This window comes from Mucilaginibacter sp. P2_D11 (assembly GCF_056404435.1).
In genome coordinates this window covers 113,238-228,580 of the sequence record NZ_JBFUEA010000005.1, presented here as the reverse complement: position 1 = coordinate 228,580, position 115,343 = coordinate 113,238, and the positions used below count along the sequence as shown (strand labels likewise).

Sequence of the window (115,343 nt, the reverse complement as noted above, 5' to 3'; positions counted from 1 at the left end):
GTACGTGCCGAAGTTGTAATCAATCCCCAGCTTAAAGCGGTAGCCACCAAGCGGTGCGGCTATACCGAAGTAAGAATCGTCGCCCGTAAGCGATGTGCCTATCGTGTAGGTGCTAAAAGGGCGATAATCATAACCTGTTTCTGCCAGGTATTGTTCGCGGGATATTTTGTGCTTTTTAAAGTCGATGGCGTTGTACACGTTACCCGCTGTATCGATAGGGTAGTAGGTGCTGTAACGATCTATCCTGAAACTACTGCGCGATGCACTTGCGCCAATTTCGTATCGCAGTTGTTTGGATATAGGGTACTGCAAAAAGCCTTGTATCGCATCCTGAAAGATACGAATAATATCGGTGTGCTGGTCTAAAACGTTAACCTGTTGCCCCTGGTAATCTATAGTGGTTGCGGTGAGGCCATAATTGCCGAACTGGTAGGGTATATGCGATAAGCCGAACCCCCAGTTCCAGCGGCCCTCCTGATTAATGTAGACACCCTGTGCGCCAAAATCATAAACCTCGCCGTTTACCGATGCGCTGGCGTAGATTTGGTTACGGCCCAATATATCGCTGAAAACACCCATTATACCGCTGGATAAGCCGGTACCGTAAGTGCCTATCTGCGCGCCAACGCCGTTGCTGGCCAATGCATCCAGCTTGAATTTGGGCTTATATGCTATGCTGTGGATAGAATCGGCAGATAATTTAGGGTAGGCCAGGTAGTTATTTAAGTTGGAGTTTATCAAATCAACGCCCACGGCGCGGGTAGGGGGCAGCATGGCCACATCGAAATTGGTAGTGCCGCCATCAACTACCAACGGTTTAAACTCCGAAGCCTTGGCATTGTACACGGTGTATTTTTGCGCGCGGTAATAAGAGTACACGATATCGTCGCTGGCGGAGATGCTCAAAGCCGGTGAATATTCGGTAATGCCGCAGATGCCGGTGAAAAGATCTGTCATTTGCTCAACCTTACCGCTGGCAAGCGTGTAGCGGTACAAGTTACGGAAACCGTCGCGGTTGCTCAGGAAGTAAACCTGGGTACCGTCGGCAGAGTATAGCGGGTTAAGGTTATTGGCCTGGTTGAAGATTTTGATATCCGTAACCTTGCCGGTTGCGATATCCAATTCGGCCAGGTTAAAGGTAATCTCCTGCGATACCACCTGATCGTAAGTGCTGCGATCGCTGGAGAAGACAATCTTCTTGCCATCTCGCGAGAAACTGGGCTGATAATCTGAGTACTTATCGTTGGTAAGTTGCGTAACTTTTTTGGTATCGAAGTTATACATGTAAATATCGCCCTGACCTTCTGATAATGCCTGGAAAGCCACGTTCTTGCCATCCGGCGACCAGGTTAAGTTGCTGAACTGCTCGGCCTTGCCCATCGAAATATCGTTCAATACCTTACCATCCGGCACGGCAACTACCAGCATGCGGTTTCGCCCCTTACTAAATACGCTAAAAGCGAATTTCTTGCTATCGGGCGACCATGCGCCTGCCGATTCGATAAAGTTGAACTCATCCACATGCGAATTGGCCGTTTTGCTCGTCAACCGCTTAACGACTCGCCCCGTGTGGGCATCGGCAAGATAAAGGTCTATGCTGAAAAGGTTTTTTGAAGACAGGAAAGCGATGTATTGCCCATCGGGACTAACGGATGGTGCCACAGTCATGTCGCCGCCGTTTTTATCGTCGATAACTTTTAAGCCTACCGGTTTTTGCACGGTATCTTTTAAAAAGGGCTTATACGTAGTTTCGATAGAGTTTTTCCACAGGCGCGAGAGGGTTTTATCATCGTAGCCAAAGGTGCGCCGTATGCCGTATTGCAGGCCAAAACGGGCCGTGTTCTTAAAGAAAGGCACAATGATGGTATCGCCGTAAGTAGAACCCAGGAACGACCAAAATGCCTCGCCATAACGATATGGGAAGTATTTGTTGCCAGTGGTAAGTTCTTCTACCGTTGGGATATCATGGTTAAGGTAAGCATCGCGCATCCACATGGCGGTGTAAGCATCTTTTTTTCCCAGCGAGAGGTACTCGGCCATACCCTCCACCATCCACAGCGGTATATTGCCGATATTCTCGAAGTTGGACGAATCGCGCCCAAGCAGCATATGATACTGAAAGGCATGCACCAATTCGTGCCCCAGTACGTGGCGTGTTGTTTGGTTGGTTTCCATTACCGGCATCACCACGCGGTTTTTGAGGCCCTCGGTAATACCGCCCGTACCTACGCTTATCTCGCCATCGATGGCGGTAGTCTGCTGGAAATCGGGGTGGTTAGCATATAGTATGATGGGGTTGGGCTTGCTGAAGGTATCGCGGAAAACCTGCTGGTGCAGCGTGTACCAAAGCTCAGCTTCCTGTGCAAAACGCTTCATCATACTATCGTTTTTGATGTAATAGTATATCTCGAAGTGCGGGGTTTTATATACCTTAAAGTCGAGTTTTTTATAGCGCACTTTGTTTTGCCCAAAGTACTGCGCGTTTGCATGCTGGCTAAATAATAGCGCAAACGAAAGGCAAAATAGTACAAGCGGAAGTTTTACGTAGGAAGCGTAACGTTTATTCATAAGGCTGTGTTAAGAATATGGCGTAATTTAATTAAAAGCACGCTTATAGCCAAACGCTCAAATAGGCAATTTATTTAGGCGTAGGCGGATTATTTTCGGGGTTTTCTTCTTTAACAGGAGGCGTTATTACACCTGATGTATCCATTGGCGTCTCCATCAAGCTATCTACTGTCGTGGTATCAGATTCTATTATCCTTGGCGAAGGGCAGTTATATTCCTTGGTTATCTTTACCCATGGCTTAGGGAATTGCCCGTAGGTATAGCCTGATTTCGGGTCGGCGTACACCTTTTCCATAAACTCGCCGAAGATGGGGAGCGCCGTATGCGAGCCTTCGCCGGTTTCTGATGTGGTAAAATGCACGCTGCGATCATCCGCGCCCACCCAAATACCGGTTACCAAATCTTTGGTAATCCCCATGTACCAACCGTCGACATAGTCGCTGCTGGTGCCGGTTTTGCCGCCTATTTGGTTGTCTTTTTTCCATAGGCCGGGGTATTCCCAAAGCGCCTGGGAGGTGCCGCCCGGTTCTTCCATACCGCCGCGGAACATATAGAGCATCAGCCACGCTGTTTCTTCGCTTAGCACCTGCTCGGTTTTAAGCGTAAACTCCTGTATAATGTCGCCTTTTTGGTCGGTTATTTTTGTTACCAGCAAGGGGTCTACCTTTTGGCCCTTATTAAGGAACGTACTGTATGCTCGTACCATTTCGAATACAGAAACATCATTTGAGCCCAACGATACCGATGGCACCGATTTTAACGGGCTTTCTATACCTATCTTGTGCGCATAATCAACAATTTTATCCCAACCTACGTGCTCGGTAACCTGCGCGGTAATGGAATTTACCGATTTGCCCATGGCCCAGCGTAACGACATTTCGCGGCCCGAGAAGTTGAAATCGGCATTGTTGGGTTCCCAAACATCGTCTTTGCCGTTATCCTTGAATTTGATGCTTACGCGTTTATCCGTAAACTTATCGCAAGGGGTGAAGCCGTTATCTAAGGCGGTAACATAAGCAAAAGGCTTGAAGGTAGAACCAGCCTGGCGTTTGGACTGGTTTACGTGGTCATAATTGAAGTATTTATGGTCAATACCGCCCACCCAAACTTTTATCTTGCCGGTAGATGGCTCCATGGTCATCATCCCGGTGTTCAGGATTTTTGTATAATATTTGATAGAATCCACGCTGCTGAAGGTGGTATCCTGGTCGCCTTTCCAGGTGAACACGCTCATGCGCTTCTTCTTTTCGAAATATGCGTTTATCTGCGTGGTATCCCCATTATATTTTTTGGAAAGCAATTTGTAAATAGGCAGCCTCTGCTCGGCTTTCAGCAGGAAATCCTTTATCTCTACGCCTTTGCTGTCGCGCCAGGGGTTTTTATCGCCCCATAAGTTATTGAAGCGTTTCTGCAGCATCTTCATCTTATCATTCACGGCTTCTTCGGCGTATTGTTGCAAGCGGCTATCTATGGTAGTGTATATCTTCAGTCCGTCTTCATAAAGGTCGTAGTTGTTGTCTTTGCACCATTTATCCAACCATTTTTCTACAGCGTGGCGTATGTACGAATCGCCCTGGCCGGTTTGATCGACGTGATTCAAATTTAGCCCGATGGGAAGCGGTGTATAGCTGTCGTATTCGGCCTTGCTCAGGTAGTTGTATTTAAGCATCTGGCCAAGCACAACGTTACGGCGTTCAACGGCACGTTGCGGGTAAACACGTGGGTTGTAAGTAGATGTTGCCTTCAGCATGCCTATCAGGGTAGCAGCCTCGGTAGGGCTAACCTGGTTAGGCATTTTGTTGAAGTACTTTAGTGTAGCCGTTTTTATACCAAACGAGTTATTGCCGAAAGGCACCGTATTCAAATACATGGTAAGTATCTGCTGCTTGGTGTACAGGTGCTCTATTTTGTAAGCGGTAATCCACTCTTTACATTTAAAAACCACCGTGCGCAGCACAGGTATGTACTTTACCAGGCCCTGCGAACCGCGCTTGCGGGTGCTGAACTGGTTTTTGGCCAACTGCTGGGTAATGGTGCTTGCGCCGCGCCTGTCGCCCTTGGCGGTAGATACCAGGCCGCTTACGAAGCCTATGAAATCTACGCCGCCGTGTTTGTAAAAGCGCGTATCTTCGGTAGCTACCAGTGCGTTGATCAGGTAGGGAGAAATGGCCTTATACTCCACCGGCGAACGGTCTTGTTTGTAAAAGCGGCCGATGAGCTTACCATCTGCCGTGTACACCTCAGAGGGAAGCCAAACGACAGGGGTTTTGATTTCACTCATATTAGGCGAATGCCCAAACAGCCAAAGAAAATTCAGTTCGATGGCGCAGAAAAAGAGGACAACAAAGTAAACAAAGATGGCAAGATATCTCAGGTATCGGTTTCTTATACTTCTGAACATTGGGTAAAGATGGAAATTTATGCAACTATTACCATAGCCGCAGCATAAAAAATTAAAAACGCAATTTTATTAACTAAATTTTAAACTAGGCGCTACTGATAGAAATTATTTCCTGAAAAATTGTACTGCCGTCTTAAACCGTACTGTTTTTAGGGTTTGGGTGGCAAATGATCTCTAATTGTTTTAATTGCGCTATCTGCCCGGCGCGAGGGTCTATGAAGGGGCGCACGCTCTTTACGAGGTTAAAAGCGTGCTGAAAAGTAGCCCCGGCTTTAATAAGGTAAGCTATGGCCATGGTAGGCCCGCGGCCCAGGCCCTGCCGGCAATGCACATATACGGTGCCTCCGCTGTTGATCTCATTCTCAATAAAAGTTGCGCCTTTTAATAAAATATCCATAGTAGGGGGGGTATTGTCCACCGTTGGCAAATGCAGGTATTTAATATGCGCATATTTTGCTTTTGAATAAACCCGATGTTCGCGAATGTTTACGATTGCGGTTACGCCAAGCGCTTTCAGTTTTTTTAAGCCGATGAGATTGTACTGGCTGCCCAGGTAAAGGTGGGCCGTTATCTGGCTCTTTTTAATATTTGGTAAACCGTAAATGTAACGGTGCAAAATATCCAGCATCTTTTGCACGAAAATGTATATTACCAGCCACCAGCTTTTTATTTTATGGTACATATATTAAGATTTTATTGCTGCAACCAACACGTTTAAGGCCTGCGGTATTATTTTGATATGAATGTTGTTTGCCTGCTGCCCGCTATCATCGCATATATAATGGGTGCTTTCATCCATCGTTATCACAACCTCTTTGCAACGCCAGTGTTTCAACACTTCAGATTCTTTGTGGAAGACAGTGCTCCCCGCAACTTGCAATACAGAGAGTGGGTCGGTATCGTGCATCAATATTACATCCAGGAAACCGTCGCTAATACTAATGCCGGGGAAAAGTGCCATGTCGCCAATGCCCATGCTGCCGGCATTGGTAACGGTTAGCAGCACGCCACTTTCGATGAACGTTTTGCCATCTATCATTAAATTGTAGGTTTGAGGCTTTGCCACCGCCGCTGTTTTTAAAGCGGAAATGCCGTAAGCTACCTGCCCTAGTTTCTCTTTCAGTTGATTATCTACCTCCAGTATCATATCGGCCATAACCCCCATATTTACTCTAAGCACAAAAAGGCAACCGTTGGCTATGCCCATATCTATTTGCATCATCCTAATTTCTCCGCCGATGATGAGCTCCAAAGCATCCTGCGAATGCTGTGGGATGTTCAATTCTTTGGATAATATATTTGCTGTACCCCCGGGGATAATAGCCATCGGTGTGTTGCTCCCACAAAGGGCCTGTGCTACCTGGCTGATACTGCCATCGCCGCCGTAAATTACCACCAAATCAGTTTGGCCCACTAAACCAGACGCTACGCTATAGCAATCATCCTCTTTAATGGCAACGGTTACCGCCCAGTTGATGGTGGTTTTACAAAGGGCATGCTGTATATAACTCAGAATAGCTTCCGTTTTACCCGATGCAGGGTTGATAATAAAATGAATGTTTTGGAACAGCATAGTTATCATGATTGCTCAAATATCATTCCGCATACTGCAGAGGTGCAATCTTAGTGATGATTGTGTAGATATTTATAAAATAAACTTTCAATATATTTTGAAAGTTCGATACAATTGTTTTACATTTGTTCCATGCAATAAGCACAACAATTTAAAACAATAGAAATCATGAACTACTTTATTTTAACCTATGCAGTTTACCTCATCGTTAGCATTTTATTGACTATTTGGGTAGCCAGAGTTTTATTCAACAACGGGCGCATTTTTTTGGTGGATATTTTTCATGGCAATACACCGCTGGCCGATAGCGTGAACAAGCTATTGGTAGTAGGCTTTTACCTCGTTAATATCGGTTATATGTGCCTTGTTCTTAAAGAGACCGGCGCCATCAAAAACAGCCGGGAAGTTATAGAAGTATTGAGCTATAAAATAGGAACCATCATACTCATACTTGGTGGTATGCATTTTTTTAACGTGTTGGTTTTCTTTAAGCTACGCAACAAAGCACAAGCGCAAAAAAGCGAAAATACCAACATAGTATTTGTACAGCCTGAATAATAACTGCCATGAAAACCCTGCAAAACCACCTGATACTTTACGATGCCGATTGCCCAATGTGCAAGGCATACACCAAAGCATTTACGCATACCGGCATGCTCGATGATAGGGGCAGGGCAAGTTATCAGGATATGCCCGAAGCCGCTTGTCCGCTGGTCGACAGGCAACGCGCCGTAAACGAAATCGCTTTGGTCGATACCCAAACAGGCGAAGTAAGATATGGCGTAGAAAGCCTGTTTAAAGTTATCGGTAATAGCTTCCCGCTGTTTAAGCCGCTGTTTGGGTTTGCGCCTTTCGTGTGGCTGATGAAGAAGGCGTATGCCTTTATATCCTACAATCGGAGGGTAATTATCCCTGCGCCGCATGATGTAAGCGGTGTACAGCCAAGTTTCCGGTTGGGTTACCGGCTTATCTACCTTGCCTTTACCTGGTTGGTTGTGGGCAGCATATTAACAGTTTATGCGCATCATTTAGCACCGATGGTACCTATTGGCCATCCGCTACGCGAATACTTTATCTGCGGCGGGCAGGTTATCTTTCAGGGTGTTGTTATCAGCTTTTACGCCCCGGCAAAACGCTGGGAGTACCTGGGCAATATGATGACTATCTCTTTGGCAGGCGCATTGCTACTGTTGCCTGTGGTGCTGCTGGCGAAATTTATTGCGCTAACACCTTTAATTTGTACGCTTTGCTTTATGGGTGTAGCGGGGCTGATGTTCTTAGAGCACATCCGCCGTACTAAACTGATGCATCTCGGCTGGTTGCTTACTATCAGTTGGGTAGTGTACAGGGTGCTGTTGTTGGCCGTAATCTTAAACTGAATTTATCATGAAATACCATAAAATAGTGCTCGCCGGTGGTAATGGTTACCTCGGGGGCGTATTAGCAAGATATTATAAAGACCTGGCGGAAGAGATTATCCTGCTGAGCCGCAAAGCTGTGCCCGCCGATGGCAATATCAAAACCTTGGTTTGGGATGGTGAAACCGAGGATACATGGGCCGATGCCCTCAATGGCGCCGATATGCTGATAAACCTTTGCGGCAAAAACGTAAACTGTCGCTACACCAAAAAAAACCAAAAGGAGATCATACGCTCAAGGGTAGTGCCAACCACTTTGTTGGGCGATGTGATAAATAAATTGGCCGAACCGCCCCATTTGTGGATAAACCTGGCATCTGCCACCATCTACCGCCATGCAGAAGATCACGCGCAGGACGAAGCCACCGGCGAAATTGGCTACGGCTTTTCTATAGATGTTTGCAACCAGTGGGAGCGAAGCTTTTTTGATGCCGACACGCCTAAAACGCGCAAAGTTGCCCTTCGCCACGGTATCGCCCTTGGCCGCAGCGATAGCGTTTTTCCGCGGCTGCTCAATCTGGTGAGATTTGGTCTGGGCGGCAAACAAGGCGATGGCGAACAATACGTTGCCTGGATACACGAACATGATACCGCCCGCATAACCGAATTCCTGCTGGAGCACACCGAAATAGATGGCATCATCAATGCTGCCGCGCCGGAAGCTGCGAAGAATAAGGACCTGATGCGCATCATCCGTAAAGCTTATGGCATGCCAATTGGCTTGCCTGCACCCCAATGGCTTTTAGAGGTAGGGATGTGGCTCATCGGCAGCGAAACAGAGTTGGTGCTGAAAAGCCGTTGGGTTGCGCCCAAGCGCCTGTTGGATGCCGGTTTTGTATTTCAATTTGCTAAGGCAGAGCATGCCATACACGATATTTTAAGCTTGAGGATGTAAGTAATGGCTATTATTAAATTAACCACCAAGATAAAAGCGCCCGTTGCGGCATGTTTCGATTTATCGCGCAGTATAGATCTGCACGTCAACTCTATGCACCACACCAAAGAAAAGGCCGTCGCCGGCAAAACCTCGGGACTTATCGGCTTAAATGATTGGGTAACCTGGCAGGCGAAGCATTTCGGCCTGAAGCTGAACATGACCATCCGCATCAGCGAATTCGCCGCCAACGATTACTTTATCGACGAAATAGTAAAAGGCCCGTTTAAAATATTACGCCACCTGCACCAATTTAAACAGGCCGGCAGCTATACTATCATGACGGATGAGTTTATCTTCAAATCACCCTTTGGTGTTTTGGGGAGGCTGGTGGATAAGCTAATTATGGAAAGATATATGACCCGCCTACTGCAAAAACGCAACCGGGTAATAAAGCAGGCTGCGGAGCGGCAGGTGCTTAAGCCCGCTCCTGCTTCCCTATAAAAAATCTTTCCTCATCGTGCAGTTCCAGAACGTTTAGTTCATCGCCCACGTTTAATATACCGGTACCTGTGTGTACCAAATTCTGCCCGAAGTATATCTTGTTATTCTTTAGCCGGTATTTGGCCAGCGTTTTTAGCGGCTCTTTACCTTTGGTAGCATTATCCTGATCAACGGTGGTCATTACGCAACGGGCGCAGAGTTTTACGCCATACATGTTTATCCTGTTTATCACGATGTGCTTCATAGTATCCTCACTATAGGGCTCGCCACCTGTAAAAACGATATTCGGGCGGAAACGGTCCATCGGCAGCGCGGCGGGCATACGACTGTTCAAATCATCCAGCGAAGCCTGGCCGATAATGAGCATAGGGTACCCGTCAGAAAAAGACGTAACCATTCCCTCGTTGGCGTATCTCGGGTCGGTTGGGCGTAGGCTGTTGTCTGGCATATAAACCAGCCTTACAGACATCCCTAACTTAGCAGTAAACCATGCATCTATTTCGGCACTTACCAACTGAGCGGTACAGGTATCGTCCCAAATGGTAACTTCCAACAATTCTTCGGTTTGTGGGATGAAAGGGATGTTGATGGACGTGCCGTCGGGTGTATAGCTTACCCGTAATCCATCGGCCTCCAATGAAGTCTTTAGTAAGGCCATCTGTATATTCTCGCGTTGGGAGAGGAAGCGGCTGTTCTCGTCAATGAGCATCCAACGGCGGTCGTGCTGCAGGCCTCGGTCGGTAAGGTGCGCACTATGCAGCGGAATGCCGCCTAAGGATTTGATAGGATAGATATATAGTGCGCTTACCTGTAGCATACTGCAAAAATAAGGCTTTGGTTGTGGAAAGCGCTTGCCATAGGGTAATTTTAACACGATTAAAGGATTGATGGATTCGACAGGATTTTTTTTCTGAACCCTGATTTTCCTGATTTAAAGATTGCTTGATGAAATATCGAAGACGAGTCATGGTAATCCTAAAATCCAACTAATCATGGTTCAGAAATGCGATAGGGATGGGCGCGGATACCGGCCTCGTGCGTAAGGCCTGTGTAGTATGAGCAGATAGCCCTGGCCGAAGGCATCGCCATAAGAATTTGTCTGAACTCGAATTTTAAGGAATTAAAGAATTGACAGAATCTAAAACAAAGCATCACAAACAGCATTGCCCTCCAACCTCCAACCTCCAACCTCCAACCCTGCAATCGTTTGTATTTTCAATTATTAATCTATAAACTTGTTTTCCCAATATATAGCCGCCGGCATTTTTACCGGCCAAAACCTAAAAAACATGTTAGTAGACGCACCGAACTTAAATCTTAAGGCCAATGCCGGCAATACCTATGATGCAATTGTGATTGGCTCGGGTATTAGCGGTGGCTGGGCCGCCAAAGAACTTACCGAACGTGGCCTTAAAACCATTATGCTGGAGCGGGGGCGCAACTTCGAACATATCAAAGACTATAAAACAGCGAATAACAATCCCTGGGATTTTGAACACCGGGGTAACGTAACACAGGCACAACGCAACCGCCGGCCCGTGATTTCGCGTAACTGGGGCGCCCAGGAAGCGGTGATGGATTACTGGGTTGATGAGCAGGAAGCACCCTTTACCGAAATAAAACCCTTTAACTGGTGGCGAAGTTACCAGCTGGGAGGGCGGTCTATACTTTGGGGCAGGCAAAGCTACCGCTGGAGCGATTTCGACTTCGAAGCCAACGCTAAAGATGGTTGGGCTATCGACTGGCCCATCCGTTATAAGGATATAGCCCCCTGGTACACTCATGCCGAAAAATTTGCAGGCATCAGCGGGTCCATGGAGGGTCTTCCGCAGCTACCCGATGGGCACTTCCTGCCGCCCATGGATATGAACTGGATAGAAAAAGACGTTGCCGCCAGCATCAAAAAGAAATTCGGCCGGCATATGATTATTGGCCGTGTTGCCAATTTAACGGCGGCTATACCCGGGCGTAATAAATGCGAATTCCGTAACCGATGCTGGGAGGGATGTCCCTTCGGCGGGTATTTTAGCACGCAGTCGTCAACCCTGCCTGCGGCCTTGGCTACGGGGAAATTAACCGTGCGTCCACAATCTATCGTTACACAAATACTGTACGATAAAGACAGCAAACGCGCCAAAGGCGTGGAAATTGTGGATGCCGAAACCAACAAAACCTATCAGTTTTTTGCCAAAGTTGTTTTTGTGAATGCTTCGGCTTTGAATAGTGCCTGGGTGCTGATGAATTCGGCTACAGATATATGGCCCGATGGCCTGGGCAGCAGCAGCGGCGAACTGGGCCATAATATTATGGATCACCACTACAACCTGGGCGCAAGCGGCATTATGGAAGGCTACGAGGATAAATATTACTATGGCCGCCGTGCCAACGGGATCTACTTAAGCCGTTTTGCCAACCTGTTTGGCGACAAACGCGAATACCTGCGTGGCTTCGGCTACCAGGGTGGGGCAAGCAGGCAGGGTTGGAGCCGCGAAATTGCTGAGCTGAACATTGGCGCCAAGTATAAGGACGCACTATCGGAACCAGGGCAATGGCAAATGGGCCTGGCCGGTTTTGGCGAATTGCTGCCTTACCACGAGAACAAAATAACCCTGGATAAAGAAAACAAAGATAAATGGGGCCTGCCAACCCTCGCGATGGATGCCGAGATAAAGGAAAACGAAAAGAAAATGCGGGTGGACATCGTGAGCGAAGCCAAAGCCATGCTGGAAATGGCAGGCGTAAAAAACATAGAAACGCATGACCATGGCCACAACGTTGGCGATGGCATCCACGAGATGGGCACCGCCCGCATGGGCCACGACCCCAAAACATCGGTACTTAACAAAAACAACCAGGTATGGGATGCCATGAACGTTTTTGTAACCGACGGTGCCTGCATGACTTCCGCCGCCTGCCAAAACCCGTCGCTTACCTATATGGCCCTAACTGCCCGCGCAGCAAACTTTGCCGCAGATGAGTTGAAGAAAGGGAATATTTAGTGGTTGGAGATTAGAGGTTGAAAGCTTTTGATCTCTGAAGAAGCGGAATTTGGCTGGTGCCCAAACAAAAAATCCCTCCGGGTTAGGGGAGGGATTTCAGAGCGAAAGACGAGATTCGAACTCGCGACCCCGACCTTGGCAAGGTCGTGCTCTACCAACTGAGCTACTTTCGCATTGGTATTCATTTTAACAAAAAACCCGATACGGGCATGTATCAGGCTTTTGTACTCAGAGCGGGAATCGAACCCGCACTCCGTTTACGGGAACAGGATTTTAAGTCCTGCGTGTCTACCAGTTCCACCATCTGAGCAGGCGTATTTGCCGGTTTTATCCGGACTAACCTCCTAACAATAAATCCCTTCGGGCGGGAAGGGATTTGAGCGAAAGACGAGATTCGAACTCGCGACCCCGACCTTGGCAAGGTCGTGCTCTACCAACTGAGCTACTTTCGCATTGGTATTTCCCCTTAAACTTATGCTTTGATTTTTCGTCGCTGCCTATCTCGTTTGCGGGAGTGCAAATATAGACAGAATTGCACGTTCTGCAAGGAAAAAATCAACTTTTTTAAAAGTTTTTCATAACTCGCTGTTTTTCAAAACCTCTGCCGCAAGCTCGGTTTCAAAACCGCGACTAAAGGCGTACTGCTGCAATTTATAAAGCTTTTTTTGCGCGTTTGGCTCGGCAACGGTGCCTGCTTTCTTTTCCAACAGGCGGGTAAGCGTGTCTATATAATCATTAAGGTTGATGCCTTGCAACGCCTTTTTGATAAGTACCGGCGATACATTTTTTTGTTTGAGCCCCTGTTTTATCTTAATGCGGCCCCAGCCTTTCTGGCTAAATTTGCCGCGCGTGTAAGCATGCGCAAATCGCTCCTCGTTCAGGTAATTCTCTTCAATCAACCGGCTGATGATGTTTTCTACGGCAGTGGTATAAAGGCCCCATTCGTACAGTTTATCGCGTACTTCTTGTTGTGAGCGTTCCTGGTAGGCGCAGTAATGCTCGGCCTTTTTTAGTCCTGCGGTTTCGCCGGTTATCTTTGCTTTTTTTGGGGCATCCATCGAAACCAAAATTCGTTAAAATTCTTCTATTCATAGAAATATAAGCAAATTCGTATCATGCAAAATAGTTATCCTATCAGCCAGGTTAAGGCAATCATCGGGGCAGCGGGCGAAATAATTGAGGATAACCAAATCAGCGTTTTGCTTACCGATAGCCGACGCATTACTAACCCGTCCTCATCATTGTTTTTTGCTTTGAGCGACAGGCGCAATGGCCACGAATTCATTGCCGATGCCTATACCGCCGGCGTGCGCAATTTTGTGGTGCAGCAGCAAATGGATGTAATGATGCCCGATGCTAACTTCCTGCTGGTAGCCAACGCTCTTACGGCTTTGCAAACACTGGCGGCGCATCATCGTAACGAGTTCGATTTACCGGTAATAGGCATTACGGGCAGCAATGGCAAAACCATCGTAAAAGAATGGTTGTACCAGTTGCTCTGTCCCGAAAAGAATATCGTTCGCAACCCTAAAAGCTATAACTCGCAAATAGGCGTGCCGCTTTCGGTATGGCAGATAAGCGAGGCGCACACCCTTGGCATATTCGAGGCGGGCATATCTACCACCGGCGAAATGGGGCAGCTCGAAGCGGTAATAAAGCCCACTGTTGGGGTATTGACGCACATGGGGACCGCGCACGATGAAGGCTTTGCCTCGCCTGCCGAAAAGCTGAAGGAAAAGCTTAAACTCTTCAAAGCTTGTGGCTTACTGATATACAACTACGAAATACTGCTCGACTACCAAAGCGAACTGGAAGCGCCAGAACGTTTCACCTGGAGTCGGAAATTCAAACAGGCTGATTTGTACGTTTTCAGTGAGACCGCCATATCCGGCAAATATTATTTGCGGGCTACCTATAAGGAAAAGGAGATAGAATGCCTGATACCCTTCAGGGATGAGGCTTCTATCGAAAACGCTATTACTTGCTGGGCCACTATGCTAGCCATGGGCTACAGCCCCGCCGATGCCGACGACCGCATAGAGCGCCTTAATGCCGTTAGTATGCGGCTGGAATTGAAGCAGGGCCTGAACGATTGCTCCATCATCGATGATTCGTACAACTCGGATATCCAGTCGCTGGAGATCGCCTTGAATTTTTTAGGCCAGCAAAATCAGCATTATAAAAAAACGGTCATCCTGTCTGATATCTACCAATCGGGCCTGCAAAAAGACGATCTGTACAAACAGGTGGCCCAGCTGATAAAAGATAAAAGGATAGAGCGCTTCATCGGCGTAGGGGCTGACTTAACGGCTTACAAAAAGTACTTCAATCTGTATGAAGCGCATTTTTATGCCGATACTGTCGCCTTGCTGCAGGATTTAGGCAGCCTCCATTTCCGCGAGGAAACCATCCTGATAAAAGGCTCGCGCAGCTTCGAGTTCGAGCGAATAAGCCGTGCTTTGGGCCAAAAGGCGCACGAAACCGTGCTGGAGATAAACCTGAACACGCTGTTAGGCAACCTGAATTATTACAAGGCAAAGCTAAAACCCGGGGTAAAGGTAATGGCCATGGTAAAAGCCTTTTCGTATGGTAGTGGTACTTTCGAGGTGGCCAATATGCTGCAATACAACAAGGTAGATTACCTTGCTGTGGCCTACACCGACGAGGGGATAGCCCTGCGCGAGGGCGGCATATCGCTCCCCATAGTGGTGCTTAACCCCGAGCCGCTGGCCTATGATAAACTCACCGCCTACAAACTGGAACCCGAAATATACAGTTTTACCCTGCTGGACGAATTTGTGAAGTACGCGCAGGAAAACGACACCGTAAACTATCCCATCCATATCAAAATAGATACGGGCATGCACCGACTGGGTTTTGAAGATTACGAGATAGAAACCCTTTGCGAGTTGCTGGAGGTAAACAAATACGTAAAGGTAGAATCTATATTCTCGCACCTGGCTGCGAGCGATAACGAACAACACGACCTGTTTACGCTGAAACAGATAGGCGCTTTCGAGAAAGCCTTTAAACAGATAGAGGAAGCGATAGGCTACACAACACTCAAGCATATCAGCAATACGTCGGGCATTACCCGCTGGCCAACGGCGCAGTATGATATGGTGCGCCTGGGCATCGGCCTATACGGCGTTGATGCCGCTGTACCTGCCGACGATGCCGGCCTAAGGCCTGTCGCTACGCTGAAAACAACGGTATCGCAGGTGAAAAAGGTGCCTGCTAATGATACCATAGGCTACAACCGTAACGGCAGCCTTAAAAAGGACGGCACCATAGCTACCGTGCGCATCGGCTATGCCGACGGCTACCTGCGGGCGTTCGGCAATGGGGTAGGGCGCATGCTGGTTAACGGCGTGCTGGTGCCCACTGTGGGCAATGTATCTATGGATATGTGCATGCTGGATATCAGCGAGGTTGCCGGCGACGTGCGCGAGGGCGACGAAGTAATCGTTTTCGACGCGCAGCAGCGCATAGAACAGCTTGCCAGCCAAATAGGCACCATCCCCTATGAAATTTTAACAAATATTTCACAACGCGTAAAACGGGTGTACTTTTACGAATAGCGTATATTTGTGGCATGAAAAGGTTATTCGGTGCCCTATTGAACTATTTCGTGAAAGGTTTATTGATCGTTGTGCCACTGGGCGCGGCGTTCTTCCTGGTTTTTTGGGCGGTATCTAAAGTAGATAACTTACTAAACCTCAGCGCCGAACTTTGGGTAGATAAGGCTGGCAAACCCATTTATATCCCAGGGTTGGGCATCCTGAACGTACTGGTTATTATCCTGGTGGCTGGTATCCTGGTTACCAACGTCATAACCGACCCGATAAAGAACTGGTTCCGCCGATGGCTGAACCGCCTGCCCATATTCAAATTCCTGTATTCCTCAATCAAAGACCTTACCGAGGCTTTCGTAGGGGAGGAGAAAAAGTTCAACGAGCCTGTTTTGGTGGAAGTGAACGAGTTCGGCCTTAAGAAGATTGGTTTTTTGGTGCAAAAGGATATGGCTACTATAGGTTTGCCGGGCGAGGTGGCTGTTTATTTCCCCTGGTCATACTCCTTTGCGGGACAGGTTGTTATCATATCTGCCGAAAAGGTGAAACCTATTGACAAGAGCGCTGGCGATATCATGAAATTCGTTATCTCCGGCGGCGTTAGCGGGTTGGAGTAGAGGCTTGCTGTGTTAGCAGTTTGGGGTCTTTCTTCTTGAAACTCCTGATGGTTAATATGATGGCCAATCCCATCATTATAGCACCCAATAAAAATGGCGCTCCCGGAAAATAAACCTTCGATTCGTTGGTTGTGAAACGATGGAAGATGCTTGTCATCATCAAAGGGCCTATGATGGTAGTCAGACTAACTAAACTTGTTAATGCTCCTTGCAATTCCCCTTGTTCTTTTGGCGAAACATGTTCGGATATAAAGCCTTGCATGGCCGTACCGCCAATGCCACCTATGCAATAGGGTATCATAAAAGCGTACATCAGCCAGGGAGTATTGTTAAAAGATATGAGTATCAATCCGATACCGTAGCAGGCAATTCCGGCCAGTATATTTTTTCTTAATCCGAACTTTGGTATGGTCCATCTTACCAGCCCGCCCTGTACGCCAACAATAAGCAAGCCCAAGAAAATCCCGAGTGCGCCGATGCTGGTTTCCGTCCATTTGAATTTTTCTACTACATAAAATGGGAGCACGCTTTCTACTGCCTTTTGCCCGATGTACACAATTGTATAGGCAGTAATCAAAGTACTTACAGCCATTGAATGATTCTTTAAACTTAATAGGGAACCAATAGGATTAGCGCGTTTGATATGGAACCTGCGGCGATTTCTGAGGTCGAGCGATTCGGGCAATACAAAGAAACCATATACAGCATTGATAAAAGCAAGCCCGGCTGCAACAAAAAATGGCAGCCTGATAAATATACCGCCTAAGAAGCCGCCGAGCCCTATCCCCAAAATAAAGCCCAGGCCTGTAGCCGCACCTATCAGGCCAAAATTGGCCGCACGTTTATGGCCGGTGCTTACATCAGAAATGTAGGCTGTTGCCGTAGTTGTGCTTGCACCCGCTACCCCGGCTATAAAACGCCCGATGAACAGCCAGAATATGGATGGTGCAAAGCCCATGAAAAGATAATCGATACCGAAACCCAGGAGGCTGAATAATAATACCGGGCGGCGGCCGTAATGGTCGCTTAGGTTGCCAAGGATAGGCGCGCACACAAACTGCATGGTGGCATAAGTGAACGTTAGCCACCCGCTGTATTGGCTGGCCATGCTCACGCCTACATGCCCAAGTTGCTCTAAAAGGGTAGGGAGGATTGGGATAATGATACCAAGACCCATGGTATCAATAAGTACGGTAACAAATATGAACCCCAATGCGCCGCGTCCTTTGTTCGGTTTTTCCTGTATATCTGCCATGTGTGTGTTGCTTAAAACAGATAAACTGCGAAAAGTTTTATCGGCATATGATAATTAATGGGCGGCAACGTCAATAGGTGCGGCATTTTTGCTTTCGCGGGCTCTTCTAAAGCTCAAAACAGCCAACATAGTGCTTAAAAACATGAGCACACCGCCCGCAAAGAATGCTGCACCCGGGAAATGGATAGGTGCATTTTTGCTTGTGAAAAATGAGAATAAGTTAGTCATCATAAGCGGGCCCACTATCGAGGTTACGCTCATCAGGCTAGTTAAGCCGCCTTGTAATTCGCCCTGTTCGTTAGGCGGTATTTGTCCGCTGATGAGACCCTGCAATGCAGGGCCTGCAATACCGCCGAGGCAGTAAATCGCCAAAATGGCAAACATCATCCAGCTTTGGCCGGCAAAAGCAAAAAGTAACAAGCCTAAGGTGTAAAGCAATAAGCCGTAAATAATACTTTTCTTTTGACCCAATTTCGGTATTGTGAAACGGATAACAAATACTTGCACCACAGCCGTTAGTGCCCCAACGAGACCCAGCGATATACCTACCAATAATTTACTCCAGCCAAATCGCTGCATGGTAAAATAAGTCCAGGTGCTTTGTACCGCATGCGCGGCCAGGTATATTAATATCAAGGAAGCTATAAGCCCACTCACAGTAGGATATTTTTTAAGTTGTTTAAGTGAGCCCCAGGGGTTGGCTCTTTTCCACTCAAATGGCCGCCTATGTACCTGGGCCAACGATTCCGGTAACACAAAATAACCATAAGCCGCATTAATTAGTGCAAGGCCGGCCGCGGTAAGAAACGGTAATTTTAAACCATATTGGCCAAGTAAACCACCAAGTGTTGGGCCGATGATGAAACCGATACCGAATGCCGCACCGATTATTCCAAAATTTTGCGCCCGCTTTTCCGGCGGACTGATATCAGCAATGTAAGCCGACGCGGTAGTGAAACTTGCGCCTGTAATACCCGCAATTATACGGCCTATAAACAGCCACCAAATATTAGGTGCAAAAGCAAGAAACAAGTAATCAATCCCAAAACCGAGCAATGAACCCAATAATATTGGCCTACGGCCATAACGGTCGCTTAGGTTACCCAAAACAGGGGAGAACAGGAACTGCATCAATGAATAGGCTCCTAAAAGCCAACCGCCCCATTGTGCCGCATGGCTAAAATCACTGTGAGTTAAATTTTTGATAAGATCCGGCAATACCGGTATAATGATACCTAATCCAGTGATATCGATAAGCAGGGTAACGAAAATAAAGCCTAAGGCTGCAGGTCTCTTGGTTTGGGCTGAAGCGTCCATACCGTAAAGATGTGAAATTAACACGAATTGCACGAATTAATTCGAATTTCACAAATTGAGGATGAACTAATTAACACCGATTTTACCACAAAGAATTGCATATTGGTTTGCGCAAAGGGCACAAAGCTATGCGCACTTAATTTTAAAAATCTTTGTGCTCTTTGTGTTTTTTACTTTGTGCCCTTGTGGTTAAATAGCCACGAAACCAATTTTAAAAGTTCGGTTTCAACACATACTTATCATAGAACCTGAAGATATGTTCGGCTGCTTCTTCAGCGGTATCCACTACGCGGTACAGGTTAAGGTCGTCTTTGCTGATGTTGTGCTCTTCTTCCAGCATGCGTTCTTCTACCCATTTGAACAGGCCGCCCCAGTAATCCTTGCCTACAAAAACGATAGGGAAACGGGCAATCTTGCCGGTTTGTATCAGCGTGATGGCCTCGAAGGATTCATCCATAGTGCCGAAGCCGCCGGGCAGGATGATGAAACCCTGCGAATATTTCATGAACATTACTTTTCGGATAAAGAAGTAGTCGAACTCCAGTATCTTATCCCTGTCGATGTAACGGTTGTGGAACTGCTCGAAGGGTAGCTCGATATTCAAGCCTACCGATTTACCGCCTGCTTCATAAGCGCCTTTGTTGGCCGCTTCCATAATACCAGGGCCGCCGCCGGATATTACGCCATAGCCACGCTCGGTAAGCAGGCGGGCGGTATCTTCGGCCAGTTTGTAGAACTTGTTTTCGTTTTTAGTACGTGCCGACCCGAAGATGGATACGCAGGGGCCTATCTTAGCCAGTTTCTCGAAGCCATCTACGAATTCGGCCATAATTTTGAATATCTGCCAGGAATCGGTAACCTTTATTTCCTGCCAGTTCTTGTTCTCGAATGCTTGTCTTATTTTATCCTCACTTGTCATAACTATATTTTAATACGGAAAGCAGCATTTATTAACAATCAAACCTGCCCTCCAAAAATTTTGGAAAGTTCGAAAGTTAGCAAATGGTTTTGATAGTACAATACATAGGCGCATTAGTTTTGATTGACCTATACTTCGGCAAGCTTAGCCGATGGCGATACCGCTTTCCTGCTCGAACTCAACCATAACCCCAGGAAGGTAATCAGCCCGTTCACGATGATGAGCTCGTTATCGAAAACGTAACCACCCAAAAGTTTTTTGCTCTCGGTACTCAAAAAGAAGCATATCGCCGGGGATATCAAACAAATAAAAGGCACAAGCTTATCTTTCACCTGCCGGCTGCTTACGAATAAGCCGAAGGAATACAGGCCAAGCAAAGGCCCGTAGGTGTAGGATGCTACCTTAAATATCGCTCCAACCACGGCATCGTTGTTGATGGCGTTAAAGACGATGATGGTCAGGAACATCAAACCCGAGAAGGCGATGTGCACCCAATGGCGGGCGGCTATGTTCTTCTTGCTGTTCACATCGGCCTTTTTGTTGAAATCCAGAAAATCTACGCAAAAGGAAGTGGTTAATGCCGTTAAGGCCGAATCTGTTGTGGCAAAAGTTGCCGCCGTAAGGCCCAGCATAAACACCATTCCGGGTACTATGCCCAAATGTTTAAGGGCGATGGTGGGGTAGAGGTAGTCTGTTTTTTCTACGGTGATGCCGTAGCGTTGCGCGTAGATGTACAGCAATGCGCCAACGCTTAAAAAGAAGATATTAATGACCACGAATACAGCCGTAAAGCTGAACATGTTCTTTTGCGCCTCTTTGATGTTTTTGAGGCTTAGGTTCTTCTGCATCAGGTCCTGATCCAGCCCCGTCATGCTAATGGTGATGAACACGCCGCCCAGGAATTGCTTGGTAAGGTGGAATTTGCTGCCCACGAAATCGGTAAGAAAGAATATTTTGGAGTAACTGCTGTTTTTGATGGCTTCTGCGGCTTCGAACAGGTTATAGTTGAGGCTGCGGCAGATAAAGAATATGGATAGGAAAACCGACGATACCAGGAAAAAGGTTTGCAGACTATCGGTGATGATGATGGTCTTTAAACCTCCTTTAAAGGTATAGCTCCAGATTAGCAGCAGGGATATGAGTACCGTAACCGCAAACGGAATATTGTAATGATCGAAGATGAATTTCTGCAGCACGATAACCACCAGGTACAGGCGAAACGATGAGCCGATGGTACGGCTAAGTAGGAAAATTCCCGCCGCAGTTTTATAGCTCCAGGTGCCCAGGGCATGCTCTATATAGCTGTAAATGGAGGTAAGCTTCATGCGGTAATACAGGGGAAGCAGCACGGTAGCGATAATAATGAAGCCCACTGCATTGCCCAGCACGAACTGGAAATAGGCGAACTGGTCGCCACTAACTGCGCCTACCTTGCCGGGTACCGAGATAAAGGTAACCCCGCTAAGCGCGGTCCCAATCATACCGAAGGCTACCAGGTACCATTTAGAGTTGCGGTTGGCCACAAAGAAGGCATCGTTGCTGGACGCGTTTTTTGAGGTGAGGTGCGATATCACCAGCAGCACCAAAAAGTAACCTATGATAAATGTGAGCAATATTGCAGGAGCCATGGCTTTTTCTGTTTTTTTCGAATGTAGGTGTTTTAAGGCATATCAAGCAAATTATTGATTTAGGTTTGTATTCGGTGTTGGACTTACGACACAGCCGGGTGTCCCACTTTGCGAGAGCGGAACACCCGGAACGCTTTTTTATTGATAATCAAATAGTTATAAAAATAAGCGGAACAGTACAATTTGTTTAGATAAACAACACAACATTCTTATTATTAAATAATTATGGTAAATTATCGAATAGTAAATGAAACCCTTTGCAGTACAAAGTGGAACACCAAAATGATTGATTTCGGTTGCAATTTGCATGCTTGCAAGGCTGCGGTCACCAGCGGATCCTTCCGCGTTTTTCCGTGAAAACTCAACTATAATCCGAATATTTCAATTTAATTCGTGTGATTCCTGTCCATCTTTTTACTATAATTGACTGATGATTTACCAAAACACAGCAGCATACGCGGCGCAAATGGATGAGGAAGATGGGCTGAAGCAGTTCCGCCAACAGTTCCTCATTCCCAAACATCATGGAAGCGATGCAGTGTACTTCTGCGGCAATTCATTGGGCCTGCAGCCACGGGCGGCAAGGCAGTATATCCAAACGCAGCTTGATGCCTGGGAAGATAATGCCGTGGAAGGCTGGTTTATGGGTAACGCCCCCTGGCTAAGCTATCATAAGCAACTCATCCCCACGCTCGCTGGTATTTTAGGCGCGAACCCGGCGGAGGTTACAGTAATGAACTCGCTTACAGTAAACCTTCATTTATTGCTGGTAAGTTTCTATAAACCAACAACTAAACGCTACAAAATATTGATGGAGGCGGGGGCATTTCCCTCAGACCAGTATGCCATAGAAAGCCAGGTAAAGTTCCATGGTTTTACGCAGGCCGATGCGGTAATAGAAGTTGCACCCCGGGAGGGAGAGCTCACTTTGCGTACCGAAGATATCCTCCAACAAATAAGAGATAACGCCGCTGAACTGGCGTTGGTGATGTTCAGCGGCATAAATTACTATACGGGCCAATTCTTCGATATTGAAGCCATTACCAAAGCCGCTCAGGAGGCGGGGGCCTACGCCGGGTTCGACCTGGCGCATGCTGCGGGCAACGTGCCGCTGCACTTGCATCAATGGGGTGCCGATTTTGCCTGCTGGTGCTCGTACAAGTACATGAACTCGGGGCCGGGCGGTATCAGTGGTGCTTTCGTGCACCAAAAGCATCATACCGATACCACGCTTAACCGCTTTGCCGGCTGGTGGGGCTACCGGCAGGATAAACGCTTCCTGATGGCCCCTGGCTTTCAGCCTGAAGTGGGTGCAGAGGGCTGGAACGTAAGTACAGCGCCTATTATGCTGATGGCTTTACACAAGGCCTCGCTGGATATATTTGAGCAAGCAGGTGGGCTGCAAATGCTCCGCGCGAAGAGCGAACTGCTTACCGGCTACCTCGAATTCTTAATAAATGATCTCAATCAACGGGTAGGTTATGATGCTTACAGTATTATCACCCCTAAAAATAAAAATGAACGCGGCTGCCAGTTATCGGTGGTGTGCACCAACCATGCCAGGGCCACTTTTAATTACCTGGCGGACAGGGGCGTGATAGGCGATTGGCGCGAGCCCGACGTAATACGCCTGAGTCCCGTGCCACTTTATAATACCTTTAACGATGTTTACCGGGCTGTAGAATGCCTTTTTGAAGCCCTTACAGCTATAAAATAATACCAAATGATATACTACAACCCCAAGCAATGGTTCTCGCTGATATTCCGTTTCAACAAAGCCGATACGCTGCGTGAGCTTTTCCCGCTGATGCTGTGCGTAAGTTTGTATGCCGGTGCAGTTACTTTTTTGCTGATAGATTTTTGGCACCTGCCCGAAACCAGCATCCTGCACAAGGTTATCTACATCCATCAAACCATCGGCTTTGTGTTTTCGTTGCTGCTGGCCTTCCGCATTAACTCCGCTTACGACCGCTGGTGGGAGGGCCGCAAAATATGGGGCAGCATGGTAAACAACAGCCGCAACCTGGCCATTAAGCTGAGGCACCTGGTTAACGAGCAGGACTTTGCCTTTTTCAGGTTCGCTATACCGTTCTACTCCCGCAGCCTGCGCGACCATCTGCGCGATATTTACCAGGCCGAGGAGCAGGGCCATATCCGCGTCGACCCCAGCAAACATGTACCCAACCAGGTAGCATCGGCCATCATTGCCGAAGTTTACCGGCTTAACAAAGCCGGGCGGATAAACCCGGAGCAATTAATGAGCATAACTGCCGAAATAACCTCATTTACAGATAATTGTGGAGCCTGTGAACGCATCAGGAAAACGCCCATACCGTTCTCCTATAGCGTGTTTATCAAAAAATTCATCTTCACCTATATCATGACGCTGCCCTTTGCCTGGGCGTTCGACCTCAAGTACTTCATCATGCCCATCATCGGGTTTATCCTGTTTGTATTCGCCAGCATCGAACTCATCGCCGAAGAAATTGAAGACCCGTTCGGGTTCGATGCCAACGATTTGCCGATAGACAGCATCTGCGAAAATATCGATAAACATGTGGGCGAAATATTTTCCTGATCGCGATTATGCTCAGGATAGCTTATAGTCCCTTATACGCGCATCCTTTGCCGCCTGGGCACAGGTTCCCCATGCTGAAGTATGAACTGATACCCGAACAGCTTTTGCATGAGGGCCTGATAGGCGGGGAGAGCCTCTTCACGCCCGCTATTTTGGATGAGGCCACCATCCTCCTTACCCACGATAAAATCTATTGGGAACAGCTTCGCGATTTAAGCCTTCCGCCTAAAGAACAACGCCGCATCGGCTTCCCGTTAACCACTCAATTAGTTGAACGCGAGCTACGGATAGCACAGGGCACTATCGACGGATGCCATTATGCTTTTGAGCATGGTATAGCCTTTAACGTAGCTGGCGGCACGCACCATGCAGGCAGCAATTGGGGCGAAGGATTTTGCCTGCTGAACGACCAGGCCATCGCTGCTAATTATTTATTATCCAATAACTTATGCAAATCCATCTTAATCATCGATTTAGATGTGCACCAGGGCAATGGCACCGCGCAAGTATTTGAGCATGAGCCGCGCGTATTTACATTTTCGATGCACGGCGACAAGAACTTTCCCTTCAGAAAAGAACATTCGGACCTGGATATCCCGCTTGATGATGGCATTGGCGATGCAGAGTATCTTTCAATACTAAAAAACACCCTACCAGACTTAATAGAGCAGCAGCGACCTGATTTTATCTTCTACCTCTCAGGCGTAGATGTTTTAGCATCTGATAAGCTGGGCAAGCTGTCTTTAACCAAAGAAGGCTGCAAAGCGCGCGACCGTATGGTATTAACCGAGTGCAAAAAACGTGGCATCCCGGTACAGGTAAGTATGGGCGGCGGCTACTCGCCGGATATAAAAGATATCATAGATGCGCATTGCAATACGTTTAGGGTGGCAGATGAATTGTATTGTTAATCAATCACCACCGTCAACTTATTCCTTTTGCTTATCCGCTGAAAACGCAGGAACAGCATTACCGAGGCCGACATTAAACCGCAAACCAGCCCGTACCAAACGCCGGTAACGCCCAAGCCAAGGTGTATGCCCAACAGATAACCGATAGGCAGGCCAATAACCCAATACGATACGAATGTAATAACCGTGGGGATATTTACATCGCCTATGCCACGCAGCACGCCAAGGCCAACTACCTGCGTACCATCAAATAACTGGAAGAATGCCGCAACGATAAGTAACTGTTCTGCAATGGCTATAACGTTGTTATCTGTAGTATAAATATATGGTAAAACATGGTTGAACAACGTAAATATAATGGCTGTGCAACTCATGAAAACGATAACGATGTGGTAATTAGAGATAGCCGAAAGGCGAAGGTTATGATGATCGCCGGAGCCGAAGTAATTGCCCGACCGGACGGCCGCCGCCGCAGAAATGCCGCTGGCCATCATATACGTAATCGCCGCCAAACTGATAGCTACCTGGTGCGCTGCCTGTGGTATGGGGCCTATCATGCCGATTAATATCGCCGCAGCGCCGAAAGCGCTCACCTCAAAGGTGTATTGCAATGCTACCGGCGCGCCGATTTTTAGTATTTGCAGCCCGCGTATGCGGTCGACGTTTCGGATAGCAAAATCCTGCAGGTATTTGCGGAAGATAGGGGAGCGCAGTACGTAAAAGGCCATCACAATCGCCATAACCGAGCGATCGATAAGCGTGCTAAGCCCAACGCCACGTATGCCCATAGGAGGGATGCCAAACAAACCTTTTACAAAGGTAATGCCAAGGCAAATATTGAGCACGTTGCCCCAAATGGAAACCATCATGGCCTGTTTAGTGAAACCAAGCCCTTCGGCAAATTGCTTAAAGGTGCTGAAAATCATGAGGGGGATAAGCGAGAGGCTCAGCAAGAACAGGAAAGGCTTGGCTTGCGCCACCACCGCGGGAGATTGGTGCAGCTTATCAATAAAAGCCACAACGCCGAAATAAATCGCGCAAAATAAAATCACGGCGGCAATTACATTTAACAACAAACTATTGGATAGCAGCTTGCTGCATTCTTTATAATTGCCACGGCCATTGTTTTGCGCTATGAGCGGGGTTACGCCATAGCTAATGCCGATACCTATTACCAGCGGTACCAAAAACAGGCTACTCACCAACGATACAGCCGCAAGAGCTGTAGTGCCCGCAAAATGCCCTACGATAACAGAATCAGATACCTGCACCAGCGTATGGCCGAGTTGCGATATAACAACCGGGATAGCCAGCCTGAGGCTGTCCTTATAATAGTGCTTGTATTTGAGGTAAGTGGCTTTCATTACTAATGGGCTGCAAAAGTAATGAGTTTAATGATGCGGAGCGATAGTTTCGGATAGAAGTTGGCATAGGGTAAGTTTGAGCAATTGGTGTTACGCGATATCGCTAAAATCAAGGTGGGTAAATACACCCTCGTGATGGAGAAATACAACAATTTGTTGATTTAGCAGTAAGAAAACGAAGTCCATTGGTTCTACGAAATCTATGAAGACCCCGGAGTATTTGTCATAGTCTTTTTTAGCAAATTCAAGGTAATTGGGGTAATCAAGCAAGAACACCCTATCCATTATCCAGCTTTCGCGGGTTATGATTATAAGTTTCTCGTTTTGATATTGCAGTCCCTCAAAGCAACTATCAACAAACTGTTGTGGACTGAAATCTATCTCCATTTTCTCAAACTTATGCCAATCGCGCATATGTCGAAATTTATAATCCTTTCCGTATTTTCTAGCTAAGGCAAGAATATCGTTTTCATGCAACCTATTGTGAGGCAATGTCTCATTGCCAAAAAACTTCGAATCCATTAAGAATTCTCTTAACTCTGCAAAAGACATTACCCGGCATATATCGTCTGAAACCATCTCAGCTTGCCGTATAAAACTCTTCCTTCTCCGTGGTATGTACGCGGATAACGCCCGTAAGTACCAGGTTTACCAGTATGCGCTGGGCACGGCGGCGGCCGATGTTGAGCAGTTCGCAAAATTGTTTGATGTTGATGCGTTCGGTTTTATCCAGGTGTTGCAACAGGGCTTTTTCTTTGGAGGTATATTCTAAAAGCACGCCTTTATCGCTGGCGGATTGTTTCAGCACATCAACTACTATTTTGCTCGCCAGTACGCTTTTATCTTTCACGCGGATGTACACCCACCATTTGCCATCTTCGGCAAGGGAGTAATGTGGCTTATCTTTGCTTTCAGGGATATCTACCACCAGTACCAGTTTATCGTCCCAATAAATCTCTTCAAATACCGGTTCCAGGGCTGGGCGGCTGTAAAAATGAGCAGCTTTGGTTATCATATAACGTTCCTCATCTTCGGCTTTAACACCTTTGATGGTGCCATCATCCAACACGCCGATGAGCAGCCTGCCGCCCACGTTATTGGCGAACGATACCATGGTTTTGGCAATTTTTTCGCAACTGGTGATGGTTTTCTTAAAATCGAGCGATACGCCTTCCCCCTCAAAAATCTGTCGTTTTAAATTCATGTCCCGGTATGTTAGTCCGCTTTATAAGGCGTATGTATCTGCATCCAATTTTCGGGGTTGTTTATCCGCGTGAAACCAAACTGGCTGTAAAGGCCCTGTGCATCGGCCGTGGCCAGGCTCCATCTACGCAGGCCCTGCAATTCGGGGTGCGCCAGCAAGGTTTGTACCATCCATTTAGATAAACCTATGCCGCGGTGCGCCTCCAGCACATAAACGTCGCACAGGTAAGCAAATGTGGCCCTATCGGTTACCACACGCGCAAGGCCAACCTGCGTGCCGTTATGGTACAAACCAAAACACATAGAGTTTTCCAGCGCAATCTTAAGCTTTTCTACGGGCATCCCTTTTGCCCAGTACGATGTGTTAAGATAGCCATATATCGCGTCAAAATTAAGTTTTTCCTTGTCTGTGGAGATTTCATATCCCTTTTGCAGGAAAGCGGCATCGTTCATAAAAACAGGCATAACTATATCAGGGTTTTAGGCAGGTCAAGGTCGCGTATGTAAACTTCGTTCATTAGCGTGGCGCAAACCTCGCCGGCTTTGTTAAATATCTCCACGAGGAAAACCTTTTCGAATTTCCCCGTTACTATCAACGTTTCATAAGCTTCGGCAATATCTGCTTCGCTTAATTTTATCTCGAAAAACAAGCTGGTAAGGCCCGGTTTCAGGAAATCAATTTTAGATGATTTAGACCAGATTGCCAAACGTTTTTTGCCATCCTTATTCAATATTTGATGGAACAACACGGGGTAAAACGGATCGGCGGCGGCGAATATCGTCCCGCCGAAGATAGAGCCGTTGTAGTTTTTATTGAGCAGGCTTTTGGCAATTTTCACCCTTACGCCGGTGAAGCCTTTATCGAAACCGATGACCCATATCCGCTGAAAAAGGAGGGGAGGGTAGAAGCGCATTACCCATTTCAACGTATTTTCTGATACTAACATCTGCGTTAAATATCAGAAAAATATCGTGCAATAGGGTAGGCTCGTACCAAGAATTTTATTGCGTGTAATTTTAGATTTGTTTCCTTTTACGAAATTTTATAAAACAATTGATACATTGACGAGTTATAACATGCAAGAAACATTTAGTTGAACACACAAAAATGATATCTAGCATGAAAAAGAAAATCTTAAGTTTCGCGTTAGTCGCGACGATGATAGGCGCAATTGCAACGGGCTGCGGTTCTGCCAAAGAAGCCAGTGGCTCGGACACCTCGGGCACCAAATCAGATACATCTGCTACCATGAGCACACCGACAAGGGATACCACGATGAAAAGCGACACCGGCAAATCTGACACTACCAAACGTACTCCGCAGTAAGCTTAGTGGTTAAACATAAAATAAAGAATGCCCGACAGGATTTGCCGGGCATTCTTTATTTTATTTGAATTATGTTCTTAGAAAGCCGTTTTGATAACGCCACCATCGGCGCGTAGTGTTGCGCCATTGGTTGCCGCAGATAATGGGCTGGCTATATAAACCACCATATTGGCAATTTCTTCGGTAGTGATAAAGCGCTTAAGCAGCGATGTGCCACGCATATTGGCGAAGAATTCTTTCTCCATCTCGGCATCGGTAAAACCTTGCTCGCGAGCTACGGCTTTGATAAATTCACTTACGCCTTCGGATGCGGTTGGGCCGGGCAACACGGTATTTACAGTTACGCCGGTGTTCACAGTAAGTTCGGCCAGGCCACGTGCTACCGAGATTTGGGCCGTTTTGGTCATGCCATAGTGTATCATTTCTGCAGGTATCTGCACGCCCGATTCGCTGGATATAAAAATAATTCGCCCCCAATTCTTAGCCAGCATTTTATCGAAGTAAGCCCTGGATAAACGCACGCCGCTCAGCACGTTCACTTCGAAGAATTTGAACCATTCTTCATCCGGGATATCCTTAAATGATTTCGGGTCGAAGATACCTACGTTATTGACCAGGATATCTACTTCGGGCAATTGGCTTATCAGGTTATCAACCTGCTTTACGTCGGCAAAATCTGCCGCAATGCCCGTGATGTTGCTGTTGCCGGTTTCTGCGATTAGTTTCTCTATCGTTGCCTTAACGCGGTCGTAGCTACGGCCGTTTACAATTACCTGTGCGCCTTCAGCTGCAAATAATTTTGCTATGGCGTAACCAATGCCTGCCGTAGAACCCGTAACCAGGGCAATCTTGTCTTTTAATTTCAAATCCATAGTGGTGATGTTTTATGGAAGCAAGTGTAGAAAATTACCCAGATAAAATCCTTAAAATCATTACAATATGGTGCTTTACTGACATAATTGGTACTGCCGCAATATCTGCCTGGTTTTTAGGTATAATACCATATAACTTATCAACAACTGATTTCCCCAAATTATTCCAATAATTAATATTATGTTAAGTAAAGGGTTTTTTAAGCCTGCCAATAACAATTCCCTCTAACGCAAAAAGCCACCCCTTTCGAGATGGCTTTCTATATGAGTTGATAATGGATTACTCTTTAATGGCATCCATTATTTTAGAGTACTTATCTACGTTAGGTTGATCTTTTTTGCCACGGTAGTAAGTTATCAGGTTTGCTAAAGCATCCCGTGACTTTGGCCTCAAGTCTACTGCCTTTTGCAGGAAAGGTTTAGCAGCATCGAACTGCGTGCTTGCTTTTGCCATTAACACATCGTATTGTTTTTGTGCGGCAGCTGTTCCGGGCAGGTTATTTGCAGTGTTGAATGAATCGATAGCCGGTGTCAATAAAATGTACCCCAGGTTAAGGTTAGCTTCAAAATAGTTCGGATCTATCTCCAGGGCTTTTTTGTACATATCGGCAGCCTTGCCGTAATCTTCGGTTGCTTTTGCTTTTAAGGCATTTTTGCCTGCTACATCTTTGGTGCCTTTTACTTTACCGGACGCAAGGTCGCCGGATTGTGAATAAACCAGGCCCGCGTAGTAATACAAATCTTTGTTTTTAGGGTCGTTGGTGATAGCAGAATTAATCTTATCCAACACTTGCTGAGATTTGCCGCTTTGCAGGGCTATCTCTATCTCCTTTTTGCGCAAAGTAGAGCTATTTGGATATTTAACAAGCCCTTCTGAAATAGCTTTCAAAGCACCTGTGGTATCTTTGCTAACCAGGTACATGCCCGATAGCTCATCGTATATACGCTCGCCGTTAGAATATTTGGTGGTAACCAGTTTGCTGTAATTAGCAATAGCGGCCGGGTAGTTTTTTGAGTTGTACGCGGCAAGGCCGGTGTAATAAATGGCGGTAGTATCTTCGGGTAATATGCTGCGATAGTAATCAAAGGCCTTGTAAGCTACGTCATATTGCGCAGCCTGGTACGCATTAACCCCTGCTGTTAGCTGGTATTGGGCCAATGCCAGGTTGCCTTCGCTTATAATCTTAGAATATTCATTCTTCGTATCAAGTTCCTTGGCTTTCTTCAGGGCCTCTTCGGCGGTGCCGAACAATGTTGTGGCTGTAGCCGGAGTTTTTTCCTGGATGGCAAGGTTGGCGTAGATGGCGCCTTTCAATGCATAAGCTTGAGGCCAGGTTGCTGTTTTAGGGTTGGCGATGGCTTTGTCTATAGACGCCTGCGCGTTGGCAAGAGCAGTTGTTGCAAGCGTGCCCTGTTTGATAAGCTGGAACTTCTCAAATTCGCTTTGTGCGTTGTTCACGTCGCCTTTTTGGGCAAACGCAGTTACCGAAATAAGGCCCAATAGGCCCGCTATCAAAAATTTAATTTTCATTTTAAATAGTTTTTGTATTTAAGTTGATGGATAGCGGCCACGAAATGCGCCACAACCCAAGTTTAGTTGGTTACTTGCTTTAATTGGTTAGTTACCCTCCCCAACTGGGTGTCGTTGCCGGTTTTTTTGTAGGCCAATTGCAAAAGGGTTAAACAGTTCTTATCTCGTGGTGCCATTTCGTTAGCTTTTTCGAGCCATAATATAGCACTGGTGATATTCTTATCGTCGGTGTTATTTCCTTTCGTACTTTTTTTGAAGTACAGCAAGCCGAGGTTAAACACTGGCTCATAAGCCGTACCGTTCAATTCTATGGCCCTAAGATATAAAGATTCTGCCTTATCGTACAGATTTAATTGATCGTAGCAATTTGCCGCCACGAATGCGATATCGGCACTGGTGGGGTTATTGTCTATCAAAGCGCCCAACAATGGTTCTAACGATTTATAGTCTTTTTTGTTGTTGTAGATGTTGGCCTCGTCCTGCAGCAGCTGCTTATCTGCCGGCTGTTGCCTGCGGCCTTTCTTCAACACCTGCAGAGCCTTAGCCGTATCCCCCATCGATTTATAGATAGACGATGCAATGGCGATATACTCTATGCGGCTACTATCGGCATTGATAAGGTTGCTGTAATTTTTAGCGGCTTCTGCCAGGTTGCCCTGCTTGCTGTTGGCGTAAGCAATATAGGTATTTACCGGCCTGAATGCCGGCGCATATGCCTTGGCTTTCTGGAAAGCTACGGATGCCTTTACAAAGTCGTTATTGTTGCTGGCCTGGAAACCGCGGCGTATATAGGCATCGGCCAGGCAGCGCCTGGCGTAATCAAGCTCGGGCACGAATTTAAACGCTTTCTGTTTTGCCGATAGTTTATCGAACAAGGCGGCGGTCTGATCCAGGAATGGCTCGGGCTGGTTAAGCTTGTTGAGCGAATCGGTATTCAAAATGCTCGCGTTTACGATAAGGCGGTACATGTTCTTTTCCAGATCGCTGGAATCTGAGCGTGTTACAACGAGGCTATCTGCCGATTTCTTGGCTCTCGCCAAATAAGCCAGGTCGTTTTTTTGCTTGTAAAAAGCAAGGTTGTTTACCACTGCCTTTAACGCTTCTGATTGCCCAAAAGCCAAAGATGTGGTAAACAACCCTAAAACCAGTAATATGAGCTTACGGTTATGCTGCATAAGTATTATTCTGTTTTGTCGTCTGCTTCAGGCTCCTCTCCTGCTGCATCGGTATTGTCAGTTGGTTCAGTACTTGTTGTTTCGGCAGCCGGTGCATCAGTTGATGGAACTGCATCGGCACCAGCCTCAGCAACAATTGCCGAATTATCCAGCTCCTCGTCCTCATCATGATCTACTTTTGCTACCGAAGCAATCTCATCATTGCCTTTCAGCGTAATAAGCTTCACCCCTTGCGTTGCGCGCCCCATGGTACGCAGTTCGCCAATAGCAATGCGGATAATTACGCCCGATTTATTGATGATCATCAGATCTTCTTTATCAGTAACACCTTTTATGGCAACAAGTTTTCCGGTTTTTTCGGTAATGTTAAGCGTTTTTACACCCTTACCGCCACGGTTGGTAACACGGTAGTCGTCGATATCGGTACGTTTGCCGTAGCCTCTTTCTGATACCACCAATACGGTAGTTTCTTTATCGTCGATAGCTATCATGCCTACTACTTCGTCGTTATCGCTGTCTAAGCTGATACCGCGTACACCTGTTGCGGTACGGCCCATCGGCCTAACGGTAGATTCGTTGAAGCGTATGGCACGACCCGATTGCAGCGCCATTACGATCTCGCTGCTGCCGGTGGTCAAAGTTGCCTCTAATAACGAATCGCCTTCGTTGATGTTGATGGCGTTGATGCCATTTGCACGCGGACGCGAGTATGCCTCTAAAGATGTTTTTTTGATAACACCCTTTTTGGTACACATAATAATGAAGTTGTTCTCCAGGTAATCTTTATCCTTAAGTGTTTTAAGCTTGATGTAAGCCTTGATGTTCTCTTCCTTAGGGATATTGATGATATTTTGGATGGCGCGACCCTTAGAGGTGCGCGTACCTTCAGGAATTTCGAATACGCGTAACCAGAAACATTGTCCGCTCTCAGTAAAGAACAGCATGTAGTTGTGGTTAGATGCGATGAACAGGTGCTCGATAAAGTCGGCATCGCGGCTGTTACTGCCTATGCTGCCTTTACCACCCCTGCCCTGCCTGCGGTACTCGGTAAGTGAAGTACGTTTGATATAACCTTCGCGCGAGATGGTGATAACCACATCCTCATCTTCGATGAAGTCTTCGGTTTGCATTTCTGCCGACGAGTGTACCATTTCGGTTTTACGCTCGTCGCCGTATTTGGCTTTAATATCTAAAAGCTCGTCTTTGATGATCTGCATGCGCAGGCTTTCATCGGCCAGGATAGATTTCAGGTAATCGATGGTTTTCATCAAAGCATCGTACTCATCTTTTATCTTATCACGCTCCAGGCCTGTTAAACGCCTTAAGGTCATATCCAAAATGGCACGAGCCTGTATATCGCTCAGGTTGAAGTTTGCCATTAAGCCTTCGCGGGCTTCATCCGGGGTGGATGATGCGCGTATCAGGCGGATAACTTCCTCAATATGATCGAGCGCTATAAGTAAGCCTTCTAAAATGTGCGCACGTTTTTCGGCTTCGGCCAGTTCGTACTTGGTGCGGCGGATAACTACCTCGTGCCTGTGCTCCACAAAATGGTGGATCAGGTCCTTCAGGTTAAGCATCATCGGCCTGCCGTGTACCAGCGCGATATTGTTTACGCTGAACGAAGTTTGCAGCGCGGTATATTTGTAAAGGTTATTGAGCACGATGGCTGCATTGGCATCGCGTTTTATCTCGTACACTACACGTATGCCTTCGCGGTTACTTTCGTCGCGGATGGCGGTGATGCCTTCGATTTTCTTTTCGTTTACCAATTCGGCGGTACGCTCAATCATCAGCGCTTTGTTTACCTGGTAAGGCACTTCGCTAACGATGATGCGTTCGCGTTCGCCATTATAGGTTTCAATCTCGGCACGTGCGCGAATTACTACACGGCCACGACCTGTTTCCAGTGCCTGGCGGGGGCCTTCGAACCCGTAGATAATACCGCCTGTAGGGAAATCGGGGCCTTTAACATAGGTCATCAGTTCCGATATCTCAATGCTGCGGTTATCTATCAACGCTATGGTAGCATCAACAATTTCTGATAGATTGTGCGGGGCCATGTTGGTGGCCATACCTACCGCAATACCACTTGCGCCGTTCACCAAAAGGTTGGGGAATTTTGCTGGTAGTACAGTCGGCTCGTGCAGGGAGTCGTCGAAATTGAGTTGGAAATCGATGGTATCTTTGTTGATATCAGCCAGCATCTCTTCGGCAATCTTCTCCAGGCGTGCCTCGGTATAACGCATCGCTGCAGGCTGGTCGCCATCTATAGAGCCGTAGTTGCCTTGGCCTTCTACAAACGGGTAGCGCAGGCTCCAGTCCTGTGCCATACGTACCATGGCATCGTACACAGATGTATCGCCATGCGGGTGATATTTACCCAGCACCTCGCCTACTATACGGGCCGATTTTTTGTACGGCTTGTTATTGTATAAACCCAGATCAAGCATGCCATACAATACGCGCCTGTGAACCGGTTTTAAACCGTCGCGTACGTCGGGCAGGGCCCTTGATACGATTACCGACATTGAATAATCAATGTAGGCAGATCGCATTTCTTCATCAATATTTATCGAAATTATTCTGTCTTCTTGGTGCGGATTATCGTTTTCTGTCTCTTCGGCCATTTGTTTTTCTTAATGGAAAATATAATCTGTATTAGCGTGTAAAATTGGTTTTTTTATACGACCTGCGAAGTTAAGAATTTATATGGCAACAGGGCAATTTTTTACTAACATTCGCCCCTTTTTTACACGTTCTAAGGGTAAAAAAACGGTTACCATTGAGCTTTAGCGGCTTACTTTTTTCCAGTATTCCTGCACCCTGGTGCCGTTGGGTAAGGTGCCTTTAAAGGTGAGCGTATCGTGGTTGATGCGGTACTTATACTGCACGGTTATGTTGAGCGTTTTGGAGGGTTCGCGACTGTAAGTTTGTGTTTCGAAACAGGTGCTATCATTGGGTAAAGCGTATTTGCCCTGCTCGTAAACGATGGTATCTTGCCCTGGTTCAATAAAGGTGGCCTCGTACTCTGCATCGTTATAGCGGCGTTGGAGTTTGTAGTCTTTTGAGGCTGCTTCGGCTTTGTTGTTGTAGATGCCGCCGGCGTATTCGTAGGTGCCCTCCAACGTAGCAAACGGTCGGAAAGCCATCAGTACGGCAACAAGAAAAAGTGTAGGGAATACTATTTTCTTTACCATATTTATACCCAATTGATACCTTTTTTTAGCAACGATAAAGTCCGCTCCTCTTCGCTGCCGGGTTCGGCATGGTAATCATATACCCATTTTGCGGTTGGTGGCAGGCTCATCAGTATCGATTCGATACGGCCATTCGTTTCCAGCCCGAAGCGGGTGCCGGCATCGTACACCAGGTTGAATTCGGTATAGCGGCTACGGCGCTGGTATTGCCATTGCTGTTGCTCTGGCGTAAACTCTTTATAGCGGTTGCGGTTCACCAACTCAGTATAGGTTGGGATAAAGGAACGGCCGAGTACTTTAGAGAACTCGAATATCATCTCCCAGTTCATCTCTTCGTTGGCCGTGAGCCTGTCGTAAAAGATACCGCCGATGCCACGGGTTTCGTCGCGGTGTTTGATGAAGAAGTAATCATCGGCCCATATTTTGAAACGGTGGTAAAACTCATCGCTGAAATGATCGCACACGTTTTTTATCTGTTGGTGGAAGAAACGCGCGTCTTCGTCTACCACATAATGCGGGGTAAGGTCGATTCCGCCACCAAACCAATGCACCGGGGTTTCGCCCGTATCGGTTGGCATCTCGAAATACCGTATATTCATGTGAATAATAGGCACCAACGGATGGTTTGGGTGTATCACAATGGATACGCCCGTAGCGAAGAAATCTTCCTGCTCTACATTTAGCGCCTTTTTCATTGTGTGTGGCAGCTTGCCATGCACGGCAGAGAAATTAACGCCACCCTTTTCGAATATATTGCCATTCTGGATTACCCGGGTACGGCCTCCCCCGCCGCCATCGCGTTCCCAAACCTCTTCTTCGAATTTGGCCAGTCCATCGGCAGCTTCGAGGGCCGCACAAATCTCGTCCTGTATCTCGCGGTAACCGGCAGCTATTTGTTCTTTACTAATCATTAAGTTTTAATTAGTGATTTAGTGAATTATTGATTTATTGAATCACCTTCGGCAAAATTAAACAAAGTATTGATTTGGATAAATGCAGTTATTCACAACACACTCATTACATCGGCAGTCGGTTAATTGTTTCAACTAATTCCGGCTTCTTCTTCTACGTAATCGAGGTCTTTCCCGAAACTTTCTTTTAACCGGCTTAACGAAAACAATGCCAGCGCGGTAACAATAAACATCATTACATAACCACTTTTTAAGATACTGGAATCCTTGCCGCCGTGCACTGTAAAATATTTTACAAATGCCTCGAAAAGGATAGTGATGGGAATAAGCGCACCCCTTACAAAATTGGGTACTGTAGTGGTAACCGTAGCGCGGATGTTAGTACCAAACTGCTCTGACGCAATAGTAACAAATGTTGCCCAGTAACCTACCGAGAAGCCCATGAACAGGCATAGCCAGATAAACTGCTGCTCGGTAATGCCGTATGCATTTAAATATAAAATTACGCTGATAAGCGACAGCACCTGAAACACAAACATGGTTAATTTGCGCGATTTGGTTAACTGGGCAAACAGCCCTGCAAAAAGATCACCGATAGAGATACCAATGTACGACCACATAATACCATTACCGGCTAACAGCGGCTTGGGAGCACCAAGCTCCCGGCCAAACTCTGGCGATTGGGTTATTAGTATCCCCACCACAAACCATAGCGGCATACCTATCAGGATACAATGGAGGTACTTAAAAAAGCGCTGTTTATTGGTGAAGAGCATTAATATATTGCCCTTTTTTACCTTGCTTTCGGCTACATTTTTAAACATGCCCGATTCAAATGTACCTATTCGGAGCAGTAGCAATAAAATGCCAAGCCCGCCGCCAATGAAGTACGCATTTCGCCAACCGAACTTGGTTGCTACAAGATTTGCTGCCACCGCGCCGAAAAGACCAACCACTGCCACCATCATGGTGCCATAACCCCGGTTTTCTTTGCTTAATGTTTCGCTTACAAGCGTAATGCCTGCACCAAGTTCGCCTGCAAGGCCAATTCCTGCTATTAAACGGATCACGGCGTAGGTGTTTACGTCATGAACCAGCCCGTTTGCAAAATTAGCTATCGAGTATAAAAGGATAGAACCGAACAAAACCTTTATACGGCCAAGCTTATCCCCCAGTATCCCCCACAGAACGCCGCCCAATAGCAGCCCGCCCATTTGCATGTTAATTACATATTCGCCCTGTAAACGCAGGTCTGCTGCAGCAACGCCAATATCTGTGAGGCTTGCTTTGCGCACAATGCCAAATACCAGCAAATCGTAAATATCTACGAAGTAGCCCAATGAGGCTACAATAACCAGGAAGATGGCGTTTTTGGTAAGTTTTGCGGGAGCGGCGGTAGTCATTATTAATTAAAGGTTTTAAATTGGTTGGCTAATGTAGATAAAGCCGACAATGTTGCCTAATTTTTCGAACAAAAAAACCCCCGCTTTTTTCGCGGAGGTTGATATATCTTCTCAGGGATTTACTTTACACTTTCTTTACGTTTACGGCTTGCAGGCCTTTACGGCCGTCTTCAACATCATATTCAACGTTGTCGTTGTCCTTTATGGCGTTAACGCCGCCTTGTACATCCTTAAAATGTACGAAAAGGTCCTTCCCCTCCTCGGTGACAATAAAGCCGTAGCCTTTCTGGGTGTTAAACCATTTTACTTTTCCAGTTTTCATAATATTAGTATAATCGAATTAAAATTTGGTTAGCGATCAGTAAGTAATTCAACTGGTTATAAAAAAAGCTTAATAATCAATTATAGAATGTACAACTATCTTTTCAAATATATAAAATTATTAATAACCAAATAAAATTATTTATGCAAGTTAAAAAAACGTAAAAGTTTGGTTAAAACAACAATAGCCACCCAAATTGGGCGGCTATTGTTACATAGGCAATGTAGGTGCCTGGTAAATTATTTTATGGTTTTGAAGAAGTAAACGCCGGCACCTGGTGTTACGCGTACCAATACTTCTTTGTCGTCTTTCGAAAGATCTACGAAGTAAACTGTGCTATCGAAGCTGTTGTCGTCGCCGGTTTCTAATTGGATCACTTCTTTAGCGAAGTAACCTTCGTATTTAGCAGCAATTTCTTTCCTTGCTTTTTCAGGCAATGCTTTAAACTGAACGTTCTGGGTTACGCCGATCAACTCGCCGCGCAGGTTGTAGAAAGCTGACATTTTAACGTCATCTAAAGTAAAGGTTACTTTTTGGAAGGTAGTGCTTACTTTCCAGCTTACGTTCTCAGCACGAGCGTAATCGCTGTTGAATTTTGAGATGGCGGCGTAAGTTACGTTTTCGGTACCGTCATCGGTTTTGATTGCGCTGGTAGCAGCATATATGTTGGTAGTGAACAAGCTGGCAGCGATGGCAAGGGTTATAAATATCTTTTTCATGGCTTTTAAATTTTATATTTTTTAATTGTTTTATTTCTTATTTACATAACAAAAGTACGTATGTATTGAATATATTCCAAATTAATGTCAATTATTGTGACAATTTGATAATATATGCATCAAAAATATGAAAATTTAAAAAACAAAGCAGATACTTAGTGTATAATTGACATTATCTCAATAAAAACACTCTATACTTATTGTAAAAAGTACACTAAGTGGTTTTTGGGACAAATAATACATGTGTTTGTGACATTTATTTGACAAAAACCGCGTTTTTAGGCTAAAAATCAACCATTGTCGGCAAAACCCGGGTAAAGCGTCATACCGCCATCAACGAAAATGGTAGTGCCGGTGATGTAATCTGCATCGTCTGATACCAGCCAAGCGGCCAGTTTTCCTACATCGGCGGGCTGCCCTATCCTATTATAAGGTATAAGTTCCAAAAGTTTTTGTAAAGCTTCGGGCGTTTCCCAGGCGGTCTTATTTATTGGGGTTTGGATAGCTCCCGGGGCAATGCCTGCCACCCTTATTTTATGCGGCGCCAGTTCCTGCGCTATGCTTTTCATGAACATACTGATGCCGCCCTTGCTGGCCGCATAGTTTACGTGCCCCGCCCACGGGATAACCTCGTGCACGCTGCTCATGCAGATGATCTTACCTGCCGCCACGCTCCGTTTCTCCACCACTCCCCTTTTGATGAACTCCCTGGCGGCCTCGCGCGAGCACAGGAACTGGCCTGTAAGGTTGATATTAATAACGGTGTTCCATTGCTCCAAAGTCATGTCTACAAACTTCGCATCTTTTTGCAGGCCGGCGTTGTTCACCAATATATCTACCGTGCCGTACTTTTTAATGGCGGCGGCAAACATGGCTTTCACCTCGTCCTCCTTACTTACATCGCATTGGTAAGGGAATGCTTTGCCACCCGCTTCTTTAATAGTGTTCACCACCTCATCGGCAGCAACCTGGTTATGTGCATAGTTGATAAGCACTTTTGCGCCGGCTTCTGCCAGCGCAATGGCTACCGCTTTGCCTATGCCGCTATCAGAACCGGTTACGATGGCGGCCTGGCCTTTGAGTTTTTGTGGTGTTTTCATGCTAATGCTGTAGAACAATGAAGATACAGCAATAAGGTTTCAGATAAAAACCAATTTGGGGGATTATTTCGCGATTGGGGGTCACGCAAAGCCGCGAAGACGCAAAGAACTATAGACTCTTTAAATTACGGCTTCGCGAAAAAAAACTTATCACAGTGCTTTTATATAATCCAAAAACAGATAAAGCGCTTTCTTCTTATCCTCCGTCAGGTCGAAATCCAGGCGGTGCATCAGGTAATCTTCCAGGTCGAAGTCGGCGCGATGGGGTAATTCTTTGAGCAATTCCATACGATGCGCAAGGCCGTGGCGCAGGGCGTTGTTGAAATCGCGGATGAAATCTTCGGGAATGGGTTTGTTGGCTATCCAGGCGGCGAATACGAAAGGCAAGCCGGTGAATTTTTGCCACTCGGCCGATAAATCGTACACAAAAGGGTATTTATCGGTTTTACCGAAGGTGCGGTCGCCAATCTGTACGAATGCAGTTTGACTGTCGGCAGATGCGCCGTAATCCGGTGCATCTTTCACCAAATTCGGGCTTACCTGCCAAAAGTTTTTAAGCAGCACGCGGGCAAGATTGTTAGAGCTGCGCGATTGCGGGTCGAGCTGCACAGTCTTCACGTCTTTAATATCGCAATTGCTGAAGATAAACACCGAATTAACAGCCCCAACAGCCCCGATGCAGTAAGCAGAAATAATTTCCCACTGCGGCAGGCTTAGGGTAGCGGCTACGGGTATCAGCCCGATGTCGGCTTTATCGTCAATCAATTTCTGGGCGCAATCGGAGGGCATATCCAGGCTTAGATCGATATCATTGATAATAGCGGAGTGCTGTAATCCGTATAAAAAGGGCTTGGTGTTAGTATAACTAACGGCAGATATCCTGATCTTATTCACTTAAGCGTTCTGTAGTTTTTAGATGCGCGGCGTTATTGAAATCTACTATTTCGAATTTGCTGCCATCATAAATCAATTTATAAAGCACCAGGTTTTGGTGTGGAAAAGTGTCCATTTCTGTTAATGGCTTTTCGGTAAGTAGGCAAAGCAACAGGCGCATAGCGCGACCATGCATGCATATCAATACAGTTTTCTCTTCGGGGTGGCTCATGATTACATCCATAGCCTCCAGCTGGCGCACTTTTACTTCGTTGGGGCTTTCTCCTCCTTCAAATTTCACATCCAGGTTGCCGGCTACCCAGTCGCGCATTACATGTAGGAACTCGGCCTTCAGCTCCGGCGAAGCCGCCTGGCCTTCGTGTATGCCCCAGGCTAACTCATCCAAACCCGAGAGTTTTTCAAAGGGTAGGCCTGTGTCTATAAAAGGCTGCACGCTTTGTTGCGTACGCTTTAAGGCTGATACGTATATCTTATCAAAAGGCACATCGCCGTAGGCCGCAAAAAACTGCCGCGCCTGTAAGCGGCCCTCCTCGTTCAGGTCGGTATCTTTACCACGGCCCTGTATAATGCCCGCCTTATTCAGGTCGGTTTGGCCGTGGCGTACGATGTATAATATTTTATTCATTGAGTTATTGGGTCATTGAGTCATTGGATTTATCGGGTAATCGCGCCAAACAAAATAATGACTCAATGACCCAATGATACAATGACCTAATTTATTACCGGCAGTTTGTAATACTTCGGTTTTTCGGTTTCCTCGAACTGATAATCATTATAATCCGTCACTACGTTATATAATGTATCTCGCTCTATAGGGTACCGGCCGGCGTTCTTTATTAGCTCTACCAGTTGTTTGGTGCTCATTGCCGGGTGCTGTTCTTCGGCGCCAGCCATACTGTATATCTTGGTAGTATCGTCCAGCGTGCCATCGATATCGTCTACGCCAAAATTGAGCGACAGCTGCGCCGTGGTACGGCTTATCATGGCCCAGTAGGCCTTTATGTGGTCGAAGTTATCCAGGTAGATGCGGGCGATGGCGTAGTTGCGCAGATCTTCCACCACGGTAGTTTCGGGCACGTGGCTCATCTGGTTATCCTGGTTGCGGAATTTCAGCGGGATAAAGGTTTGGAAGCCGCCGGTACGGTCCTGCAATTCACGCAGGCGTTCCATGTGGTCTACCCTGTGCCAGTATTTTTCTATATGGCCGTAAAGCATGGTTGCATTAGATCGCATGCCTATTTTATGCCACTCTTCGTGTATGGCCAGCCATTGGTCGCCAGTACACTTATCTTTGGCTATCAGGTCGCGCACCTCGGGGTGGAAGATTTCCGCACCGCCGCCGGGAATAGATTCCAGCCCTGCATCCTTCATCAGCTGCATGCCGGTAGCGTAATCTATCTTAGCTTTCTTAAAGATGTAGTGGTATTCTACCGGCGTAAGCGCTTTTACATGCAAATCAGGGCGATGTTGTTTTATGCGCGTGAAAAGTTCGCTGTAAAAAGCAACATCGTACTGCGGAAGTACCCCGCCTACAATATGCACCTCGGTAACGGGCTGGCCATCGTATTTGAATACGATATCCATCATCTCGTCCATCGTGTACTCCCAGCCCTCGCTGCGTTGTTTCAGCAGGCGCGAGTAAGAGCAGAATTTGCAATCGTAAACACAAAGATTGGTGGGTTCGATATGGAAATTGCGGTTGAAATAGGTTTTGTCGCCGTGTTTCTGCTCGCGTATATAGTTAGCCAGTATGCCCAGGTAGCCAAGTTCGGCTTTCTCGTAAAGCAGCACGCCTTCATCGAAAGTGATGCGCTGCTTGTTAAGTACTTTTTGGGCTATGGCCTTAAGTTCGGGTAAAAGCTGCGGGTTATTTAGCAGTATCCTGAAATTCTCTGATACCTCCATTATTAGAAAAATAGTTTAAGCAAAGGTAGCAAAATACAGCGATTTTATAAGCTCAGTATTTTTTACACATGTTTAAACATCTAAAATGACGGTGGGTTTACAAGGGCATTGCGTAGCAGCCCTTCATTATTTTATTTCCTTTACGTACACTTTGATATCCTTCACATGTATCCCGGTGAGGCAATCGTCCTGGCAACCATGTGGTACATAGCCGGCCAGCGAGATAAGGCCATTATTGTTAGCCTGGAAAATAATATCGTTTTCAGCCTTATTCACCTTCAGCCATTCGTTTTTTGCTTTCGTGTACACCTGGTCCAGCGTGAGCCCTTCAAAGCCATCGGTATGGGTATTGAGCGTGCTGCCGCTTTCTGCCCACTTTTTCAGCGTGTCTACCACATTAGGCACCACCGTAGGGCGAATAAAGAAAAAATCCCGGGCTACAAGCTTGCCGTTCTGTATGGTGATTTTAGATTCGGCGTAGGTACCCGTCCACGAGCCGTAATACGTTACGTAACTATAAGAATTGCCTGATGATTTTTTGAACGATAGCCATGCGGAATAGCTATCCTGGTATTCGGGGGCTACGGTTTCTTTTTTGCAGGCAGATAAGCCCAGTGCCACTATAAGAAGGATAAAGGATAGGTGTCTCATTAACTTCATTTTAACAACATTACGCAGCCCATTTCAAATACGTTACAGCAAATACCGAAAATTTCCTTTTATTTTGAGCCAATACATACACCTCTTCGTCATGAAAATAGAAACCATAGCCATACATGCAGGCAACCATACCGATGAATCCTCAAAAGCCGTTGTGCAGCCCATCGTAATGGCTACCACCTTCGAGCGCGCCGAAGACGGGAATTTCCCGGGTGGACATATCTATAGCCGTGCATCCAACCCTAACCGGGCTTCGTTAGAGAACGTATTGGCTCAATTAGAAGGCGGAGAAGAAGCGGCGGCATTTTCATCGGGCAATGCGGCGGGCATGTCGGTTTTTCAATCCCTGCAGCCTGGTAGTCATATCATTGCGCCCGATGATATGTATCATGGGCTACGCAACCAGTTGAAGCAATTGTTTGCCGGCGTTTTGGAATTCGATTTTATCGATGTAAACGATAGCGAAGTGCTGAAGGCGCATATCAAAGCCAACACCAAACTTATATGGCTGGAGACGCCTTCCAACCCGCTTTTAAAGGTAACGGATATTAAGGCAGTAGTGGCCATAGCCGCAGCGCATGATATAAAAGTAGTTTGCGACAATACCTTCGCTACGCCGCTTTGCCAGCAGCCGCTGGCTTTGGGTGCCGATATAGTAATGCACTCCACCACCAAATACTTCGGCGGCCACAGCGATTTGATGGGCGGCGCGCTCATTACCGCAAAAAAAGACGAATGGTGGGAAAAAATACGCGCCGTACAAACCATGGGCGGCGCAGTGCCCTCCCCCATGGATTGCTATTACCTCACCCGCAGCATCAAAACACTGCCTTACCGCGTTCGCGGGCATGTGAAGAATGCGCAGCTACTGGCCGAATACCTGGATAATCACGACAAAGTAGCGCAGGTGTTATACCCCGGCTTGCAATCACACCCCCAATATTCGATTGCCAAAGAGCAGATGACCGGCTTCGGTGCTGTGCTCTCCTTTTTGCTGAAAGATGGCGAAGCTGAGGCCAGGCGCGTAATCAACGCCCTTAAATTGTTCACCCGCGCCACCAGCCTCGGCGGCGTGGAAAGCCTGATAGAGCACCGCGCCTCGGTAGAAGGGCCCGATACCAAAACACCCTTTAATTTATTGCGTGTATCTGTTGGGCTGGAGCATATAGATGATTTGATTGCTGATATGGAGCAGGCGCTGGGATAACGTAGGTGTTCCACTTTTGAAAGTGGAACACCTATTTTAAAATTAGTGCTTATAATGAGCGCTTTAAGCAAAATTAGTGGAACACTTTGGAACATCCCTGTACTTTAAATGGTTTGTGTAACTATCTTATTATGAATAAGTTAATCTAAAACAACTTTGATAAGTGAAACACCTTTTGGCCGAAAGTGAAACACTCTGCGGTCTCGTCCTGAAAGGCGTTTACCTTTTTGATGACTAATCCTGCTGTAGATTTACACTTCCGATATTGACGCCGCCGATAATTTTTATTTAGCTACGGCATTCTGTTTTTTGATTGCTACTTTTGGGTTGAAGCAACGCTAGTATCCATCTTTATGAAAATTGCCCTTTTCCCCGGTTCGTTCGATCCTATTACCAAGGCTCACGTAGATATCGTAAAACGGAGCGTAGGCTTATTCGACAAGCTGTATATCGGCATCGGGGTAAACAGCACCAAGCACGGTTTGCTGAGCGTGGCAAAGCGCGAGGATATGATACGCGCGGTTTTCGCGCACGATGAGCGCATCCATGTGGTGGCCTATGATGGCCTTACGGTGAATTTCTGCAAAAGCATCGGGGCGGATTATATGATACGTGGCATACGTACCGTGAGCGATTTTGAATACGAAAAAGCCATAGCCCAGATGAACCACGCGCTGGAGCCCGAGATAGAGAGCATCTTCATCGTGAGCAAGCCGGGGTACTCGTCTATCAGTTCCAGTATCGTACGCGAGATTATCCGCTATAATGGCGATGTGGCCCAATTTATCCCCAAAGAAGCGCTTGCTTTCCTTTAATTTCCCGAGGAAATCTTAAAATTTCGGAGCTTTTTTAGTAAAACTCCGCTTTATACTTCAATCCCCTTTTCGGCTTATGCCAGTATATCGCGCTCTTCCAGCAAACCGGCTTTCTCCAATACATCCATAATAGATGGAAAAGTATTGCTTACTATAGCAGCCACTTGCTCGCGGTTAAAGAAACGCACGGCGGTTATCCCCTCTTCGGTTTGCGGTACCAGCTTCGCCTTGCCTTTGTGCCTCATCAGGTACCAATGCGTTTTCTTCAGCACTATCACGCCCTTGTAGATGTACATGTGGTAGGTTTTGCAAATCTTATCTTCCAGTTTGGCTACTTTTATCCCGCACTCCTCCTCTACTTCGCGCACAGCAGCTACTTTGGTTTTCTCGCCCTTCTCTATCTTGCCCTTAGGCAGGTCCCATTTCTCGTTGCGGTAAATAAACAAGTGGTTGCCATCTTCGTGCTGCACCAGGCCGCCCGCCGCCTCTACCAACTTAACGGTTTTGGTGATTTTTTTGAGGAAGACCTTCGGGTCGCCGCATAGCACGTAAAAAAAGTTGCCCGGTTGTACGGCCACCCAAGTGTAAATTAATTGCAGATCAAAATGCTCAGCATCAATCTTTTGGTATTTTTCTATTTGCTCAGGCTGCGTGGTGCTGAGCAAAATCGCTTTTTCGTTGATATAAATTCTGTATTTTTGAGCCATGTTTACCAATAATGAGACCGAACAGCAGGTTGCCGAGTTCCTGCTGCAAATTAAAGCAATAAAATTACAACCTAATAATCCTTTTACCTGGGCTTCGGGCTGGAAATCGCCTATTTATTGCGATAACCGCATCACCTTATCATTCCCTACCATCCGCACTTATATCAGGCAGCAGCTATCGTCGGCCATACAAGAGAAATTCGGTGCTGTTGGCTGCATTGCAGGCGTAGCTACCGCCGGCATACCGCAAGGCGCATTAGTTGCACAAGAACTGGGCCTTCCCTTTATCTACGTACGATCAAAAGCCAAGGAACATGGCACCGGCAGCCTCATAGAGGGCGAAATTTCTACCGACAAACGCGTAGTGGTGATAGAAGATTTGATATCTACCGGCAAAAGCAGCTTGCAGGCCGTAGCAGCACTGCGTGATGCAGGCTACAACGTTGCAGGATTGGCCGCTATTTTCAGCTACGGTTTTGATGTGGCCGAAGAGAATTTCAAGGCTGCTAAATGCCCGTACGTAACTTTATCTAATTACACCGCCCTTTTGAAATATGCTGAGGAGAAACAATATATCTCGGCCGGAGATATAGAAGTACTAAAGCAGTGGCGCGAGCAACCGTCAACCTGGGGCCAATAATTATACAGCAATGAGCGTATTCGAAAGTAAAGTATTGGTTAATAAACCGATAAGCGAAGTTTATATTTTCCTGGCGGATATGAATAACCATGGGCAACTGATGCCCGAAAATGTTATTGGCTGGCAAGCCGATAAGGATGTGGCGAGCTTTGAAATACAGAACATTACCAAACTGAGCCTTAAGATAGATAACCGTATAACCAACCGCGAGATAAGGATAGTGCCGGCGGAGAAACCACCCTTCGATATGGAATTGAAATGGGTGCTTGCCGAGCGCGGCAACCAAACTGAAGCCTTGTTTACCATAGATGCCAACCTCAACATGCTGATGAAGATGATGGCATCGGGCCCCTTACAAAAGCTTACAGAAAACGAAACCCAAAGACTAGCTGATATTTTTAGCTAATCTTTGGGCTTGCTTGGGGGCACAAAGTGTATAATATATGCTATTAATATACTTCTCGTTCTTCGGTGTTGCGCAGCGCCATTACAATGTTAACGGCAACTAAACAGATGATTACAGATCCCATAACTTCGACAATAAAGGTTAATTTTTAAAATTCACACACACATACACACAAGTCAAAGGATGTTCCAAAAGGCAGATTAGATGTTAGATGGTTAAAAAAAGCACTGAAATTGGTTAATAATCGGTTAAATATTGGTTAAGTATTCTCAAAAATACACCTTAATAACGTATTGTCAAGTGGTTTAGTTTCATTTGTGTAACTTAATCTACAGCTAAGTTTCGCTTTTTGGGGAATTATTATCCATAGTGTAGAATTGACAATTTCTTAGCAAAAAATACCCCAAATTGATGCTAAATACCCATACTTCTGCCTGAATTTTTATTGAAATAATAAATGTAGATGTAACAGTTCATTTTTTTCATCCATCTTGGCAATTCCCGCCAGTTATTCATGCTAAAAAATTAAGTATTTAACCGTATTTTTGCCGAAATTATAAGTGCAATGATCACGGTATCTAATCTATCCTTACGCTACGGAAAGCGTACTTTGTTCGAAGACGTAAACCTGAAGTTTACGCAAGGCAATTGCTACGGCATTATCGGCGCAAACGGCGCGGGCAAGTCTACCTTCCTGAAAATATTATCTAAAGAGATCGACCCTAGCAGCGGATCGGTAAGCTTTACGCCCGGCGAGCGCATGGCCGTGCTTAGCCAGAACCACTACGCTTTTGACGAGTTCACCGTATTGGAGACCGTGATGATGGGCCATAAGGAGATGTACGCAATAATGAAAGAAAAGGATGCCATTTACCTTAAGGAAGATTTTACCGATGCCGATGGCGAACGCGCCGGCGAATTGGAAAACCTTTTTGCCGAAATGGACGGCTGGAACGCCGAGAGCAATGCCGCTACCCTATTGAGCAACCTGGGTATAAAAGAGCAATTCCACTATCAGTTGGTGAAGGACCTGGATAACACCCAAAAGGTACGCGTGTTATTGGCGCAGGCCCTGTTTGGCAAGCCTGATATTTTGTTGCTGGATGAGCCTACTAACGATTTGGACATCCACACCGTTACCTGGCTGGAAGATTTCCTGGCATCTTACGAGGCTATCGTTTTGGTGGTATCGCACGATAGGCACTTCCTGGATACGGTTTGTACCCATGTGGTGGATATCGACTTCTCGAAGATGACCATATACACCGGTAACTACACCTTCTGGTACGAAAGTAGCCAGCTAGCCTTGAAACAACGTAGCGACCAGAATAAGAAAACCGAGGACCGCGTGAAAGAACTGCAGGAGTTTATCCGCCGCTTTAGCGCCAACGCCTCAAAATCTAAACAAGCTACCAGCCGTAAAAAGGCCCTCGATAAAATCAACCTGGATGAGATACAACCATCTAACCGCAAATACCCGGGAATTATATTCAACAACCTGGGCCGCGAAGCCGGCGACCAAATATTACAGGTAGAGAAACTAAGCAAAAGCCTCAACGGCGATTTGTTATTCTCAAATATAAACCTGCTGGTGAATAAAGGCGATAAAATTGCCATACTATCCAACAACAGCCTGGCAACAACCGCTTTCTACGATATCCTTACCGGCCGCGATAAGGATTATAAAGGCAGCTTTAAATGGGGCGTTACCATCAACCCGGCGGATATCCCTATCGATAACTCCGAATACTTTAAAGGCAAAGATCTGAACCTGATCGACTGGCTGCGCGAGTACTCGCCCGGCGAAAAAGACGATCAATTTATCCGCGGCTTTTTGGGCCGCATGCTGTTCAGCGGCGAAGAGGTGTTGAAGAAAAGCAACGTGTTATCGGGCGGCGAGAAGATGCGCTGCATGTTTAGTCGTATGATGCTGCAACAAGCCAACCTGCTGATGTTTGACGAGCCAACCAACCACCTCGATCTGGAATCCATCACAGCGCTTAATAATGGCCTTAAAGACTTCCGCGGCACCATCTTGTTCACCTCGCGAGATCACGAATTGGTAGAAACCGTAGCCAACCGCATCATCGAGATTACCCCCGGCGGTATCATAGATAAACTGATGACCTACGACGAGTACATCAACAGCGATGTGGTACAAAAACAACGCGAAGAGTTGTACGCGTAAGGCGTAAAGAATTAGCCCCGGCGGCAAAGGAAAGCCTTCCAGTGTATTTGGAAGGCTTTTTTTATGCTTTTTGTCAGCCAATGTTGGCCTCAGCCGTTGTTGGTCTTGTGACCATAGCCGTGTACTTTATGGAATTATTTTAGCGTTTTATCTAAAACCCGACTTAGTTTTACCACTTGTCCAATCGCGAAAAAATCGCCTCCTTTTGTTTCGTCTGGTCGCAATATAAATGCAACATCAGCTTTTATTGCTTTTTCCAAAGCTTCCAATTCCAAGGCCGTTACCAACGTATTTTTCTTTAGGATGAATAAAACCTCGAGGACTTTGCCCGAAGGAGCTACGTAGAGTGTCATTGTTATTATATTTTCGGGCGATAGCTGCTGAAGTCTCGATTCGCTAAAAACCTGTTGAAAAGCGTTTAACAATCCCGATTTATCCGCTCGTTCAACAGACGTGATATTAGTTGGTGCTACCCTGGGTATTTTATGTGTTAAAATATTGCTGCTGTTGCTAACAATCAAATTGTTAAATTGATCTAATTTAATAGCAAATGAAGCCGACTGTGCCTTAATGATCGTATTAGGCTTTAAACGCTGAGCACAACATATAGTAGCAATACATATAAATGCTGCTAAAAGTGAAGCGATTTTTTTCATATTTATCTTAATGAGAACAAACCCGAAGAATTTGCTAAATTAAACATTGAGTTAAGTATTAAATAATTGTTGGACACGGCTTTTTAGCAAAATACCCCTTTGCATTTTCGACCTAAGCTGTTGCATTGCTGGCATCGATTTCAGAGTATAGCACCATAAAGGCGGGAAATAACGGAAGTTTGTTTTAAATTAAGTAATTTAACGGTCTAGCTTAATTTTTTGGCGTCGAGGCGAAGGGCTAATAGCCCATTAAATATGCTATGAAACTGCAATTAAATTAGCGGAAGCATTAAGTACACGCAGATAATGATCAAATTACTTAGAAAAGAGGCTATAGTAATTACCTCCTTTTATAAATTAATGAATCTATCCAAAGAGGATATAACTAAATATATAATTTATGTTAAAGCCGAAAATGGTTTAGAAGATAATATCGAACAGCCTAAACTAAACTATCATGCCCCGCCCGGTTCAAGCGTCCCGCTTGAACCAAAGCAATTGTAAGCGTCCCGCTTACAACAACGCTTTTGCAATGTCAGGAAACATTTGCATATTTATTACCATGCAACGCAACGCCTCAACCGACGAACTTTACTTTGTCACGCTAACCGTAGTAGACTGGATAGACGTGTTTACCCGTCGCTATTACAGCGATTTCATCATCGAAAACCTGGCTTGGTGCCAGCAAAACGCGAACCTCAATATTTACGCCTATGTTATCATGACCAACCATATCCACATGGTGGCCAATGTTACTGATGGCTCATTGGGCGATGTATTGGGGCGCTTTAAAAGCTACACATCAAAAGAACTCTATAAGATGATAACCGCCAACACACAGGAAAGCCGGCGCGAATGGATGCTGAAGGCTTTTGACAAGGCGGGTAAACACAACGCGGTAAATGAAAAACATCAATTTTGGCAAAATGGAAATTATCCGGTTGTACTTTATACACCTGCTGTTATCGAGCAAAAAATCGATTACACTCATGAGAATCCGGTAAGGGCCGGGTTCGTGGGTTCGGCACATGAGTACTGGTACAGTAGCGCGAACCCTGAAAGTCCGCTACAGATTATTTGGTGATGTTGGCAGGGGGCCGGTACGTGGGGTGCGGCACAGGATTAATGATATAGCAGCCGAAAGCTTGTGAAACCCGCTAAAAATCATTTCGTTACGTCAGCGGGACGCTGACATATGTATAGGTTCAAGCGGGACGCTTGAACCGGCGAGTAATTGAAAAATTTGGAGATAAAAAAACGACCTGTTATAAAAAGAAATAATAAGCCTAAAAAGGGTTTTGCAAAATTGACGAAAAATCTTCTTCTATATTGCATAATAAATTAATGTAACCGCCAACATCGGCAAGCCCCGGGGCGTTATGTGCCATTTTAGAGCGACAGTACAGCAACTAACAAGAAAAAATAATGAAAAGACTTTTAACTTTTTTATTCCTCGTTATTGCAAACTTGTCTTTTGGACAAAATTGTAATTGCGACAGCTTACTTTTGCAAACTCAAAAAATTGTAGAAGCCAATTATGCAGGTTGGTTTGACAAAGTAACTACAAGTAATCAAACAGCTTACAATGGGTGGACAGTTAAACATTATTCATTATCAAAAAAAATTAATACTGACAGTTCATGTGCAAAACAAATACAAGAATGGATTACTTTCTTTAAAGACAAGCATTTGCGAATTAAATACAATAAACCAAAAGAATTTTCGGACAACAAAACAGAACCAAAAGACTTTCAAATTCTAACCACTAACTTGACACAAAGTCAAATAAATAATTACTTCTCAAAAGCAAAAAAACTTGACCTAATAGAAGGCATTTATGAAAGTTCAAGCTATAAATTAGGTATTACACAAGTGAAACCCAATTTATTTTATGCAACCATAATTAGCACTAAAAACGAAAATTGGAAAGTAGGAGAAGTTAAATTGGTGATTAAAAAAATAGGAACCAAGTATGAAGGTACATTTTATGAAGGCGATAAATCAGACATTTCTACCCATAAAGTTCAAGTAGTAGATAACATTCTTGATTTTGACATTGTGTTCTATGAAAAAACATTTCCAATAGTTAAAACAAAAAGAGATATTATAGAATATGAAATGTCAAAAGACAGATATGCACCAAGTTTAACTTTTAAAAACGATGTTGCTATTTGGAGATTTCCTTCTTTTGAAAATAATACTTATGAACAAACAGCATATCTTTTGAAAAAATATAAAGATAAGTTAGAAGCAACGCCATATTGGATATTAGATATGAGCAACAACAGTGGTGGCGATTATAGTATTGGGCTTCAATTACTAGAATACATTTACACAAACCCAATTGTATTTTACAATGCAGAAATGCGGTTGACAAAAAGCAATTTTGACATTTGGTATAAGAGTTACATTTCAAATTATTACGAGAGTTTGGATAGTGCTGGAAAAAATAAATTAGATGTGAGGTTTAACAAAATGAAGGCTAATTACGATAAAATGTATAATGAAGATGGCAAACCTACCGACACATTAAAAATGGCAAAAGCAAAACCTTTCCCCAAAAAAATTGCGTTGCTAATAAATGAAAATACTGTTAGTAGTGGTGAATTGTTTACTATGGTAGCAAGACAAAGCAATAAAGTTGTAGTCGTTGGAGCAAATTCAGGTGGAATGATGGACTATGGAAATGTTGTGCATTATAAAACAGCCTGTTCAACATTTCGCCTTCAATTGCCAACCAACAGACAACTTTGGTTAGACACAGGATTTTCAGTAGACAAAGAAGGGATTAGACCTGACATTTATCTTAAGGGAAGTGACTGGACAGAACAAGCAATCAAGATAATTAAGAAATAAAACAGCACACAACAGGCGTTCCTATGTAAAGCAATTTTCCTGAGAGTGTTAAATAAACTGTGTCAAAAGCTAATTAATTACCTTTACCCCGCCGGTTCAAGCGTCTCGCTTGAACCAAAGCAAATGTAAGCGTCCCGCTTACAACAACGCTTTTGCAATGTCAGGAAAAACATATGCATAGAGCCTGGAAAACCTGCTAAAAATCATTTCGTTACGTCAGCGGGACGCTGACATGTGTGTGTGGGTTCAAACGAGACACTTGAACCGGCGACGGGCTCGGGGGATTACCTTCGGGCTTTTGTTTTTTGATGAACGAAATGTATTTTAGTGCGTAACCATTTACTGCAAAAAACAGTCTTGTTAATATGAAAAACCTCTTCTTTACTGCCCTGTTCGCCTTGTTAAGTTTATTTGCCAAAGCACAGACTTTCGACGGCATTGTAAAAGATGCCAAAACCAACCAGAACCTCGAATTTGTTAACGTGGGTATCCTGGGTAAGGCCGAAGGCACCGTTACTGATGCCAACGGCCATTACAGCATATCGCTTACTAACAACGATGCCGACAGCCTGCGCATCTCTATGGTGGGTTATGTGCCCCGCTCCTTCCTGATAGCCGATTTCCGCAAGGAATACGATAGCTATAAAACCATTGCCCTGCAGCCTGCGCTGCGCCAGCTTAACGAGGTGAAGGTGAGCAACCACAAATGGAAACAGGTGGTGCTGGGCAATACCACGCAATCACAATCTACCAACGCTGGTTTCACCAGCAATAAACTGGGCAACGAGATTGGGGCTATCATCAAAATAAAGAAATCGCCCACCTACCTCAAGCAGTTCAACGCCTCTATAGCCAGCGATGTTACCGACTCGGTAATGCTGCGACTGAACTTTTATACCGTGAAGGATGGCCGCCCCGATCAGCCCCTGCAACAGCAAAGCATATTTGTTACCGTACACAAGGGCGACAAGAAGATCACCGTTAACCTGGAGCCTTACTTCATTGTGGTAGAAGATAAATTCTTCGTGAGCCTGGAGTGGATAAAGGACTCCCGTGGACACGGCATCATGTTTTCGGCGAGTTTGTTTGCCAGTGCCGTAATATCGCGCGAAACCAGCCAGGCCGAATGGGAAAAAGAAAGCATGGCGGGCGTTGGCTTCAATGTTTTGGCGGAATATTAAGGGAAACCATCCGAACAAGCTGGTATACGCGGCAATCGCTTACGAAAAGAAATGGCCTACCAGGAAACCCGGTAGGCCATAAAATAAGTTCAAATACGCTCGCTTAAGCCTCGCTGACTGCCTTATCAGCATCCGGCGCTACCTCAGGTTCGGGCAAGGCTGTGGCTACGGGCACCTCGCAATGATACCCGAACAGGCAACGATTTTTGATCATGGCAGCAACCTCGGCAGGTACGTATTCTTCCCATCCGGCAGCCCCTTGCTTAATCAGCTGCAGCACCTTATCGGTTTCTACGTGCAGGTTGCTCTCTTTATAATGCCTGATATCTTCGATCTTGTTATTGGCAATCAGGTAACGGTAAAGATCTATCAGATGTGGTGGCGGGTAAAAGCGCAGGCAGTTCCAAATCACACCATCGCGCAGGGTTGGGTAAATAAACAATTTAACCTTGCGGCTGAACAGTGTGGCAAACGACTCCAAAATACCGCCCGGCAAATCTTTATAATGTTCTTCGGAGAAGATGTACTCCAGGTTGGGGAAGCCCAATACCACGCCCATCTTCAGCTTGGTTATCTTGGATAAGTACGATACCAGTTTATAATATTCGTGGAAGTTGGAGATAAGCACCGTTTGCCCTAACGAGCAAAGGATATCCACCCTATCCAAAAAGTCTTTCTCGTCTATCTCGGCCGAATCGGCGGCGTTGCGCTCTTTCAATGCTTGCAGCGTAAGCTCGGTTACCACAATTACGTTATCCTTATCCACATCCGGCTCCTGCATAAATTGCTTTACGCCGGTGCTCAGCATATCTAAATGGACGTTGATGATGGGGCGGAAACGGCCGCGTATCACAACGATGTGTTTTTTGTACAGCACCTCTGATGGTTGCAGGTTTTTGCCATCCGGCCCAAACACCGCTGCATCAGAAAAACCGAACTTCACCAGGTGCAAACTCATCAGGCGGTTATCTACCTTTGTAAAATCGGGGCCCTCGAAGCGTATCATATCTATCTGGATACGATCCTTAGAAAGGTCGTCCATCAGCGAAAGCAAAAATACGTTGGGGCTATCGTAGTAGTTAAAGCAGGCATATATGAGGTTTACGCCCAAAATGCCTACTGCCTGTTGCTGCAGGTTATTATCGTTATCCAGCAATTTAACGTGTAACACCACATCGTTAAATTCGCCGTTGGGCTGCATCTGGAAACGCACCCCCATCCAGCAATGGCCATCGTTGGTTTTGTGGTAGTTGAGTGCAGAGGCGGTATCGGCAAAAGCAAAAAAGGTGGTCGAGTCGCCGCGCTGTACGGCAAGGCGCTCTATCAGCAGGCCGTATTCGCGCTCCAACATAGATATGAGGCGGTTCTCGGTAACATAGCGTTTGCCTTGCTGCTGTCCGTAGATGGCATCGGAGAATACCATATCGTAGGCCGACATGGTTTTGGCTATAGTGCCCGATGATGCCCCCGCTTTAAAAAAGTTAGCCGCAACATCCTGCCCGGCACCAATTTCGGCAAACGAGCCGTAAATCTTAGGGTCAAGGTTAATGGCAAGTGCTTTTTGTTTGGTTCCGATATCTTTATTGTGGATGCTGCTCATACGCTTTCTGTTTAAGTCTTTCGCAAATGACAGAACACCGCAAAAATACGATTTTTTGCCGTAACAGGCGGGCAGCTTGACGAAATCAAAAAAATATTTACATATTGATGAAAAGTAGGCAAAAAACGGCGAATAAAAAAATGTCGCTTTAAAAGCCTCACCTAATCCTCTCCAAAGGAGAGGACTTTGAGCCCCTCTCCTTTGGAGAGGGGTTGGGGTGAGGCGGCAATCCTAAAACAAACTAACCTGGTCTATCTCCTGTCCCGACTGCTTTTGCTGATAAGCGCGTATCATCACTATAATGTCTGCTCCGTAAATGCTGGCCTTTTGCGGGCCCACCCCTTTTATGCCGCTCAATGCTTTTAGGGTCTGCGGCAGCTTTTCGGCAATGGCGGCTGCGGTTTGTTCAGATAGCAGCATGCTGGGCATTACTTTGTCTGTTGCGGCCCGCTCTTCGCGCCAGGCCAGTATGATCCCTAAAAGTTCCTCGTTGGGTTTCGCGTTCATGGCCCTGAGGTACGATCGCGATTTATCGGCCAACGCAGCTGCCTTTGCGCTCTTCTTTCTATCGAGGAAGCTATCCGTAGTAAAGGCATTCGCCCCAAAATATTCCAGCAGGCTTATTCTCGCCATCATCCACTGTATCAGTTTGTCGGCTTTGGCGGCCTTTTCTATCGAATTACCAATCAGAAAGGGTATTTGTCCGTGCAGGTTTTCGGTAGTTGTTTTTAATTTATCCAAAAAATAAGCGGCAGCTTTTCTTATCCTTTCCTCATCTGCGGTTTCGGGTCGGCGCATAAACTTTTCGGCAACCTCCATAATATCTTTCTCCAGGTTGGGCGCGAGAACGGTAAAGCCTTTAAGTACAGCCTTCATCCCCTGGAAATTAAAAAGCTCGGTAAGCAGGAAAAGCCGGTAACGCTCCTGATCGCGCTTCAGGCTATCGGAATCGGGCTTAATTCTCTCTGCTGCCTCATTGAAACGGGTAACGGATGGGTCGCCGATGATATTACGCGCACTGATGGGGTTGCGCAATACCATGCCCGTTAAGGTACGGCAGCGGCTAAGGGCAACATAAGCCTGCCCGTGCGCAAACGCTTCCGAAACATCGATGATGGCCTTATCGAAACTCAGGCCCTGGCTTTTATGGATGGTGATAGACCATGCCAGTTTCAAGGGTATCTGCGCAAAACTGCCTGCCTCGCTTTCGTTTATCTGTTCCTCCGCTAGCTGGTATTTTACGTTGGTCCATTCTACGGCCTCCACAGCAATTTCGCGGCTTTCGTTGCCGCATTGTACGTAAACGGTGCTGCCATCAATCCGCGCCACATACCCAATCTTGCCGTTGTAAAAAAGCTTTTCGGCCGAGCCATCATTTTTCACGAACATCACCTGCGCCCCTAGCTTCAGCTTCAGGTTGGTTTCGGTTGGGTAAGCATCCTTAGGGAAATCGCCACGTATGGTGGCCGCAAACTCATACAACTGCCCCGGCAATGCCTCCAGAAACTCGGCATTCAGCTGCTGCGCAAGGTTGTTGTGGGTGGTTAGGGTGATGAACGAATCCTCGGCTCCCGGCCTGAAACCCGGCTCGTGGCGGGCATTCAGCAAGGCCAGACTTGCCTCGCTGATGGTTTGGTTGCGCACCTCGTTCAATATATCTACGAACGCCTGCTCCTTTTGGCGGTACACGTGGTCCAATTCAATACGTACGTAGCTGGCCTTTTGCATCACCAGGCTACTGAAGAAATATGGCGTGGTGTAGTAACTGCTTAGTATGCGCCATTCGTCCTCGCGAATGATGGGGCTAAGCTGCGCCAGATCGCCAATGAGCAGCAATTGCACCCCACCGAAGGGTTGCGCCGAGCCCTTTATGGTGCGGAGGATAAGGTCTATCTGGTCCAGCACATCGGGCCGTACCATACTTACTTCATCAATAATCAATAGTTCCAGGCTGCCCAGCAGTTCCCGTTTCTCATCGCTGTAGCTTAGGTCGGGATTCCCGGTAGCAGGGATAAGCGGCCCGAAGGGTATCTGGAACAAAGAGTGTATCGTCATACCCCCGGCATTGATGGCTGCTACCCCTGTTGGTGCGGCGATGGCCATTTTTTTGGTGGATACCTGCCGCAACTGCTGCAAAAAAGTGGTTTTACCGGTGCCGGCTTTCCCCGTTAAAAAAACGATGGTGTTGGTGCTGTCGAGGTAGTCGGTAGCCAGCTGCATGGCCGGGTTGGTATTGCTGATGTTTTGCATGCGGTATGCGGGCAAATATAATACTAAATTATTTAGTATATTGCGCGGTGGAAAAATATTAACAGGCTGATCATGCTGCAAAACCGTGTCGACCCTAAAGGAAACATCATCATAACCAAAGCGCGCGGGGCCTGGCTGGGCAACCGGGGGCAATTGCACAATAGCGGCAAAACCATACTGCGCCCTTTTAAGCATAAGGCCTGGATTATTTGCCTGCTGCAATTCAAAGGCAGGCACCGCGAAGTAATGGCCCCGGGATTGTGGACAGAACTATTCTTCCTAGACGAAGCAACCGCATTCTCCGCCGGGCACCGCCCCTGTTTCGAGTGCCGCCGCGAGGATGCTAACCGATTTAAAACAACCTGGCTGCAGGGCAACCCCGAGTACGGCTTCCCTCCTAAGGTACCCATCGGCAAAATAGATGACGTATTACAGGCCGAACGCATCGGCGCGGATAATTCTAAAGTGACATTTGAAGCGGATATCGACGATTTACCTGATGGCGTTTTCGTAAAGATAGCGGGAGATGCTTTCCTGGTGGCGGGTGAGCGGATTTATAAGTGGTCGCCCGAAGGATATGGCGATGGGCTGCCATTCCCCGCGGAAAAAGAGGTTTGCGTGCTTACGCCACGCTCGGTGGTGAATGCTTTCCGGAACGGATACCGGCCACAGATGGGGATAGAGACATAGTTTGTTTACCTTTGCGCCCCGATGGACTATTTCAAGAACCTGCTGCAATTACTGAAGACCGAACGCGACGAAGACCGTGAAGCTTACCTCAAGCTTACGCAAACCACTTCTATTGCCGACAGGCGCGCGGCAGGCATTGCCTGGTACCCGGTAGCCATCCGAGGCTCGGAACCCAGCCGTGGAGATTACCTTACCGTAGAACTGGAACGCACCACACATAAAGATGTAGCCCATCAGCTGCGCTTCGGTGCGCCTGCAGTATTTTTCTCTAACCACGATGCTGGTGCCGACCGCGTAGAGGGCAACATAGCCTACCAGGGCGGTGACCGCTTGAAAATCACCCTCTTTACCGATGAACTGCCCGACTGGACTCGAGATGGTAAACTTGGCGTACAATTGCTTTTCGATAATAACAGTTACGATGAGATGCAGGATGCCCTTAAACAGGCGCAGGCATCGGCAAACCAACCCGAGGGTAAGCTCATCAGGGTCATAACAGGTGCGGATGAGGCTACTTTTGCGGCCGATGCAGGCAATGTCCCGTCGGCAAAACTTAACGCTTCTCAACAGGCTGCCGTTAGCCAAATACTCGCGGCCAATGAATTGGCCGTGGTACATGGCCCGCCGGGAACGGGTAAAACCACCACCATCGTGCAGGCCATCAAACAGCTTATCCAACAAAACGGAAAGCAGGTTTTGGTAGTGGCTCCCAGTAATACGGCTGTGGATCTATTAAGCGAAAAGCTTGCTGCCGAAGGCTTGAAGGTGCTGCGCATAGGCAACCCCAGCCGGATATCGGATAAACTGACGGACCTCACCCTGGATAGCCAGGCCGGCGCCCACCAATATGCCAAGGATATCAAGCAACTCAAAAAGCAAGCATCCGGTTACAAAAACATGGCCCACCAATATAAACGCAGTTTTGGCAAACGCGAACGCGACCAGCGCAAGGCCCTGTTCGACGAGGCGCACCGCATCATGAAAGATGCGGCCAAGATAGAGCAGTTCATCATCGACGACCTCACAGATAAAGCACAGGTGATTACCGCCACGCTGGTGGGGAGCAACCACCACACCGTGCGCCATAAAAAATACCATACCGTGGTAATTGACGAGGCCGGGCAAGCCCTGGAACCCGCCTGTTGGATCCCTATACTGAAAGCTGAGAAACTCATTATGGCCGGCGACCATTTCCAGCTGCCGCCCACTATTAAATCGGCACAGGCCGCGAAAGATGGACTCAGTACTACCCTATTGGAAAAAGCAGCCATACGCCACCCCGCAGCAGTAACCTTGCTGGAAGAACAATACCGCATGCACGAAACCATTATGGGTTTTTCCTCGGCAGAATTCTATGGCAATAGGCTAAAAGCGAATTCGGCGGTAGCAAGCAAGCTGCTGTTTGCGGGAGACATACCGATGGCCTTTGTCGATACGGCCGGTTGCGGCTTCGATGAAAAAGCCGATGGCACCAGTACGGTTAACCCGGATGAAGCGGCTTTCCTGCTGAGGCACCTGCAAGCGCTGGCAGAGCAATTGATGGCAACCAAAAGCCCTTTTCCCTCTGTAGCGATCATCTCGCCTTATAAGGCGCAGATACAGGTACTGAAAGAACTCTTCCAGGCCTCGCCCCTGCTACCTTTTGCCGACCAGATAAGCATCAACACCATCGATAGCTTCCAGGGACAGGAACGCGATGTGGTGTACATCAGCATGGCCCGCAGCAATACCGAAGGCCAAATAGGCTTTTTGGCCGATACCCGCCGTATGAACGTAGCCATGACCCGCGCCCGCATGAAACTGGTGGTTATTGGTGATAGCGCCACCATTACCCGACTGCCTTTTTATGCCGATATGGTAAAGTATGCCGAGCAATGCGGAGGGTACCAAAGCGCATGGGAACTACCTGCGTAAATGCAAATCCTGTTTATCACGGTATGCCGTTAACAATAACGTATATCAACGAAATATCATCATTAAATACCTTATCGTAAATATTTATTTTATTGATAATGTGGTACTTATGTATTTGGCTTAAAGTTTGGTTTTAGGTTATAAACCAAAACTAAACACCATGGAAATCTTATTTTACATCCTTAGCCGCATTATGCTTGTGGCCTGTCTTTTTGCTTTCGTTTACCTCAGCCTTAGCCCCGAAAGCAACGTATCCGACAATTGGGATAACTGGTAAAACAAGCTTTCGAAATGGCGTTATTTCGCGCACAGGGCAACGATATAACATCGCCGATGATTTCGATAATCTTCACAAATAGCTAATAAACAATATATTATAACATTGGCTCAACCTTTGGAATGTTGCTCGTACATCAAAAACATACATTACAATGAGCAAAAGCAAAACATGGTTCATCACCGGGACCTCGCAAGGCATGGGCCTTGAATTAGTAAAAAAAGTATTAGCCGCAGGCGACAATGTAGTAGCGGCCACTCGCAAAACAGCCACATTGCAAACCTTGGCAGATGCCAACCTAACCCGGTTTTTGCCGGTACAAGTTGATTTAAATGATGAAGGCAGCATAGCAGCCGGTGTAGCTGGCGCCGTCAGCAAGTTCGGCCGGATAGACTGCCTGGTAAACAATGCCGGCTATGGCTTGCTTGGCGGCGTAGAAGAATCGTCTAACGCGGAAGTGCAAGCCAATTTCGATATCAACGTATTTGGCCTATTGAACGTAACACGCGCGGTTTTGCCTTTTATGCGCGAGGCCGGCGAAGGGCATATATTCAATATCTCTTCGGTGTTCGGCTTGATAGCAGGTGCGGGATGGGGCGTTTACTGCGCCACTAAATTTGCGGTAGAGGCGTTATCCGAAGCACTTGCGCAGGAAGTGGAGCCTTTCGGCATCCGTGTCACCATTATCGAACCCGGTTATTTCCGCACAAACTTCCTTAACTCCGGCTCTGTGGTAGTCCCCGAAAAAGCAATCGAAGATTATACGGCAATAGCCGAGATAAAACGGAAACACGCCGAAGAAATCCTCGGCAACCAACCAGGCGACCCGGAGAAAGCGGCCGAGGTGATGATTCAACTATCCCGACTGGCCGAACCGCCGCTACGATTGCTGATGGGCTCGGATGCCTTACAATATGCCAATTACAAAATAAGTATGCTGCAAGCCGGTATAACTGCCAACGAAGCGTTGAGCCGTTCTACAGATTTTGCGTAAGCCTAAGGCAACGCCTCAGAATGATTTACTATCGTATCGGGGCGTTGCTATAAACAGTATGCTAACAGCCACGCCCCCGCTGTTCTCTATCCGGAACGTGCCACCAAGCTGTTTACTGAGGCCTTTTATCAGATTGAGGCCCATGGAATTACTTGCCGCTGCGTCGAAGTCGTTAGGAAGGCCTGCTCCGTAATCTTTAACCATCAAGAGATACTTGCTGCCCTCGGCGTTCAGCAACGATACTTGTATAATCCCGCCCTCGTCGGGGTAAGCATATTTGATAGCATTGGTGATAGCCTCGCTAATGATAAGGCCCAACGGCAGGGCCTGGGCTACGTCTAACTCAATATCATCAACCCTTTTTTCGAAATAGAGCTGATTGCCGGGATCGTAGCAATCTTTAAGATAAGTAATTAACTCATCTATATATTCAGGCATGCTTATCTGGTCGAGATTATCGGTCTGGTAAAGCTTTTGATGAATAAGAGCTATGGAATGCAACCTATTCTCGCTATTGCGGATAGCCGCCAGCGCTTCGGGGTTATTGATATAGCCCGACTGCTGCTGCAACAAGCCCATTACGATCTGCAGGTTGTTTTTTACCCGGTGGTGTATCTCTTTTATAAACCATTCTTTTTCTTCCAGCAGCACATCCTTTTCGCGCAGCAAGCGGTTCAAGGCTACGTTGTTGCGCTGTTTGATGCGGTAACCGTAATAAAGCAGGCCCATAAAAAGCATCAGCACAACCACACCTAAATAAGTAAAGTTACGGGCGTTGTTGGCACGGCCGGCGTTCTCTCGCAGTAGTTGGGCATCTTTGGTAAGCAGTTTTATTTTGTTCTCGCGCTGGTTGGTTTGATATTGCAGCTGCAGTTCTTCTATCTGCTTGCTTTTGCGTATGTTGAAAACAGAATCGTTAAGGAATTTATACCTGCGGAAGTGGGCCATAGCCGGCAGGTATTTCTTTTCGGCCGAGTCTATCTTATAAAACAATAATTCGTCTTCTATCACCCCCAGGAACTCGAAGGCCGACGCCGGGACAAACTTAAATTGCCTGGATAGTAAGGCACGCGCTTTTGCATATTGCCCGCGCTGTACGTAAAACCTGCCCAAAGCTTTATTAGCCCTCGAGGCATAAAAATCTGAAGAACTGTATAAGCGCGCCATTTTCAGGAAGTACTGCTCGGCCTTATTATAATCTTTTAAGCCGTTGAAGCAATTACCCAAAATCTCAGCTACGGCACCCTGCTCCAGATCATAAGTCGGCGGGATGGCGGTAATTACTTTCCTGGCAGTTGCCATCGCTTCGTTCGCCCTGTTATATTTGATCAACTCGAGTACCAGTGCATTAAGTACGAGGTAATTGTCGAGAAACTCAGACTCGAGGGCATTACGGGCGTATTTTTGAATAGATAATTTGTACATGGCTATGCTTTTCTCGCCATCGCCCAGGTCCTGGTAAACCTGGCCAAGCAGGGCGTAACCATTCACATAAATAGAGTGTTGCAGCGTGTCGCCCCTTTCCCTGGCATTATCCATACATTGCATGGCATAGGCCAGGCTTTTATTGAGATTGCCCTTGTACCGATTGACTACGGCCAAATGATAATATATCAACGATAGAAAATTATAATGGACGGCCTTTGATATTTGCAGGGCCTGCAGCAACTCTACTTCGGCACTATCGGTTTGGCGGTAGTAAAGGTGGTACATCCCCATTTCCTGCAATACCTCGGCTTCCTTTTGCTGATTATATATTTGGCGATAAAGAGACAACGCCTTGTTGAAGTATGGCAGGATGTAGGGGTAACCATAAACGCCGGTTTTGCATTTGGTACCCATCCTTAGCCAGGTGCGTGCCTCCCTTGCCTTATCGCCGGCATCGTGATAGATTTTGATGTTCTGCATGAACCAGGCCTTGCCTGTTTCATAGTCTTTCACCTGGAAATAAGTTTCGCCTATCCGGCTCCTGGTCTCGCTCTGGAAGCTCAGCCTGCGCTGCTTCAGGCCGTTGCTTAACTTTAAAGCCTTATTAAAATAAAGCAGCGCACTGTCGATATCGGTTTTATACGCGCCCGGTTTGTATAGGTAATACTTGCCTACTTCCCAAAAGCGTTCTATTGTTACGGTATCCGGTTCGCCGGGGCGGTATTGCTTCAACAAATCTTCCACCTGTTTTTTACTGCCCAGAACATCCTGCGCAAAACAAACAGGCGAGCCCGCCAGAAACAATAAAAACAACACTAACCATTTGTACATATCAGCGCAAGCAGGACTTTAGAAAACGTAAATTACTTATAATTATATCGCTACAAAACGGCATACCGCGCTTTTTTTAAAGCGCGGTATGCCGTGAGCGATTCTGCTGCGCCAGGAAAAGCAAAAAGGCTTTAAGGTTTTTATGTTAGTTTATTTAAAATCAACTATTTATATATTTTACTTCAGAAAGAAGTCTAGCAAGTCTTTTTGTACTTGTGGCGTATTTTCCTGCACTACCCAATGGCCAGAATCTTTGATGATGGATTCATACACATCGGTTGCTACCAGTTTGGTATGCGCCGCCAGGAACGAACCAGCAAAGTGGTCAGAACCCATGGCCAGTACCGGCATAGGCAATTTGGTCTTCGCAAATTCAACATTGTCTATAGCGTCCTGGTTAAACGCGCCGAACCAATGGAAGGCACCGGTTGTTGCGCCCGGTACCGAGTACGCACGGATAAATTCGGCTGTCTCGGCTTTGGTGAAGGCATTTTTTTGAAAGCCCACCGTCGGCCAGAAATCGGTAAAGAACATGCCTACTTTGCCCGAAACGAGTTCGCCGGAATGCGGCTGCGCGAAGAAACCGAACCACCATGCCTGCGATTTTACCTGGCTCCAAACCGGCTCTATACCGGGCAGCAAGGCATCCATCAGGGCCAGTTTTTTTACTTCCGTTGGGAACTGTGCCGCGTAGGCATAAGCCACCATCAGGCCTATATCGTGGCCAGCCAGGTTGATATGTTTGTAGCCCAACTTCTTCATCAATTCGTGCATATCTACGGCCATATTCTTTTTGTCGTACCCACCAGCCGGTTTGCCCGATTCGCCCACGCCGCGCATGTCCGGCGCTATCACGGTGAAGTGTTTAGATAATTCGGGCAACAACCTGTTCCACATGTACCAGTTTTGGCCAAAGCCGTGTACCAATAGCAACGGCTCGCCTTTGCCGCCTGTAACGTAGTGTATTTTTACGCCGTTTACCGTTGCGTAAAGGCTTTTGAAATTTGCGGGCGGAGCAGCCGGCGTAACGGCGGCCCATGCATTACCGATGGAGAACGTTAATAATAGTACCGCTAAAAGGTGCTTCAATTTGTTTATTGTTTTCATGATTATTGTGTTTTGATTGTGTGCGTGTGATTATTTCTTTTTGTTGCTGCTGATATCCTTATAGGCATTGGGCAGGTTGAAGTTGAAATGCAGCCAATTGAACAGCACATAGCCTTTATCGTAGGCTTTCATGGTTACGGCCGCCTTTGTTTGCTCCAGCGTGAGGCCCTTATCTACCGCAGCTTCTACTTCTTTTTTCAGTTCCTCCACGTAGTCGATAGTGTATTTAATGCCAGCCTTGTTGGTGATGCGGCCGTGACCCGGGATAACGATGGCATCATCGGGTAAGAAATCGTAAACCTTCTTGAGGTTGGCGGCAGGCTCTAAAAAGAAGCCATCGAAAAGCCAGGGAATCGCGGGACTTTCGGCAATAAAGGGATTGCCTGCCCAAAAAACCTTTTGGTTGGGCATCCATACGAACAGGTCGGCGGGCGATTGTGCAGTGCCAACGTTCAGCAGCTCTACGATTTTGCCCCCACCCATATCAATCTTGAGATTGCTGTTCTTGGGGATAACGATATCCGCGGGGCGATATACCGATGCCTCGATGCCCCTGCCCGCACCGAACAGGCCGACCATAAACTGCTTGATGCCCTCGTAATTTTTGGCGAGGTTGTCTTTGGCGAATTCGTTTTGGATGATGGCCGTGGTGGCCGGCAGCAGGTAGTTGCTGAAGCAATGGTCGCCATGATCGCTGGTGTTTACGGCGTAGATGATAGGCTTATCGGTAACCGAGCGGATAAGCTTCACTTCCTGATCGTAAAGGCGTCTGGAGAGCATTACCTCTATCAGTAGCACGCCCTTCTCCCCTACGATGAAACCTCCTGTGGTGGCTTGCGGGATGCCTTTAGTCGTTTCTACCTCGGCAGTAGTAGGAATGATAGCGTAAATATCCGGTGCAACTTTATGCAGGCCGAGTTCCACTTTGTTGGCATCCCATATTGGGATGGTAGGTGGCATCTGGGCAAATCCGTTGCCGCAAAGCATCAGTATAAGCAGGCAAAGACCCGATAGTTTTAAAAGCTTGTTTTTCATTTTATAGTGTGTTTAAGTGTTCAATAAATGAGAGATGGTTTAGCGTTGATAACCGCCATAGTATTTCACGGGCGACCAGTTTGGAATAACTTCGGGTATCGGCGGGCTTTGCGCGGCGTATTGGCCCGAGGCGTACACAATTTTGCCGTTCACGATGGTCATCAATGCTGATATGTGCTTTACTTTTTCGGGCTTGGCCGCGAAATAATCATCGGTAAGGATTACCATATCGGCATACATGCCTTTGATGAGCTTGCCTTTGAGCTTTTGCTCGCCCGAGCACCAGGCACTGCCCGATGTATAGAGTTGCAGCGCGGTAAACTTGTCCAGCACCTGGTCCTTTGGCCAAAACTGCATGCCGCCGATGGTTTTGCCCGTAAGCAGCCAATGCAGGGCCATCCAGGGGTTATAGGTAGAGATCCGTGGCGCATCGGTACCCATACCCACCGGGATGCCCATAGCCAGCATCTTTTTGATGGGCGGCAGCTGCGTTTTAGGCTGACCGTACATTTTGTTATAAAGCTCACCCTGGAAATACATGCGGAACTGGACAGCAATACCCCCGCCAAGCGCTTTTACACGGGCGAGTTCGGAGTCGGTAATGGTTTCGGCATGATCGAAAAACCAGCGGAGGCCGTTGAAGGGCGTATCTTTATTTACCTTTTCGAAAACGTTCAGCATCCTGTCGATAGATTCGCCGTAGGTGGCATGCAGACGGAAGGGCCAGCGGTTTTTCACCAGCAGGCGGATGATGGGTTCCAGGTCGGTTTCCATATCGGGCGAGAGTTCGATCCTCGGTTCTAAAAAGTTCTCGAAATCCGCAGCCGAGGCTACGATATTCTCCCCCGCTCCTTCCATCGCATAGCCGTTGGCCATCAGCAGGTGGTCGTTTTTGTTCGGATAGGTTTCATTTACCCATTTCTCATAATCGCTTAATTCCTTGCCCTTTTGCTGCGCGAAGAGGTAATAAGCGGTGCGCACCGTTAGCTTCCCGTCCTTAGCCAGCGCGAGGGAGGCCTGGTAATCGGCATCGTAGTTTTGCCCACCCCCGGCGGCATCCACCACGCTGGTGATACCGAAGCTGTTTATTTCGCGGTAAAAATGCAGCGAGCTATTGATGCGTTCCTCGTCCGTGAGCCTGCCGGTTAGGGCCAGCGTGCGGTAAATGGCCATGGGCGTTTCTTTGGCGAAGAGCATGCCGGTTGGGTTGCCGTCTTTATCCAGCTCTATTACGCTGCCGGGGTAACTGGTGTTTTTATCGTAGCCAAGCACTTCGATGCCCTTTTTATTGAGGAATGCCTTGCCATACAGGTAAGTGATGAATACCGGCTTATCGGGTACGGCAGCGTTTATTTCGTCGATGGTGGGCTGCCGCTTTTCTTCAAATTGGAACTCGTTCCAGCCGCCTACAACTTTTACCCAGGCACCCGGCGGGGTGCGGGCAGCCTGCTCTTTCAGCATTTGCATGGCGCGTTTCAGGGTTTTTACGCCATCCCACCGCAGTTCCATATTAAAGTTGAGCCCCTCGCGGATGGCATGCATATGGCTGTCGTTCAAGCCGGGGATAACGGTTTTGCCTGCGGCATCAACCAATTTGGTTGCAGTTGCTTTGTAGGCTTTAAGTATGGCTTGCGTACTGCCCGTGGCCAGGATAATGCCGTCTTTCATGGCTATGGCCTGCTTAAACTCGCCGGGTTTTGCCATGGTGGCTATTTTGCCGTTGTAGATAATCATGTCGGCCTTTTGTTGGGCCGAGGCACTTACTGTAATGCTCGCCAATAGCAGGCATAACAGCTGTTTGATGACGTTGAGTAGATTTTTCATGAGGGTTTGTGAGATATGATGTTAAAGTTTTGCAAGCCAGTTAAGCACATATCCGGCAACCTCTTCCCAGTCGGGCTGGCCAAGTACGAAGTGGTTACGGCCGGTGAACTCTTTATAGTCGGTTACCGAGCCTTCGTCGCTGTATTTTTTGTAATTGCTGTAATTGAGCGATGCGGGGATAAAGCGGTCGGTACTGCCGGAAAGGAATAATAGGGGCGCATGCGGTTTGGCGAAATCTATTTTAGCCGCATCGGTAGTGGCATCCCGCACTACCAGTTTAGATTCGGGCACAGCCAGCATGTAGTAGGCTTCCTTCTGCTCATCGTAAGGCATGCCATTGGTAAAAGCATACTGCCACTGCGCGAACGTCATCAGGTAGCTTTTACGGGCATCAGTAAAAAATCCCAGGGCCGGCCACCCGGCTTTGTAAAAGGAAAACTTAAAGGTGAATATCCCCTGCGGCTGCAGGGAATGGATAGCAACGCCGGCTATTGCAAGGCCCTTCTGCAACAGCAGCTGGGCCACTAGCCCGCCCATAGAATGGCCGATAAGTATTGGCTTTTTCGGCAATTCCCTTACTATCGCTTCATAATAAGCAGTAAGGCCGGCTAAACGCTGGCTGGCGATTTCGGCATCGGGATGCCTTTGGCGAAGGGTGCAGGCAGGCGCATCTTTATGCGGCCAGGCCGGTGCAAGGGCGTTGTAGCCTTGCTGCTCAAAATAGAGCTTCCATTCATTCCAGCAATCGCTGCTCACGAAGGCACCGGTAATAAATACAATGGTTGTAGTGGTTATATCTTTCATATTAGTTAGCTGTATTAATTTGTTTAGGCACGGCTCAGCATTGGCAAGCCGTGGGCCACTAAATCAATGTATTGAAAATCAATTAATTATATTTTTCACAAATGCTTTCAACTGCTGTATATCGTAATTGGGCAACGATATTCGGTAGAGGTTCAGAGGATTTGTGTTGAGGCACCGATGCCGCTTTGGCGGCTATCGATATAGATTGGAAAGCCTTTTATAAGCCGAGAATGAGAGCTTTATCAGGTGGGACTTGACAAAGACAGTGATGACATTCAATGCTTGGTTCTGAAGTGCTTTGTTAGGTGAGGCAGTGGTATATGTTCAGCCTGTGGATGTTACTTTTCTTTGACAGCAAAGAAAAGTAACCAAAAGAAACTGCCGGCTGCGTCCTGTTCTATGAAAGGTGGTGCTTTTGCAGTGCCAGTAGTTGCCGAACAGGCCAATGCCGGTTTTTAAGGGCTTCGATTGGTCTGTGCTATTTAAATAGACAAAAAAAACCGCGACCTGGTTTAGGCTGCGGCATCATGATATATAGAGTTGAACGGCCAAGCTACCTTTTGGCGAGGTGAGCCAGCCGTGGATGTGTGCATTTATTCAATCGGGCCATTCCATGGTTTCGGCCAGTAGACTGGCAAACTCATGTATAAAAACCGCGCAAAACGCCATGGTTTTATTGCCCGCACTGGTAGCTGTTTCGGCACAGAGCAGTTGGAATTTTGCCAGCACGGCATGTCTGTCGACGGTTTGCATGCCCAGCCAAATGCTATAAGCAAGCCTGATATGAGGGAATTGAGTACTGCTGCTGCCCAAAGCATAAGGGCTTTGGCATCCATCGTCGAGCAGGTAACGGTCTATCGCGCCTTGCGCAAATATCGCAGCAAGCCGGCTTTCTAAATGATGGCGCAATTGGGCAGATTGTAGTTTGGGGAATAAGTGGGCCTTTTGCATAGCAGCTTAATTGACGTTTTCGCAACTTACAGGCAATATGCCGTTGGTAATCAATAAACCACGGTAGCCAACCTGCGTATCTATGGTGTGGAGGTATTGATAGGTGCTGGTGAGCAGGTCGTAGCCGCAGTCGATAAGTTTTATGCGCAGGTCGTTTAAGGCGAAGCTTTCTCCGCTTTGCAGGCACCGGACTCTTTCTTTGCCGCTAGGCTGAAAATCATCGGTATAACCTTTATGGTGCAGGTTGATTACCCATTTGGTTAGCGTTATGTTCAGTTTTTTTAAGGGTTGCCTTTTCATGGTGCGGTTTGGTTTGATGTGTTTGCACTTGTTGTTGGTTTACACACCATACCAAACCCTGTTCCAATCTACTAAATATCTATTTATCAATAATTTGTAAATAATATCTGATATTGAATTACGCGGTATTTCGCAATTTCGCTACCAGCGCAACGATATTTGGTGAGTGCAACGAAAGTCCCGGGCTCTCACCATAACATCCAACGCAGGCCTCCAACGTAATATCGTTGTATTATCCCCCAAACCCCGAAATCAAACCACGTAAGCCTGTTTGCTTAATTACAAGTTCCTGATAAACAATGTATTGATTAGATGGCACAGCAATTGGCATTGCAGGGAAAACAACGTTTGGCCCTACAATTATCATCTATGAAAACCCTTGCCATCTCCCTCGCATTATTTACATCCTGCACCTGTATGGCGCAGGACGTACCGTTTAAGCAATTAAGGTACGATGAAAACTACGCCGCCATGGCAAAGGATACCACCGCCAATTGGTACCACAAGCTTAAATTCAATCCCCTTTCGGCTGACAAGAAAACCTACATCAGCTTCGGCGGCGAAGCGCGCTACCAGTATTTCCATTTTACCAACCAGGATTGGGGCGAAGCACCCGTAGATAAAGATGGCTTCGTGCTAACCCGCTACCTGGCGCATGCAGATTTCCATGCGGGCAAGCATTTCAGAGCCTTCGTACAGTTGCAAAGCAGCCTGGCCGGCGGCGAACCAGAAACCCCATCGCCGGTTGATCAAAATATTCTGGATTTGCATCAGTTCTTCGTTGATTACGCCGGAACCGTTGGCAATGGCCAAAGCCTTACCTTGCGACTGGGAAGGCAGGAGTTCTCCTACGGATCGCAACGGCTGGTCGCTGTAAGGGAGGCACCTAATAACCGCCAGGCCTTCGATGCAGCAAAGCTGATGTATGGCAGTAAAAAACTCAAGCTGGATGTTTTCTACTCGCGCTACGTGCAGGCCCGACCGAATATATTCGATGATGCCTTTAACAACAATATCCAGTTTTGGGGCGCTTACGCGGTAATTACCAAAGTACCGGTAATACAAAACCTGGATGTTTATTACCTGGGCATCAAAAAGAAGTCAGTCGTATTTGATGATGGCAAGGGCATGGAAAGGCGGCATTCTGTCGGCGCGCGCGTATGGCAAACCGCATCCGACTGGCAATATGACCTGGAGGGCGTTTACCAGTTCGGGCATTTTGCTGGCGGCAGTATCTCGGCCTGGACGCTCTCCTCGAACATATCCTATGTGTTCAATATCGCAACGGTTAAACCCAAAATTGGCCTCAAAACAGAAGTCATTAGCGGCGATAAAGCCGATGGCGATGGCCGGTTGAATACCTTTAATCCACTGTTTCCCAAAGGGGCTTATTTTGGCCTGGCCGCGCTGATAGGCCCTTATAACCTGGTTGACGCGCATCCTTATATAGAGCTTGCGCTCAGCAAAAAATTAACGCTATCCGGAGATTACGACATGTTTTGGCGGTTGAACCAAAACGATGGCTTATACGCCGTAAACGGCCGGCTTATTTATCCGGCCAATGCCGGTGCGTCTACACAGATAGGCCAACAGTTGGGTACCGAACTGGCTTACACACCCAATAAGTACCTGTACTTTAGGCAGGAGGTCACCTGGTTTAGCGCAGGTGATTTTTTGAAGCAAGCCGGCCCGGGCAAAAATATCTTGATGTTCGGGAGTACGGTCACGCTAAAATTCTAAGGGCGATGCATCGCCAGAGTAATATCCCATAATTGGACAGATTCATAAAACGTTCCTATGGAATGTGTTATTTGCTTTTTGCTACCTATAAGTCGTTCCTATGGAACGTTCTTTTTTCATCCCTTAGGGATGTGTTATGGGTAGGAAAACAAAAGCAACCCTGCACGTTCCATAGGAACGTTTTATGGTTCACCATCTTTACCTTTTCGTGGATTAATACCCTCTCACGCGGAACAACCTCAGGCACCAAAATCCTTACGGATGCCCAGTTTCTTCATTTTAGAATTCAGCGTGGTTGGCGGTATGTTCAATAGGCTTGCCGCGCCGCCTTCGCCCCATATTTTGCCGTTGCATTTTTTAAGCGCGGCCAGGATATGGGCACGTTCGCCCTCGCTCATGGTAGTAACCCTGTTGTCTGCGGGAACCATTGCTGCGGGCTGCTCCAATTGCGTAGGCAACACCATGCTGGTTATGGTATCGTCGCGGGTGAGCAGCACGTTGCGCTCTATCAAATTCTCCAACTCGCGTATATTGCCGGGCCAGTGGTAGCGTTTCATGTTATCCAGCACCTGCGGCGCAATGCCCCGCACGTTTTTGCCGGTTTTGCGGGCATAGATATTCAGGAAGTGCATGGCCAGGTCGGTAATATCTTCTTTACGATCGCGGAGTGGCGGCATCAGTATCGGAAACACGTTGATGCGGTAAAACAGATCGAGCCTGAAACGGCCTTCGGCTACCTCCTTATCCAAATTACGGTTGGTGGCGGCTATGATGCGCACATCGGTTTTGATGGTTACGCGCCCGCCTATGCGCTCTATCTCTTTCTCCTGCAAAACCCGCAGCAGTTTCGACTGCGATTCCAGCGGCAGCTCCCCTATCTCATCTAAAAAAATGGTGCCTGTGTGCGCCTGTTCAAAGCGGCCTATCTTTTTTTCTATCGCCCCGGTGAAAGCGCCCTTTTCATGCCCGAATAATTCCGAATCGATAAGCGAGGTAGGCAGGGCCGCGCAATTTATCCGGATGAAGGGCTTATCCTTACGTGAGGATAAGGAGTGGATGCGCTCCGCTATTTTCTCTTTGCCGGTACCGCTCTCGCCCAAAATAAGTACCGAGGAATCTGATTTTGAAACCTGTATCACATTATCGAAAACCGTTAGCAGCAAATGGCTGGTGCCGATAATACCATTGAAAGGGTTCTGCGGTTCTGCTGCCGCTACCTGCCTTTTAACCGCAAAATTGTTCAGCTTATTTACGAGGGGGCTGCCCGCCGTTTGCGCCATGCTTTCCATAAAGTTGGCCAGCAAAGGCTGCAGCCTGTTGCACTGCACCAGATGGTCGGCAGTGTAGGCATCCGGCCTGCGGCTGTAAAAATTGAAATAGCAAACTTTGCCACCGGCTAGTGGCACGGGCCACGACAGGTGCGACCTGAGATTGTAGGTGTCGACAAAAAGTTTTTTCAACGATGGCGTTTTCAGCAATGCCCGCAGTTCGGGCTCATCGTACCAGGTAGCTATCAGCCCTGCCGGGTCGTTTGCCTTAAGCTTGCCTAATTCGTGCTGCTTACGGTTGGTAATCACCATCAATTCGGGGCAGCCGATCAGCTGGTATTCGTCGAAACCGATCCTGGAGAAACCAAGTTCGTAAAAGTTCTCTTCTTCTTCCTGCGTCATGCCTACAGAAAGGAACTCAAAGGGGATGTGAGGCTGCAGGGTTTTGGCCATCTGCAAAACTTTAAGTTCCCAGCTTTGGGCCGACGCCAGAATTTCGGCAGCCTTTTTTTGTAGTGCAGCGCTTTGGCGCATACCGTTCTCCAGGTGGTTTTCGTAACGGTAAACGGCTATGTCTATGGCTATCAGCACGTCCTTTTCGCGGAAAGGCTTCACTACGAAACCGTAAGGGTTGGTAACTTTAGCTGCCTCCAGCACCTTTTGGTTAGAGTTGGCCGAAATGAAAATAAAAGGGATGTCGCGGTCGGCAAGTATGTGCGCCAGGTCGATACCCGTTTGCTTGCCCTTCAGGAAAATATCCAGCAGCACGAAGCCCGGCTCCGTTTCCGCTATCATTTCCAGCGCTTCTTTCACACTATCGGCAACGCCGCAGACATGATACCCAGCCGTTTTGAGGATGTTGCTCAGTACATCGGCAATAATAAATTCGTCCTCAACAATAAGGATTTTCTTCTTGTTCATGGCTTACTAAGTTAACGTTATTTGTGCTTTTGCTACGCCTCTTGTGAATATTTCGGTGCGGAAGCATACGGTGATCACGCATCCCTGCTCGTTGGCAATATCCAAAGTGCCGCCCAATTGCTTACTGAGCCCCTTCATCAGGTTTACGCCTAAAGAGCCGCTTTTTTCCGGGTCGAAGCCGACAGGCAAGCCGGGTCCGTTATCGCCGATGATGAGTTCCACTTCGCAGTCGCTGCCTTCCACCATCGAAATATAGATAATGCCTGAAGCATCCCTTGGGTAGGCATATTTTATGGCATTGGTTATGGCTTCGTTCAATATCAGGCCAAGCGGCACGGCTTGCGCCACATCTAAGTAAAGGTCGTCTATCTGCTTTTCGAAAAAGATACGGCTATCCAGCCCGCAGCTATCTTTCAGGTAACTCACCAGTTCATCTATATACTCAGGCATAAAAATCAGGTCGAGGTTGTCCGACTGGTAAAGCTTCTGATGGATAAGGGCTATAGAGCGCATGCGGTTCTCGCTGTTTTGGATGGCCGCCAACGCATGGTTATTATCTATATAAGCCGATTGCTGCTGCAGCAGGCCCATCACTATCTGCAGGTTATTTTTTACTCGATGGTGTATCTCTTTCAGCAGCCATTCTTTTTCGATGACCAGCTTATTCAGTTCGATATTTTTGGCGCTTATGGCCAGCGCGCTCTTTTGCTTAATGCGGTAGCTGTAGTATAATACCCCTGTTAAAACCAGCAACGCAGCCGCCGCAAAAAGAGTTAGATTGCGCAGGTTATCTGCATCCTTTACCCGATTGTTTTGCGCCAGGGCATCTCTTTTCAGCACCACCAGTTCCCTTTCTTTCTTTTCGGTCTCGTAACGTACCTGCAACTCCTGCATCTGTTTATTGATGGTTGATTTCAATAACGAATCCCTCAACGTGGCGTAGCTTTGGAAATTTTGCAGCGCCGAAAGGTAGTTGTGCCGCGCAGAATCGATACGGTAACTGAAGATATAGATACCCTGACTTACACGCACCCTGAGCGGCGCCTTTTCTACTACTAATTTATAGGCCGGAAGCAACGCCGCGGCCTCGTCGTATTTATCTATCGCCATAAGGTATTGCAATATGGCTTTTAGCGCCTTTGATTGCGCCGGCACCTTAATATCTGCCGCAGCGTAATTCTTTAGCAACCTTTTGTAGTAAAACGCTCCGTTTGCATATTGCTTAAGCCTGGCATATGCGCTCAGGTAAACCACATCAAGCAAAACGCGTTGATTGGGCCTTACTTCCTTGTATTCTTTCTCCGCTTTTTGCAGCAGAGGGATAGCGTTTGAAGGCTTATCAAGTGCGTTATAATTATTGGCCAGGTTGTATGCCAGATCAATAGCCACCGGGTCGTGATACTTCTCGGCAACCTGCAATGCTTTGGCGAAGTAATTTCTGGATGGCTCAAACTGCCCGCTGGCATAATATACCATTCCGGCATGGTTGTAAATGGCGCAAATATCCATGCTGGTATCGGCAACAGCTTCGGCCGTTTTAACAGCCAGCAATTGGTATTTAAGCGCTTCCTGCTGTTTATCGAGGTACATGTAATTATTGCCGATAAGGTTATACGTGTTTTGCACCGCAGTATAACCGCCAAGCTTGTATTGGGTAAGTGCCTGGGTAAGGTAATCTATCGAGCGCTGGTAATCTTCTATCTGCAGGTAAAAATCGCCCAGGTTGTTAAGCGTAGCCGCTGCCCTAAGGTGCGCCCCTGCTTTAAGAAAAAGCGGTAGCGCCTGCTCATAATAGCCAATCCTAACCTTAAAATCCTCTTTACCGGTTGCCAGGTAAATTTCCTCCATATTCAGGTAGGCTTCAGCCGCATCCTCGTACAGGTTACTAGCCAGAAATATAGGGATGGCCTTTTTGATGAGTGCATCGCATTTGGCAAAATCCTTCTTTTTGCTCCATGCTATAGCCATTGCCTGGTAACTTAGCCCGAGACCGCGCGGGTACGATAATTTGCCCGAAAGCTGGTTGGCCCTGGTGGCGGCAACCAACGCGCTATCTGCCTGTACGGGTTTGCTGTTTACCCTGTTGGCAAAATAACGGCTAATACTAATCAGTACACGCACGCGGGCCGTATCGGCTTTGCTTTGAGCCAATTGCTTTTGCAGTTTGTAGATATCCCTGGGGATGGCCGGCTGGGCATATGCGCATACCGTTAGCAAGAGGTACGATAATATGGCTATGACAGGTTTTGTGAGCATTCTCCTTAGGTTGATACTGATGAGGGATAAACGACTTATAACACCGCAGCCGCGCAACAGCCTACCCACAAACCCTGCCACAGCTACAAATATACCGGCAAATCAAAAATTGCGCTTAAATGGTCGATAGAAACAGCTTCCCTGACGGCTGGTCTTGCCAATGGCCGTGATGTACAAAACCAAACAACGATATGCCGTTGCCGGTGACAACGATATAGCGTTGTTACCATACTAACTGCCGAGCAACGTTACAAAAAATTGCTTACCCGTTAGCCCACCTTTTGCAGTAAGATACTTTTACAGCAGTTGACCTCTATGCCGGGCTTTGCGCCCCGGCATTTGAGCCGCATCCGTAACAATATCCGCTAAAGCGTAACACCATTCAGGACTAAATTAAAGTGTAAACAAACACGACCGGGTGTAACCTATAGCTGTATAAGACCATATTTCTACCAACCAGTTGTCCCGATGGGACAAAGCCATACACAATAACATTACGGATGTTGATTAATATGTCGTCTTCGCGCTTTTGGGTAAAAAAAACGCTTATTACAAGGTGCTATCCTACCACTCACAATAAAATTAAAATATTATTTGGATATTAAAACGGCATTGCCCTATATTTGCCCACGTTAATCGGTAGAGATACCTTAATCAATTCCCCTCAAAAGGATTTTGGTTTATAAAGAAGCGGCGAGAGATCAGGCTCGAAAACCCGCTGGCAACCCTCCAAATTGGAGAAGGTGCCAATTCCTGTCCCGGAAAAAGAATACCGGGGGATATAAATTTTTAATCATGAAAAGTACAATTTACGTAGCTCAGCAAAACAACCAGCAATCCCAATTGGGGTTATCTTCTGCATACAACCAAATTATTGGCTGTATTTGCATGTGTTGCTGCTGCTAATCCCGTAACACGTTCCCCCTTTTTATTTTCTGGAAGCACGCGTGATACCCTAAAGGATATGCTTATCCTATCGTAATTAAATATTTTTCATACAAAACCCTTTAAATCTACAGATTATGTCAAACTTGAAATTCGAAACCTTACAACTGCATGCAGGCCAGGAGGCCGACCCTACCACAGGCGCGCGCGCCGTTCCTTTGTACCAAACTACCTCATACGTTTTCAATAGTGCCGAACATGGTGCCAACCTGTTTGCGCTGAAGGAATTCGGCAATATATATACCCGCCTCATGAACCCTACTACCGATGTGTTCGAAAAACGCATCGCGGCTTTAGAGGGCGGCGTAGCGGCTTTGGCAACAGGTTCCGGCCAGGCGGCGCAATTCCTGGCGTTGAATAATATACTGCAGGTTGGCGATAACTTCGTTACCTCGCCATACTTGTATGGCGGCACTTACAATCAGTTTAAAGTTGCCTTTAAGCGTTTGGGGATAGACGCGCGTTTTGCTGCCGATGACACCGCCGAAAGCATAGAGCCGCTTATCGACGATAAAACCAAAGCAATCTACGTGGAAACCATTGGAAATCCAGGTTTTAACATCCCCGATTTTGAAAAATTGGCGGCATTGGCCAACAAACACGATTTGCCACTTATCGTAGATAACACCTTCGCTGCAGGCGGCTACCTTTTCCGCCCATTGCAACACGGTGCACACGTAGTGGTAGAATCTACTACCAAATGGATAAACGGCCATGGCACCAGCATTGGCGGCGCTATTATAGATGGTGGTAATTACAACTGGGGTAATGGCAAATACCCGCAATTTACAGAGCCGTCCGAGGGTTACCATGGTTTGGTTTTTGCCGATGTATTCGGTGTAAACGGGCCATTCGGCAATATCCAGTTCATTATCCGCGCCCGTGTGGAAGGGCTGCGCGATTTCGGTCCATCGCAATCACCATTCAATTCCTGGTTGAACATACAGGGATTGGAAACGCTTTCGTTACGCGTGCAACGCCATGTAGATAACGCGCTGGAACTTGCCAAATGGCTGGAAAGCCAGCCACAGGTAGCCAAAGTGAACTATCCGGGCTTGGAATCGTCGCCGCAGCATACCCTGGCCAAAAAGTATCTGAAAAATGGCTTCGGCGCGGTGCTTTCCTTCGAACTGAAAGGCGATAAGGAACTGGCTTCTGCAGTTATAGACAACCTTAAACTGGTAAGCCATTTAGCTAATGTGGGCGATGCCAAAACCCTGATCATACAGCCATCAGCAACTACGCACCAGCAGTTGAGCGATGCCGAGCAGCTTTCTGCAGGCGTTACCCCTGCCCTGCTGCGCGTTGCCGTTGGCATTGAACATATTGATGATATTAAAGCCGATTTTGAACAAGCATTTGCTAAAGTAGCAGAGCTGGAACTGGCTTAAGTTTTTTCTTTTTTAGTTTTTTTTAAGTGGTGTTGCCGGGGAGCGGTTGTATAACAACTGCTCCCAAAGCAACAAAAAGTATAGAGATGAGTTTAGAAAGTTTTACCTACACCGGTGTATTCGAGCTGGAAAGCGGCAGTAAAATAAAGGACCTGCAAATAGGCTACAATACCTATGGCACCCTCAATAAAAACCGCGATAACGTAGTTTGGGTATGCCACGCACTTACCGCAAATTCTGATGTTTTTGATTGGTGGAAAGGCCTCTTCGGCGAGCATGATTACTTTAACCCCGATGAGCATTTCGTTATCTGCGCCAATATCATCGGCTCGCCTTACGGAACTTCGAACCCGTTAAGCATCAACCCTAATACCGGTCAGCCTTATTACCTGGCTTTCCCCGAATTTACCATCCGCGATATGGTGAAGGCGCATAAGCTATTGGCCGATCACCTCGAAATAGAACATATCGAGTTGTTACTAGGCGGATCTTTAGGCGGCCAGCAGGCTTTGGAATGGAGCATTACCGAGCCGGCGCGCATCAAAAATCTTATCCTCATCGCAACCAATGCCCGCCACTCGCCATGGGGCATCGCCTTCAACGAATCGCAACGACTGGCCATCAGGGCCGACCGTACCTTCTACGCTAATTCGCCTGATGGCGGAAGCAAAGGATTGCTGGCTGCGCGCAGCATAGCGCTGTTATCCTACCGCGGGTATAAAACCTACGATATTACCCAACAGGAAGAGGATAGCGCCCATACCGATAACTTTAGGGCATCGAGCTACCAGGCTTATCAGGGCCAAAAACTGGTAAACCGGTTCAATGCCTACAGCTACTGGTACCTAACCAAAGTGATGGATTCACACAATGTGGGCCGCGGGCGTGGCGGGGTAGAAAAAGCGTTGAGCCTTATCAAAGCCCGCACGCTGGTTATCGGCATCAAAACTGATGTGTTGTTCCCTATCGAGGAGCAGCAATACCTGTTCAGGCATATCCCCAAATCGGCCTTTGCCGAACTGGATTCCTTTTACGGGCACGACGGGTTTTTAATAGAAACACAAGACTTAACCAAAATAATCACATCCTTTTTTAAGACGGATGTTAAAGGGAAAATAATAGAACTGCAAAAAATCGCTTAATGAGTAAGAAACTAAATATTGGCCTCTTCGGTTTCGGAGTGGTAGGCCAGGGACTATACGATATCATCCGCACTAAGAACCTCAACCTCGAAATAAAGAAAATAGCCATCAAGAATCCCGGCAAGCTACGCAGCCTGCCGCAGGAATTGTTTACTACGGATAGGGACGAGATATTGAACAACCCTGAGATAAATACCGTAGTAGAGCTGATAAACGATACTGAAGCCGCTTTCGAAATCGTTTCGCGCGCTTTGGCTTCGGGCAAAAACGTGGTATCGGCTAGCAAAAAAATGATTGCCACCTACCTGCACGAACTGATTGCCCTGCAGGAAAAACACGGCACATCTTTGCTTTACGAGGGCGCAGTTTGCGGCAGTATCCCCATCATACGCAACCTGGAGGAGTATTACGATAACGAACTACTGCATTCCATCAGCGGCATATTCAACGGATCATCTAACTATATCCTATCTAAGGGCTTTTTAGAAAACCTGGATTATGATACGGCACTGAAGCAGGCACAAGACCTGGGCTTCGCCGAAACCGACCCTACCATGGATGTAGGCGGTTACGACGCTAAATACAAACTGGTTATTGCCGCCGCACATGCTTACGGTGTAATTGTTGAGCCGGAAACCGTGTTCAACATCGGTATACAGAACCTCAGCGCAAACGATATTCAATATGCCCGCGAAAAGAACCTGAAAATAAAACTGGTGCCCGTGGCCAAAGAACTGGATGCCCGCAATGTGGCCCTGTTCGTGTTGCCTAAATTCGTAAACGAAACCGAGTTTTTATACAATGTGGAGTACGAGTATAACGGCGTAACGGTACAGGCAGCCTTTGCCGACCAGCAATTTTTCTTTGGCAAGGGCGCAGGTGGCCACCCTACCGGCTCGGCAGTATTATCAGATATTGCGGCGTTGCGCTATGATTACGGCTATGAGTACAAAAAGGCCAAAGAAATTAAAAACCTGCAGTTCACCAATAACGTAGAATTGAATATTTACCTGCGTTACGAGGATGAAGCTTTGGTAGAAGCTTTAGGCTTCGAGCATATCCAGGAGCGTTATTATTCGGGCAGTTATAAATTCGTGATCGGAAAAATAAATCTCCAAAAACTAATCGACAACCAGCAACGTATATCAGACAACAAGGCATTCGTAGCCTTTGCCGATCAGCTAACAGGGGTCAGTTTAGCCCCGGCAAAATCTTGATGCCGCCGGAGTTTTTAGTAGATTCTCCGGCACAAAAAACAGAAGGCCCTTACGGGCCTTTTGTTTTTTGTAGAATTCACATTTAATTAACTATATGGTACGGCTTATATCCCAATTTTCAAGGTAGTCGGCCACCTTACGTACGAATGTTCCGCCCAGTGCGCCATCTACCACTCTATGGTCGTAAGATAACGAGAGGAACATCATGTGCCTTATGGCAATGGCATCGCCCTGCGGAGTTTCTACCACGGCCGGTTTCTTTTTTATTGCGCCAACCGCTAATATGGCTACCTGCGGCTGGTTGATAATAGGCGTACCCATCACGTTGCCGAACGAACCTACGTTGGTGATGGTAAATGTTCCATCCTTTACGTCATCGGGCAGTAACTTGCCTATGCGGGCACGATGCGCAAGGTCGTTTACAGATTTGGCAATGCCCAGCAGGCTTAATTCGTCGGCGCGTTTGATAACCGGAACGATGAGGTTACCATTCGGCAGAGCGGTAGCCATGCTGATATTGATATTCTTCTTTTTGATGATTTGCGTACCCACTACCGATACATTGATCATTGGCAGCGCAATGATGGCCTTGATAACCGCCTCTATGAATATCGGCGTAAAGGTCAACTTCTGCCCCTCGCGTTTCTCGAACGGGCCCTTCACCTGTTCGCGCCAGTTTACCAGTTCGGTAACGTCTGCCTCCACAAATGAAGTTACATGCGGCGAGGTGTGCTTGCTGTAAACCATATGGTCGGCAATAAGCCTGCGCATACGATCCATTTCTATAATCTCGTCACCGCCGGATATTGATGCAGCCGGTTTTGGTGCAGTTTTAGGCGCTTCCTGGGCAGGTGCAGCTTTTGGTGCTTCCGCAACCGGTTGAGGTTGTGGCTCCGGAGCAGCTTCGGGTTCTTCGTCAGGTGCCTGTACGGGTTCTTCAACCGGTGCAGGTGGCGGCGTATAGGGTGCAGGTATCGCTGCGGTGTAAGTAACCACCGGTTCCTCAGACAACACGGGTTCTGGGTGTACAGCATGCACCGGGGCTTCGTACTTCGGCCTGTTTTTGATGTAATCCAGCAGGTCGTCTTTGGTTAAACGGCCATCTACGCCGGTACCGGGTATATGATCCAGCTCATCGTTGCCAATGGCTTCCTGCATGGCAATACTCTTCACCAGTGGCGAATAAAAACGGTTGTCGAACTTTACGCTGCTCAATACCGATGGCCGTTGCGGCAACTGGCTTATGCCCGGGATATCCTGCACAGGCGGAATAACCGGTGACGGCGCAGGTGGCGCAGCAGGCGTTTGTTGAACAGGTTCTACCGGCGGAGCGTAGGCTACGGGCGGCGGTATATTTTCTACAACGGGTGCAGGCTCGGTGGCTGGTGCTTCTATCGCGTCAGGCTCTGTTTCTATAACTGCTATTACAGAACCTACCTGTACTACGTCGTTTTCTTTGTAAAGTTGTTCTATTAATTTGCCGGAGACCGGCGAGGGAACTTCAGAATCTACTTTGTCAGTGGCTATTTCCATTACGGCCTCGTCAATTTCGATGTAATCTCCCGGGCTTTTGGTCCATTTGATTACCGTTGCTTCCGCAACGCTCTCCCCCATCTTCGGCAGTAACAGTTGGTATTTGGCCATACAGAATATCGTTTGGTTTGGTCAAAATTATGGATTTTGACGGTCATTTTTCTAATTCGTTAAGTAAAGTAATTAACATAAAAAACGCCCATACGGCACTCCGTTCGATGTTTTGGAGGCGTTTATTACCAAATGTGAATTTCTTTGTTACTGTTTTATTTGCATTTGCCACCGCAATCCATACGGTGCCCACAGGCTTTTCGGCGCTCCCGCCATCCGGGCCGGCAATGCCAGTTACCGCCACCGCATAATCTGAGTTAAAGTTGCGCAGTGCGCCTTCAACCATTTCGGCTACGGATTCGCCGCTTACGGCACCAAATTGCTGCAGCGTTTCGGCCTCTACCCCAAGCACGCTTTCTTTTAGCTGGTTCGAGTACGAAACCACGCCGCCTAAAAATACCTGCGATGAGCCGGCGTGCTGCGTTATCAGGTGCGATATATAGCCGCCGGTGCAGCTTTCCGCTACTGATAAGGTAAGCCCGCGTTGCGCCATAAAATTGAGCACTGCTTTTTCCAGCGGGATATCCTCTTCGGCAACCACGGCATGCTTTACGCGGTCGATGATTTTTGCGGCATAACTATCCACTTCGGTTTGTAGTAGTGCAGCATCTTCGCCATCGGCACTTAAGCGCAGGCGCACCTGCCCTAGTTTTGGCAAATAGGCCAATTTAATATGCGCAGGCAACGAATCCTCTATATCAGCAATCTTCTCCGCCAGGAAGGATTCGCCCTCGCCTGCCGTGAGGATGGTTTTATGGATAATTACCGGCAATTTAAATGTGGTTTTCAGTTTGGGTATCACCTCCTCTTCTACCATGTACTTCATCTCGAAGGGCACACCCGGCATCGAAACATATACTTTGCCATTACTATTGAACCACATGCCCGGCGCAGTGCCATTTTTATTCTGTATTACCTCGCAATTGGCCGGCACTTCTGCCTGTTGGCGATTTACCTCCAGCAAGGGGCGGTTATATTTTTTGAAGATGTTGCTTACGTTATCCAGCGCGGCCTGGTTCAATACCATACCCACATTGAAATATTCGGCGAGGGTTTTCTTGGTGATATCGTCTTTTGTTGGCCCCAGCCCGCCGGTTATCAGGATAATATCGGCGCGGGTGGCGGCTTCGGCAAGCGCGGCCAGGATATGCTTCCTGTCGTCGGATACTGATGATATCTGCTTCACCCGGATGCCTGCGTGGTTCAATTTTTCGGCCATCCAGGCCGAGTTGGTGTCAACAATTTGTCCTATCAGTATCTCGTCGCCAATGGTTATTATTTCTGCCAGCATCTTAATTGAATGATTGGTTGTTGGTATAATCGTTACGCTTGCTCAGCTTCAGATCCTGCAAAATAGAGGCCTTTACTTTAAGCGTTACGTTGTACGATTTATAATAGCCGAAAGGCAACCATTGTATTGATAGATCCCAGCAATGCAAATCGCGGTAAATGGCGAATGAGGTTGCGCTGCTCAGTTGCCTGGCTTTTAAATCGTAGTTGGTATTGTATTGTATCTTCCATTTTTGAGTGATGCTTACGTCGCCGCTAAGCATTACTGTATTGCTGGAGCTGCTGTTGATGATGTTGTTTTGGTAGCTGAAACTGTAATTGATAGATAAATTCCAGGGTACGTTAAAATCGATATAAGCGCCCGGGTCGCTGTTGATTAGGGCAAGGCGCTGCGATTGGTCTGGCGTCATCGCGGCCATGGTTCCGTTTGTGTTTTGCTGTGGCTTCGGCCTGAAAACAGCCGGGTTGAGGCTGGCGCTCATAGAAAGGCTGAAACTTTGCAACAAGGGGAACTTGCCTTCGCTGAAACTTAAACGGTTTACGCGGCGGGCGTAGTTGCGTACCTCCCCATTTGAGATGGAATCTCGTACGAGCGTTAGGTATGGGTCGAAATTGCCGCTGAAGTTGATGTTTACTTTTTGATTAAGTATGGAAGTGTGGCCGGATACGCTGATATTAGACAGCTTCATCGAATCGGCTGCGAAATTGTAAAATGTAGAAAGAGAAAGGCCCTGGAGTATAGGTATTTTCGGTTCTATGCCGCTGGTATCGGTGCTTTTGGCCTTCACCTTGGCCTCGATGGTATTATCCAGCGAAAAGCCTATCCCTGCCTGTTTTCCTGAGGATGGCCCGGGGTAAGCGGACTGCTCGAAAATAGAATACTGTTGCGAAGTATAAGGATATGGCACGCTGGCGGCACTTACTGCCGTGCGGTAATAGCCAAAGCTTGGGTCGCCAAAATCGGGCCGGTAGCTAAAGCTTATCTGCGGCGTAGTGGTAGTGCGTATGGCTCTCAGCTTGCCTTTTTTAAAGGTAATCATACTGTAAACCTTGGTAGATACGCCGGCGTTTAAGTTGTATTCACCGGATCGTGCAAAGCCGGCAACGGTATCTGTAATAGGCAGCAACTGCCCGCTGATGCTCCCCCTATCGAACCTTTTGCGCACGGTTTGGAAATTCCAGCGTTCGGTATAGGTACCGCCGGTATTGAACTGGAAGTATTTAAGAATGTTCATGTTCAAAGAAACGGGCACAGTATGCATCATACCATTCTGCAGCTTTTTTGTTAAAGTGTTTTTGGTAAACAACTCAGACTCGGGGATGCTGTTTAGCTTATTGGTACCTACCAGGCTGTAACCTACGTTTATCTTCTGATACCATTTCTGCTCGCCCACGCGATCAGCCGGGTCGAACGGGCTGATGGTAGACATGTTAAAGCTGAAGGTAGGCAACTCTAAGGTTACCGTTTTTTTGGTAAGATCTTGCGAGTGGCCCAAACTTATGTTTAAGTTGAAAGGCGTGCCGGCCCAGGTGCGGCCGTAGTTGATGCTGGATCGCAGGTTGTTTTGGGTAAGCGATTGCAGGTTGTAGCTATCTTGCGCCCTCGTGCTTTGATAAAAGCTTGATGTACCGGCGTTTACTGAAGCACTGAAGGTAGTGCCCGGATGCGCGTTAGGGTCTTGCGAGTGCGACCAGGTGATGTTGAAATCCTTACGCGGCGGATCGCCTACCAACCCGTAATTGTGCGAGCCGTAGCTTAATGTTATGTTGCCACCATACTTATATCTTTTAAGGTAACGCGAATTGGCACTCAACTCATACGATCCTTTAGAATACAGCGAACCCATAAAGGTAACATCGATATTATCATTGATGCCCATATAATAGCCCAGGTTGCGCAGGTAAAAACCCAGTTTCTGATCTTCGCCGAAGGTGGGCAGTATCACACCCGAGGAACGGGTATTGGGTTTTGGGAAAAAGCCGAATGGTATGGCAAAAGGCAAAGGTACGCCCTCAACCTCCAGATATGCGGGGCCCGATATGATCCTCGATTTTTGCCCGATACCCTTTGTAATCACGATACCAAAATGCGTATCAGGGAAAGGTAGCGAACAGGTGCTGAAGATTACGTTGCGGTAGGCTACCTCATCGTGCGGCAGCACTTTTGCCTGCCCGCCCGAGATGAAATTACCGTCCTGCTCGGTAGCAGGGTTCCATATTTTACCTTTTTTGGTATCGTAATTAAACAGCAGCGAGTCTGATTCTACAGGCTTCTCGTCTTTAGATTTGGAGATGGGTCTCCCCTCGCCATAACGCCTTTTTTGGTCGATACGGCCACGGGCAAATATCAGGTGATTTTTTTCGTCGATACGGATGTAATCGGCATCCAATTCAAAATCTTCATAAACCACTTTTGCCCTTCCCCACAGGTACGAGAGTTTGTTTTTCCTATCGGTATAGGAAGAATCTTCGGCCGTTGCCCTGATGATGGATTTAAGGCCTGAGCCTTTGGGCGTGGTATCGCGTTGTGCCACGAGAGTGTTATTTTTAGCGTTGGCAACAGGTTTTTTTAGCTTCAACAGCTTTCGGTCGCGTACAGAATCAAGTTTAATAATGGTATCTTTAGCAAGCGTTTTGCTATAAGCGTTGCTTGCCTTAGCTACAAAGCTTACCATTACTATAAGTGCAAACAGAAAAAAAGGGGCAACTAATTTCAAAATAGATTATGAATAGTATTTTTGCAGGTACAGTTAACAGCGTTCAAACATAATGAAAAATAAAATATTGAACAGGTTCAAAAAGTTGATTCCCGGTTTAGGGGTGTTATTATTATGCTTCTCGTTGTTTCCATTAAAGTCGGTAGCTTCCATAAAAAAAGACACCATTGTAAACAGTTTTAAGTTAAAAACTATCATCATAGATGCAGGCCACGGCGTTAAGGCAGATGGCGCACCTGCGGGGCATTATTCGCGCGGTGCCGACGGTACTTTTTCTTCGGAAAGAAATGTAACGCTTGCCATTGCGCTTAAATTGCAAAAGGCGATAGAAAAAGAATTAGCCAGCGTAAGAGCCGTTTTAACCCGTAGCACGGCCGATGACGTATCTTGGGAAAGGCGAGCGCAAATAGCTAATGAAAATAAAGGGCAATTATTTATCTCGCTGCATTGCAACTCCCTGGCCGACCGCGTAGTACATGAACGAATAGGTACTAAAAAGAAAAAACCGGTGTACCGGAGCGTGCGCGTGGCAGACAGATCCGGTAAAGGTGTGCTATTGCTGATTTACGGTTTGCACCGCTCGCGCGAGGAAGAGAAAGCTATACAAAACAACCAGGTGGAAGATAGCGACCTTAATGGTGAGGCCCTTGACCCCGACGACCCTACCGTTATTATACTTACCAACGAGTATAAGCGGAAATTCCGTAAGCAAAGCGTAAGTATCGCAAACTTTATAAACGATGAATTTGTTCAGAATGACGGAAGGCGCACCGAAGGCTTGCGCGAGCAAGGGCTTTACTTACTTTGCCACAGCGCTATGCCATCGGTAATGATAGAAACCGGGTACATCAACAATATTGAAGAAGAGCAGTACCTGAATTCTGAAGAAGGACAAAACGAAATTGTAGATTCGATAGTTCGGGCCATCAAAAATTACAAGAACCAAATGGAACTAACTATAACAAACTAAAAAACACCACCTACCTTGAAAATATCTAACGAAACAAAAATTGGCGCCCTTACGGCGGTATCTATTACTGTATTAATACTTTGTTATAGTTTTTTAAAAGGGAACGACGTTTTCTCTGGCTCGAATAAATTTTATGCCGTTTACCGCAGCGTGGAAGGCTTAACGGTATCTAAACCCGTGCTGGTGAACGGATTCCAGATAGGGCGCGTTTCTAAGATGCAATTCTCTGATAAGGATGGGCGTACCACCGTTGAATTCAAAATAAACAGCGAATACGATATACCGGACAATACCCTCGCAAGGTTGGAAAGCACTGACTTGCTTGGCGGCAAGGCTATCGTTTTCGAACTGGGTAAAAGCACTGTATTGGCCCAAAGCGGCGATACCCTGCGTGCCGATATACAGGGTAGCCTGGCCGAGAGCCTGCAGCCTATACAACGCAAAGCAGAAATACTGATTACTAAGGTAGATTCGGCTATGGGGGCCATCAACCATATCCTGAACCCAAATTTCCAAAAAAATGTAGACCGCAGCTTTGCCAGCATTGCCAATTCTTTGGAAACGTTGGAATTGACCACCAGGAAGATTGATGCGCTGGTTGGCGCGCAAAGCGGCCACATAGATGCCATAATGGCCAACGCCGAAGCTACATCGGGCAATTTGAAAGCGAGTACCGCACATTTTGATGGTATAGCAAGCAACTTCAAAAAATTCAGCAGCGACCTTGCTGATTCCAACATCAAACAAACGCTGGATAACGCCAATAAAGCCGTGGCCGATTTACAGGCTGTGATAGCTAAAGTAAACAGCACCCAAGGCTCCCTTGGTTTGCTGACAAGCGACACCAAACTTTACGATAACCTGAATAATGCTTCCAAAAACCTGGATAACCTGATGATAGATCTGAAAGCACACCCAAGCAGGTACGTACACTTCTCTATTTTCGGCAAGAAAGGGAATTAAGGGGCTTGGTGAGTGGTTGTTAGTGAGTGGAGAAGGTTTTGAGTTTCAGTAATTGGGAACCCGCTACTCTCCTATTTCGGCCCAGTTATATAGCCCTCCTTCGAGGGATAAGGCGTTGATAGCCGGCATTAATTTGTTTACTAATTTCACGGCTTCGCTGCTGCGTTTGCCTGTGGCGCAATAAAATACTACTGTTTTATCGGGCCGTAGCAGGTGGATATTTTCTTCGAGTTCGTCTAAAGGGATGTGTTCACCGCCGATGTCATATAGATCGCGCTCTTGCAGCGTTCGTACATCTATAAGTAGTATCTCATTGTGTTCCAATTGCTTTTGCAAATCAGCAGCAGTGATTATTGAAGGCTCGGTTATTTGCTGTAACGCCGTGATATTGGTTTTAGTAATGCTACCTATTTTGATGATGCGGCTCTGCATGCTTAATGCATCAAAAATCAGCACTTTCCCTGCAAGCACCTCCCTGGTTTGGGTGATGAGCTTGATTACCTCGTTGGCTTGCATGCTGCCAATAATACCCGCCAATGTTGGGATAACACCCCCTACCGAGCAGTTAGGTATTTGCGCGGCATTAACCTGGGGGTACAAGTCGCGGTAGTTGGGGCCGCGGCTGCCATCAGAATTGGGCATATTCCAAACGGCTACCTGGCCTTCGTACTGGTAAATTGCGCCGTAAACCAGCGGTTTGCCGGCTAGCACGCAGGCATCGTTGATGAGGTAACGCGTGTCGAAATTATCGGTACAATCTACTATAAAATCATAATCATCAATCACTTGCGCAATGTTTACTGAAGTGATTTTATCGGTATGCGGTACTAAGGCAATCTCGGGGTTTTGCCTCAAGAGGCGTTCGCAGGCAATGAGCGCTTTTTGCTTTCCTACATCTTCTGTATCGTATAGTATCTGCCGGTGAAGGTTCCCTGGCGATATGGTATCATAATCCGCAATGCCCAGGGTGCCAATGCCGGCCGCGGCCAGATACAGCGCTGCGGGGCAACCCAAACCTCCCGCGCCAATGATGAGCACCTTCGCTTGCTGCAGGCGCTGCTGAGCCGCTTCGCCGAAACCGGGCAAGGCTATCTGGCAGCTGTATCGTTGCAGGTCAGGATTCATCGGTTTTGGCAAGCTGATTATGGATAATGCGTTTCACCCGGTCCATTTCTTCGGGAGTGTTTACATTGCTCAGAGCGGCAGCATCGGGCACACGCAATAAGTGGATATCTGAATTGATAAGCACCTTGCGAGGGCAGGAATACCCTTGCGCGAGGAATTGAAGTAAAGCCGGATAAGCTTTTGGTTCCCAAATTGTTATCAATGGCTCAGGAAAGCCGGTTGCATCGCTGTAATAGGTTGTAGCCAGGTGCTGCGTGCTCCGGTTGTCTATTAAATGCTGTAAGATATTTCCGTCTACAAGCGGCATATCGCAGGCTATTACCAACCAGGCCGCATCCGGGTTATACCGAAATGCCGAGAGGATGGCCCCATATGGCCCGAGGCCCGTAAAGGTATCTGTTAAGGTTTGATACTCATCGGCTATCTCGCCTTGCTGTTGCTCATTCCGGCAGGAAATAAAAACATCATGGCAAAAGCCTTTCAGCATATCCGCCATATAATAGCGTTGTTCTTTGCCGTGCCAGTTCACCGTGCCCTTGTCAACTCCCATACGTTCGCTTTTGCCGCCGGCCAATACCAAGCCATTCAAAACAGGCTTTGCTTGCTGCAATTTATCCTGAAAAAAGTAGATTATCTGCTCCCTATCACTGTTTATCCTAAACGTGGGCAACTCGCTCCAGTTAGGGGCTGCCTCCTTTACAAAATCGAATATCTCGTCGGCGTTATCGGCCAGCAATATCATTTGGATGTTATTTAGCTCGGCTGCTCTTTTTTGCAGGGACGCTTTTTTATTGGCATCTATGATAACCACCTGCGCTTTTGCCTGCTGATGGTTGCCATTTACCAGTACCATATCCATATGCGCGAACAATTCGCGTTGCATAAATGGCGTTAAGGACGTTTTGTAGCACAACTGGCTGAAATTTACCTGATCGGCATATTCCAAGGCCGCCCCAACGGTTAGCCGGCCTTGCAGCTGTATATCCTCATGCGAGGTATCGGCATAAGCACACTGATATTGCGGCGAGAGGGCTTCGATAATAGTATCGGCCAGTACTTTTATAACGGTACAGGGCCCACCTACGATGGCCCATTCGTTTCGCGCAAAATTACCCATTGCCGGGCGGGCAATAGCCGTATGCTTTTTATGTTCTTTTAAAATCACGCTTACCTCCTGTTTTTGAGATGAGTTTGGTTTCCTTAATAACGATATCGTGGCTAAGCGCCTTGCACATATCGTACACCGTTAAAGCCGCTACAGATGCGCCGACTAACGCCTCCATCTCGATGCCCGTTTTTGCGGTGATGCTGGCTGTGCATTCTATAACCACTTCATCTACTTCGTTTAAACTAATGGTAATCATGCAGTTATCCATACCTAATGGATGGCAGAGGGGTATCAGGTCGCCGGTTTTTTTGGCGGCCATAATGCCGGCGATTATAGCCGTTTGAAACACCGCGCCTTTTTTAGATTGCAATTCGCCATCGGCTAAAAGCAGCAATACCTCCTGCGGTAGCACCACGATGCTTTGCGCCGTGGCCGTGCGGTGCGTAGCCTGCTTTGCCGATACATTAACCATGGTTGGGTTATTCTGCTTATCTAAATGAGTTATCTTTGATTCCACCGATTGTTTTTTTGAGACCGATTAAAATGATTTTATTGATTTCACAGATAGAATTAAAATCTCCAAACTCGAAAAATTTCTCCCTTTTTAAATTCATTTTTCTCCAGGGGTAGTTCTATGAAAGCATCCGTATCGGCTAAGTTAGCGAAATCGCCCGAGCCATTGCCCTCAACGGGCGTTGCAATCAGCTGTGCGTTTTGGTTAAAGTTAAGCTTTACCTGCAAAAAGTATTGCAATTGCGGTGTAAAGTTAAATTCCCGCCCCAGCGCTGCATAAATAGGCGGAGTAGGCGGTAAACCCAGCGTTGCGTTGAGCCACAGCAGGAAATAACGATGCAGGCACATAAACGTGGCCACCGGGTTGCCCGGGAAAGCAAATACAAGCACGCCGCTTTGATGCCTGCCGAACCAAAAAGGCTTGCCGGGCCGCTGAGATACCTTGTGGAATAATTTTCCAACCCGCAATTCGTCCAGTGCTTTCGGCACATAATCAAACTTGCCCATGCTTACGCCGCCGCTCAGCAGTATTACGTCGTAATTTTCCAGGCTGTGCGCCAATTGTTGCCGGGTTATTTCGGGATCATCGGGAATGTGCAATATATCCGCTTGTATGGCATGGTTTGCCAATACTGCCTTTACTGTATAGTTATTGGAGCGGCGTATTTGGTAGGCTGTTGGCGTGTCGGCGACATCAACCAGCTCATCGCCAGAAGAAATAATAACTACCCGCGGGAGTTTCTTTACCTGTAAATGGGCTGCACCTACCGAAGCAGCCACGCTGATAATTGCAGGGGTAACTTTTTGGCCTGCTATGGCAACTATCTCTCCCTCCTGCTTGTCCCGGCCCTTAAGGTGGACGTTCTGTCCTTTTTTTATGGTATCTACTGTAATAGCGGCCAGCCTGTTACGTATCTCGACGCTTTCATAAGGTATAACCGTATCTACCGAGGGATGCAATGCTGCGCCCGTCATTATTTCGATGCAAAGGCCCCTGTCTTCTATACCTAATGGCTCGTCGCCGGCGGCCTGGGTTGCTTTTATATGGAAGGTATTAATACCCTCTTCTATAGCCTGATGATTAATCGCGATGCCATCCATGGTGGCGCGGTTGAATGGCGGCAAATCGCGGTCGGCTTTTAAATCGGAGGCCAATACACGGCCAAGTGCTTGCTCGAAGGGTACCGTTTCAGTACCGTAGTCTTTCGTTTGCGCCAGTACGAGTTCTTCTGCCTGTTGTACCGTGGTCATCTGCTTATTTTTTAGCCGCCGATGGTAGCCATGGATTCATGGAAATCGGGGTTATCCTTGCGTTTTTGCTCGGCAATCCAACCGTCTTTCTCGCGATGATTAAAGGCTGAATATAAGGCATCTACTATGGTTGTATTGCTTTTGCCCTCGCGCATCAGGTCTTTGATATTCAGTACGCCATCGTCGTAAAGGCAATTTTTTAAAGTACCCTGCGGCGTTATCCTGACGCGGTTGCAGGTGCCGCAAAAAGTACGCGAATAAGCTGCGATGATGCCAAGGCTACCCAAGTGCCCCGGGATTTGATAATTAGCAGCTGTGGCATATAATGGATCTGGAGCTTTCTGGATATCGGGGTAAACGTGGCGTATCTCATCGAATATCCGCACGTAGTCCCACAGTACGCCGCTGTAGCCATGCCCATCGCCGTTAAAGGGCATTTCTTCGATAAAGCGGACACTCACCGGCAGATCTTTGGTTAATTGCACCAGCGGGATGATATCCTGCGTATTGCGGCCGGCCATTACGACAGTGTTTATCTTTACTTCTATATCGTGTTTCAGCAATTCATCTAAAGTTTGCATCACGTTGGCAAATTCATCGCGGCGGGTGATGGCGAAAAACCTGCCTGCATCTAAAGTATCCAGGCTCAGGTTTACCGAGCGTATCCCTATGCCTTTCAAAGCCGGAACGTGTTGAGCGGTTAACACGCCGTTAGTAGTTATGCTGAGTTCCTTTAGTCCGGTAAGTTTGGAGAGCGCCGTAAGCAGTTGCATGATATCCTTGCGCACGAAGGGTTCGCCCCCGGTGATGCGTATCTTTTCGATGCCCATCTGTACCAGTAATTCGCAGGCGCGCAGCATTTCTTCATACGTCATCAGTTCGGCGCGGCTAAGCCATTCAAGGCCTTCCTCCGGCATGCAATAAAAGCAGCGCAAGTTGCACTTGTCGGTTACCGCCAGGCGTAGGTAACTAATTCTTCTTCCGTGATTATCTAATAGCAAATGCGTAAGTAATAGATATGAATTTAATAAACACGAATTTCACTAATTGAGACCAATTACACGAATTTAATTAACACGATTACACTAGTTTGAGAAACATGAATTTTACAAACTATAAAAAAAGCGAATTTCATGAATTTCGAAAACATAACTGCTTTTCAAAATCCGTGAAATTCGCCTAAAATCGAGAAAATTCGTGTCTATTAAATCCCTGCTTATTTTATTTCACCGAAAATTTATAAATAGTTACAGTTTTGTAAACCGCGCCAGGTTTCAATACCGTAGTTGGGAAGCTTGGCTGATTAGGCGAATCGGGGAAGTGTTGTGTTTCCATCGCAAAGGCCGTGCGGTGGGCATCGGGTGTGCCGCCTTTCAGGCTGTTGCTGCCATTCATAAAGTTGCCGGTGTAAAACTGCATGCCGGGCTCCTCGGTAAATACCTCCATCTTAATGCCGCTTTTATCGCCTACAACAGTTGCGATGGGCGTACTGATGTCGTGCTTGTTTAGTACGAAGTTATGGTCGTAGCCTTTGCCGTCTTTCAGCTGGATGTTGTCCTGCTCTATCCTTTCGCCAATTGCGGTAGCCGTGGTGAAATCGAACGGAGTGCCTTTAACAGGCTCTATTTTACCGGTTGGTATCAGCGTGCTATCTACCGGGGTGTAATTATCGGCATCAATCTGTACCAAATGGTTCAACGCGGTACCGCTTCCTTGCCCGTTCAGGTTAAAGTAAGCGTGGTTGGTAAGGTTTACTACGGTGGCTTTGTCGGTGGTGGCCTCGTAGTTTATTTTCAGCGCGTTATCGTCGGTAAGGGTGTAAATTACCTTTACGTTTAAGTTGCCAGGGAAACCCTCTTCCATATCCTTAGAAAGGTAGGTAAACTCCACCGTAGCGCTATCTATCTGTTTGGCAGCCCACACCATGGCATCGAAGCCTTTTTTGCCGCCATGCAGCGTGTTTGGCCCGTTGTTGGTAAACAATTTGTATTCTTTGCCATCCAGCGAGAATTTGCCATTTGCCAGGCGATTGCCATAGCGGCCAATGATAGCGCCATAGTACGCTGTAGAGGCGCGTTGGAAACCCTCCAGGTCGTCGAAACCTAAAACCACATCGGTTAGTTTACCGTCTTTATCCGGCACCAGCAGGCTTATTAAATGGGCGCCGTAATTGGTAAGCGCGGCTTCTGCGCCTTTTTTGTTCTTGAGAATAAATAATTCGGTTTTCTTCCCGTCGATCGTCCTTTGGAACGCAGATGCTTCTGGTAATTTAACGGCGTGTGCTGTAGATGTGGTGTCGGCCATGGTGTTGCTTTTTGGGGCAGATTGGTTACAGGCGGCTAAGATAGCACTGCCGGCAATTGCTAGTGCCAAAATTGGTTTTTTTAAGGTGTTTTGCATAATTTTTATAAAAATTGGTCGGTTTATTTTTTTTGCGATGGTGCGGCCATCGGTATGCCGGTCCGTTCGGGTATGCCGAAGTTCGGCGTGCCATCTGCGTTCCAGCTGAATTTCTGCATGCGTGGCGAACGGAAGCCACCGCAGCCCTGCCCCGGCATGGCGTTTGCGTGGTAAATGATCCAGTCCTCTTTACCGTCCGGCGACTTGAAGAATGAATTATGCCCCGGCGCATACACCCCGTTCGCTTCCGATTTTTTGAAAACAGGCTGCGCCGATTTCGTCCAGGATTTCGGGTCGAGCAAATCCGCGTCGGCCGATGCAGTTAGCATGCCAAGCGCGTAAAAATCAGTCCAGCAACCGCTTGCCGAATATATCAGGAACAGCTTTTTGCCATGCGCTAATATCTCAGGGCCTTCGTTCACGTTTACATGCGCAGGGTTCGCGGCATCGTGCAAATCGCCATTCTTTTCCCAATCGTAAAGCGGGCTGGATATCTTAACCCGTTTGCCCGTAACGGTATAAGGGTTCTTCGGCCTTGCGATATAGATATCCTGCTGGCCGTTTTCGTCGCCTTCCCAACCCGCCCAAATCAAATATAGTTTGCCCTTATGTTCGAATACAGAGCCATCTATGGCCCATTTATCGCTGTCGTCGCTCAGTTTGCCTTTGAATACCCATGTGCCTTTCAATGGATCGGGCGAGGAGTTTTCGAGTACGTACAGGCGGTGATGATTATTGTTACCATCGTCGGCGGCGTAATAAAGGTACCACTTATGGTTTATGTAATGCAATTCGGGTGCCCAAAGTTCTTTTGAATATGCTGTGTTGGGCTCGGGTACCCAAACGGTTTTCTTTTCGGCTTTTGCCAGTTCGCCCAGGTTTTTGGTTTTCCATATCACCAAAGTGTTTTGGGTAGAATTGGTGTAATAGTAGTATTCGCCCTGGTAAATTACCCATGGGTCGGCGCCCGATGGCAGCAAAGGATTGGTAAAAGTGCCCGCTGGCTGGCTTTGGGCAAACATAGCCTGCCTCGCCGTTAAGGCAAAAAACAATGCAAAAAGTAACTTTATCCAGTTTGTTCTCATACTATCTTATCACGGCCGAATCGCAAATGTAGGTGGGTACTATGCCTGTGGATGTCATTCGGGTTTGCGCATCAGCAGCCAGTGTATTGCCCGATAGTACCAAAACCGTATCCAACCCAAATTTATTCCCCCCTAAAATATCGGTCTGCAGGGTGTCTCCTACCATCACGATTTCTTTTTTGCTGATGGGGCGGTACTCGCGTATCAAATCATAAGCAAACATGAACATCTGCGAATCGGGCTTGCCGAAACGGATGAATTTTTTGCCTACTATGGTCTCTACCATTGCCGCAATACCGCCTATTGCCACTGCAATTTCGTTTACGTTTACCGGATAGGCAAAATCGGTATTGGCCACAATGGCCGGTATGGTGCGCCTGCGCAGCAGGTTTACGGTCTTGTTTAAATCGTTGCACCAGTCAAAGCCTTCATCATCCAAAAATACCAATGCGTTCACTTTATCGAAGTTCTCGGCAGTTATCTGGCTCACAGGCAGCGTATGCAGGCCCTCGCTTTCGATATAATGCGCCGAATCATCGGTACCTAAATAGGCTACAATACCTTCATCAACTTTCAAATCGAGGAACTCTTTAGTAAGCATACCTGATGAAATGATCCTATCCGCCGTAATGGCGTGCAGCCCCTTTTTATGATACGATTCGGCCAATTGGACCGGACTGCGCGACGCATCGTTGGTAACGATGTAATACTCCTTGCCGCTTTCTTCCAGGTAATCAAAAGTACGCCCGATGCCTGGCACCAAGCCACCATAGTTTTTGATAACGCCGAACGCATCGAAAAACACCACTTCGTAATTGTCTATTATCTCACGGAAATCCTCGATACGCCTCATTATAATCGGTTGTAAATGTTAAAAGAAAGTTGTGAAAATCGGTAGCATAAATCAAAAGTTGAGAGCCGTTGGAGAAAAATTGAGAGGCGTTGAGGAAAGTTGTCAGAAGTTGGAAAGGTCAAAGAAGTTAAAAACGTTAAAAAGGGTTTAACCCTTCGGGGTTTGGTAAGCGGACATGGCTCATTGCACGTTAGCTTGCCAAACCACTTCTCGTCTTTAACTTCTGCAATAATTCCCTAAGTTCTCCAACCTTTTTAACTTTTCTAATCCTTCTAACATTTTTTAACTGTCCCTCACCTACTTCAGCTTTAAAGCTTCTATTATTTTCTCTGCATCAAAATCGCGGTCTACCGATGGCAGGTAAACATCAAAAGCTTCTGCCTGCAGTTTTTTTGCGTATTGATCATTAAAAAAGTGTTTGCCGTCTTTTATCACATAATTAAGGATGAAGAAACGGTAAGCCTCCTTCATGAACCTGATCTCGTCGGCCGTTAGCGGATAAACTTTGTGGTACTCTTTTAAAAACGTGATAAACCTGTCTTCCATCATAGGCCCTATCACGTAGCTGAATACCGTACGGTCGCCTACATCAGATACCACCCTGCTGAAGAAATAAAAATCCAACACACGGTAGCTCATCCTGAACCAGTCGTAATCCCAGCGTGAATATAAGTCATAATTCGGGGCGACCGAAAAGTTTCCGATATTCCAGTCGATAAAAACGGGGATGATATCGAACGACTGCATGTTGTACTTAGAACGATTACGCAGGAACAAATCGCAATGATATTTCAAAAAGTCTACCTGCATGGCGGAGCCGAAATCGCGTTCGTTCTTTTCCAATTGCTGCTGCAGCGAATAGATATCAGTGCGCAGCGTTTTTGATGATTTTGGCAAAACGTTCTTTACCCTGCAGCAGGCCTTGTGGAATTTGCCTAATTGTTGGCCAAGTTTTTTGATCAGGTTATCGTCCAGCCGCTTAGGCAACCTGTTCAGGATGCGCGTTGGATTGTAAAATACCACCCAGGCATCGGTTTTGCCCTGCTTATAGTGGTAGATATACACGCGGTTGTTTTTCAGCAAGGATTTAGCCAGCAAATTCTCGAAAGGATATAACAGGTTGTTGCTCAGCGCATGGATGATTCGATGGTCTTCCTTAAAATGCTCGAATTTGCCGAATAACGATAATTTGGCGATGATGATATCCTCGTCATCGAAAGTAACACGGAAAACATGATTGGTAGAAACCATCGCGCTGATATCCTCTACGCTTTTGATGGTTTTGGAGGCATCGTAGCCCTCCCACGCTTTTTTTATAATGATAGAAAAGTCCACAGTAACCGGGATTAAACAGATTTATACGATTTATTGGATTTCGATTGTCCTGACCTATTATCTATCAATTAACAATTAAAATCAGGTAAAATTGGTGGGCAAATATAGTTATAGTTTAAACTTTTTATTGAGGAGCCTTTTAAATGTTAATGACTTGCTACCAAAATTTATCAATAAACCAATTTAGGTATTATAAGCTTCCAGGTAGTTCAAAGCTTGTGCAATATGCACGTCTTCAAGTAAAACAACGGCCTTAACCTCCACCATAATTAAGTCACCGAMAAAAAAATCGACTCTTCTGGAACCAACTTTAACGTCGCGGTAATAGATTGGCATATCTTTCTCTTGCTCAAACGCCAAGCCTTCATAACTCATTTCGATAGCCAGGGAACGTTGATAAACGCTTTCGCGAAAGCCTGTGCCTAAAGTTGTATGAACCCTCATCGCACAGCCTATTATGCGTCGGGTAATTTCATCATGTATGAGTTGTTCCTGCATAGACATTAAATCATAATTAGGACAATCAAAATCTGTTAATCTGGAAAATCCGCTAAATCCCGGTTATATCACCTCAAAATATCTCTTCAATTCCCAATCACTCACGCTTTTGGCGTATTGCCTGTGCTCCCATAGGCGAGTTTGGGTGAAGTGCTCTACAAAACCGGCACCGAAGAGTTCTTTGGCTATGGAGGAGTTTTGCATGGCGGTGGCAGCATCGAACAGGTTGGTATGCAGACTGCCGTTTCTTTTATCCTCATAGCCATTGCCTACTGTTGGGGCAATATCCAACTTTAATTTGTTTTTGATGCCATACAGGCCAGATGCCAGGGCAGCCGCTATAGCCAGGTATGGGTTGGTATCTGAACCGGGGATGCGGGTTTCCAGCCGGGTATAGCCTACGGAGGTATTGATAACGCGGAGCGCGGTGGTACGGTTATCTACCCCCCAGGTAATGGTGGTTGGTGCCCAGGCCCCTTCTACCAATCGCTTATAGCTGTTAATAGTTGGCGCATACATAGGCAGCAGGTGCGGCAAGCAATAAAGCTGACCCGCAAGGTATTGCTTATGCAATTCGCTCATTTTATTCTCATCGGTGCCGTCGTAAAACAGGTTTTCGCTTTGGTCGTCGCTCCAGAGGCTTTGGTGAATGTGGCCACTGCAACCGGGCAGGTTTTGGTTCCATTTGGCCATAAAGGTGGCGGTAATGCCATGCTTGCTGGCAATTTCTTTCACCGCCGTCTTAAATAAAACGGCCTTATCGGCTGCCTGCAAAGCTTCGCAATGCTCAATAGCCGCTTCGTAAACGCCGGGACCGGTTTCGGTATGCAGTCCCTCGATAGGGATATCGAACTGGGTGAGCAGGTTGAAAAGGTCGTAATAAAAGTCGCTATTTTGCGAGGTACGTAGTATAGAATAACCAAACATGCCCGGCGTTAAGGCCTCCATATTGGCAAAGCCCTTGTTTTGCAGGCTTTGCGGCATTTCTTTAAAGTTGAACCACTCAAACTCCTGGGCAAACTCGGCATGGTAGCCCATGGCCTTGCAGTCGGCAACGACGGTTTTTAGCAAGCTACGCGGGTCGGCCGGAACGGTGTTGCCATGCGGGCCGCTATAATCCGCCAAAAAGAAAGGGATATTATCCTGCCAGGGTATATTGCGCAAAGTGCCCAAATCTATATAACAAAGTTTATCGGGATAACCCGTGTGCCAGCCGGTAAGCTCAACGTTATCGTAGCAGGCATCGTTGCTATCCCAGCCGAAGACCACGTCGCAAAAGCCATAGCCGGTTTTTAAGCCATCGAGGAATTTCTTTACGCTGATAACCTTCCCGCGTAATACGCCGTCTACATCGGCAAAGGCGAATTTGATTTTGGTTATATTGTTTTCTTTGATGTAGGCTATTACCTGTTCCTGGTTCATGATGGCTTGGTATAAAAATGGCAATTTAAGCAAGATAAATATAATATGGCGGATGTTGCAAAGTAGCCGCCCACAGAATTTAGGGGATGCAAAGATAATACGATAAACCAATCAGCCATCGTATTATTTTGCTGTAACCGAATAGGGCAATTTTGCTACCTTTAAACATGCCAACCCACCTGTTGTTTGTTTACGGCACTTTGTTGCAAAAGGATAATCAATTTGGCGTTTATCTTAAAAAACACTGCGTTTTTTTGAGCGCCGGCAAAATAAAGGGGCGACTATACGATATAGGCGAATATCCCGGCCTATTGCTGGATCCCGACGGGTATTTTATCCATGGCAGCATTTACAGTATAGATGGCGAAGAAGTATTGCATGCCCTTGATACTTACGAAGGAGTTGGCCCCGATGAAGAGCAACCAAATTTATACCTGCGGATGAATTGCCCTATGGTTACAAATAACGGAGAGAGTGATGCCTGGGTGTATGTATATAACCTGCCGGTTGAGGGCTTACCGGAGATTCCCTCGGGCAATTACCTGGAATACGTAGGGCAAAAAAAATCCCCCGGTAGTTAAGCGGGGGATTATAAGATCAGTTAATAAAAAGGGGTATTATAATTTCGCTGATTTAACAGTTTTGATAATTACAGCAGCAACTTTGTATGGATCGGCAGCCGAGTTAGGGCGACGATCTTCCAGGTAACCACTCCAGTCGTGATCTACAGTGTAAAGCGGGATACGGATAGAAGCACCGCGGTCAGAAACACCGTAGCTGAAATCGGTAATAGAAGCAGTTTCGTGTTTGCCGGTTAAACGTAAGTGGTTATCAGCACCGTATACAGCAACGCACTCAGCAACAGCAGGACGGAAAGCTTCGCAAATAGCGGTGAAAGTTTCTTTACTGTTTGCAGTACGTAAAGTTGTGTTAGAGAAGTTAGCGTGCATACCAGAACCGTTCCAGTCTAAAGTACCTAACGGTTTGCAATGGTAGTTGATAGCAACACCGAATTTTTCGCCGATACGCTCTAATAGATAACGGGCAACCCAAATTTGGTCACCGGCTTCTTTAGCGCCTTTTGCAAATATCTGGAACTCCCACTGGCCTGCAGCAACCTCGGCGTTGATACCTTCAACGTTTAAGCCTGCTTCTAAACAAGCATCCAGGTGCTCTTCTACAATATCGCGACCGTAAGCGTTGTTAGCACCTACCGAGCAATAGTAAGGGCCTTGTGGGCCTGGGTAACCACCTGCCGGGAAACCAAGCGGTTTGTTAGTTGCAGGATCCCAAAGGAAGTACTCCTGCTCAAAGCCAAACCAAAAATCGTTATCATCATCCTGGATAAGCGCACGGCCGTTAGACTCATGAGCAACGCCTTTAGAATCCAATACTTCGCACATTACCAGGTACGCATCTTTGCGTTGCGGATCAGGGCATGTAAATACAGGTTTTAAAACGCAATCTGATGAACCACCTGGTGCCTGCTCGGTTGACGAACCGTCAAAGCTCCAGTTATCCAAATCTTCAACCTTACCGCTGAAAGATTTAACAATTTTAGTTTTGCTACGTAAGCTTTGTGTTGGTTTGTACCCATCTAGCCAGATGTACTCAAGTTTTGTTGCCATTTTTAATGAATTTTGTAATTTTAAGTTTAAATTATAGTTCTCGTTGAGCTTTTACTATTTTCTACAAGGCGAATTTAATTCATTTTTGTAAATATCATAGTGTTTTTTATAAAAATTATAAAAATTTACAATAAATAGCTTTATAAATTCATAAATCAATTAAATAACTATCAAATCTATAGTAATAGATAAGTAATTGGTCTAAAATAAAAAAAAGCGTCATAAGTTACTATGCGCGCATAATTAAAATGTTCCCTCGTGAGAACTGTTTGCCAGCAAAGGGCGGCTATTTACCCGAAACCACTCCCCAATAACAGCTGTTTCTAATCTTTTTCAGCAAAACGGTATCTGTTTTTAATTCGGTGGCGCTATTTTCTACTAAAAGATAAAGTTTTGCCGTGCTATTATCATAAATATAGGAAGTTACCCGATGCGGCGCGGGCATTTTGTCTATTACGTCAACCCGCAGCGCGTTGGTTGCCTTTGTTTGGTTTACATCCCTATCGGTAACTTGTAGAGTTTTTACATAGTTGATTACGAATTTGATATCTTTTTCAGATACTATTGCCTTTTTGTAATTCCCATCTGCTTTTACCGCAGCAATCAGGCATTTTACGCAAGGCTCGGCAATAGTAGCATTGCCGTAATTTTTGTCGGGATTGTTTACAACGCTGTCTTTTTTACCGTTGAGCGTAATTGAGGTTTTGCTTATTGTGTCTGATACCGGTTTGGGTTTGCTGTTATTGCTATTGCATGCTGCAAAAAGCGCTATCGCGAAAACGGATAATATTAAGATATGCCTGGCCATTGGTTTGTATGATTATAGTATATTATACAATTGGCAACCTGTTTTGTGTGGGTCAAAGCGAATACGAGCTCATCAAACAAATTTTAAAATATCTGTTTAAACCTTTTTATGACAGTTTTTTGGGCAAAATTTACTAAAATTGCCTGATTTATGGCGAACACCCCGCATTCCTGGCAAATGTCTCTTTCCTTGGCAACGGCGCGGTTTTTTCGTCATCTACAGGCATAAATTTTCATCTTTCAAATAAATAATTGAGTGTATCTTTAACACATTCAATACTAACAATGAGCAAGGGCAATACAGTTTCAGATTCAACGGTTGATGTAGTTTTGATTGGCGCAGGTATTATGAGCGCTACACTTGGGGTAATGCTGAAAGAACTGCAGCCCGATTTGTCGATAGAAATTTTCGAAAGGCTGGATACTATTGCTGCCGAAAGCTCGGATGCCATGAACAACGCAGGCACCGGCCACTCTGCCTTTTGCGAGCTCAATTACACCCCTCAGAAGAAAGACGGTAGCGTATCTGCCGAGAAAGCCGTGCAGATTGCCGAGCAATTTGAAATAACCAAAGAGTTTTGGGCGCACCTGGTAGATAAGAAATTCGTGGGTAAACCGCAGGATTTCATCAGTAAAACGCCGCATATAAGTTTCGTATGGGGTGCCGATAATGTGGATTATCTAAGGAAACGTTTTGACGCGATGGCGAAGCATCACTTTTTTAAAGATATGCTTTACTCGGAAAGCCACGCAGAACTAAAAAAATGGATGCCGCTGGTTGTGGAAGGCCGCGATACCGAACAAAAAATCGCAGGTACTTATATGGATATAGGTACCGACGTAAATTTCGGTGCTCTTACCCGTACATTGTTTAGTTGGCTGGAGCAGCAACCCAACGTAAACCTGACCCTTAACCACGATGTAGACGATATCAAACGCAATAAGGACAATACCTGGCGCATTAAAGTTACCAACAAAGCCAATGGCCAAAAGCGCAGGCTGAACGCCAAATTCGTATTCGTGGGTGCGGGTGGCGGCGCTTTGCCCCTGCTGCAGAAATCAGGAATTGCCGAAAGCAAGGGCTTTGGCGGCTTCCCCGTAAGCGGGCAATGGCTGGTGTGTAATAACCCCGCCGTAGTAGCAAAACATAATTCTAAGGTTTATGGCAAGGCATCAGTAGGTGCGCCGCCCATGAGCGTACCACATTTGGATACGCGTATGATCGGGGGCAAAAAAGCCTTGCTTTTTGGGCCTTACGCAGGTTTTTCTACACGCTTCCTCAAGAAAGGCTCGTTGTTCGATTTGTTCGGTTCTATAAAACTCAATAACTTATTGCCACTGCTGGCCGTTGGCCGCGATAACTGGGATTTGACAAAATACCTCATCGGACAGGTATTGCAATCGCCTACCGACCGCCTCAATGCGCTTAAAGAGTACTTCCCCGAGGCCGATGCGAAGGACTGGGAACTTGAAGTAGCCGGGCAACGCGTACAGGTAATAAAAAAAGATGCCAAGAAAACAGGCGTGCTGCAATTCGGCACCGAAGTGGTTACTGCGGCAGACGGCAGTATATCTGCCCTCTTGGGCGCTTCGCCGGGTGCTTCTACATCGGTACCCATTATGGTGGAGCTGATAGAGCGTTGCTTTAAAGATAAGGTGAAAACCCCCGAGTGGCAGGCCAAGCTGAAGCAGATGATACCCTCCTACGGGCAATCGCTTACTAACGACGAAGCATTGGCTGATGCTACCCGCGCACGCACTAGCAAGTTGTTGGGGTTGGCGTAATTTCCTACAGGCGTCGCTACGATCGCGTATAACTATCTTTCTGTTGAGAGCGAAAAAGCTACAGGGACTGAAAATTGCACACGCACTGGCTTCCCTTTTTGCATGCCGGGCAACCACGGCGGCGATGCTTTTATTGCCCTGATGGCTTCCTCATCTATACCAGAACCAACGCCCCGTATAACCTTGATATTGGTTAGCGTGCCATCTTTTTCTACAACAAAGGTGAGTATTACGCGGCCCTGCACATTATTTTTATATGCAGAGGCAGGGTATCGGATGGTTCGTCCTAAAAACTTCCCAAACGCCACATCGCCGCCGGGAAATTGGGGTTGCACATCTACGGCCTGGAATACTTGCGGCATGGCATTATCGAAATCGATACCTGAGATAAACTTGCCGTTCTGGTACACCGTTTTTTCTGTTTTGCCCTCGTACATGTAGCCCCGCCATTCGCCATCCTCCCGCCCGTCTTTAACTGGCCCCCGCGCTATATACTCGAAATCGGCGTTGGTTTTTATCCAGGTACCGTTACCCTCTTCGGCTAATACCTTGCCGGTAGAGTCTGCACATTGCTTCAGGTATGGGCCGTTGGCCGCATAATCTACTACCGAATATAGTTTTCCATTGGGGAAATAGCTGAGGCACTCGCCGGTAAGGTTGCCGTTATCATAAGTGCGTATGTATTTACGGTGGCCGTTATGAAAGTATTCGATATACGCGCCCTGCAAGCCATTCTCTATAAACGGCGAGTTGATATACGTATGGGCGATAGCTTTTCGTTTACCATCTTTAAATACATCGTTCACGGTAATGAGCCCTTTATCTATAGTGCTATCCGGCGGCAATAAGACTCTCACGAAATCGGCGGCATCCTTGCTTTCGGCCATCTTGCCGTTATTGTACATATAATACGCTGCAGTATCCTTTTTCTGGGATTTTGCAGCCGTGGCTATGCACAGGCAAAAACATAAGGTGATTAAAGTTCTGTTATTCATTGGATAGTGAAAACGCTACGGGCATAGAAAACCGAACGCGTACCGGCAAACCATTTCTTAATCCGGGTTTCCAGACGGGGCAGTTGCTCATAGCACGCAGCGCTTCTTTACTCAAACTTTCGTCCGGCGAACTCAATACCCGTAACTCAGATAAGCTACCATTTTGTTCGACATAAAAGGTGATAATTACCCGACCGGTAATGTGATGCTCCCGAGCATACCCTGGATATGTTACAGCCCTCGACAGATATCTGCCAAAACCCACGTCACCTCCCGGGAAACTTGGTTGCTGATCGGTAAGAATTTGACCACTGCTGTTACGTTTAGTGCCCGGTAATTCAACTCCGTTTTTATATTCTGCGTGATAAGTAGCCGTATCGCCTGCATATTTTAGCAACCAGGTACCATCTTCTTTACCGTTAACAACAGAACCGGTCCACGTTTCCTCGCCATTGCCCTCCCCTTGTTTTATCCAGTTGCCATTGCCGTTATCTGTCATTATTTTCCCTGTGCTGTCTATAAATGTCTTTAAATAAATTCCGGTGTTATCGTGAATAACGATATTATGCACTTGGCCATTAGAGTAAAAGGTTGTATCGTCACCAACCAGTTTACCGCTATCGTATTTTCGGACAACCATTTTATTACCCGTCTTAAAATACTCCGTGTACATGCCCTGCGCCCCGCTTTCAAAATTCATATCGTCGCTGAGCGACCTCGCCAATAAACGGGGCTTTCCATCAGGGTAATAATCCTGAATCTCAAACATTCCCGAGTCTTTTTTTATAATTAGTCTTAAAAATTGCGCGTCATTTGGTCCATGAGCCATGTCATACTTATTGAGCATATAATATGCAACCGAATCATGCTTTATTTGGGCTATAACTGAACTGCTAATGAATAAGCCGAACAAGAGTGTTAAAAATGGTTTAGTCATGTAACGAGGTTGGTTTATTGAGTACTAATATAACAAATGTATACTGATTTTAAAATCAACCAAAATGCAAACGGCCCCGTAACATTGCCGGGGCCGTTTGCATTTTATAAAAGACTATTGCCTATTTAAAATCGTCGTTAGTAAGCCCGCTGTTTACTGTAGCACCGGTTACTTTAAACTCGGTGGCTACACCACCAACAGCGGTTTTTTCGGTGTATGGTATTTTTACGCCGGTTACGATGGTTTGGTAATTACTGTACACCGATGGGGCGCTGCCGGCTCCATCATTAATGCGTTTGATTTTAAAGCCGGTTTTAGGGTCGTAATACTGCCGCGAGCGCGTGCCTTCGGGGTTGGTTACCGTAATGAGGTAAGTAAGCTGCCCATCTACCACCTGCATTGTTGGTGCCAGTTCCAGTTTGTAACCCGCTTTATCATAATCCAATTCGGGGAATATACGGTAACGGTTACGGATTTTGGGATTTTCTTCTTTGCTCACCACAGCAGTATTATTGAACTGTTTCAGCCTCACGCTATCGCCATTGACTACAATATTTGATAGCACGAAGTTATTGTACGATGGCGCAATGATATTCAGATTGAGTTTATCAGGCGATTTGTATTTAACAATCATCTTGATATCCACGCCCTGAAACACCCCGTCTGATTTTACCGTCAAATCGGTGATATCTTTCAGTTTGCCCGCGCCACCAACTGCGCTGATGTAAGCATCAATAACGTCTTTGGCGGTAACACCTTTGGCGACTAGTTTGCCGCTCAGCGCGTTATTATCCGGGTTCACGTCAGGCAATACATGGTCAGGGTCAAGGATAACATAAGAAATCTTCGAGGTAGATTTGTATGGGAATGTCCAGGTGCCGCCGCGTTGCCAAATTTCGGCAGGCAGTTTTATAGTGCCGCTTTTGCCGTTCTCTTCCATAATAAAAGCGGTTACCGGCATTGCCATTTCGCCCAGGTTCTCTATGGTTATCAACGAGCCTTTCGCAGCATCATTATCTGTATAGTCTATTCCTTTCACCGCCTGGTCAAGCTTCCAGGTTTGCAGGAACCACTCGTTCCAAAACCAGCTTAGGTCCTCTCCTGCCGCGTTATCCATGCTGTGGAAGAAATCCCATGGTGTAGGGTGCTTAAAAGCCCAGCGTTTGATGTAGGTTTTGAATGCATAATCGAAACGTTCTTCGCCAAGTATCTGCTCGCGCAGTATCATTAGCCCTTGTGCGGGTTTCTCGTACGCGGCGTTGCCCAGGTAATCGCCCTGTATTACATCCGGGGTGTTCATTATGGCATCGGCATTATCGCTGAACACGTAAGCTGCGCCGCCTTGCACGTCGTCTTTGGTATAATACTCGCCTTTGTTGAATACTTTGGTATCCACTTTATTGATAAAGGTATTGAAGCCTTCGTCCATCCAGGCGTACTTGCGCTCGTTAGAGCCTACAATCATAGGGAACCAGTTGTGGCCGAACTCGTGGTTGGTAACATCCCAAAGACCGCCGCCCTGGCTTTCATGACTGCAAAACACGATGCCTGGGTACTCCATGCCGCTTACCGGGCCGCCTACGTTGGTAGCAACGGGGTAAGTATATTCGAACCATTTGCCTGAGTAGAGCTCAATGGATGCCTTAACATATTCGGTAGAACGCCCATAAGCGCCCACGCCGCCACTGGCAATTGGATACACTGACTGTGCAAGGGCTTTTTTGCCGTTAGACAGGTTGATGCGCGCAGCATCCCACACAAATGCCTTCGATGCCGCCCAGGCCACATCGCGCGAGTTTTTGCAAAAGAAATGCCAGGTAAGCGATGGCTTTTTAACATAGGCGTTGCCTGCCAAAACCTCGGCCGAATCTTTTATCATTACGGTTTTATCGCTTGCCTTGGCTTGCGCAAGCCGTTTTAAGGCGGTTGGGGTGAGCACTTCGGTTGGGTTAAGCAACTCGCCCGATCCTACCAGCACCAGGCTGGCCGGTGCAGTAATGGTATAATCGAAGTTGCCGTACTCCAGGTAAAACTCCGATGAGCCTAAGTAAGGGATGGTGTTCCAGCCGCTGATATCGTCGTAAACCTCCATGCGGGGATACCATTGGGCAATATCATATATCCAGCCCTGCGGGGTCTTCAGGCGGCCAGTACGGTCGGTACCGTACTCGGATATATCATAAGCGTAATCGATTTTTATCTGCAGTTTGGCACCGTTTGCCTTAAGGCTGTCTTTAAGGCGTATTTGCATACGGGTGTCGTTTATGATATAATTGGCTTTTTCGCTTTTGTTGTTGCTGCTGAGCGTTACAGCCTTTATTTCATAGCCTTTGGTAAAGCCGGTATTAGCAAAGCGCCCGCCGCCCACAGCCGACGTTGCCTGCCCGCGCGAATCTTCGCGGTAGATGTTCTGATCTGTTTGCAGCCACAAAAAGTTGAGGCCATCGGGGCTGTTATTGGTATAAGTAATGGTTACGCTACCTGTGAGGCGGTGCTTTAGGGTATCAAGGGTTACGTCAATCTTGTAGTCGGCGCGGTTTTGCCAGTACTTTGCGCCCGGCGCGCCCGAGGCCGAGCGGAATAGGTTGCCCCTATCCGGGTAAAACAAGGGGCTGAATACCTTGTGCTGATCGTACTTGGGTGCGGGTTTATCGGTGTTTTGCGCTTTTGCGCCTATAGCGCAAAGCATCAGGAGCAGGCCGAGGGCCTTTTGATAACTTTTCATTTTTTAAGCAGTATGATTTAAAGGCTAATATATTGTTTTTTAACAAGCGGGCACGCTATTATGTAAAGATGGCGTTAAACCCATGCCTATTTTTTATATTTTTGCAGTAATGCAGTTATGCCGCCAACAGGCATAACTGCTTTTTTCTTTCCCTAATAAATGGATATATCAGTTGTAGTACCGCTGTACGATGAAGTGGAATCGTTGCCCGAGCTTACCTCTTGGATAAGCAAGGTAATGGCCGAGAACCGCTATTCGTACGAGATAATTTTAGTTGACGACGGCAGCAGAGATGGGTCGTGGGAGATGATCTTGAAGCTGAAGGAGGGCAACCCGCATATTCGGGGCATCAAATTCAGGCGCAATTACGGCAAATCGGCTGCATTGAATATGGGCTTCGAGGCCACAAAAGGCGATGTGGTAATTACCATGGATGCCGACTTACAGGACAGCCCCGACGAGATACCCGGCCTATACCGCCGCATCACCGACGATAAATACGACCTGGTATCGGGCTGGAAAGCCAAACGGTTCGATCCGCTAAGCAAAACCATACCCACCAAGCTTTTCAACGCGGCCACTCGCAAAATGAGCGGGATTGACAACCTGCACGATTTTAACTGTGGGCTTAAAGCTTACCGCAAGGCCGTAGTAAAAAATATAGAGGTGTACGGCGAAATGCATCGCTACATACCCGTGCTGGCCAAATGGGCAGGCTTCACCAAAATTGGGGAGCAGGTAGTAGAGCACCGGGCACGTAAATACGGCAAAACCAAATTTGGCATGAGCCGGTTCGTTAACGGTTTCCTGGATTTGTTATCGATATTCTTCGTGGGCAAATTCGGTAAGCGGCCTATGCACTTTTTCGGCATGATGGGTACGATAAGTTTTTTAACAGGTTTGTTTATTGCGATATGGATTATCAGCGAAAAGTTGTACCTGATAGCGCATAATCAACATTACCGCGACATTACAGACAACCCTCTGTTTTACCTTGCACTGGTAGCCATCATACTCGGTTCGCAACTGTTTTTAACAGGCTTTGTTGCCGAGTTGGTTTCGCGCAACGCGCCGGAACGCAATAAATATCAAATTGAGGACTCAATTTAGATATGAGATTTGAGATGTTAGATATGAGACAGGACATTACATCCGGCCTCTTCTCTATTACTTTTCGCTTCGGTCTCAAATCTCAAATCTAATATCTCATATCTAAGAAGAATGTTTTTCTCCATCATCATCCCTTTATATAACCGCCCGCAGGAGATCGACGAATTGCTCGGTACGCTTACCCTGCAAACGTATAAGGCGTTTGAGGTATTGGTTATTGAGGATGGATCTACCCAAAAGGCAGGGGAAATTGTAAAGAAATATGCCGGTACGTTGGATGTTCGATACTTCGAAAAAGCCAACGAGGGCCAGGGCTTTACGCGCAACTACGGCTTTGAACGGGCAAAGGGTGATTACTTTATCATTTTCGATTCGGATTGTTTGATACCTGCCAATTACCTGCAGATCGTAAACGATTCGTTGGCAGCCGACTGGCTGGATGCTTATGGCGGGCCCGACGGCGCGCATGAGTCGTTCACGCCCATCCAAAAGGCCATCAGCTACAGCATGACCTCCCCTTTCACCACCGGTGGCATCCGCGGCAACAAAAAAGGTATCGGGCAGTTCCATCCGCGCAGCTTCAATATGGGCATATCGCGAAAGGTGTGGGAAAACGCAGGCGGCTTTATCATCACCCGCCTGGGCGAAGATATCGAATACAGCATCCGCATACATTCTTTAGGCTATAAGATAGGCCTCATCCCCGAAGCCATTGTGTACCATAAGCGCCGTACCAGCTTCCTTAAATTTTATAAGCAGCTGCACTTTTTTGGCAGGGCCAGGATAAACGTATATAAGTTTTTCCCTGATCAGTTGAAGGCCGTGCACTTCTTCCCTGCAATATTCACGCTGGGCTTACTATTCACTATTATCGTCAACTTATTAAGCTGGCCAATAGCTATTTTTTGTAATATCATAGTCATGCTTATTATTTTGTTGATATTTTTTCACTCGTTGTGGCAAAACAAATCGGCAAAAATCGCATTTTTGAGCATTATTGCTGCCTTCACTCAACTGACTGCCTACGGGTTAGGGTTTATACAGGATTATTGGAAGCGGGTTGTGTTAAAAAGATCTTAAGAACGTAGTATGTACCATCCATTTTCAATTATAGAGACTATCAAATCCGCTTGGGATGTACTCAAGAAGAATTATATTTCTCTTATCATTTACTCTATAATTACTTTAGTACTATACCAGTTCATCAGCATCTTAACTTCCTTGTTCTACTTCACCGATAACTTGTACAGCAAAATGGTGGTGGTACTGTTTATGATGCTGGTTCAATCGTACCTCACGCTAAGTTTCTATAAACTAATCCTGACGCTCATCCATAAAGAATATTACGAATTCGAATTTAAGGATATCGTACCTACTTTCAAGATGGCGCTGAATTTCGTGAGCGTGGCCCTGGCGTTCGTAATTTTGATAGGCGTGGTAATCCTGATAAACTTCTTCCTGAGGGAGAACACAACACTGATGTTCATACTCGATAAAATTGAGATACTGTCATTGGCTTATTTGCTCATCAGGTCTGTTTTTTGCCTGTGTTTTATCGTAGACGACGATTCGGGTCCGTTCGAAGCTTTGGTACAGAGTTTCAGGATCACCAAAAACAATTTCTTTAAACTGGTAGCTATTATTTTGATCGTGTTCCTGTTCATCGCCATACTACTATTGATTATCAACGGTGTTATCACGCTTTTTATCAGCGAAGAAAGCAAGAGTATGGCCTACGTGCTGAAAATTGCCGGTATTATATGGTTTGCCATTTCGTTCCCCACCGTGCAGGTGATGATTATGACCACCTATAAAAGATTGGTTTATAGTCACCAGGACGTTGACGATGATATTGCCGAAACCAATTAACAATGGGCCTGAAAGCGATACTGAGCAAGGCATTTGCCTTTTTTGTGAACCGGCAATTAGATAATATCCGCCAAAACGGCCTTGCCCTGCAACAAAAGACCTTTACCGACCTCATCCATGCCGCAAAAGATACCGCCTTTGGTAAAGACCACGGCTTTGCTGCGATCAACAATTACGAAGATTTCAAGAAACAAGTCCCCATCCGCGATTACGAGGATCTGCGCCCCTACATCGAACGCGTAACCACCGGCGAAGCCAATGTGCTGTGGCCCGGCAAACCCGCTTACCTGGCCAAAACATCGGGTACTACCTCGGGTGTAAAATATATCCCTATTTCTAAAGAAAGCATGCCGCAGCATATCAAGGCCGCCCGCAATGCTTTGCTCAGCTATATCCACGAAACAGGCAAAGCCGATTTTGTAGATGGCAAAATGATTTTCCTGCAGGGAAGCCCGGTGCTAAGCGAAAAAGAAGGTATCTCCGTAGGACGTTTATCGGGCATCGTGGCCCACCACGTACCGCAATATTTGCAGAAGAATCGCATGCCCAGCTACGAAACCAATTGCATAGAGGACTGGGAGCAAAAGGTAGATGCCATCGTAGCTGAAACCCTAAACGAGGATATGCGTCTCATCTCCGGCATACCGCCCTGGTGCCAAATGTATTTCGACCGGCTTTCGGCCGCGTCAGGAGGCAAAAAGGTGAAGGATATCTTCCCGAATTTTAAGCTATTCGTACACGGGGGCGTAAACTACGAGCCTTACCGCGCCCGTATGGAAGAGGTAATTGGTGATAAAATCGACTCTATAGAAACCTACCCGGCATCAGAAGGCTTCATTGCTTTCCAGGATTCGCAGCGCGAAAAAGGCCTGCTGCTAATGGTAGATGCCGGGATCTTCTACGAGTTTATCCCCAGCGACGAGTACTTTAACGATGCCCCTACCCGCATCAACCTAAAAGATATAGAACTGGAGCGCAACTACGCCCTTATCATGAACACCAGCGCCGGCCTTTGGGGTTACAGCCTGGGTGATACCATCAAATTCGTATCGAGGAACCCGTATAAAATCGTGGTGACAGGTCGCATCAAGCATTATATCTCCGCCTTTGGCGAACACGTAATAGGCGAAGAAGTGGAGCAGGCGCTGATGGGCGTAGCCGCAGCCGAAGGCGTTGACGTAATAGAATTTACCGTGGCTCCGCAGGTAACGCCAAAAGTGGGCGAACTGCCTTACCACGAATGGTTTATAGAATTTGGCAAAGAGCCAGCCGATATAAAGGCGTTCGCCCTGAAAGTAGATGCCGCATTGCAGAAGAAAAATATTTACTATTTCGACCTAATAGAGGGTAACATTTTGCAGCCGTTGATAGTCAATAGGCTAAAAAAGGATACCTTTATAAGCTATATGCGCAGCCAGGGTAAGCTTGGGGGGCAAAACAAAGTGCCGAGGCTATCAAACGACAGGAAAATAGCAGACGAGTTAGTTTCATATATCATAAATTAAACACCAATCGTCATTATAAGGAACGAAGCAATCTCCCGGCTATGCATACCGGATCTGCTTATTTAGAGATTGCTTCGTTCCTCGCAATGACGTGTACAATAGATATTGTAATTGAGTACTCCAATTAAAAACATTGCCATACTCGGCTCTACCGGTAGCATAGGCACGCAAACGCTGGATGTTATTAAAGATAACCCCGGCCTTTTCCGTGCGTTTATGATAACCGGATACACTAACGCCTATCTGCTAATACAGCAGGCTATAGCATTCGTGCCGGAATATGTCATCATATGCGATGAAAGCAAATATGCCGAAGTAAAGGCTGCCCTTGCCCATCTGCCTGTTAAAGTATTGACAGGATACCAGGCCATAAAAGATATGGTTACCCATCCGGATATCCATATCGTACTAACGGCCATGGTTGGCTTCGCCGGACTGGAACCCACCATCAATGCCATAAAGGCGGGCAAAGACATAGCGTTGGCCAACAAAGAAACGCTGGTAGTAGCCGGCGAACTGATTACCGGCCTTGCCAAAGAACATAACGTAAAGATATTACCGGTAGATAGCGAGCACTCTGCCATATTCCAGTGCCTGGCGGGCGAAGAGAACAACCCAATAGAGAAGATAATCCTTACCGCATCAGGCGGGCCTTTCCGGGGCAAAACCACGGAGTTTTTGGCCGGCGTTACGCGCGAGCATGCCCTTAAGCACCCTAACTGGGTAATGGGTGCTAAAATAACTATCGACTCGGCATCGTTAATGAACAAAGGCCTTGAGGTAATTGAGGCTAAGTGGCTTTTCGGTTTGGAGGCAGAGCAGATAGATGTTATCGTACACCCGCAATCTATTATCCACTCGCTGGTGCAATTCGAGGATGGCTCTATAAAGGCGCAGATGGGCCTGCCCGATATGAAGCTGCCGATACAATACGCCCTCTCCTACCCAAACCGCATCAAAAACAATTTCAAGCGTTTCGATTTTGTGGACTACCCCAACCTCACGTTCGAGAAAGCGGATATAAACACCTTCCGTAACCTGAAGATGGCCTACGAGGCGCTGGACCGCAAGGGGAATATGCCCTGCATCGTAAATGCGGCCAATGAGGTAGCGGTGGCAGCTTTCCTGAATAATGATACCGGCTTTTTGGCAATGAGCGATATTATAGAAACCTGCATGGCCAAGATGGCTTACATAGCGCAACCCACGCTTGCCGACTATTTGAATACCGATAAAGAAACACGCATATTTGCGCAAAATTTAATAATGCAAATGCCGTTAAAGGCATACGATCTTAACGAGAAATAACAACGAATGGATATATTGATTATGGTGGGCCAACTGATACTTGGTCTTTCGATTTTAGTGATACTGCACGAATTTGGGCATTTTATAGCAGCCCGCGCCTTTGGGATAAGAGTAGAGAAGTTTTACCTGTTCTTTGATGCATGGAATTTCAGCCTTTTTAAATTTAACTATAAAGGCGTTGAATACGGTATAGGCTGGCTGCCCCTTGGCGGCTACGTAAAAATATCGGGGATGATAGA

At 46.8% G+C, this 115,343-nt stretch carries 99 protein-coding genes, 3 tRNA genes and 1 riboswitch (2 of these 103 cut by a window edge); of the genes, 38 read left to right on the top strand and 64 right to left on the bottom strand.

The window, feature by feature from the left end:
* Together AC1DXC_RS09590 and AC1DXC_RS09585 are read right to left on the bottom strand one after the other, a co-directional pair.
* A protein-coding gene (locus tag AC1DXC_RS09590; protein WP_477458929.1) for a DPP IV N-terminal domain-containing protein crosses the window boundary here: on the bottom strand, positions 1-2,568 show its 5' portion. The gene continues 600 nt to the left of window position 1, outside the view; only the first 2,568 of its 3,168 coding nucleotides appear in the window; its start codon is at positions 2,566-2,568; its stop codon lies off the left edge, out of view.
* 70 nt (positions 2,569-2,638) lie between these two features.
* Positions 2,639-4,849, bottom strand: coding sequence for a transglycosylase domain-containing protein (locus AC1DXC_RS09585; RefSeq protein ID WP_477458928.1), 2,211 nt, complete (start codon positions 4,847-4,849; stop codon positions 2,639-2,641).
* A 9-nt stretch (positions 4,850-4,858) separates the two neighbouring features.
* Between AC1DXC_RS09585 and AC1DXC_RS09580 the strand changes: the two genes are divergently transcribed.
* The gene (locus tag AC1DXC_RS09580; protein ID WP_477458927.1) at positions 4,859-5,017 is read left to right on the top strand and encodes a hypothetical protein; all 159 of its coding nucleotides are present in this window, start codon (positions 4,859-4,861) and stop codon (positions 5,015-5,017) included.
* Positions 5,018-5,102: 85 nt separating this feature from the next.
* Here the strand turns inward: AC1DXC_RS09580 and AC1DXC_RS09575 are convergent, their stop codons facing one another.
* Positions 5,103-5,651: a dual specificity protein phosphatase family protein gene (locus AC1DXC_RS09575; protein WP_477458926.1), complete on the bottom strand. Its 549-nt coding sequence runs from the start codon at positions 5,649-5,651 to the stop codon at positions 5,103-5,105.
* Positions 5,652-5,654: 3 nt separating this feature from the next.
* On the bottom strand, positions 5,655-6,551 hold the full coding sequence (locus AC1DXC_RS09570; protein WP_477458925.1) for a diacylglycerol/lipid kinase family protein: 897 nt from the start codon (positions 6,549-6,551) through the stop codon (positions 5,655-5,657).
* Between the two features lie 159 nt (positions 6,552-6,710).
* On the opposite strand from AC1DXC_RS09570, the gene AC1DXC_RS09565 reads away from it, so the two are divergent.
* From AC1DXC_RS09565 to AC1DXC_RS09550, 4 genes are read left to right on the top strand one after another with little or no spacing between them, the layout of a single operon-like run.
* Entirely contained in the window at positions 6,711-7,100 is a 390-nt protein-coding gene (locus tag AC1DXC_RS09565; RefSeq protein ID WP_477458924.1) for a hypothetical protein, read from the top strand.
* Between the two features lie 8 nt (positions 7,101-7,108).
* Positions 7,109-7,921 (top strand): DCC1-like thiol-disulfide oxidoreductase family protein, encoded by an 813-nt coding sequence (locus AC1DXC_RS09560; protein WP_477458923.1) that lies wholly within the window; start codon positions 7,109-7,111, stop codon positions 7,919-7,921.
* 7 nt (positions 7,922-7,928) lie between these two features.
* Complete coding sequence (locus AC1DXC_RS09555; RefSeq protein ID WP_477458922.1) at positions 7,929-8,855, top strand: TIGR01777 family oxidoreductase; 927 nt, start codon at positions 7,929-7,931, stop codon at positions 8,853-8,855.
* Positions 8,856-8,858: 3 nt separating this feature from the next.
* Entirely contained in the window at positions 8,859-9,338 is a 480-nt protein-coding gene (locus AC1DXC_RS09550; protein WP_477458921.1) for an SRPBCC family protein, read from the top strand.
* Here the strand turns inward: AC1DXC_RS09550 and AC1DXC_RS09545 are convergent.
* Positions 9,313-10,155, bottom strand: coding sequence for an MOSC domain-containing protein (locus AC1DXC_RS09545; RefSeq protein WP_477458920.1), 843 nt, complete (start codon positions 10,153-10,155; stop codon positions 9,313-9,315). The two genes, AC1DXC_RS09550 and AC1DXC_RS09545, sit on opposite strands and share 26 nt — an antisense overlap.
* A gap of 472 nt (positions 10,156-10,627) precedes the next feature.
* Here AC1DXC_RS09545 and AC1DXC_RS09540 point away from each other — a divergent pair, with 472 nt between their 5' ends.
* A complete protein-coding gene (locus tag AC1DXC_RS09540; protein WP_477458919.1) occupies positions 10,628-12,337 on the top strand; it encodes a GMC oxidoreductase in 1,710 nt (569 codons plus the stop codon).
* A gap of 100 nt (positions 12,338-12,437) precedes the next feature.
* On the opposite strand, the gene AC1DXC_RS09535 is transcribed toward AC1DXC_RS09540, so the two are convergent.
* The 4 genes from AC1DXC_RS09535 to AC1DXC_RS09520 form a co-directional block, all read right to left on the bottom strand.
* Positions 12,438-12,510, bottom strand: a tRNA-Gly gene (locus AC1DXC_RS09535).
* A gap of 52 nt (positions 12,511-12,562) precedes the next feature.
* Positions 12,563-12,647 (bottom strand) — tRNA-Leu (locus AC1DXC_RS09530).
* Between the two features lie 69 nt (positions 12,648-12,716).
* Positions 12,717-12,789, bottom strand: a tRNA-Gly gene (locus AC1DXC_RS09525).
* Positions 12,790-12,912: 123 nt separating this feature from the next.
* Positions 12,913-13,395, bottom strand: a complete 483-nt coding sequence (locus AC1DXC_RS09520) for a regulatory protein RecX (RefSeq protein ID WP_477458918.1) — start codon at positions 13,393-13,395, stop codon at positions 12,913-12,915.
* A 57-nt stretch (positions 13,396-13,452) separates the two neighbouring features.
* Here AC1DXC_RS09520 and AC1DXC_RS09515 point away from each other — a divergent pair, with 57 nt between their 5' ends.
* Both AC1DXC_RS09515 and AC1DXC_RS09510 read left to right on the top strand, forming a co-directional pair.
* Positions 13,453-15,918 carry a bifunctional UDP-N-acetylmuramoyl-tripeptide:D-alanyl-D-alanine ligase/alanine racemase gene (locus AC1DXC_RS09515; RefSeq protein WP_477458917.1) on the top strand — a complete coding sequence of 822 codons (2,466 nt, stop codon included), beginning with the start codon at positions 13,453-13,455 and terminating at the stop codon, positions 15,916-15,918.
* A 14-nt stretch (positions 15,919-15,932) separates the two neighbouring features.
* Complete coding sequence (locus tag AC1DXC_RS09510; protein ID WP_477458916.1) at positions 15,933-16,526, top strand: DUF502 domain-containing protein; 594 nt, start codon at positions 15,933-15,935, stop codon at positions 16,524-16,526.
* Here AC1DXC_RS09510 and AC1DXC_RS09505 read toward each other — a convergent pair.
* The 4 genes from AC1DXC_RS09505 to AC1DXC_RS09490 form a co-directional block, all read right to left on the bottom strand.
* Positions 16,510-17,781: a TCR/Tet family MFS transporter gene (locus tag AC1DXC_RS09505; RefSeq protein WP_477458915.1), complete on the bottom strand. Its 1,272-nt coding sequence runs from the start codon at positions 17,779-17,781 to the stop codon at positions 16,510-16,512. The two genes, AC1DXC_RS09510 and AC1DXC_RS09505, sit on opposite strands and share 17 nt — an antisense overlap.
* A 54-nt stretch (positions 17,782-17,835) precedes the next feature.
* Positions 17,836-19,098: a TCR/Tet family MFS transporter gene (locus tag AC1DXC_RS09500; protein WP_477458914.1), complete on the bottom strand. Its 1,263-nt coding sequence runs from the start codon at positions 19,096-19,098 to the stop codon at positions 17,836-17,838.
* Positions 19,099-19,309: 211 nt separating this feature from the next.
* A complete protein-coding gene (locus AC1DXC_RS09495; RefSeq protein ID WP_477458913.1) occupies positions 19,310-20,017 on the bottom strand; it encodes an LOG family protein in 708 nt (235 codons plus the stop codon).
* A 128-nt stretch (positions 20,018-20,145) separates the two neighbouring features.
* Positions 20,146-21,645: a sodium:solute symporter gene (locus AC1DXC_RS09490; protein WP_477458912.1), complete on the bottom strand. Its 1,500-nt coding sequence runs from the start codon at positions 21,643-21,645 to the stop codon at positions 20,146-20,148.
* 430 nt (positions 21,646-22,075) lie between these two features.
* Between AC1DXC_RS09490 and kynU the strand changes: the two genes are divergently transcribed.
* The 3 genes from kynU to AC1DXC_RS09475 are packed head-to-tail and all read left to right on the top strand — an operon-like array spanning position 22,076 to position 25,134.
* Entirely contained in the window at positions 22,076-23,362 is a 1,287-nt protein-coding gene (gene kynU / locus AC1DXC_RS09485) for a kynureninase (RefSeq protein WP_477458911.1), read from the top strand.
* Positions 23,363-23,368: 6 nt separating this feature from the next.
* Entirely contained in the window at positions 23,369-24,223 is an 855-nt protein-coding gene (locus tag AC1DXC_RS09480) for a bestrophin family protein (RefSeq protein WP_477458910.1), read from the top strand.
* Between the two features lie 8 nt (positions 24,224-24,231).
* Positions 24,232-25,134 (top strand): histone deacetylase family protein, encoded by a 903-nt coding sequence (locus AC1DXC_RS09475; protein ID WP_477458909.1) that lies wholly within the window; start codon positions 24,232-24,234, stop codon positions 25,132-25,134.
* Here the strand turns inward: AC1DXC_RS09475 and AC1DXC_RS09470 are convergent.
* From AC1DXC_RS09470 to AC1DXC_RS09450, 5 genes are all read right to left on the bottom strand, one after another.
* Positions 25,131-26,498 (bottom strand): MATE family efflux transporter, encoded by a 1,368-nt coding sequence (locus AC1DXC_RS09470; protein WP_477458908.1) that lies wholly within the window; start codon positions 26,496-26,498, stop codon positions 25,131-25,133. The two genes, AC1DXC_RS09475 and AC1DXC_RS09470, sit on opposite strands and share 4 nt — an antisense overlap.
* 90 nt (positions 26,499-26,588) lie before the next feature.
* Positions 26,589-26,912 carry a hypothetical protein gene (locus AC1DXC_RS09465; RefSeq protein ID WP_477458907.1) on the bottom strand — a complete coding sequence of 108 codons (324 nt, stop codon included), beginning with the start codon at positions 26,910-26,912 and terminating at the stop codon, positions 26,589-26,591.
* 166 nt (positions 26,913-27,078) lie between these two features.
* Positions 27,079-27,702, bottom strand: a complete 624-nt coding sequence (locus AC1DXC_RS09460) for an AlbA family DNA-binding domain-containing protein (protein ID WP_477458906.1) — start codon at positions 27,700-27,702, stop codon at positions 27,079-27,081.
* An 11-nt stretch (positions 27,703-27,713) separates the two neighbouring features.
* Positions 27,714-28,166 (bottom strand): GNAT family N-acetyltransferase, encoded by a 453-nt coding sequence (locus AC1DXC_RS09455; protein WP_477458905.1) that lies wholly within the window; start codon positions 28,164-28,166, stop codon positions 27,714-27,716.
* 2 nt (positions 28,167-28,168) lie between these two features.
* Positions 28,169-28,648 (bottom strand): PaaI family thioesterase, encoded by a 480-nt coding sequence (locus AC1DXC_RS09450; protein ID WP_477458904.1) that lies wholly within the window; start codon positions 28,646-28,648, stop codon positions 28,169-28,171.
* A gap of 173 nt (positions 28,649-28,821) precedes the next feature.
* Between AC1DXC_RS09450 and AC1DXC_RS09445 the strand changes: the two genes are divergently transcribed.
* On the top strand, positions 28,822-29,028 hold the full coding sequence (locus tag AC1DXC_RS09445; protein WP_477458903.1) for a hypothetical protein: 207 nt from the start codon (positions 28,822-28,824) through the stop codon (positions 29,026-29,028).
* A 77-nt stretch (positions 29,029-29,105) separates the two neighbouring features.
* Here AC1DXC_RS09445 and AC1DXC_RS09440 read toward each other — a convergent pair whose 3' ends face one another.
* The 14 genes from AC1DXC_RS09440 to AC1DXC_RS09375 form a co-directional block, all read right to left on the bottom strand.
* The gene (locus AC1DXC_RS09440; RefSeq protein ID WP_477458902.1) at positions 29,106-29,900 is read right to left on the bottom strand and encodes an SDR family NAD(P)-dependent oxidoreductase; all 795 of its coding nucleotides are present in this window, start codon (positions 29,898-29,900) and stop codon (positions 29,106-29,108) included.
* A gap of 280 nt (positions 29,901-30,180) precedes the next feature.
* Positions 30,181-31,431 (bottom strand): tetratricopeptide repeat protein, encoded by a 1,251-nt coding sequence (locus AC1DXC_RS09435; protein ID WP_477458901.1) that lies wholly within the window; start codon positions 31,429-31,431, stop codon positions 30,181-30,183.
* A 62-nt stretch (positions 31,432-31,493) separates the two neighbouring features.
* Entirely contained in the window at positions 31,494-32,606 is a 1,113-nt protein-coding gene (locus AC1DXC_RS09430) for a tetratricopeptide repeat protein (protein WP_477458900.1), read from the bottom strand.
* Positions 32,607-32,611: 5 nt separating this feature from the next.
* Complete coding sequence (gene gyrA / locus AC1DXC_RS09425; RefSeq protein WP_477458899.1) at positions 32,612-35,236, bottom strand: DNA gyrase subunit A; 2,625 nt, start codon at positions 35,234-35,236, stop codon at positions 32,612-32,614.
* A gap of 162 nt (positions 35,237-35,398) precedes the next feature.
* Positions 35,399-35,806, bottom strand: a complete 408-nt coding sequence (locus tag AC1DXC_RS09420) for a hypothetical protein (RefSeq protein WP_477458898.1) — start codon at positions 35,804-35,806, stop codon at positions 35,399-35,401.
* A 2-nt stretch (positions 35,807-35,808) separates the two neighbouring features.
* Positions 35,809-36,717: an oxygen-dependent coproporphyrinogen oxidase gene (gene hemF / locus AC1DXC_RS09415; RefSeq protein ID WP_477458897.1), complete on the bottom strand. Its 909-nt coding sequence runs from the start codon at positions 36,715-36,717 to the stop codon at positions 35,809-35,811.
* A gap of 131 nt (positions 36,718-36,848) precedes the next feature.
* Positions 36,849-38,120, bottom strand: a complete 1,272-nt coding sequence (locus AC1DXC_RS09410; RefSeq protein ID WP_477458896.1) for an MFS transporter — start codon at positions 38,118-38,120, stop codon at positions 36,849-36,851.
* A gap of 124 nt (positions 38,121-38,244) precedes the next feature.
* Entirely contained in the window at positions 38,245-38,442 is a 198-nt protein-coding gene (locus AC1DXC_RS09405; protein WP_477458895.1) for a cold-shock protein, read from the bottom strand.
* Between the two features lie 239 nt (positions 38,443-38,681).
* The gene (locus AC1DXC_RS09400) at positions 38,682-39,161 is read right to left on the bottom strand and encodes a hypothetical protein (protein ID WP_477458894.1); all 480 of its coding nucleotides are present in this window, start codon (positions 39,159-39,161) and stop codon (positions 38,682-38,684) included.
* A gap of 290 nt (positions 39,162-39,451) precedes the next feature.
* Positions 39,452-40,261 (bottom strand): SDR family oxidoreductase, encoded by an 810-nt coding sequence (locus AC1DXC_RS09395; protein WP_477458893.1) that lies wholly within the window; start codon positions 40,259-40,261, stop codon positions 39,452-39,454.
* Between the two features lie 150 nt (positions 40,262-40,411).
* Entirely contained in the window at positions 40,412-41,155 is a 744-nt protein-coding gene (locus AC1DXC_RS09390; protein WP_477458892.1) for a menaquinone biosynthetic enzyme MqnA/MqnD family protein, read from the bottom strand.
* A complete protein-coding gene (locus tag AC1DXC_RS09385; RefSeq protein ID WP_477458891.1) occupies positions 41,148-41,780 on the bottom strand; it encodes a histidine phosphatase family protein in 633 nt (210 codons plus the stop codon). Before AC1DXC_RS09385 ends, AC1DXC_RS09390 begins: the two co-directional genes overlap by 8 nt.
* A gap of 86 nt (positions 41,781-41,866) precedes the next feature.
* The gene (gene mqnE / locus AC1DXC_RS09380; protein WP_477458890.1) at positions 41,867-43,060 is read right to left on the bottom strand and encodes an aminofutalosine synthase MqnE; all 1,194 of its coding nucleotides are present in this window, start codon (positions 43,058-43,060) and stop codon (positions 41,867-41,869) included.
* 126 nt (positions 43,061-43,186) lie between these two features.
* Positions 43,187-43,711 (bottom strand): hypothetical protein, encoded by a 525-nt coding sequence (locus tag AC1DXC_RS09375; RefSeq protein WP_477458889.1) that lies wholly within the window; start codon positions 43,709-43,711, stop codon positions 43,187-43,189.
* Positions 43,712-43,811: 100 nt separating this feature from the next.
* On the opposite strand from AC1DXC_RS09375, the gene AC1DXC_RS09370 reads away from it, so the two are divergent.
* Both AC1DXC_RS09370 and coaD read left to right on the top strand, forming a co-directional pair.
* Positions 43,812-44,927 (top strand): trans-sulfuration enzyme family protein, encoded by a 1,116-nt coding sequence (locus AC1DXC_RS09370; protein ID WP_477458888.1) that lies wholly within the window; start codon positions 43,812-43,814, stop codon positions 44,925-44,927.
* A gap of 353 nt (positions 44,928-45,280) precedes the next feature.
* The gene (gene coaD, locus AC1DXC_RS09365) at positions 45,281-45,742 is read left to right on the top strand and encodes a pantetheine-phosphate adenylyltransferase (protein ID WP_477458887.1); all 462 of its coding nucleotides are present in this window, start codon (positions 45,281-45,283) and stop codon (positions 45,740-45,742) included.
* Between the two features lie 74 nt (positions 45,743-45,816).
* Here coaD and AC1DXC_RS09360 read toward each other — a convergent pair whose 3' ends face one another.
* Positions 45,817-46,449, bottom strand: a complete 633-nt coding sequence (locus AC1DXC_RS09360; protein WP_477458886.1) for an NUDIX hydrolase — start codon at positions 46,447-46,449, stop codon at positions 45,817-45,819.
* Here AC1DXC_RS09360 and pyrE point away from each other — a divergent pair.
* From pyrE to AC1DXC_RS09345, 3 genes are all read left to right on the top strand, one after another.
* Complete coding sequence (gene pyrE / locus AC1DXC_RS09355; protein WP_477458885.1) at positions 46,448-47,089, top strand: orotate phosphoribosyltransferase; 642 nt, start codon at positions 46,448-46,450, stop codon at positions 47,087-47,089. The two genes, AC1DXC_RS09360 and pyrE, sit on opposite strands and share 2 nt — an antisense overlap.
* Before the next feature lie 10 nt (positions 47,090-47,099).
* On the top strand, positions 47,100-47,495 hold the full coding sequence (locus AC1DXC_RS09350) for an SRPBCC family protein (RefSeq protein WP_477458884.1): 396 nt from the start codon (positions 47,100-47,102) through the stop codon (positions 47,493-47,495).
* A 565-nt stretch (positions 47,496-48,060) separates the two neighbouring features.
* A complete protein-coding gene (locus AC1DXC_RS09345; RefSeq protein ID WP_477458883.1) occupies positions 48,061-49,683 on the top strand; it encodes an ABC-F family ATP-binding cassette domain-containing protein in 1,623 nt (540 codons plus the stop codon).
* Positions 49,684-49,817: 134 nt separating this feature from the next.
* Here the strand turns inward: AC1DXC_RS09345 and AC1DXC_RS09340 are convergent, their stop codons facing one another.
* Complete coding sequence (locus AC1DXC_RS09340) at positions 49,818-50,339, bottom strand: hypothetical protein (protein WP_477458882.1); 522 nt, start codon at positions 50,337-50,339, stop codon at positions 49,818-49,820.
* Positions 50,340-50,645: 306 nt separating this feature from the next.
* Between AC1DXC_RS09340 and AC1DXC_RS09335 the strand changes: the two genes are divergently transcribed.
* From AC1DXC_RS09335 to AC1DXC_RS09320, 4 genes are all read left to right on the top strand, one after another.
* Positions 50,646-50,843 (top strand): hypothetical protein, encoded by a 198-nt coding sequence (locus AC1DXC_RS09335; protein WP_477458881.1) that lies wholly within the window; start codon positions 50,646-50,648, stop codon positions 50,841-50,843.
* Positions 50,844-50,901: 58 nt separating this feature from the next.
* Positions 50,902-51,423 (top strand): REP-associated tyrosine transposase, encoded by a 522-nt coding sequence (locus AC1DXC_RS09330; RefSeq protein ID WP_477458880.1) that lies wholly within the window; start codon positions 50,902-50,904, stop codon positions 51,421-51,423.
* 341 nt (positions 51,424-51,764) lie between these two features.
* Positions 51,765-53,195, top strand: coding sequence for a S41 family peptidase (locus tag AC1DXC_RS09325; protein WP_477458879.1), 1,431 nt, complete (start codon positions 51,765-51,767; stop codon positions 53,193-53,195).
* A gap of 365 nt (positions 53,196-53,560) precedes the next feature.
* On the top strand, positions 53,561-54,376 hold the full coding sequence (locus AC1DXC_RS09320) for a carboxypeptidase-like regulatory domain-containing protein (protein WP_477458878.1): 816 nt from the start codon (positions 53,561-53,563) through the stop codon (positions 54,374-54,376).
* Positions 54,377-54,479: 103 nt separating this feature from the next.
* On the opposite strand, the gene AC1DXC_RS09315 is transcribed toward AC1DXC_RS09320, so the two are convergent.
* Together AC1DXC_RS09315 and AC1DXC_RS09310 are read right to left on the bottom strand one after the other, a co-directional pair.
* On the bottom strand, positions 54,480-55,976 hold the full coding sequence (locus tag AC1DXC_RS09315; protein WP_477458877.1) for a TonB-dependent receptor: 1,497 nt from the start codon (positions 55,974-55,976) through the stop codon (positions 54,480-54,482).
* 231 nt (positions 55,977-56,207) lie between these two features.
* On the bottom strand, positions 56,208-58,226 hold the full coding sequence (locus AC1DXC_RS09310) for an AAA family ATPase (protein WP_477458876.1): 2,019 nt from the start codon (positions 58,224-58,226) through the stop codon (positions 56,208-56,210).
* 72 nt (positions 58,227-58,298) lie between these two features.
* On the opposite strand from AC1DXC_RS09310, the gene AC1DXC_RS09305 reads away from it, so the two are divergent.
* The 3 genes from AC1DXC_RS09305 (at position 58,299) to AC1DXC_RS09295 (ending at position 62,101) form a co-directional block, all read left to right on the top strand.
* Positions 58,299-58,916, top strand: a complete 618-nt coding sequence (locus AC1DXC_RS09305; protein ID WP_477458875.1) for a hypothetical protein — start codon at positions 58,299-58,301, stop codon at positions 58,914-58,916.
* A 21-nt stretch (positions 58,917-58,937) separates the two neighbouring features.
* Positions 58,938-60,830: an AAA domain-containing protein gene (locus tag AC1DXC_RS09300; RefSeq protein ID WP_477458874.1), complete on the top strand. Its 1,893-nt coding sequence runs from the start codon at positions 58,938-58,940 to the stop codon at positions 60,828-60,830.
* A gap of 431 nt (positions 60,831-61,261) precedes the next feature.
* Entirely contained in the window at positions 61,262-62,101 is an 840-nt protein-coding gene (locus AC1DXC_RS09295; protein WP_477458873.1) for an oxidoreductase, read from the top strand.
* A gap of 15 nt (positions 62,102-62,116) precedes the next feature.
* Here AC1DXC_RS09295 and AC1DXC_RS09290 read toward each other — a convergent pair whose 3' ends face one another.
* The 7 genes from AC1DXC_RS09290 to AC1DXC_RS09260 all read right to left on the bottom strand — a co-directional run bounded on the left by AC1DXC_RS09290 (position 62,117) and on the right by AC1DXC_RS09260 (position 70,381).
* Positions 62,117-64,360 (bottom strand): tetratricopeptide repeat-containing sensor histidine kinase, encoded by a 2,244-nt coding sequence (locus AC1DXC_RS09290; RefSeq protein WP_477458872.1) that lies wholly within the window; start codon positions 64,358-64,360, stop codon positions 62,117-62,119.
* 177 nt (positions 64,361-64,537) lie between these two features.
* Positions 64,538-65,467 carry an alpha/beta fold hydrolase gene (locus AC1DXC_RS09285; protein WP_477458871.1) on the bottom strand — a complete coding sequence of 310 codons (930 nt, stop codon included), beginning with the start codon at positions 65,465-65,467 and terminating at the stop codon, positions 64,538-64,540.
* A 30-nt stretch (positions 65,468-65,497) separates the two neighbouring features.
* On the bottom strand, positions 65,498-66,502 hold the full coding sequence (locus tag AC1DXC_RS09280; RefSeq protein WP_477458870.1) for an MBL fold metallo-hydrolase: 1,005 nt from the start codon (positions 66,500-66,502) through the stop codon (positions 65,498-65,500).
* A gap of 39 nt (positions 66,503-66,541) precedes the next feature.
* A complete protein-coding gene (locus AC1DXC_RS09275; RefSeq protein WP_477458869.1) occupies positions 66,542-68,326 on the bottom strand; it encodes an amidohydrolase in 1,785 nt (594 codons plus the stop codon).
* Between the two features lie 21 nt (positions 68,327-68,347).
* A complete protein-coding gene (locus AC1DXC_RS09270; RefSeq protein WP_477458868.1) occupies positions 68,348-69,130 on the bottom strand; it encodes an alpha/beta hydrolase in 783 nt (260 codons plus the stop codon).
* A 597-nt stretch (positions 69,131-69,727) separates the two neighbouring features.
* Complete coding sequence (locus AC1DXC_RS09265) at positions 69,728-70,081, bottom strand: hypothetical protein (RefSeq protein WP_477458867.1); 354 nt, start codon at positions 70,079-70,081, stop codon at positions 69,728-69,730.
* A gap of 6 nt (positions 70,082-70,087) precedes the next feature.
* Positions 70,088-70,381, bottom strand: coding sequence for a hypothetical protein (locus AC1DXC_RS09260; RefSeq protein WP_477458866.1), 294 nt, complete (start codon positions 70,379-70,381; stop codon positions 70,088-70,090).
* A 369-nt stretch (positions 70,382-70,750) separates the two neighbouring features.
* Here AC1DXC_RS09260 and AC1DXC_RS09255 point away from each other — a divergent pair, with 369 nt between their 5' ends.
* Positions 70,751-72,121, top strand: coding sequence for an alginate export family protein (locus AC1DXC_RS09255; RefSeq protein ID WP_477458865.1), 1,371 nt, complete (start codon positions 70,751-70,753; stop codon positions 72,119-72,121).
* A 239-nt stretch (positions 72,122-72,360) separates the two neighbouring features.
* On the opposite strand, the gene AC1DXC_RS09250 is transcribed toward AC1DXC_RS09255, so the two are convergent.
* On the bottom strand, positions 72,361-74,310 hold the full coding sequence (locus tag AC1DXC_RS09250; RefSeq protein WP_477458864.1) for a sigma 54-interacting transcriptional regulator: 1,950 nt from the start codon (positions 74,308-74,310) through the stop codon (positions 72,361-72,363).
* 6 nt (positions 74,311-74,316) lie between these two features.
* Positions 74,317-76,566: a tetratricopeptide repeat-containing sensor histidine kinase gene (locus AC1DXC_RS09245; protein ID WP_477458863.1), complete on the bottom strand. Its 2,250-nt coding sequence runs from the start codon at positions 76,564-76,566 to the stop codon at positions 74,317-74,319.
* A 677-nt stretch (positions 76,567-77,243) separates the two neighbouring features.
* A riboswitch (SAM riboswitch) is annotated at positions 77,244-77,354 on the top strand.
* Between the two features lie 234 nt (positions 77,355-77,588).
* Here AC1DXC_RS09245 and AC1DXC_RS09240 point away from each other — a divergent pair.
* The 3 genes from AC1DXC_RS09240 (at position 77,589) to AC1DXC_RS09230 (ending at position 81,261) form a co-directional block, all read left to right on the top strand.
* Positions 77,589-78,902 carry an O-acetylhomoserine aminocarboxypropyltransferase/cysteine synthase family protein gene (locus tag AC1DXC_RS09240; RefSeq protein ID WP_477458862.1) on the top strand — a complete coding sequence of 438 codons (1,314 nt, stop codon included), beginning with the start codon at positions 77,589-77,591 and terminating at the stop codon, positions 78,900-78,902.
* Positions 78,903-78,988: 86 nt separating this feature from the next.
* Positions 78,989-80,044 (top strand): homoserine O-acetyltransferase family protein, encoded by a 1,056-nt coding sequence (locus AC1DXC_RS09235; protein WP_477458861.1) that lies wholly within the window; start codon positions 78,989-78,991, stop codon positions 80,042-80,044.
* Complete coding sequence (locus tag AC1DXC_RS09230; protein ID WP_477458860.1) at positions 80,044-81,261, top strand: homoserine dehydrogenase; 1,218 nt, start codon at positions 80,044-80,046, stop codon at positions 81,259-81,261. Before AC1DXC_RS09235 ends, AC1DXC_RS09230 begins: the two co-directional genes overlap by 1 nt.
* Positions 81,262-81,351: 90 nt before the next feature.
* Here AC1DXC_RS09230 and AC1DXC_RS09225 read toward each other — a convergent pair whose 3' ends face one another.
* The 3 genes from AC1DXC_RS09225 to AC1DXC_RS09215 are packed head-to-tail and all read right to left on the bottom strand — an operon-like array spanning position 81,352 to position 86,912.
* On the bottom strand, positions 81,352-82,905 hold the full coding sequence (locus AC1DXC_RS09225; protein ID WP_477458859.1) for a dihydrolipoamide acetyltransferase family protein: 1,554 nt from the start codon (positions 82,903-82,905) through the stop codon (positions 81,352-81,354).
* A gap of 43 nt (positions 82,906-82,948) precedes the next feature.
* Positions 82,949-84,196 (bottom strand): competence/damage-inducible protein A, encoded by a 1,248-nt coding sequence (locus AC1DXC_RS09220; protein WP_477458858.1) that lies wholly within the window; start codon positions 84,194-84,196, stop codon positions 82,949-82,951.
* Between the two features lies 1 nt (position 84,197).
* On the bottom strand, positions 84,198-86,912 hold the full coding sequence (locus AC1DXC_RS09215) for a putative LPS assembly protein LptD (protein ID WP_477458857.1): 2,715 nt from the start codon (positions 86,910-86,912) through the stop codon (positions 84,198-84,200).
* Between the two features lie 52 nt (positions 86,913-86,964).
* Between AC1DXC_RS09215 and AC1DXC_RS09210 the strand changes: the two genes are divergently transcribed.
* Positions 86,965-87,882 (top strand): N-acetylmuramoyl-L-alanine amidase family protein, encoded by a 918-nt coding sequence (locus AC1DXC_RS09210; RefSeq protein WP_477458856.1) that lies wholly within the window; start codon positions 86,965-86,967, stop codon positions 87,880-87,882.
* Between the two features lie 15 nt (positions 87,883-87,897).
* Entirely contained in the window at positions 87,898-88,845 is a 948-nt protein-coding gene (locus tag AC1DXC_RS09205) for an MlaD family protein (protein ID WP_477458855.1), read from the top strand.
* 63 nt (positions 88,846-88,908) lie between these two features.
* Here AC1DXC_RS09205 and AC1DXC_RS09200 read toward each other — a convergent pair whose 3' ends face one another.
* The 11 genes from AC1DXC_RS09200 to AC1DXC_RS09150 all read right to left on the bottom strand — a co-directional run bounded on the left by AC1DXC_RS09200 (position 88,909) and on the right by AC1DXC_RS09150 (position 100,435).
* Positions 88,909-89,970: a ThiF family adenylyltransferase gene (locus AC1DXC_RS09200; RefSeq protein ID WP_477458854.1), complete on the bottom strand. Its 1,062-nt coding sequence runs from the start codon at positions 89,968-89,970 to the stop codon at positions 88,909-88,911.
* Positions 89,960-91,135, bottom strand: a complete 1,176-nt coding sequence (locus AC1DXC_RS09195; RefSeq protein WP_477458853.1) for an NTP transferase domain-containing protein — start codon at positions 91,133-91,135, stop codon at positions 89,960-89,962. The genes AC1DXC_RS09200 and AC1DXC_RS09195 overlap by 11 nt, the downstream gene beginning before the upstream one ends.
* Positions 91,116-91,595, bottom strand: coding sequence for a cyclic pyranopterin monophosphate synthase MoaC (gene moaC / locus AC1DXC_RS09190; protein WP_477458852.1), 480 nt, complete (start codon positions 91,593-91,595; stop codon positions 91,116-91,118). Before moaC ends, AC1DXC_RS09195 begins: the two co-directional genes overlap by 20 nt.
* Positions 91,596-91,648: 53 nt before the next feature.
* Positions 91,649-92,842 carry a molybdopterin molybdotransferase MoeA gene (locus AC1DXC_RS09185; RefSeq protein WP_477458851.1) on the bottom strand — a complete coding sequence of 398 codons (1,194 nt, stop codon included), beginning with the start codon at positions 92,840-92,842 and terminating at the stop codon, positions 91,649-91,651.
* 11 nt (positions 92,843-92,853) lie between these two features.
* On the bottom strand, positions 92,854-93,843 hold the full coding sequence (gene moaA, locus AC1DXC_RS09180; protein WP_477458850.1) for a GTP 3',8-cyclase MoaA: 990 nt from the start codon (positions 93,841-93,843) through the stop codon (positions 92,854-92,856).
* A 220-nt stretch (positions 93,844-94,063) separates the two neighbouring features.
* Positions 94,064-95,215: an aldose epimerase family protein gene (locus tag AC1DXC_RS09175; RefSeq protein ID WP_477458849.1), complete on the bottom strand. Its 1,152-nt coding sequence runs from the start codon at positions 95,213-95,215 to the stop codon at positions 94,064-94,066.
* Positions 95,216-95,265: 50 nt separating this feature from the next.
* Positions 95,266-96,327, bottom strand: coding sequence for a glycoside hydrolase family 43 protein (locus AC1DXC_RS09170; RefSeq protein WP_477458848.1), 1,062 nt, complete (start codon positions 96,325-96,327; stop codon positions 95,266-95,268).
* A gap of 1 nt (position 96,328) precedes the next feature.
* Positions 96,329-97,180 carry an HAD-IIA family hydrolase gene (locus tag AC1DXC_RS09165; protein ID WP_477458847.1) on the bottom strand — a complete coding sequence of 284 codons (852 nt, stop codon included), beginning with the start codon at positions 97,178-97,180 and terminating at the stop codon, positions 96,329-96,331.
* A gap of 297 nt (positions 97,181-97,477) precedes the next feature.
* Positions 97,478-98,515 (bottom strand): aminoglycoside phosphotransferase/kinase family protein, encoded by a 1,038-nt coding sequence (locus AC1DXC_RS09160; RefSeq protein WP_477458846.1) that lies wholly within the window; start codon positions 98,513-98,515, stop codon positions 97,478-97,480.
* Positions 98,516-98,698: 183 nt separating this feature from the next.
* Positions 98,699-99,013: a GxxExxY protein gene (locus AC1DXC_RS09155; protein WP_477458845.1), complete on the bottom strand. Its 315-nt coding sequence runs from the start codon at positions 99,011-99,013 to the stop codon at positions 98,699-98,701.
* 63 nt (positions 99,014-99,076) lie between these two features.
* Positions 99,077-100,435: a glutamine synthetase family protein gene (locus AC1DXC_RS09150; RefSeq protein ID WP_477458844.1), complete on the bottom strand. Its 1,359-nt coding sequence runs from the start codon at positions 100,433-100,435 to the stop codon at positions 99,077-99,079.
* 167 nt (positions 100,436-100,602) lie between these two features.
* Between AC1DXC_RS09150 and AC1DXC_RS09145 the strand changes: the two genes are divergently transcribed.
* Entirely contained in the window at positions 100,603-101,016 is a 414-nt protein-coding gene (locus AC1DXC_RS09145) for a gamma-glutamylcyclotransferase family protein (RefSeq protein WP_477458843.1), read from the top strand.
* A 36-nt stretch (positions 101,017-101,052) separates the two neighbouring features.
* On the opposite strand, the gene AC1DXC_RS09140 is transcribed toward AC1DXC_RS09145, so the two are convergent.
* Together AC1DXC_RS09140 and AC1DXC_RS09135 are read right to left on the bottom strand one after the other, a co-directional pair.
* On the bottom strand, positions 101,053-102,063 hold the full coding sequence (locus AC1DXC_RS09140; protein ID WP_477458842.1) for a glutamine synthetase beta-grasp domain-containing protein: 1,011 nt from the start codon (positions 102,061-102,063) through the stop codon (positions 101,053-101,055).
* 286 nt (positions 102,064-102,349) lie between these two features.
* Entirely contained in the window at positions 102,350-102,871 is a 522-nt protein-coding gene (locus AC1DXC_RS09135; RefSeq protein WP_477458841.1) for a hypothetical protein, read from the bottom strand.
* A gap of 275 nt (positions 102,872-103,146) precedes the next feature.
* Here AC1DXC_RS09135 and AC1DXC_RS09130 point away from each other — a divergent pair, with 275 nt between their 5' ends.
* A complete protein-coding gene (locus AC1DXC_RS09130; RefSeq protein ID WP_477459079.1) occupies positions 103,147-104,655 on the top strand; it encodes a malate:quinone oxidoreductase in 1,509 nt (502 codons plus the stop codon).
* A 32-nt stretch (positions 104,656-104,687) separates the two neighbouring features.
* Here AC1DXC_RS09130 and AC1DXC_RS09125 read toward each other — a convergent pair whose 3' ends face one another.
* The 3 genes from AC1DXC_RS09125 to AC1DXC_RS09115 all read right to left on the bottom strand — a co-directional run bounded on the left by AC1DXC_RS09125 (position 104,688) and on the right by AC1DXC_RS09115 (position 109,312).
* Complete coding sequence (locus tag AC1DXC_RS09125; protein ID WP_477458840.1) at positions 104,688-105,650, bottom strand: TonB family protein; 963 nt, start codon at positions 105,648-105,650, stop codon at positions 104,688-104,690.
* Positions 105,643-106,587 (bottom strand): TonB family protein, encoded by a 945-nt coding sequence (locus tag AC1DXC_RS09120; protein ID WP_477458839.1) that lies wholly within the window; start codon positions 106,585-106,587, stop codon positions 105,643-105,645. Before AC1DXC_RS09120 ends, AC1DXC_RS09125 begins: the two co-directional genes overlap by 8 nt.
* Before the next feature lie 121 nt (positions 106,588-106,708).
* The gene (locus tag AC1DXC_RS09115; RefSeq protein ID WP_477458838.1) at positions 106,709-109,312 is read right to left on the bottom strand and encodes a M1 family metallopeptidase; all 2,604 of its coding nucleotides are present in this window, start codon (positions 109,310-109,312) and stop codon (positions 106,709-106,711) included.
* A gap of 159 nt (positions 109,313-109,471) precedes the next feature.
* Between AC1DXC_RS09115 and AC1DXC_RS09110 the strand changes: the two genes are divergently transcribed.
* The 6 genes from AC1DXC_RS09110 to rseP all read left to right on the top strand — a co-directional run.
* Positions 109,472-110,422, top strand: coding sequence for a glycosyltransferase family 2 protein (locus tag AC1DXC_RS09110; RefSeq protein WP_477458837.1), 951 nt, complete (start codon positions 109,472-109,474; stop codon positions 110,420-110,422).
* A gap of 111 nt (positions 110,423-110,533) precedes the next feature.
* A complete protein-coding gene (locus AC1DXC_RS09105) occupies positions 110,534-111,502 on the top strand; it encodes a glycosyltransferase family 2 protein (protein WP_477458836.1) in 969 nt (322 codons plus the stop codon).
* A gap of 9 nt (positions 111,503-111,511) precedes the next feature.
* Positions 111,512-112,291 (top strand): hypothetical protein, encoded by a 780-nt coding sequence (locus tag AC1DXC_RS09100; RefSeq protein ID WP_477458835.1) that lies wholly within the window; start codon positions 111,512-111,514, stop codon positions 112,289-112,291.
* Between the two features lie 2 nt (positions 112,292-112,293).
* A complete protein-coding gene (locus tag AC1DXC_RS09095) occupies positions 112,294-113,796 on the top strand; it encodes a GH3 auxin-responsive promoter family protein (protein ID WP_477458834.1) in 1,503 nt (500 codons plus the stop codon).
* 111 nt (positions 113,797-113,907) lie between these two features.
* A complete protein-coding gene (locus tag AC1DXC_RS09090) occupies positions 113,908-115,104 on the top strand; it encodes a 1-deoxy-D-xylulose-5-phosphate reductoisomerase (RefSeq protein ID WP_477458833.1) in 1,197 nt (398 codons plus the stop codon).
* A gap of 6 nt (positions 115,105-115,110) precedes the next feature.
* A protein-coding gene (rseP, locus tag AC1DXC_RS09085) for an RIP metalloprotease RseP (protein ID WP_477458832.1) crosses the window boundary here: on the top strand, positions 115,111-115,343 show its 5' portion. The gene runs 1,102 nt beyond the window's last position; 233 of the gene's 1,335 nt are visible here — the first part of the coding sequence; its start codon is at positions 115,111-115,113; its stop codon lies beyond the right edge, outside the window.

Excerpts from the sequence above, each read along its gene's own strand:
- AC1DXC_RS09580 (WP_477458927.1), top strand. The coding sequence starts at position 4,859 with ATGCCCAAACAGCCAAAGAAAATTCAGTTCGATGGCGCAGAAAAAGAG.
- AC1DXC_RS09430 (WP_477458900.1), bottom strand. The coding sequence starts at position 32,606 with ATGCAGCATAACCGTAAGCTCATATTACTGGTTTTAGGGTTGTTTACC.
- AC1DXC_RS09145 (WP_477458843.1), top strand. The coding sequence starts at position 100,603 with ATGCCAACCCACCTGTTGTTTGTTTACGGCACTTTGTTGCAAAAGGAT.
- AC1DXC_RS09200 (WP_477458854.1), bottom strand. The coding sequence starts at position 89,970 with ATGAATCCTGACCTGCAACGATACAGCTGCCAGATAGCCTTGCCCGGT.
- AC1DXC_RS09445 (WP_477458903.1), top strand. The coding sequence starts at position 28,822 with ATGAAAAAGAAAATCTTAAGTTTCGCGTTAGTCGCGACGATGATAGGC.
- AC1DXC_RS09470 (WP_477458908.1), bottom strand. The coding sequence starts at position 26,498 with ATGAAAGCCACTTACCTCAAATACAAGCACTATTATAAGGACAGCCTC.
- AC1DXC_RS09405 (WP_477458895.1), bottom strand. The coding sequence starts at position 38,442 with ATGAAAACTGGAAAAGTAAAATGGTTTAACACCCAGAAAGGCTACGGC.
- AC1DXC_RS09240 (WP_477458862.1), top strand. The coding sequence starts at position 77,589 with ATGTCAAACTTGAAATTCGAAACCTTACAACTGCATGCAGGCCAGGAG.
- AC1DXC_RS09110 (WP_477458837.1), top strand. The coding sequence starts at position 109,472 with ATGGATATATCAGTTGTAGTACCGCTGTACGATGAAGTGGAATCGTTG.
- AC1DXC_RS09100 (WP_477458835.1), top strand. The coding sequence starts at position 111,512 with ATGTACCATCCATTTTCAATTATAGAGACTATCAAATCCGCTTGGGAT.
- AC1DXC_RS09275 (WP_477458869.1), bottom strand. The coding sequence starts at position 68,326 with ATGAAAAATCTACTCAACGTCATCAAACAGCTGTTATGCCTGCTATTG.
- AC1DXC_RS09440 (WP_477458902.1), bottom strand. The coding sequence starts at position 29,900 with ATGGATTTGAAATTAAAAGACAAGATTGCCCTGGTTACGGGTTCTACG.
- AC1DXC_RS09230 (WP_477458860.1), top strand. The coding sequence starts at position 80,044 with ATGAGTAAGAAACTAAATATTGGCCTCTTCGGTTTCGGAGTGGTAGGC.
- AC1DXC_RS09225 (WP_477458859.1), bottom strand. The coding sequence starts at position 82,905 with ATGGCCAAATACCAACTGTTACTGCCGAAGATGGGGGAGAGCGTTGCG.
- AC1DXC_RS09105 (WP_477458836.1), top strand. The coding sequence starts at position 110,534 with ATGTTTTTCTCCATCATCATCCCTTTATATAACCGCCCGCAGGAGATC.
- AC1DXC_RS09495 (WP_477458913.1), bottom strand. The coding sequence starts at position 20,017 with ATGACAAGTGAGGATAAAATAAGACAAGCATTCGAGAACAAGAACTGG.
- AC1DXC_RS09500 (WP_477458914.1), bottom strand. The coding sequence starts at position 19,098 with ATGGACGCTTCAGCCCAAACCAAGAGACCTGCAGCCTTAGGCTTTATT.
- AC1DXC_RS09120 (WP_477458839.1), bottom strand. The coding sequence starts at position 106,587 with ATGACTAAACCATTTTTAACACTCTTGTTCGGCTTATTCATTAGCAGT.
- AC1DXC_RS09095 (WP_477458834.1), top strand. The coding sequence starts at position 112,294 with ATGGGCCTGAAAGCGATACTGAGCAAGGCATTTGCCTTTTTTGTGAAC.
- AC1DXC_RS09560 (WP_477458923.1), top strand. The coding sequence starts at position 7,109 with ATGAAAACCCTGCAAAACCACCTGATACTTTACGATGCCGATTGCCCA.
- AC1DXC_RS09490 (WP_477458912.1), bottom strand. The coding sequence starts at position 21,645 with ATGGCTCCTGCAATATTGCTCACATTTATCATAGGTTACTTTTTGGTG.
- AC1DXC_RS09370 (WP_477458888.1), top strand. The coding sequence starts at position 43,812 with ATGAAAATAGAAACCATAGCCATACATGCAGGCAACCATACCGATGAA.
- AC1DXC_RS09410 (WP_477458896.1), bottom strand. The coding sequence starts at position 38,120 with ATGACTACCGCCGCTCCCGCAAAACTTACCAAAAACGCCATCTTCCTG.
- AC1DXC_RS09140 (WP_477458842.1), bottom strand. The coding sequence starts at position 102,063 with ATGGCAACAAAACTTGAGTACATCTGGCTAGATGGGTACAAACCAACA.
- AC1DXC_RS09385 (WP_477458891.1), bottom strand. The coding sequence starts at position 41,780 with ATGAATAAAATATTATACATCGTACGCCACGGCCAAACCGACCTGAAT.
- AC1DXC_RS09220 (WP_477458858.1), bottom strand. The coding sequence starts at position 84,196 with ATGCTGGCAGAAATAATAACCATTGGCGACGAGATACTGATAGGACAA.
- AC1DXC_RS09520 (WP_477458918.1), bottom strand. The coding sequence starts at position 13,395 with ATGGATGCCCCAAAAAAAGCAAAGATAACCGGCGAAACCGCAGGACTA.
- AC1DXC_RS09400 (WP_477458894.1), bottom strand. The coding sequence starts at position 39,161 with ATGAAAAAGATATTTATAACCCTTGCCATCGCTGCCAGCTTGTTCACT.
- coaD (WP_477458887.1), top strand. The coding sequence starts at position 45,281 with ATGAAAATTGCCCTTTTCCCCGGTTCGTTCGATCCTATTACCAAGGCT.
- AC1DXC_RS09210 (WP_477458856.1), top strand. The coding sequence starts at position 86,965 with ATGAAAAATAAAATATTGAACAGGTTCAAAAAGTTGATTCCCGGTTTA.
- mqnE (WP_477458890.1), bottom strand. The coding sequence starts at position 43,060 with ATGGAGGTATCAGAGAATTTCAGGATACTGCTAAATAACCCGCAGCTT.
- AC1DXC_RS09150 (WP_477458844.1), bottom strand. The coding sequence starts at position 100,435 with ATGAACCAGGAACAGGTAATAGCCTACATCAAAGAAAACAATATAACC.
- AC1DXC_RS09420 (WP_477458898.1), bottom strand. The coding sequence starts at position 35,806 with ATGGTAAAGAAAATAGTATTCCCTACACTTTTTCTTGTTGCCGTACTG.
- AC1DXC_RS09300 (WP_477458874.1), top strand. The coding sequence starts at position 58,938 with ATGGACTATTTCAAGAACCTGCTGCAATTACTGAAGACCGAACGCGAC.
- AC1DXC_RS09540 (WP_477458919.1), top strand. The coding sequence starts at position 10,628 with ATGTTAGTAGACGCACCGAACTTAAATCTTAAGGCCAATGCCGGCAAT.
- AC1DXC_RS09265 (WP_477458867.1), bottom strand. The coding sequence starts at position 70,081 with ATGCAAAAGGCCCACTTATTCCCCAAACTACAATCTGCCCAATTGCGC.
- AC1DXC_RS09350 (WP_477458884.1), top strand. The coding sequence starts at position 47,100 with ATGAGCGTATTCGAAAGTAAAGTATTGGTTAATAAACCGATAAGCGAA.
- AC1DXC_RS09320 (WP_477458878.1), top strand. The coding sequence starts at position 53,561 with ATGAAAAACCTCTTCTTTACTGCCCTGTTCGCCTTGTTAAGTTTATTT.
- AC1DXC_RS09545 (WP_477458920.1), bottom strand. The coding sequence starts at position 10,155 with ATGCTACAGGTAAGCGCACTATATATCTATCCTATCAAATCCTTAGGC.
- AC1DXC_RS09565 (WP_477458924.1), top strand. The coding sequence starts at position 6,711 with ATGAACTACTTTATTTTAACCTATGCAGTTTACCTCATCGTTAGCATT.
- hemF (WP_477458897.1), bottom strand. The coding sequence starts at position 36,717 with ATGATTAGTAAAGAACAAATAGCTGCCGGTTACCGCGAGATACAGGAC.
- AC1DXC_RS09315 (WP_477458877.1), bottom strand. The coding sequence starts at position 55,976 with ATGAGCAGCATCCACAATAAAGATATCGGAACCAAACAAAAAGCACTT.
- AC1DXC_RS09245 (WP_477458863.1), bottom strand. The coding sequence starts at position 76,566 with ATGCTCACAAAACCTGTCATAGCCATATTATCGTACCTCTTGCTAACG.
- AC1DXC_RS09325 (WP_477458879.1), top strand. The coding sequence starts at position 51,765 with ATGAAAAGACTTTTAACTTTTTTATTCCTCGTTATTGCAAACTTGTCT.
- AC1DXC_RS09260 (WP_477458866.1), bottom strand. The coding sequence starts at position 70,381 with ATGAAAAGGCAACCCTTAAAAAAACTGAACATAACGCTAACCAAATGG.
- AC1DXC_RS09345 (WP_477458883.1), top strand. The coding sequence starts at position 48,061 with ATGATCACGGTATCTAATCTATCCTTACGCTACGGAAAGCGTACTTTG.
- AC1DXC_RS09455 (WP_477458905.1), bottom strand. The coding sequence starts at position 28,166 with ATGCCTGTTTTTATGAACGATGCCGCTTTCCTGCAAAAGGGATATGAA.
- AC1DXC_RS09255 (WP_477458865.1), top strand. The coding sequence starts at position 70,751 with ATGAAAACCCTTGCCATCTCCCTCGCATTATTTACATCCTGCACCTGT.
- AC1DXC_RS09340 (WP_477458882.1), bottom strand. The coding sequence starts at position 50,339 with ATGAAAAAAATCGCTTCACTTTTAGCAGCATTTATATGTATTGCTACT.
- AC1DXC_RS09235 (WP_477458861.1), top strand. The coding sequence starts at position 78,989 with ATGAGTTTAGAAAGTTTTACCTACACCGGTGTATTCGAGCTGGAAAGC.
- AC1DXC_RS09115 (WP_477458838.1), bottom strand. The coding sequence starts at position 109,312 with ATGAAAAGTTATCAAAAGGCCCTCGGCCTGCTCCTGATGCTTTGCGCT.
- AC1DXC_RS09170 (WP_477458848.1), bottom strand. The coding sequence starts at position 96,327 with ATGAGAACAAACTGGATAAAGTTACTTTTTGCATTGTTTTTTGCCTTA.
- AC1DXC_RS09310 (WP_477458876.1), bottom strand. The coding sequence starts at position 58,226 with ATGCAAAACATCAGCAATACCAACCCGGCCATGCAGCTGGCTACCGAC.
- AC1DXC_RS09570 (WP_477458925.1), bottom strand. The coding sequence starts at position 6,551 with ATGATAACTATGCTGTTCCAAAACATTCATTTTATTATCAACCCTGCA.
- AC1DXC_RS09515 (WP_477458917.1), top strand. The coding sequence starts at position 13,453 with ATGCAAAATAGTTATCCTATCAGCCAGGTTAAGGCAATCATCGGGGCA.
- AC1DXC_RS09395 (WP_477458893.1), bottom strand. The coding sequence starts at position 40,261 with ATGAAAACACCACAAAAACTCAAAGGCCAGGCCGCCATCGTAACCGGT.
- AC1DXC_RS09335 (WP_477458881.1), top strand. The coding sequence starts at position 50,646 with ATGATCAAATTACTTAGAAAAGAGGCTATAGTAATTACCTCCTTTTAT.
- AC1DXC_RS09475 (WP_477458909.1), top strand. The coding sequence starts at position 24,232 with ATGCTCAGGATAGCTTATAGTCCCTTATACGCGCATCCTTTGCCGCCT.
- AC1DXC_RS09550 (WP_477458921.1), top strand. The coding sequence starts at position 8,859 with ATGGCTATTATTAAATTAACCACCAAGATAAAAGCGCCCGTTGCGGCA.
- AC1DXC_RS09510 (WP_477458916.1), top strand. The coding sequence starts at position 15,933 with ATGAAAAGGTTATTCGGTGCCCTATTGAACTATTTCGTGAAAGGTTTA.
- AC1DXC_RS09465 (WP_477458907.1), bottom strand. The coding sequence starts at position 26,912 with ATGCGCGATTGGCATAAGTTTGAGAAAATGGAGATAGATTTCAGTCCA.
- AC1DXC_RS09480 (WP_477458910.1), top strand. The coding sequence starts at position 23,369 with ATGATATACTACAACCCCAAGCAATGGTTCTCGCTGATATTCCGTTTC.
- AC1DXC_RS09270 (WP_477458868.1), bottom strand. The coding sequence starts at position 69,130 with ATGAAAGATATAACCACTACAACCATTGTATTTATTACCGGTGCCTTC.
- AC1DXC_RS09505 (WP_477458915.1), bottom strand. The coding sequence starts at position 17,781 with ATGGCAGATATACAGGAAAAACCGAACAAAGGACGCGGCGCATTGGGG.
- AC1DXC_RS09290 (WP_477458872.1), bottom strand. The coding sequence starts at position 64,360 with ATGTACAAATGGTTAGTGTTGTTTTTATTGTTTCTGGCGGGCTCGCCT.
- AC1DXC_RS09280 (WP_477458870.1), bottom strand. The coding sequence starts at position 66,502 with ATGAAAAACAAGCTTTTAAAACTATCGGGTCTTTGCCTGCTTATACTG.
- AC1DXC_RS09285 (WP_477458871.1), bottom strand. The coding sequence starts at position 65,467 with ATGAAAACAATAAACAAATTGAAGCACCTTTTAGCGGTACTATTATTA.
- AC1DXC_RS09250 (WP_477458864.1), bottom strand. The coding sequence starts at position 74,310 with ATGAACAAGAAGAAAATCCTTATTGTTGAGGACGAATTTATTATTGCC.
- AC1DXC_RS09575 (WP_477458926.1), bottom strand. The coding sequence starts at position 5,651 with ATGTACCATAAAATAAAAAGCTGGTGGCTGGTAATATACATTTTCGTG.
- AC1DXC_RS09305 (WP_477458875.1), top strand. The coding sequence starts at position 58,299 with ATGCTGCAAAACCGTGTCGACCCTAAAGGAAACATCATCATAACCAAA.
- AC1DXC_RS09450 (WP_477458904.1), bottom strand. The coding sequence starts at position 28,648 with ATGTTAGTATCAGAAAATACGTTGAAATGGGTAATGCGCTTCTACCCT.
- AC1DXC_RS09185 (WP_477458851.1), bottom strand. The coding sequence starts at position 92,842 with ATGACCACGGTACAACAGGCAGAAGAACTCGTACTGGCGCAAACGAAA.
- AC1DXC_RS09330 (WP_477458880.1), top strand. The coding sequence starts at position 50,902 with ATGCAACGCAACGCCTCAACCGACGAACTTTACTTTGTCACGCTAACC.
- AC1DXC_RS09555 (WP_477458922.1), top strand. The coding sequence starts at position 7,929 with ATGAAATACCATAAAATAGTGCTCGCCGGTGGTAATGGTTACCTCGGG.
- AC1DXC_RS09585 (WP_477458928.1), bottom strand. The coding sequence starts at position 4,849 with ATGAGTGAAATCAAAACCCCTGTCGTTTGGCTTCCCTCTGAGGTGTAC.
- AC1DXC_RS09135 (WP_477458841.1), bottom strand. The coding sequence starts at position 102,871 with ATGGCCAGGCATATCTTAATATTATCCGTTTTCGCGATAGCGCTTTTT.
- pyrE (WP_477458885.1), top strand. The coding sequence starts at position 46,448 with ATGTTTACCAATAATGAGACCGAACAGCAGGTTGCCGAGTTCCTGCTG.
- AC1DXC_RS09165 (WP_477458847.1), bottom strand. The coding sequence starts at position 97,180 with ATGAGGCGTATCGAGGATTTCCGTGAGATAATAGACAATTACGAAGTG.
- AC1DXC_RS09435 (WP_477458901.1), bottom strand. The coding sequence starts at position 31,431 with ATGAAAATTAAATTTTTGATAGCGGGCCTATTGGGCCTTATTTCGGTA.
- kynU (WP_477458911.1), top strand. The coding sequence starts at position 22,076 with ATGATTTACCAAAACACAGCAGCATACGCGGCGCAAATGGATGAGGAA.
- AC1DXC_RS09360 (WP_477458886.1), bottom strand. The coding sequence starts at position 46,449 with ATGGCTCAAAAATACAGAATTTATATCAACGAAAAAGCGATTTTGCTC.
- AC1DXC_RS09460 (WP_477458906.1), bottom strand. The coding sequence starts at position 27,702 with ATGAATTTAAAACGACAGATTTTTGAGGGGGAAGGCGTATCGCTCGAT.
- AC1DXC_RS09295 (WP_477458873.1), top strand. The coding sequence starts at position 61,262 with ATGAGCAAAAGCAAAACATGGTTCATCACCGGGACCTCGCAAGGCATG.
- gyrA (WP_477458899.1), bottom strand. The coding sequence starts at position 35,236 with ATGGCCGAAGAGACAGAAAACGATAATCCGCACCAAGAAGACAGAATA.
- AC1DXC_RS09125 (WP_477458840.1), bottom strand. The coding sequence starts at position 105,650 with ATGAATAACAGAACTTTAATCACCTTATGTTTTTGCCTGTGCATAGCC.
- AC1DXC_RS09375 (WP_477458889.1), bottom strand. The coding sequence starts at position 43,711 with ATGAGACACCTATCCTTTATCCTTCTTATAGTGGCACTGGGCTTATCT.